Raw genomic sequence first — 115,343 nt, 5'->3', positions numbered from 1 at the left:
TCACCACACCAATGGTGATGCCAGACTGCTGAATGGTCTGCGCCAGCGTTTTCCATGTCAGCCCCCGATAAAAGTAAATCGCCACAGGAATGGCATAGACCACGGCAATCCCGGCAGCTTCGGTGGGCGTCATGACACCACCGTAAATGCCGCCCAGAATGATGATCGGCATCATCAATGCCGGGCCAGCCACACGCCCCTGCGCTTTCAGCGCGGGCATAAAGGGATCTGGCCGCTCTTTCAGTTCGATATTGTCATATTTACGCAGCATGAACTGGTTGGTGAGGATCAGCAGCGTGATCAAAATTAGCGCGGGGATCACCGTAGACAGGAAGCATTTCAGAACGTGCTGCTGCGCCACCCAGCCATACAGAATGTGAGAGGAACTGGGCGGGATCAGAAGCCCCAGAGGACTGGCTGACACCAAAAGCGCCGCCGATTGCCCCGCCGGATAATTCGCCCGCTTCAGATGCGGCATCATAATGCCGCCGATACAGGTCAGCGTGGCATTTGCCGCGCCGGAGATCGATCCAAACACCCCACAGGCCAGAACAGCCGCCGCCGCAAGTCCGCCCTTCAAATGGCCAATGAACAATTCGGCAAGGGCCACCAGAGGCGCCGCGATCCGCCCTTTCTCCATCACCCCGCCCGCAATCATGAACAGCGGAATCGCCAGCAGAACCAGAGAACGAATCCCCGTCGATCCCGTTGGCAGATAGCCAGAGATCGACTGATCCCCAACCACAGCGATAAAGGCCAGCACAGCCCCAAAGGCCACATAAACACTCACGCCAAGCAACAGCATGACGCAGACGATAATCAGACTTCCAACGATGATCATTGTGTGGCCTCTTCAGAGCTTTCCGACTTCAATGGCAAGCCAAGGCCCTTGCGGATATGGACATAGAGATAGGCGGCGGAGAACATCGACATGAAGCCAAAGGCAATCATGATCGCGATCCGCCAAGACACAAACGGAATGCGCAAAGCAGGTGTCGAGCGGAACCGAGGAAAGGAAAAGTCATCCGCCAGCGAGACATAGCAGGCATAAACAATAAACAGGGTCACAGCCAATTCGATGGTCAGGACAACAAACCCCCTCCACCAGCTCAGGCGGGGGTTGGTAATCACGATCCCAAGAATGTCGGCATTGATATGCAACTTGCGCTCAGACGCCAGCACGGCTCCGGCAAAAAAGCCCACAATGCTGAAAGCCAGAAGCCATTCCTCATAAGCAAAAAGATCCCCGCTAAACCCATAGCGGATGATCACAACAAGCCCAAAAGTCACGGCCATCAAAAGACCTGAAATGGTCACGATAATCTTCATGAGTATCATAGCCCATTTCATGGGCAGCCCGATCACTCTGGGCAGTTCCTCTGTGATGTTCATTCTGCGCGCCTCTTTTGCGTCACGTTAGCTTGTCGCTGAATACAGGTTGGGCCGGTGGAGACCACCGGCCCAGCTAAGGCAATTATTTGCCAGCAGCAAGCAGACGATCCATCACGTCTTTGCCAACGGAGCCTTCCATGGTTGGCCAGATGTTGGTGCGCACATGCTCAACCATCGCCGCCTGCTCTTCGTCGTTGAGCTTCAGGATGGTGTAGCCGCTGTCGACCAGCTTCTGTTCAAACACAGAGTCGTTCTCACGGTTGTATGCGAAGAAATCGTCAGAGGCTTTCTTCATCGCCGCTTCGATCACAGCACGCTGCTCGTCGTTCAGCTTCGCCAGAGTGCGCTCAGAACCGTAGTAGAAGGTCTGCTCAGGAATGGTGTTGTACTGGATGAAGTGGCTGCCCACATCGGATTTTGCGAAGATGGAATAGGTCGCGGTCTTGGTGCAGCAGATCGCGCCGTCCACGATGCCAGACTGCAGCGCAGGGAAGATGTCGCCCCATGCCATGGTGGTCGCCTGGAAGCCAAAGCTCTCGATCATTTCTTTCAGAACAGCAGAAGACCAAACACGGATGTTCATGCCTTTGTCTTCCAGAGTGTTCCAGTTCTTAGGCTCTTTGGTGGCCACGATGCCCACAAAACCCTCTGGGTTGCCCGCGATCACGTTGACGCCATATTCGTCGGTGATTTCCTGCAGGATCTTGCTGAACTCAGACTCAGGGTTGCGCATCACGCTGTCCATATCGTCCCAGCCGCTCACCAGGAAAGGCATGGACAGGAATTCCAGACGTGGGTCGGTGTCGGAATAGATGAACGCAGACGCGAAATCGATGTTGCCGCGTGCCACATCTTCAAACAGTGCCTCACCGGAGCCCAGCTGGTTGGCTGGGAATACGGTCATGTTCAGGCCAACGCCCGCCGCGTTCACGTCTGCAGCCACCTGCTCCATCATTTTGGTGCCCTGGTGATCAATCGGGAACACGCCCGCAAACCGCAGGTCGATGTCCGCAGCAAACGCAGCGGTGCTGGTCAGCATGGCAAGCGCACCGGCTGCCGCGGTTTTCATCAAAAGTTTCATTATCAACGTCTCCAAGTTGTGAGATTTTGGGTCGGCTGCCAAAGGCACCCTTTTGGTGTGCGGCAAAGCTAAAGCCCTGCGCGCAAAGTATTGGGATCTGAACAGAAAGGAGGGGTCTCGCCCCGCAAAACGCGCAAACACCCCCTGCGCAACAGCGTAAAACCATACATCTGCCGCACCCTCCCTACAGCATCTGTCAGGCTTGTAGAATAATTGTATCCAAAATCCAATAGTAAATTCACGCAGCGTCTCCAAACCAGCGTTTTGGCAACTCCATTTTCGTGGATTTCGTGGCGAGGACCTGCCGCAAGCTTCTGATCCCAAGATCGAATCTCACGAACCCGCAGGAGGCCTGGCAGCGCATACGCGCTCGCTTCTGACGCCTTTTGGCGAGGAACTCAACAGACCTTGAACGATATAGCCAAAAACCGCCCTCAGAAAACCAAAGCACCCCGCAGAAAACCGCACCAGCCCACGCAGCATGCGGAAGGCACATTTACCAAGGCAATCTTATGTTTTCAGTATAAGTGGTGCCCGGGGGCGGAATCGAACCACCGACACGAGGATTTTCAATCCACTGCTCTACCCCTGAGCTACCCGGGCACGGGAAGGCGTCTCGCCTTGGGTGGGGTGCTTCTATGTCAGCCAATCGGGGCTGTCCAGAGGAAAAAGACAAAAAAGTCAGTGCAACTGCGAAGTTTGTTTTTCCATCTCTTCCAGAGCCTCAATCGCCTCTTCCGGATCCTGCGATGGCACCGCGTACTCTCCGCCAAACCACTTGCCCAGATCAATATCTGCACAGCGTTTGGAACAGAACGGACGATAGGACTGCACCGTCGCCTTCTTACAGATCGGACAGCTCATTTCAGCACCTCACTCAGCGCAGGACGCGCGTTTTTGCGCTGCAGCTCATAATGGCCAAGCGGTGTCCACCCCACCAGCGTGGTGTCGATCACATCGCGCTTGAACGCCGCCCGCAATGCAGTTTCAAAGCCGCGACGGTCTTTCTTCGCCATAGGGGCCAGATCCAGCACAATCTGCCCACCAAGCCCGCGCACACGCAACGCCCGCGGCAGGGCCTTCGCCAGAGCAAAATTCGCCTTCGTACCCGCCGCTGGCGAGGTATCCCGGCCTGTGTTCACATCCACAGCCACCAGCGCGCGGGTGGGTTCCACATACATATATGCGCCGCCCTCAAGCGCGACCTGCGCCCCCTGCGCCATCTCAATCGCATCCAGCACACCGTGGGTTTCAAAACTTCCCGCCTCGGTCACCACCTCCGCAGGTTCAGACCAGTCGCGCCAGGCAGAGACATGGGGCCCATCGCCCTCAGAGAGCATTTCTGCATCCCCCTCACCATCCGCCATCACCGCCTCATAAAGGTCCAGCATCGCGCGAATATCCTCAGCAATTTCTTCCGCGCCCGCCCCATCGCAGGCCGACCGCAGAATCAGCCCAAGATTGGCATCCGCCAGCAGCCCCCCGGCCTCCTCATGGGCAATCGCCAAGAGCGCATCGCGCATGTCATCATCGCGGATCGAGCGGCTGACATTCACCCCCGGCGCACCCGGGGTCACAATCACATAGCGGCTCTTGAAAAGCACCTTCTGGGTCACCGGTATCGCCTTACCGGGTTCGGCAAATCCTGTTACCTGCACCAGCATGCGATCGCCCGGAGCCAGACCCTTTACCTGCCGCAGGAAAGCCATGCCATCCGGTGTTTTCAGAAACATTCCTCCCTGTCCTTTGACAGGGCGATCCGCAATCGCGCGATAGATGGTGCCAACACGCGGCGCATCGCCCTCAATCAAAAGATCGTCAAGCAAGCCATCCACCATAAGTGCTGCGGCCTCGCGCCCATTGATATGGTCGAGAATGATCTGACGCCCCTTCATCTGCGCGCTCCTTTAATCTGTTGTGTAAAGCGGATAGCCTGCGGCCTGCAAAAGCCCTGCGGTCTCTGTCACCGGCAACCCCACAATGCCGGTAAAGGATCCGGAGATCCACGGAATAAAGGCCCCGGCAGGCCCCTGAATGGCATAACCACCCGCCTTGCCCTGCCAGTCATTGGTCGCAAGATAAGCATTGAGTTCCGCATTGGAGAGCCGCTTCATTTTCACGTCACTCACCACATCGCGCTGCCACAGCCGATCGCCGCGCTTCACCGCGACTGCCGTAATCACCCGATGCCGACGCCCGGAAAGCGCCATTAGGAAGGCCGCAGCCTCCGCTGCATCCGCCGGTTTCCCCATAATACGCCGTCCCAGCGCCACAGTGGTATCGGCACAGAGCACGATATCGTCAGGCGCAGCGAGAACAGCCGCCGCCTTTTCACGGGCGATGCGCACGCAATACGGGCGCGGCAATTCGTTTTTATGGGGGTCTTCATTGATATCGGGCGGGCGGATCTCATCCGCCACAACCCCAATCTGTGCCAGCAATTCCCGGCGGCGCGGACTGCCTGAGCCCAAGATCAATTTCATCCCGGACCTCGTCATTTCTGCCCGCGCAAATGCTTATTTAAAGCGGTAGTTGATCCGACCTTTGGTCAGATCGTAAGGGGTCATCTCGACTTGAACCTTGTCGCCAGCCAGAACACGGATGCGGTTCTTACGCATCTTCCCTGCCGTATGTGCGATGATCTCATGGCCGTTTTCCAGCTCGACCCGAAACGTCGCATTTGGCAGGAGTTCCTTCACGACACCGGGAAATTCGAGCAGTTCTTCCTTCGCCATGGTCTCTCCTTTGGTTTGCTCCCGCAGCATTCTGCGGGATGTGCGCTTAAATGAGGGCTTTCTCCCTTTTTTTCAAGGTCCAATAACAAAAGAACCCGAATTATCCGGAGAATTGCCACAGGGACGCACATTCCGCGCCCGGCAAGGGAAGGTATCTTTCTGTCGTAGCGCGCTCGTAAAGCGCGTGCTCACGCGCGTTATTGTGAGGCAATCGGCAAGCCCCAGCGCGCTTCCAGATAGGCCACGATCTCATCACGCGCCGTGCGATAGGCCGCCAGCTTGGCCTCGCGCGCATCTCCGGCCTGCGTACCACTTGGATCAGAGACTGGCCAGAATTCCAGATCAAGATGGTCAAAGCGGGTGAGCTTTTCGGCTTCGGCGCGACTCGCCGGTGTTAGCGCAACCACCATATCAAAGCTGGACATCTCATCCCCGCGCTTCTCCATCTCCTCAAAGCTACGGGTACGATGACGGTCAAGTTCCACGCCAATTTCCGCACAGACGGCGATAGCAAAGCCATCAATGTCCAGATCACTCCGGATACCTGCGGATTGCACATAGACATCGTGGCCATAGAATTTTTTCATGATGCCCTCAGCCATGGGCGAGCGTACGGCGTTCTGATCACAGCAAAACAGAATCGACTGGGGCAATGGCTGAGACTGAAGCTGCGTTTGACCCTCCCCTGACACGCGCCTCACCCTCCAAAATGCAGAACGCAAATCAGCGTGAACAGGCGACGGGCCGTATCCGTATCCACCTCTGCCTTGCCTTCCAGCCGCTCCTGCAACACCCGCGCGCCTTCGTTGTGGATCCCACGCCGCGCCATGTCGATGGTTTCAATTTGGCTCGGCGGCAAGTTTTTCACCGCATCAAAATAGCTCTCACAGATGGCCCAGTAGTCCTTTACCACTTGGCGGAAAGGCGACAGGCTCAGATGAAACTCCGCCGCCTTCTCGCCACCTTCAGAGGCCACATCAAACACCAAGCGCCGGTCACGAATGGCCAGATCCAGAGAAAACGGCCCCTCCGGCACCACACGATCATCGCGCTTGGGCAACGAAAAACTATTGTCTTCCAGCAGATCAAAAATGGCCACCTTACGCTCCTGATCAATCTCAGGGGTGGGCGGCGGCAGGTTTCGGTCATCGATCTGAATGTGGCTGATCCGGGACATGGCTGTCTCTTGAAGAATTACACTGCCTCATGACTAGCGCAGCCAGCCCAAGCTTGTCTATGCGCGACACGGCCCATGGTGTCGCATCCGCACAACGTCGCCAATTGACAGCCCCACCTGATCCGCGCCAGATCGACACCACAGCAACAGGAGCCAAAAACCATGCCACAGCCCCTCCCCTGCTTCGACCTGTCCGGTCAAAACGCTCTGATCACCGGCAGCACCGATGGCCTCGGCCGTGCCGCAGCCGATCTGCTGGCGCAGGCGAGCGCACATGTCTGGATCAATGGCCGCACAGAAACCCACTGTCAGGACATCGCCAAGACACTAACAGACGCAGGCCACACCGCCCATGCGCTGCCCTTTGACGTCGCAGATCACAGCGCTCGAGCGGAGGCTTTCAAAATACTCGCAGAGCACGGCGGCCTCGACATTTTGGTCAACAACGTGGGCCTGCGCGACCGCCGGGCGCTGCCGACGTTTACACATGCGGATCTCACCCGCATGATGGATGTGGATCTCATCGCCCCTTTCCAACTCTGCCAAATGGCCGCAACACAGATGGCCACCAAGGGCTATGGACGCATCGTCAACATTTCCTCCATTGCCGGGCTGATCGCTCAGGCTGGCGATGCTGCCTATACCGCTGCCAAAGCAGGCCTCAACGGCATGACAAAGGCCCTCGCCGCAGAGCTCGGCACCGATGGCATCAACGTCAACGCCATCGCGCCGGGCTTTTTCAAAACCACCCCCAATGCGGAAGCGGCCAAAGATCCTGCGCTGGCCAGAAAACTGGAAAATGCCACATCTCTCAAACGCTGGGGCGCCCCCGAAGAACTTGCCCCCGCCATCCTCTTTCTCGCCAGCCCCGCCGCCAGCTATGTGACCGGACAAATCTGGGCGGTGGATGGCGGCTATACCAGCCACTACTGATCCGCCCCAAGGCCAAAAACTTTTATGCCTTCGGCGAGGATATTTGGGGTCAAATGAAGTAAGACTTTGTTAACCAAGCGCGCGAACAATACCCCCTGCGGTACAGGCAGGGATGCCGATGGCCGCGTCAAGTGAAGCGCCCGGTCTGAGTGGACCGGGGCGTCCTTCATTTGGCCCTAAATATCCTGGGGAGTCACAGCCTGCTGTGACGGGGCAAAGCCCCTCCCTGCGAGGCGTCAGGAGTTCAGCGCATCCAGCCGCGCACGTACGCTCAGCCCATGCGCCTCAAGACTTTCAGAAATCGCCAGGGTTTCGGCAGCAGGGCCAATCGCCTTAAGCGCTTCTGGTGTCATTTTGGACAGCGTGGTGCGTTTGATAAAATCCATCACCGAAAGGCCAGAACTGAACCGCGCAGACCGCGCCGTGGGCAGGACGTGATTGGGCCCGCCAACATAATCCCCAATGGCTTCCGGCGTATATTGGCCAAGAAAAATCGCGCCCGCGTGAGTGATCTTGTCAGACAGCGCATCGGGATCTGCCACGCAAAGCTCCAAATGTTCCGGCGCAACCCGGTTTGAAAGCGCGGCCGCAGTCTCCAGATCTGGCACCGTGATCACCGCGCCATAATCCCGCCAGCTCGCGCCCGCAATCTCACGGCGTTCCAGCGTTTCCAGACGTTTATCCACCGCTGCGGCCACCGCTTTGCCAAAATCCGCATCATCCGTAATCAGGATCGACTGTGCACTTTCGTCATGCTCAGCCTGCGACAACAGATCCAGCGCAATCCAATCCGGCGTGTTGTCCTTATCGGCAATCACCAGAATTTCGCTGGGGCCTGCGATCATATCAATACCGACCTTGCCAAAGACCCGCCGTTTGGCCGCCGCAACAAAAGCATTGCCCGGCCCCGTGATCTTATCCACCGGCGCGATGGTGTCCGTGCCATAGGCCAGCGCCGCCACAGCCTGCGCTCCGCCAATGCGGTAGATTTCATCGACACCGGCCAGTTTGGCGGCCAATAGGACCAGCGGATTGGCCACCCCATCCGGGGTTGGCACCACAATCGCCAAACGCTCCACGCCCGCCACTTTGGCAGGGATCGCATTCATCAAAACTGAGGAGGGGTAGCTCGCCAGACCGCCGGGCACATAAAGCCCTGCGGCCGAAACAGGCGTCCAGCGCCAACCAAGCGTGGCTCCGCTTGCGTCGGTCCAGCTGGCATCCTCAGGCATCTGGCGCGCGTGATAAGCACGCACCCGCTCTGCCGCCAGTTCCAGCGCGGCACGATCCGCCTCTGTCACCTGCGCACAATAGGCCTCAATCTCTTCTTCGGAGAACCGCAGCGTTTCCGGCGTCAGCTTCAAACGGTCAAACTTCGCTGTCAGCTCGATCACCGCCGCATCGCCACGATGGCGCACATCTGCGATGATGTCTGCCACAACGGCATCCACATCTGGGCTGTCTTCGCGTTTGGCACCCAAAAGCGCGGTGAAGCTGGCCTCAAAGTCGGCATCCTGTGCATCAAGAAAAACGGGCATTGCGATCTCTCCGAAAACGTTGCGCCTTCTTAGACCGCACCTGCCCTGTCCTCAAGCGTTGCGCGGCGTATCCAGCTGTTTGAGCATCAGCAAATCGTCGCGGGGCACACCGTCAATCATAACAGACCGCGGCCTCAACCCGATCTGCACAAATCCAAGGCGCTCATATAGGGTTCGCGCCGGCGCATTTTCTGCATCCACACAGAGCTCAAGCTGCAAGATCCCTGCGGCGCGGGCTTCTGCTTCTGCGGCCGTCATCAAAGCACGGGCCGCACCGGCCCGTCGCGCCTGCGGATGCACATAGAGCGGACCAATGTCGGCCATATGCCGCAGCCGTGTCACGCCCCCGCGCCGCATGGCCAGAAAGCCCATGAGCGCCTCGTCCTGAAACCAGCCGATCACTTCGCCACCAGCCAGCTTGGCCAAGAGCGCGGCTTCCTCGGTGGCAACCACCTCCTCAGCCGTCAGCAGAAAGGCCGAGGGTTCCTGCGAAACCCCCATCATCCAAAGCGCACGGTAGGCCGAAAGATCCGCAGCCGTGAGGGTCCGGATCATTCCGGATGCTCCGGCGCATTGCGCGACACCGCCATATAAGGCCGCGTCACATCCTTTACGGAGACTTCCAGCGCCTCCACCCTCAGGCGAATCGCCCCATCCCCTGCCAGCGTCAGAATCACAGCCCCCTCCGCATCTTCGCCCGGCTCAAAGGCAATCGAGAGCAGCGACAGAATCGTGTCAGCATCCCCGCGCGCCACGCCCTGAGAGGCCACGCTCAGCACATTGTCGATCACCAGAAGACTTTGCACCCGCTCCACAGTCCGCTTGCGCAGTTCGGCGGCCTTCATGTCTTCCCAGCGGAATCGATTGAGCAGCACGGCAAAGCGGCGCTCTTTGGGCAACCACTGCATCTCGGATGCGGGAAACACCGCATCCTGCGTCAACGACGACAGCACCTGGAGGTCTTCCCCATCCAGCGCTCCGAGATTCAGCGGGCGGTCCCCGCCGTCTTCAAACCGTGCATCCTGTGTCACTGATCTTTGACCCTTTCAATATGGGCCCCCACGCCGCCCAGCTTCTCTTCGATTTTTTCATACCCGCGATCAAGGTGATAGACCCGGCTCACAATGGTTTCGCCTTCCGCCGCAAGCCCGGCCAAAATCAACGACACCGAGGCGCGCAGGTCAGTTGCCATCACCTGCGCCCCCTTGAGGCGCTCCACCCCATGCACGGTGGCTGTCCCCCCATGCACCTCGATATTGGCCCCCATACGGATCAATTCCGGCGCGTGCATAAAGCGGTTCTCAAAGATCTTTTCTTCCAGAACCGATGTGCCTTCCGCTGTACACATCATTGCCATGAACTGTGCCTGAAGATCGGTTGGGAAGCCCGGAAACGGCTCCGTGGTCACATTCACCGCTTTCACACGACCGTTTTTGCGGGCCACTTTGAGACCTTTCTCTGTCTCCTCCACGTCGATACCGGCCTCATGCAGTTTGGCCACAAAGCTTTCGACCAGATTCAGACGCCCGCCAAGAAGTTCCACTTCACCGCCGCAGAAGGCGGGGGCGAGCATAAAGGTGCCCAGCTCAATACGGTCGGTCACCACCGGGTGTGTCGCCCCATGCAGGCGATCCACCCCCTGCACCGTGATTTCACTGGTGCCATCCCCCTCAATCTGTGCGCCCATGGCGCGCAGACAATCAGCCAGATCGACAATTTCAGGCTCGCGCGCGGCATTCTTGATCACCGTCGTGCCCTTCGCCAGCGTCGCCGCCATCAGGATGTTCTCTGTTGCACCAACAGAAGCAAAGGACAGCTCCATCACGGCACCTTTCAGGCCGTTTGGCGCCTTGGCGTGGAGATAGCCGTCCTTCAACTCAATCTCTGCCCCGAGCTTTTCGAGACCATAGATGTGCAGATCCATCGGACGCGCACCAATCGCACAGCCCCCCGGCAAGGACACAACCGCATGTCCAAGACGCGCCAGCATCGGGCCCAGCACCAGGTTGGAAGCGCGCATTTTGCGCACGATGTCATAATCCGCCACATGATTGTTGATGTCGTGGCTCGACATGGCCAAGACCTTGCCATCCTGCAGGCTGGTCACCTCAGCCCCCAGAGAGCCAAGCAATTGGCTCATTGTCTTAATGTCGCTCAGCCGCGGCGCATTGGTCAATGTCAGCGGCTCTTCGCTCAAAAGTGTTGCTGGCATCAGCGTCAGACAAGCGTTTTTCGCTCCTGCAATCGGAATCTGCCCATTGAGCGGCCCGTTGCCGCGTACGATAATCGAATCCATTAATCCTGCCTTTTAGTATCTTCTATGCCCGAGTCGCGGGGCGTATCTGTTGCTGCACGCGCTTTTGCCTGCGCTTTGCGGCGCCCCATATTGGCTTTCAAGGCCGCTTTCAGACGATCTTCTCGGCTCTGAGCAGTTTTTTGGGCTTTATTTTTAGGGGTCGTTTTGCGTTCCATGCACTTTCCATACATGAGGTGCAAAAAAGGGTCCAGATTGCGCTTGCACCCGTCGAAATTTGCGCCTAAACACCGCGCCACGGTAACGCTGCTGTAGCTCAGTGGTAGAGCGCACCCTTGGTAAGGGTGAGGTCGGGAGTTCAATCCTCCCCAGCAGCACCACCGAATTTCCCAAATATCTTCGGTCATTGAAACGTGCGATGCTGCGATTGCTTTGCGTTACTCGCTTATCCACTGCCATGCATGCCTGCACAGCAGAACTCGTAACCTGACAGCACCAACTCTCGCCCCCCTCTGGGCATCGGCAAAGCTCCGCCCATGCACCATGCCCCCCAATGCTGCGGCATCGATATTTGGCCTGAGAATGCGCAAAACAATGTCAAACGAGTCGCAAAGCGATTCGCCTCATTTCGTATAGGCACCCTCCCCGAAAGTTTACGATTTTAATCCAATATTGCTAAATCTCCGCAAGTTGTTCGCGAATTTCAAACAATCAAATTTCGACATCACCTGAGCTTAAAACAGCGCCCAGCCAGCGCCCTCTCGAGCCGTATTGGTGCGCATTTGGAAACAACCGCCCAACTTTAGCCAGAATTGAAGCAACCCATTCACGAACAATGGCAGAATCAAGACGCCCAACCCCCAAGTTTTATGCCTCTGCCCTATAATGAGCAGAAACAATCTCACTGCGCAGAGATTGAGCGGCCACCAAAAACCGCACCTATGCAGGGCGCATTTAAAGCCGCTTTTCCTCAAATTTTGCAGGTTTTTGTTTCTTCATTTCGCGGTTTCGATCATATTTGTCTCAAGTCCACTGGGGGACTGAGTTCTGGCTTGGGGCAGCCAACTGATTTTGTGAAGGGCATCCTGACGATGCCGCTTGCGAACGCTGTTCAGCGTCGTGTGTCTATTGCAGTGGACGCACCCTGATCCTGTTCGCGCAGCGGTGGCGTGGTCGGGTAGAAAGAGGGTATTATGGCTGATCCAAACGGTCCGGGAATCGTGGATGGTTCCGAAACCGACGACACGATCAATGTAGGTTTCACCGATTCCAATGGCGACACTGTCGACAACAGCGGCAATGTCGTTAGCACTCAAGATGGCGACGACAGCATTCACGCTGGCGCGGGCGATGACACGATATTTGCCGGCGACGGTGATGACACTGTGCGCGCTGGCGACGGTGATGACATTGTGGCGGGCGATGAAGTGGGCCTGCCTGACGGCAACGACACACCGGGGCACGATCTGCTCGCTGGCGAAGGCGGCAGTGATACCATTGACGGCATGGATGGTGATGACACGATCTATGGCGGCTATGCTCCCGGCACCACTCCGGTCCCTTCTTCGGGTGGTATCGAAAGCTTCAACTGGGATGGCGTTGGCACACCGGCGGATGGCGACAGCCTGACCGGCCCTTTCGTACAGGACACCGGTTCTGTCACAGTCACTTACACAACCACCGCAACCACAGGCGGCTCCAGCACCTTTGAAGATGACACACAGCTGCTGGGTGGCGTGAATACCGGCACCGAAACCGGCAACACCGACAGCTCGGTCCGTTCAACCACCGGTGCAGGCGAAGGCGCAACCACGTCACAGACGCTCGCCTTCTCTGAAACTGTGGAAAATGCTCAATTCCGCATCAACGACATGGATGAAAATGCGGTTGTGAAAGTCATCGCATGGGATGCTGACGGCAACCTGATTGATGTCAGCATGACAACCGAAGACATGTCAAACCTGCACCTGGTGGACATTGACGGGTTCGGCGGGCGCGAAGCCGCGATTTCCGGCGGCACCGCAACGGGCGATTCTGAAACTGCAGCCAATTCGGTTCTGGTCAACATTCCCGGTCCCGTGGCTCGCATCGAGGTCCGCCTCGTCAATCTCAGCGACACGCCTGCGGATGTCACCGTCACGGATATCTTCTTTGAAGCTGGGGATGGCGCCATTCCGGTGGATGGCGACGACTTGCTGACAGGCGGCGACGGCGACGATTTGATCTTTGGTCAGGAAGGCGATGACACCGTCTCCGGTGGTGCTGGCAATGACACTCTCACAGGGGGCACAGGCGCAGACCGGCTGGAAGGCAATGATGATCAGGATCTCTTTGTCATCAACTCTGCCGAAGAAGGTATCGGCGACACTATTCTGGGTGGCGACGGTGGCCTGGATGCTGACCGTATCGACATCTACGGTGAACGTGGCGTGGACTGGCGCGTCAGAGACCTGACCACCGACAGCGACGGAAATGGCTTTGACGGCACCATTGAGTTTCTCGATGGCGTTGGCGATGTGACCGGCACGCTGGATTTTGAAAACATCGAAGCCGGTGCGGTCATCGTCTGCTTCACGCCGGGCACCAAAATTCTTACGCCTCTTGGCGAAGTGGCTGTTGAAACCCTGCGAGAAGGCGATCAGGTCGTCACCCGCGACAACGGGTTGCAGCCTATTCGCTGGGCTGGCCGCAAGCACCTCACTGCACAACAGCTGGCAGAACGCAGAGAGCTGAGCCCAATCCTGATCAAACAGGGCGCATTGGGCCCCAACCAGCCAGAGCGCGACATGATGGTCTCTCCAAGTCACCGCATGCTGCTGGTGTCCGAGCAGGCAGAACTGCTGTTTGAGGAACGCGAAGTCTTGGTCGCGGCCAAACATCTGCTGCATCTTGATGGTGTTGAGAAAGCCGTCGTTGACGGTGTCGATTACATTCACTTCATGTGTGACAACCACGAAGTGGTGCTCGCGGACGGTGCCTGGAGCGAAAGCTTCCAGCCCGGGGAATACACCTTGGATGGCATGGGCAAAGAGCAGCGCGACGAAATCTACGCGATTTTCCCGGAGTTGCGCGAAGAGGCCGGTCTGGCAAATTACACCGCCGCACGCCTCTCGCTCAAGCGACACGAAGCCCAGCTTTTGGGCTGATCACCGCCACAAAGGCGTCTTTTGACAGGTCGGCCCAAGGGTCGGCCTGTTTCTTTTCCAACCCCAACGTCTGGACACCGGCCTGCTTCCGCGCTCAACTTGCGCCAACAGAAGACCACAACTGCCGGAGGCCCCATGCCCGCACCTCTCAACCCGTTCAAAGCCGCTTTAGCACAAAAGAAGCCCCAAATCGGCTGCTGGATGAGTTTTGGCGATGCCCTTGCCGCCGAGTTGATGACCACAACGGGCTTTGACTGGCTGGTTGTGGATGGCGAACACGGTCCAAACGACATCCGCTCGATCACAGATCAACTGCGCGTCCTCTCGCCCACATCAAGCCACGCCGTCGTGCGTGTGCCGATCGGCGAGGACTGGATGCTAAAACAAACGCTGGACGCAGGCGCACAAACCGTGCTGGTGCCCATGGTGGACACCGCCGAACAAGCCGCCGGGGTGGTCCGCGCCTGCCGCTATGCGCCCGAAGGCGTGCGGGGCATGGGCGGCTACGGCGCACGTGTCACCAACTTTGGCGCCATCGAGGATTATGCCACCACCGCCAACGCGCAAATCTGTGTTCTGGTACAGGCCGAAACCCGCGCCGCCATAGCCAATCTCGATGACATTCTCGCCGTAGAGGGCGTGGATGGGGTCTTCATTGGGCCAGCAGATCTTTCCGCCGATATGGGCTACCCCGGCGATCTGACCGCGCCAGAGGTCCAGACTGTGATCGCCGATGCCATCACCCGCATCACCGCCGCAGGCAAAGCCGCCGGAATCCTCACGCTGTCTCTGGAAGGGGCCAAAACCTACCTCGATCTAGGCGCCACCTTCGTGGCGGTTGGCATCGATACCGTGCTGCTGGCCAACACCGCCCGCGCGCTGTCCCGCGATGCCAAATCCCTCATCCCCGACGACTAGCGCATGCCACTCGTACCGGCCCCCTCACCCCCGCCTCCAAGCGCCCTGAGGGAGTCGGCCCCGGAAAATGGCGTCACTTGGCACCATGTGAGAGACCGTCTGAGGACACCTGCCCCAAGGGAACTTGCATAAAAATTGCGCAACAGCACAACTTCCCTAGCTGCAACTCTTTATATGAATTGTTGAAAATAGACTGGCGCACCCCTTAAAAACCAAGGATATGAGGGGCGGCTGGCGGACGAGTCGCGCCCTGCTAGTCCTGATGCAGAAATGGGCTTGGGAAGTTTGTCTTGCAGACTCCGGGGCCCCGTTTTTAGGGTGAGCGCGCTATAAAACAAGCGGTGTGCCAGTTTAGCGAGGTTGGCCGGAACCGCACCGCAGGGGGACGCCAATGACAACACCGCTACTCTCCATCAAGGGGCTGACCAAAGCTTATCCCGGCGTGGTGGCCAATGATGACGTCTCCTTTGACATCGGACACAACGAGGTTCACGCCCTGCTTGGTGAAAACGGGGCAGGCAAATCCACGCTTGTGAAAATGATCTACGGCCTTGTGAAGCCGGACAGCGGCAGCATGACATGGAACGGCCAGCCCTTTGCCCCGTCTGAGCCCAAAGCCGCCCGCGCCTCTGGTGTGGCCATGGTGTTTCAGCACTTCTCGCTGTTTGACGCGCTGAGCGTGGCAGAAAACGTCGCCCTCGGCATGGAAAACCCACCGTCCATGCGCGACCTCGCCCGCCGCATCCGCCGTGTGTCCGAAACCTACGGCCTGCCGCTTGATCCCAACCGCACCGTGGGGGATCTCTCTGCCGGAGAACGTCAGCGCGTCGAAATCATCCGCTGCCTGCTGCAAGATCCCAAGCTGCTGATCATGGATGAGCCCACCTCGGTTCTGACCCCGCAAGAGGTCGACATCCTGTTTCAGACCCTGAACAAGCTGAAGGCCGAGGGCACCTCGATCCTCTATATCTCTCACAAGCTCGAAGAAATCCGCACCCTCTGTGACCACGCCACCATTCTGCGGCTTGGCAAAAACGTTGGCGAATGTGTGCCTGCTGCAACCTCTGCACGCGACATGGCCGAAATGATGGTGGGCGACACGCTGCAAACCCCGACCCGCACCACCGAAAAAGCCGGGGATGTGGTGCTGGATGTCTCCGGCCTCACTCTGGAGCCCAGCAATCCATTTGGCACCACGCTCAAGAACATTCATTTCACCGTGCGTGCGGGCGAAATTCTGGGCATCGGCGGTGTCGCAGGCAACGGACAGGATGAACTTCTGGCCGCCCTGTCAGGCGAAGCGCTGACATGGCCTGACGCCATCAAGGTCAACGGCAAGGATGTGGCCAACCTTGGCCCCAACGCCCGTCGTGATCTGGGCATTCTCGCCGCACCTGAGGAACGTCTCGGCCACGCCGCTGCGCCGGATCTGAGCCTGACAGAAAACGCCCTGCTGACCGGCGCCATCCGCGAAGGCCTCTCCAACAAGGGATTTGTGAACTGGTCCAAGACGGCAGAGTTTGCAGATAAGATCATCAAACAGTTTGACGTGCGCACCCCCGGCAACCGCGTGGCTGCGCGCGCTCTGTCTGGCGGCAACCTGCAGAAATTTGTGATTGGCCGCGAAGTCCTGCAACGGCCCGAAGTTCTGGTGGTCAACCAACCCACATGGGGCGTGGATGCCGCCGCAGCCGCCTCTATTCGTCAGGCTCTGCTCGACCTCGCCGCCGGTGGCGCCGCCATCGTGGTGATCTCTCAGGACCTCGACGAGCTGATGGAAATCTCTGATCGCTTCGGCGCGCTGAACGAAGGCCGCATGTCCGACATCCGCCCTGCCGCCGGTCTCACCATTGATGAAATCGGCTTAATGATGGGCGGTGCCCACGGCATGGAAGTTGCCAATGTTGGTGACCAACAAGAAGGAGCAGGCGCATGATCGCGCTACAAAAACGCCCCACCCCGTCGCGCGCCCTCTCGCTCGCCACCCCCCTCATTGCGGTGCTCATCACCATGATCATGGGCGGCGCGCTCTTTGCAGTGCTCGGCAAGAACCCCTTGGAAGCCATCCGCACCATTTTTTATGATCCGGTGTTTGGCGAATTTGCCTTCTACTACCGCCCCCAATTATTGGTGAAAGCCGCGCCCTTGGTGCTTATCGCCATTGGCCTCTCGCTGGGCTTTAAGGCAGGCATCTGGAACATCGGGGCCGAAGGTCAATACATCCTCGGGGCCATCTGCGGCGCCGCCGTAGGTCTGGCCTTCTATCCCACCGAAAGCCGCCTGATCTTCCCGCTGATGATCTTGGCCGGGGCCTTGGGCGGCTGGACCTGGGGCATGATCCCTGCCTTCCTGAAAGTGCGCTTTGGCACCAATGAAATCCTCGTGTCGCTGATGCTGGTCTATGTGGCCGATCAGCTTCTGGCCTCCATGTCGCTGGGCCTGTTGCGCAACCCCGAAGGCATGGGCTTTCCCGGCTCCCGCAACTTCTCTGATTTCCCGGCCGCCTCCAGTTGGATCAATGAGGCCGCAGGCCTGCACTGGGGCATGGCCTTTGCCTTTATCGCGGTGATCTTTGCCTATGTGCTGCTCAACCGCCATATCCTTGGTTTCAACATCCGGCTCACCGGCGAAGCCCCGCGCGCCGCACGGTTTGCCGGTGTGAACCCAACCCGCCTGATCCTCTTCTGCCTTGGCACGTCCGGGGCGCTGGCTGGCATGGCCGGGCTGTTTGAGGTCACCGGGCCGTCTGGGCAAATCAACATCGACTTCGCCTCCGGCTATGGTTTCACCGCCATTATCGTGGCCTTCCTCGGTCGCTTGCATCCGGTCGGCATCCTGCTCGCGGCGCTGCTGATGGCGCTGACCTATGTGGGCGGCGATCTCGCGCAGGGCAACTTGGGCCTGCCCTCTGCGGCCATTCAGGTTTTCCAGGGCATGCTGCTGTTCTTCCTGCTCGCGCTTGACCTGCTCACCAACTATCGCGTCGTCCTGAAAAAGAAGGGAGCCGCATAATGGATCTCTCAGCCATCAACCCCGTCCTGCTGATCGCCTCTCTGATGGTCGCGGCCACCCCGCTCCTTCTGGCGGCGATTGGCGAACTCATCGTGGAGAAAGCCGGCGTGCTCAACCTCGGCGTCGAAGGCATGATGATCATCGGGGCCATCGCAGGCTTTGCCATCGCGGTGGAAACCACCTCCCCGATGATGGGCCTGCTGGCGGCCATGGTCGCAGGCGCGGTGCTCTCGCTGCTGTTTGCCTTCCTGACCCAATTCGCACTGGCCAATCAGGTGGCCTCCGGCCTTGCCCTCACGCTCTTTGGCCTTGGCCTGTCGGCGCTCATGGGCCAATCCTATGTGGGCATCAAACCACCCGCCATGGCGACGCTGGACATCCCAGTGCTGTCTGACATCCCCGTGCTCGGCCCGATCCTCTTCTCCCATGACCCGGTGCTGTACATCGGCATCGCCCTCACCGCAGCTGTCTGGTGGTTCCTCAAAAAATCCCGCGGCGGCTTGATCCTGCGCGCGGTTGGCGAAAGCCACGATGCCGCCCATGCGCTGGGATATAACGTCATCCGCGTGCGCATTCTGGCGATCATGTTTGGTGGGGCCTGCGCAGGCCTTGGCGGTGCCTATATTTCACTCATCCGCGTGCCCCAATGGACCGAAGGTATGACCGCTGGCATCGGCTGGATCGCGCTCGCCCTTGTGGTGTTCGCCTCTTGGAAGCCTTGGCGCGTTTTGCTGGGCGCCTATCTTTTTGGCGGCATCAACGTTTTACAGCTCAATCTACAGGCGGCAGGTATTGCCATACCAGTGGAATACTTGGCAATGTCACCGTATCTGATAACCATCCTCGTTCTGGTCATCATGTCGGCTGACAAAAGCGGCGCACCCGCCTCACTTGGCCGCACTTTCCATGCCTCGCAATGAGGTAGACTACAAAAAACTGCCACTAACAGGGGGACTTCCCGAAATGAAACTGACCAAACTTCTGACAGGCGCCACACTGGCGCTGGGTCTGGCAACAACTGCGATGGCCGACCCAACCAAAGTGGGCTTTGTTTACGTTGGCCCAGTGGGCGACGGCGGCTGGACCTATGAGCACGATAAGGGCCGCAAGGCAGTTGAGGCCGCGTTTGGCGACAAAGTGGAAACCACCTTTGTTGAAAGCGTGCCTGAAGGTGCCGATGCCGAGCGTGTGATCACCCAGATGGCGCTGCAGGGCGCGGACCTGATTTTCACCACCTCCTTTGGCTACATGGATCCAACCATCAACGTCGCCAAAAAATTCCCAAAGGTGAAGTTTGAGCACGCCACTGGCTACAAACAGGCCGACAACGTCTCTGTCTACTCCGCACGCTTCTACGAAGGCCGCGCGGTTCAGGGTCACATCGCGGGCCACATGACCAAGACCAACAAAATTGGTTACATCGCTTCTTTCCCAATCCCAGAAGTGATCCGTGGCATCAACTCCGCCTACATCCACGCCAAAAAGGTGAACCCGGATGTGGAATTCTCCATCATCTGGGCCTACACATGGTTTGATCCTGCCAAAGAAGCCGACGCCGCCAAGGCGCTGATCGAGCAGGGCGCAGACGTGATCCTGCAGCACACCGACTCCACCGCACCACAGGCCGCCGCACAGGCCGCAGGCAACGTGATCACCTTTGGTCAGGCCTCTGACATGGGCGAATACGCACCCTTCCCACGTGTGTCCTCCATCATCGACGAATGGGGCCCCTACTACGTGGCACGTACTCAGGCTGTCATGGACGGCACATGGGAATCTGTCTCCACATGGGACGGCATTGGCGCAGGCATGGTTGGCATCGGTGAAATCTCTGACGCGGTTCCGGCGGATGTAAAAGCCTCCGCTCTGGAAATGGTTGCCGCTCTGGCAGACGGCTCCTACCACGCCTTCACCGGCCCTCTGAACAAGCAGGACGGCACACCTTGGCTGGCAGAAGGCGAAGTTGCGCAAGATTACAGCGACGACGGTCTGGCCGGCATGTCCTTCTACGTCGAAGGCATCACCGCCGAGATCCCGAACTAAGCTGTTTCTCTCTGAAACACGAAAGGCCCGCCACTCTGGCGGGCCTTTTTGTTTGAGCCTGTGCACTGCCCCTCAACGCGCAATCGCACGCAGAGGCATGCCCGCATCATAGAGCGCATAGAATGGCAGTTTCACGGAGGTTGACTGCCCATAAGGATCCACGCCGGACAAATCCGCCAAAACATCCTCCAGGGGCCCATCTGGCCAAACATCCGCAAAGCGGAGGTCAACATGAATATGCGGCACCTCTGCCCGCCCATTGTACGGATAGGTCTTTTCCGCATTGTAGCGTTTCATGTTGCTGAGAAGAGAAGCAATCCGGTCATCGCTCAAAACACAGACGTATTGCCGCCGTCTCTCACCATAAAGACGGATGGCCCAATATTCCTGATCGTTTTTGAAATAGCTGCCAACCTGATCTTCTTTGTAGCTGCCTGTGCGCAGATCTGCGAAGCGGGAGGCCGCATCCGTCAATCCTGGGGAGAGATCAAGATGCCGCATATAGGCCGCCTCACAGAGATGCACGAGATTGGCCTTCTTAATGCTCGTGGGCGCGACCACGCTGTCCACAAGCACATCGCTCATCACGGCTTCTCCCACCGTGTCGATCCAGTGCATCTCCTCACCCGGCGTCGCAATGGTCTGCCGATAGAGATATTGATTGAGTGCGAGCGCCTCATCAAATTGCGCCAGATGGATATCAAAGATTCCCTGAGAATGGCGAATGCCCACGCGGTAGGCCCATTCCACATCTGAGTCGTCGTAGCTCCCCCCATCCGGCAACACGAGATAGGGCGCATGAAATCCAAGCCGGGCACCGGGCTCGATATTGCGAGAGGGAAACTTGATCCCAAGAGATCCCTCTGAAACACTCCCGCCCAGCCACGCAATGGCACAGGCAGACGCACAGGTGTGGCCCGCAAGAACGCGCGTATTCATCTGTTTGTTCCAAATCACATCAAACAGCTTCAGCCCTTCTAGAAAATTCCCGCCGCCACTGTTCAGACAGAGGGTCGCCCCGCCCGCGCCAAAGGTGTTCAGCGCCTCCACTTTCGCTGCATCCCCTTCAACCACGTCTCCGCTGTAATAATAGGTGCAGCGATCGTCCCACTCTCCCACGGTTTCAACCGTTGCCGCCTGAAGTCCGGCGGCGCACAACATCCCAAACGCCAAAGCCATGGCGCGCTCCAATAGTCTCATCAAATCTGTCCTTGGTCGTCCCCAATATCGTGACCATAGCCCGCGAAGGGCGCAAATCCAGAGTTGTTTTGCCATGACAGGGGGGGGGGAGACCCCGGATATCACCGTGCCAAACGGTGATTTGACAGGCACTACACCGGCGGCGCAGAGTTCTGATGTGTTTGAAAGGATCGATGCCATGTTCTCTGTTTTCCATAATCGCATCACATCAGCTCTCACCGGCGCCAGCCTCGCCGCCCTGCTCTGCGCCCCCGCCTTTGCTCAGGACATCGCCGATACAATCTACTCTGGTGGGCCGATCCTCACCATGGAAGACGCCGCCCCGCGCGCAGAGGCTCTGGCCACCAAAGACGGGCGCATTCTGGCAGTGGGATCGCTGGCAGAGGTGCTGGTCCATCAGGGAGAGAACACAGCGCGCTACGATCTCGCCGGGCGCACCCTGCTGCCCGGATTTGTCGACAGCCACGGCCATGTGGTGATGGGCGGCCTACAGGCGCTCTCTGCCAACCTCCTTGCCCCACCGGACGGCGCGGTCACCGACATTGCCTCCCTGCAAGACGCTCTGCGCAACTGGATGGCCGAAAACCAAAGCGCCATTGCCGCAACGAACCTCATCGTGGGCTTTGGCTATGATCAATCGCAATTGGCCGAACTGCGCCACCCCACAAAGACCGATCTGGATGCCGTGTCACAGGACATTCCCATCATTATCGTCCACCAGTCCGGCCACTTTGGCGCCGCCAATTCCGCCGCGCTGGCGGTGGCGGATATCACAAAAACCACAGCAGTGCCGCCCGGTGGCATCATCCGCTACGGCGCAGACGGCAGCCCGGACGGTGTGCTGGAAGAAAACGCCTTCTTTCTGGTTCTCGGCAAACTTCTGGGCGGCATTGGCGAAGAGGGGTTCAAAGACTTCGCCCGCGCAGGCGCGAAACTCTGGGCCCGCTTCGGCTACACCACCGCGCAGGAAGGCCGAGCCACGCCACAAGTGGCCGCCATTGCCCGCGCTGTCGCCGCTGAGGGCGGAATTCCTGTGGATGTGGTGGTCTACCCGGACGTGCTGGTGGATCGCGATTTTATCCTCGCCAACCACTCGGACACTTATGAGAACGGCGTGCGCATCGGCGGAGCAAAGCTCACCATTGATGGCTCTCCACAGGGGTTCACCGCCCTGCGGGACCGGCCCTATCATGACCCTATCGGCAACTATCCCCCCGGCTATGCCGGCTATGCGGCGGCCAACCCTGAGCAGGTGCAAGACGCCATCAACTGGGCCTTTGAACACAACATTCAGATTCTGACCCATGCCAATGGGGAAGGCGCCTCCGACATGCTGCTCGCAGCCATTGAGGCAGCTGAACAGACCCATGGCACCGCAGACCGTCGCCCCGTCCTGATCCATGGGCAATTTCTGCGCCGCGATCAGGTGGCCGCACTGCACCGGCTCAATGTGTTCCCTTCACTCTTTCCCATGCACACATTCTACTGGGGAGACTGGCATCGGGATCGCACGGTTGGCCCAATCAATGCCGACAACATCTCGCCCACCGGTTGGGTCCGCGATCGTGGCATGATGTTTGGCACACATCACGACGCCCCTGTGGCCTTCCCCGACAGCATGCGCGTGCTCTCCGCCACGGTGACCCGTCGCACCCGCTCCGGTGATATTCTCGGGCCGGACCAAAGAGTCGATGTGATGACAGCTCTGAAAGCAATGACACTCTGGCCCGCCTATCAGCATTTCGAAGAGGCCAAGAAAGGCTCCCTCAAGGCGGGCAAACAGGCCGATTTTGTCATCCTGTCTGCCGATCCCACCGGCATTGATCCCGAGGCCCTGGACGACATCAAAGTGCAGGTCACCATCAAAGCTGACGCAGAAATTTACCGTGCTGAAACCGGTCCACAGAAGGCAAGCCTGATCCCGCCCATGGGCCATCATGTGCTGGATGTCGCCCATGCGGCCGCGCGCCGAAATTAGTTATACGTTTCGGCGCGCGCGGTTTTTTTACTTAAAGGAAAAGCTCTTCCCCTTGTAACGTCCGCTGACGTAGCGGAGGGATGTTTTCCCGCCTTCTTCATCGACAACAAAAGAATAATATGGCTTGCCGTTCTTTTTGTAGCAGGTCACGACGCCGTCTTTCGCCACCACATATGTACCTTTTTCACGCTTGCTGCCGTGGTCAAAAACGAAGGTCCCTTGCCCGTTTCCTGACGAAGAGAACGTTGCTCTCGATCCCGCGTCAAACTTGAGCTGTCCCCCTTCAAGCACTTTTAGTGCGGCTGACTGGCCAAGTGTTCCCGCAAAAACTGCACTTGATAGCATTATTGCCGCCACAACACTTACAAAAAATTTGCCTACGTGCTTCATCAAAAACGTCCTTAAAATTGTATTCACGATGAAGACACTCACTCAAGATAAGCAAGAAGTCACGCAAAATTCACGCCCCCTCACGGCGAATTCACAAAAACGTTTATCTATTTATTTCATATGCTTAAAAACAAAAAACTATCCCTTTGAGATCTTTTCCTGATCCAAATGAACTGCCCTCCCCGTAGATTTCACGTCAACATTGGAGAGGAAATAACATGTTCAGACGCACCTTTATCGCTTCCGTAATGGGCGCAGCCATGGCCGTCACCGGCGCGACATTTGCCTTCGCAGATGGCCACGGCAAAAAAGACATTGTAGACACCGCCGTCGGCGCGGGCAGCTTCACCACCCTCGTCGCCGCAGTACAGGCCGCCGGTCTGGTGGACACCCTGAAAGGTGAGGGCCCTTTTACGGTTTTTGCCCCGACCGACGAGGCCTTCGCAGCGCTGCCTACAGGCACCGTGGAAACCCTGCTGAAACCCGAAAACAAAGATCAGCTGGTCGCCATCCTGACCTACCACGTGGTGCCATCCAAAGTGATGTCCGGTGACATCGCAGGCAAAAAAGCCAAAGTGCTGACCGTCGAAGGCAACCGTCTGAACGTGAACGCCAAAAGCGGCGTGAAAGTGAACGATGCCAAAGTGGTCTCCGCCGACATCGGCGCGTCCAACGGTGTGATCCACGTGATCGACAAAGTTCTGATCCCAGAGGGCTAACCTCCCCTCACTGGCAAGCACAGGCAACGCGTCAATCCCCATGTACGACGTTACTGTGCCCCCATGACAGTCACAAAAAGAGGCCCGCAACAGCTGCGGGCCTCTTCAAATATCTCACTGTGGGGCGGATCAGCCGGAGATCAGCCCCATGCTTTCCAGCTTCAGGATCACCTGATGGGCGCAATTGTCCACATCGGTGCCTTCGGTCTCAAGGCTCAGCTCTGGATCAACAGGCACATCATATGGGTCGGAAATGCCGGTGAACTCTTTGATCTTACCTTCCCGCGCCAGCTTGTAGAGGCCTTTGCGGTCACGGCGTTCACATTCCTCGATCGAGGTCGCCACGTGCACTTCTACAAAGGCACCGAAAGCTTCGATGTCTTCGCGCACGGCACGGCGCGTGGTGGCATAAGGCGCGATTGGCGCACAGATCGCGATGCCACCGTTTTTGGTGATCTCGGAAGCCACATAGCCGATACGACGGATGTTGAGATCACGGTGCTCTTTGGAGAAGCCCAGCTCGGAGCTGAGGTTCTTACGCACGATATCCCCATCCAGAAGGGTCACAGGACGACCGCCCATTTCCATCAGCTTCACCATCAGCGCGTTTGCAATGGTGGATTTACCGGAGCCGGAGAAGCCGGTGAAGAACACGGTGAAACCCTGCTGCGCGCGTGGCGGCTTGGTTTTGCGCAGCTCTTTCACAACTTCAGGGAAAGAGAACCACTCAGGGATTTCCAGACCTTCGGCCAGACGGCGGCGCAGCTCGGTGCCGGAGATGTTCAGGATGGTGACATCGTCTTTGTCCTGAATTTCATCCATTGGCTCATACTGCGCGCGCTCCTGCACCCAGACCATATGTTTGAAGTCGACCATTTCGATGCCGATTTCTTCCTGATGCGCGCGGAACAGCTCCTGTGCATCATATGGGCCGTAGAAGTCTTCGCCTGCGGAGTTCTTGCCGGGGCCAGCGTGGTCACGGCCAACGATGAAGTGGGTGCAGCCGTGGTTGGCGCGGATCAGGCCGTGCCAGACCGCCTCACGTGGGCCAGCCATACGCATCGCCAGGTTCAGCAGGGACATGGAGGTGGTGGAGGCTGGGTATTTGTCCAGAACCGCCTCATAGCAGCGCACGCGGGTGAAGTGATCCACATCGCCCGGCTTGGTCATGCCCACAACGGGGTGGATCAGCAGGTTGGCCTGCGCTTCTTTCGCGGCACGGAAGGTCAGCTCCTGGTGCGCACGGTGCAGCGGGTTACGTGTCTGGAACGCAACCACTTTACGCCAGCCCATTTTACGGAAATAGGCGCGCAGCTCATTTGGTGTGTCGCGACGGGCGCGGAAATCATAATGCACAGGCTGCTGGATCCCGGTCACCGGGCCGCCGAGGTATACTTTGCCCGCGTGGTTGTGCAGGTAGTTCACCGCTGGGTGCGCATCATCATCCGCACCAAACACTTTTTCGGCTTCGCGCGCTTTGTTTGGCACCCAGTTGTCGGTCACGGTCATGGTGGCGAGGATCACGCCTTCCTGATCGCGCAGCGCGATGTCCTGACCCGCTTCCAGAGACGCGGCAAAATCTTCGTTCACGTCCAGAGTGATCGGCATGGGCCACAGAGAGCCGTCCGCCAGACGCATGTTTTCCACAACACCGTCATAGTCTTCTTCGGTCAGGAAGCCCTTGAGCGGGTTGAAGCCGCCGTTCATCAGCAGTTCGAGGTCACAGATCTGGCGCGGGGTCAGATCCCAGCTGACCAGATCAGCCGCTTCGACTTTCAGTTTCTGAGCGCTCTCATAGGAGACATAAAGCTCAGGAATCGGAGCCAGATTATTTTGCATTGGATGTGTCCTGTGTTTGATAGGGACGAGGCCGCTTGCCGAGCCTGTCAGTTCCGCATGCAGCGCGTCATACTCTGCAAGTTTGCGGGCGAGGAATTGATCTGTGAGCCGCACTTTCTCCACTGCGCCGCGCGCGGTCAGTGAATAGGCAAACCTCTGTCGCTTGTCCGGGCCAGCACGATCACTAATGGTGATCAGCCCGGCATCCGCCGCTGCACGCAATTGCGCGTTCAACCGCCCCAGCGAGATGCCCACCGCCGCCGCGGTGGCGCGCTGAGAAGCTTCCGGCGCAACATCTAGCTGGCGCAGGAGCCGGAAGAGCAGGTCTTCCTCATCGGACTTGGGATTTGTGGTCTGCAACGACATCAACAAACGACTCAAAGTGTGTTCACGCATGAACACATATGTTGTGATCTCGATTTCTCAAAGCATTATTTCATCCACCGGCGAAAAAATGCTGCAACCGCAGCATCTGCGACTGTCACGCCACAGCGGCAGGCATCAGGATTTCACGCAAGTCACTGCCAATCTGCACCGGCAGCGCCAGCATCGGCTCAGCGACGCCGCGCAGCTCAAGAATCTCAAGATCCAGCACATCCACATCCTGCCCCACAGCCCGCAACGCACTTTCAGACACCAAAAGCTCCACCCCAAGCTCCTTGGTCGCACCCTCCAGACGGCTGGCCGCATTGACCGTGTCGCCAATGATGGTGCGCGGCGCATGCTGTGCGGCGCCAATTTCCCCAATCACCAAAGTGCCGGAATGCACCCCCATGCCAATCGCCACCGGCTGCGCCTTTTCCGATCGCAGCGCCTGATTGAATGTTGCCAGTGCAGAGCTGATGCCCATCGCGGCTTCCATGGCGGCGCGCGCGCTGGCCGCCTCATCTTCCTGCTCAAACACCGCCAGCAACCCATCCCCAAGATATTTGTCCACCGTGCCACCGGCGCCAGTGATCGACGGCACAATCGCGTCAAAAAACCGGTTCAGAAGGAAAACCACATCATAGGGCAACTGCCCGGTGGTCCGCGCTGTGAACCCACGCATGTCCAGAAACAGGATCGCCATCTGACGCTCCTGCCCAAGGCTCTGATGCGCCCGCGCCTGCTGTCCGTCGCTTCGATAAACCCGCAAAACCGTGGCGGGCTCCTTGGGGCGCAACTGACAGGCCAGCCGCGCGTTGGGGGGCGCATTCACCGCCGCCAGACTGGCGGCTTCGCTGGCCGCTGCTGTCGGCAGCGCCTCAAGACCCGCCTCAACGATCACACGACAGGTCGTGCATCGCCCGCGCCCACCGCAAAGCGCCATATGCGGCACACCGGCAGTGCGCGACATCTCCAAAAGCGTCATCCCTGGCTGCCCCTGAATTTCGGGGCCATCCACATATTGAATGCGTACTGCCCGGCGCGCACCAAGCAGCTTGCGCCCCAGATATATCGTCGCCACGAAGCCCAAAATCGCCAGAAAAACGCCAAGCCCCATCCGGTGGATCTCCGCCAGCCGGGCAAAGCCCTCTGCGGTCGGAAACCCATAATCCGCACGCAGCTGCGCCCCCGTGCTCGGATCAAACAACCGCAGCTTCTGCAAGCGCCCCTGCGTCAGAAACCCCGCCAAGGCAAAGCCGGGAAAAAGGCTGGCCACCCCCATCAAGACCGGCAGATTTCTGCGCCACCATGGCACCACCCGCAACCACATATGCAGCCCGATACAGCCATGGATCCACACCACCAGAACCAAGGTTGCCTGCTGCCAGCCGCTCTTGCTGTCCCAGATCAGCCCGGTGATGTAGCCCATATCAGGATCGACACCGAACCAATTGCTGGCAAACCGGGTGTGCACCACATGGATCATCACCAGGAGCGGGATCGCCACCCCCAAAATGACCTGCGCAACCTCATGCATCGGCATCCGCAAGGTGCGCCGCATGGCCAGACGATACAGCGCAAGCCCCATATGCGTCAGCAGCGCCCCGTAGAGCAGCGCGCCGCCAACTGGGTTGCTGACCAGCCGCGACAACTCCCGCTGCGACTGCTCCATCCACTCCGCCGAGAACAGCCCCAACCCCACACTGATCAGATGCCACAGCGTATAGGCAAACAGGATCAGCCCCGACACAATACGTGTCTTCACCCGCCAATTGCCCTGCCACAAGCCCCGCATACGCCGCTTTCCTTCCCTCATTCTCCTGCTCAACCCTGTCCAAGCCGCCGCCCTCGGTCAAGGCACAGACACCTCCGCAAGACCGCACAATACTATCAACTTCCAGAGAGAAAGGCGCATGGGTGCACCGCAAAAAACGGGGGCGCAGCCCGTGCCACGCCCCCGCCTTTACATCAGTTCACGCCGATCAGCTGTTCTCAGCGACGAACCGCTCCGCATCCAGCGCCGCCATGCAGCCCATGCCCGCAGAGGTCACCGCCTGACGGTACACATGATCGGTCAGATCGCCTGCCGCAAACACACCAGGAATGGAGGTTTTGGCCGTTCCCGCCTCAACCTTCACATAGCCGCCATTGTGCAGCTCCAGCTGATCTTTCACCAACTCGCTTGCCGGCGCATGGCCAATCGCGATGAACACCCCTTTTGCCGGAATCTCGGTGATTTCACCGGTCTCCACGTGTTTCACCTTCACGCCGGTGACGCCCTTGGGCATCTCATCACCCACAACCTCTTCCAGCTCATGGAACCATAGCGTTTCGATCTTCTCGTTCTTGAACAGACGGTCCTGCAGGATCTTCTCGGCGCGCAGCTCATCACGGCGGTGGATCAGCGTCACTTTGGAGGCAAAGTTGGTTAAAAACAGCGCTTCTTCAACAGCGGTGTTGCCGCCGCCAACAACCACGATCTCCTGACCGCGATAGAAGAACCCGTCACAGGTCGCACAGGCAGACACACCAAAGCCTTTGAACGCCTCTTCGCTTTCCAGCCCAAGCCACTTGGCCCGCGCACCGGTGGCGAGGATCACGGCGTCAGCAGTGTAAAGCGTGCCGCTGTCACCTTTGGCTTTGAAGGGGCGCTCGCTCAGATCCAGATCGGTGATGATATCGCCAATGATCTCACAGCCCATCGCGCGGGCGTGCTCTTCCATCTTCATCATCAGCTCAGGCCCCTGCACCTCCACAAAGGACGGCCAGTTTTCCACTTCCGTCGTGGTGGTGAGCTGCCCGCCTGGCTCAATACCCTGCACCAGCACCGGCTCCAGCATGGCCCGGCTCGCATAAACGCCCGCTGTATAGCCCGCCGGCCCGGACCCAATGATCAGAACCTTGGTGTGTTTTGTCTCGGCCATGACGGCACCTTTCTGCGTTGCAAATTCAAAGTCGACAGCCGATATAGCCATCCCGGCGCATCAGGAAAAGCCCATCACGGAAAAGCGAACCAACCTGCCTGCAAAATCGCCACCTTCGAGAAAACCGTAAAAGGATATTGCGCTATCACGAAACATAATTGCGCAACCTCCCTTAAGTGATATAACAACCGCAAATCTGACAAACGAGACGAGAGACATGCCCGGACACCGGCTTGATCCGATTGATCGCAAAATCCTCGCAGAGCTTCAGGCGGATGGCCGCATGACAAATGTGGAGCTGGCCAAACGCGTCGGCATCTCTGCCCCGCCCTGTCTGCGCCGCGTGCGCACGCTGGAAGACTCCGGCTATATCCGTGGCTACCATGCCGATGTCGACAGCCGCGAGCTGGGCTTTGAGGTACAGGTGTTTGCCATGGTCGGCCTCGTCAGCCAGGCCGAAGCAGACCTCTCTGCCTTTGAGGGCCGCTGCCGCGAGTGGCCTTTGGTGCGCGAGTGTCACATGCTCAATGGCGAGGTGGATTTCATCCTGAAATGCGTCGCCCCTGATCTCTCCACCTTCCAAACCTTCCTGACCGAAGAGCTGCTTAAGGCGGACAATGTAGCCAGCGTGAAAACCTCTCTGGTCATCCGCGGCGCCAAGGACACCCCCGGGGTCCCCTTTGAAGTGCTCGAAGAGCGCCTGAGTCGGGACGCCTGACGCGCCCCGGCCTGCCCCTCTGTATTTCTGTATTTGGAGTCTGAGACATGTTTTGGTCTCGCCCTACTGTTTCAGACGACATGGCAGAGTGGATCGCGGAAAGCTTTGACTGGTATGAGGCCCGCTTCCCCACACCGGACAGGCTGATCCTGCCCACAGCGGCCTTTTTCTCCGCCAGGAAAAGCGCACCAGAGGACACCGCCGCACAGGTGCTCGCCGACATACAGCGTCATCTGGGCAACCAGATGACGCTCGCCCTCTCTCCCTTGGGGGTTGTACCGGCCGAATACCGCCACAGCTATCAATCCACCGGCGATGTTGCCGGCACGTTTCAAAGTGACGGTGAGACCGCACTGATCACCTATGACCCAGAGCTTCTCAACCGCCCGATCTCATTGATCAACACATTGGCCCATGAGGTCATGCATGCACAGCTTCATGATGTGGTCGACGATTTTCCCGGCGGCATCCAAGCCCATGAGTTGGCCACGGACCTGAGCTGTATCATTGCGGGATTTGGGGTCATTCAGCTGCAAAATGCCGATGACGTCGGCTGGTCCGGCTACCTGCGCCAACCCACCCGTGCCTACGCGCTGGCCAGTTTTCTGCATCGGCGCAACATCCCCCTCCAAAACGCCCGCCCGCATCTTTCTGCCCGCTCATGGAAGCTACTTAAGAAGGCCGCCAAAGAACACGCCGCGCAAGCATAGCCCTCAAGGGCGCAAAGCCCCATCCTGAAGGGACAAGCGATAGGCCTTGGGTGACTGCCCTGACCAACGTTTGAAAGCCCGTGAAAAGGCGCTCTGCTCGGAAAATCCCGTCAAAAACGCAATCTCCACCAGAGAGTAGCTCGACGCCGCAACAAGCTGCTGGGCCAATTGATGCCGCGCCTGATCCACCAGCGCCTGAAAGGTCTTGCCACGCTCCGACAAACGCCGCTGGAACGTGCGCTCCCCGAGTCCCATAAGAGAAGACACCTCCGACAAATGCGGCACCCCGCCACTCAGCAATTTGGCGATTTCCTCAATCACCTGCGCCTCAAATGGCAAGACTTCGCCATCCAGTTGCTCCAGCGCCTGATCAAGCTGCTGCGTCATATATTCCCAGATCGCCACATCACCCAACGCGCTGGCCTGCGTCACCTGTGCCATGTCAAAGATCATCGCATCTGTTTCGGCCCCAAACTGCGGTTCACACCCGAAATGGGCCACCAAGGCCTCAATTGACCCCTCACGCTCATGCACAAACTGCACATGCTTGGGCGTTAGCGCCGTGCCTGTCGCCTCCCGACATAGGGTCAAGGTGGTCGCCAGCGCCGCTTCATGCGACAGCGCCGCCCCCAGCCGTGTCACCGGCGGGCCCTTCACCGACCAGACATATTGATCGCCCCTCTGCTCGGCATAGAAATCAGACACACGGTTGTGCAGGCGAATGTATTGCGAAATCCGCTGAAATCCCTGCTGGATGGTCGGCGCGGTTTTGAACGCCAGACCAAAAACCCCAAACTCGTCACACCGCATGCTGGCGCAGGTCTTCATGTGAAACTGCAAATCCGGCCATTCGCTTTCTGCGATGGTCTCCAGCAGATCCAGATACAGCGGAAAAGGCACCATGACAGAGGGGTCCTGTGCCGTCTCCGGTGTCAGATCAACCATGTCATAAAGCGGCGCTTTGTCTGAAAGACGCACCGCATTGGCAATCTGCTTGCGCGCATAAATCGAAGAAATGGCGGCCACGGCCCACCTCACATGAAAAACTTGTATCTGACAACACGCCCGCCTGTCGCGATCACGGGCATGTGACGTGCATCACAGGCTTTGACGCCTGCTGTCAAGTCTTTGGCATGCCCTGTCAATATTCGTGACCCAACGTTGGTTTACTGATCGGTAACCCCAGCAGAAAACTGCACAAAAGAAAGGACTGAGAGATGTTTCCCTCCCTGCCCACCATCGCCAAAACTGTTGTCCTGACCATCTTCGGCAGCGGGCTGACCATCGCCACCGGCGCATTGGTGCTTGGTCTTGGCAGCACCCCACTGCGCGCAGATCCAGCACATGCCTGCGCTGCTCCCCTCCCGACGGCGCCCATCTCGACATCGCTTGTGCTCACAACGCCGACACCCCCACTGCGCGTGCCCGACAGCGCGGATAAGTAATCTCTTTCGGGGCAGTTTTCATCCCATTTCTCTGCCCCGATCCCGGTCGCACGCTTCCCGCGCTTCCCAGGCGCTGTGCGACCATTTCTCCCGACCCCAACGTCCTGTCGTTTCCTTTGTTGGGGTCGGGCTTTTCAAACTACTGAAAGTAATTGTTCTTTTTGATTTGACCTCAAGTTTACCTGAGATCTTAAACTGCCCTCAATTGCCATCTGTACAGCACGTCAAAGAGGTCAAAATGCACGTTCTCACCGTTCTGGATCACCCAAACCCACACTCCTTCAGCGCCGCTGCCGCACGCTATTTCATGGAGGGCGCAAGGGCTGCTGGGCACACCACCGAACTGGCGGATCTGCACGCCGAAGGTTTCTCCCCCATCTGGTCGATGGAAGACATCAGCAGCAACGGCACCACAGACCTGCCACCAGATTTGCCTGAAGAGCACGCGCGTATTGCGCGGGCCGATGCAATCTGTCTGGTCTTCCCGCTCTATTGGTGGGGCATGCCCGCCATGATGAAGGGATGGGTGGATCGGGTCTGGTGCTGGGGCTGGGCCTATGACCAGCTCGACACGCCCGACGCTTCCCTTCAGCCACCGCGCAGTGGGCTGTTGCTGGTCCCCGCCGGTGCCAGCTCTGATGAGATCGACAGCACAGGTCAGCGTGCCGCGCTTGAAACCGCATGGATCAATGGCACCTTCGGTTACTTCGGCCTTGCGCCCCGTCATCTGGAATTGCTCTGCGGGGCCACCGGCTCTGCGCCGCGCCGTGACGCTTTGCTTACCCGGTGTTATGATCTGGGCTGTACGCTGCCTGCACCCCATGACCGCGCCTCTGAAACATCCGGTGAGAGCGGTTAACGCCGGATCAGCGGCATGGGGCGGCGTAGAAATCCACCGACGCGATATGGCTGTAATACCGACGCAATACAGACACGCCAATTTGCAGCGCCCAAACCTTAACCTGCCCCCTTGCGGGCCCAACTTCGGGGCTTTTCTCCGACCGCGCTGCATGGCAACGTCGCCCCATGTCACAGACCCTTACCAGCCCCGATGGCACGCCGATCAGCCGTTTTTCCTTTGGCACCATGCAATTTGGAAAGGCCGCCTCAGAGCGCGACAGCGCAGAAATGTATGCCGCCTGCCGCGCCGCTGGCATCAACCACTTCGACACGGCCTATGCGTATGCCTCTGGAAAGTCAGAAGAAATTCTCGGCGCCCTGATCAAACAGGAGCGCGCATCCTTGCTGATCGCCACCAAGGTCGGCTACACCGGAGGCGCAGGCACCGCCAATCTCGCCGCGCAATTTGATATCTCCCGCAAACGCCTTCAGATGGATCATGTGGATATCCTCTACCTGCACCGCTTTGACCCGGATACCCCCCTGGAAGAGACCTTGAACTTCTTCGCGCAACAGAAATCTCTAAATAACATCAGCTACATAGGCCTCTCAAACTTCGCCGCATGGCAAGTGGTCAAAGCCGCTTGGGCCGCAGAAAAACACGGCGCTCGCATTGATGTCTTTCAACCGATGTACAATCTGGTGAAGCGGCAGGCCGAGGTCGAAATCCTGCCCATGTGCGCCGATCTCGGCATTCTTGCCGCCACCTATTCTCCCCTCGGCGGCGGGCTTCTGACAGGCAAATACAAACAGGGACAAGGCGAAGGCCGCCTGACCTCTGATCCCTACTACACCGCGCGCTATAACGTTGATTGGATGCATGCAGCAGCCGCACAACTCCCTGACATTGCAGAGGAATACCAAACGCATCCCGCTACACTCGCGGCCGCATGGGCCGCCCGCCATCCCGCAGGCCCCAGTCCCATTCTGTCGGCACGCACTCTGAAACAGCTCCAACCTTCCTTGGATGCACTCTCCTTTCAGATGGACGACACCCTCTATCAACGCCTCACTGCCCTCACCCCAACGCCGCCTCCGGCGACCGATAGATTGGATGAAGCATGATAGACTTCCTCATCATCGGCGGCGGCATCGCAGGGCTTTCCGCTGCCGCACGGTTGGCACCCCTCGGGAAAACCCTTGTATTAGAACGCGAAACCGCTCTGGGCTATCACGCTTCCGGCCGCTCCGCCGCGATGTTTGAACAGAACTATGGCCTGCCGAGCACCATCGCCCTGAGCCGCGCCAGCGCCGCATTCTTTGCCACAACCGATGGCGGATTTCTTTCTCCGCGCGGCGTGATGTTTCTTGCCAAATCGGAAGACCGCGATGCTTTTTCTGCGGCCTGCGACAACTTTGACGCCACCCCCATTCCGCTCGATGAGGCCCACCAACGCGTGCCCATCATCAACCGCACCGTCACCGCCTATGCCGCCCTGCATCAAGAGGCCTCAGACATCGACACAGACCGCTTTCTGCAATGGTGTGCCAGAACCTGCCGCGCGCATGGTGGCGATGTACTCACAGAGCAACACGTCACTGGAATCAAACGTATATCTTCCGGCTGGCAGGTACAGACACCCACCGCCGTATATGAGACAAGACTCCTCCTGAACGCCAGCGGTGCCTGGGCCGATCACATCGCCAGTCACGCAGGCATCGCCCCGCTTGGCATCACGCCAATGCGGCGCTCCATGGCACGCATCCCGGCCCCCGGCGGATATGATCTGCGCGATTGGCCTATGCTTCTGGATGTGCATGAACACTGGTACGCCAAACCAGACGCAGGCAGCCTGATCATCTCTCCTGCTGAAGAGGACCCAATGGCCCCCTTTGATGCCTGGCCAGACGACATGGTTCTGGCGGAAGGCATTGCCAGATATCAGGAATTTGTCACCGAAGAGGTCACCCACCTAGAGGCCAGCTGGGCCGGGCTGCGCAGCTTTACACCCGATCGCAACCTCGCCCTTGGTCCCGACAGGCAAGACCCCACTTTTGTCTGGGTGGCCGGACAGGGCGGTTACGGGTTTCAATCCGCGCCTGCCGCCTCACAATTGATCGCCGATCTGATTTCAGGCCAGCCATCCGAGCTGGATGCCGCCACCCGCCAAGCGCTTGACCCAAGGAGGTTTTCCTAATGCCCCGTCGCCTCAACCTGCCAGACAGCGCCTCTGTGGCCACCCCAGATTCAGCCGGAAAACTCTTTGCACCCTCCGCTGCGCGCAATGTCACCCCGCTCATCGACGCCTTGGCACCCTTGCTGCCAGCCTCCGGCCAAGTCGTTGAAATCGCGAGCGGAACAGGTCAGCACATCGTGGCCTACGCCAAGGCTTTCCCCACCCTAATCTGGCAACCCACAGAAATCGACGCCAGTCGCCGCGCCAGCATTCAGGCCTATGTCGATGAGACAAACCTTGCCAACCTGCGCCCGCCCCAAGCCCTCGATGCAACGGCGCCCGGCTGGTCACAGGATGTCAGCGCGCCGGATGTCATCTTGCTCGCCAACCTGCTGCACCTGATCAGCTCACAGGAAGCAGAGGTGCTGATCTGCGAAGCCGGCAAAGCGCTCTCCCCCGGCGGGCACCTTCTGATGTATGGCCCCTTCAAACGGAACGGCGAACTGGTCAGCGAAGGAGATCAGCGCTTTGATGCAGACCTGCGCGGCCAGGATCCCGAGATTGGCTATAAGTCAGACGTAGACCTTGCCGATTTTGCCGCGACACGGGCCCTTCTCCTAGCGCAAACCATCGAAATGCCTGCCAACAACCTACTGATACAGTTCACAAAATCATAGCGCTGACAAATATCCTGTCCAAACGCAGAGGCTGTTTGATCTCCGTCAATTTAACATTCAATCTTTCGCATATGGTGTCGCCAAACTTCTATGGAGCGACACATGAGCTGGACCGAAAAACTCAACGACACACGCGGCCAATTGCGTGGATTGAACAAGACGATCCCCGACACGGCCAAAGCCTTTGGGGCCTTGGGAAAAACCGTGAAGGAGGGGGGCGTTCTTGACTTCAAAACCAAAGAGTTTGTCGCGCTTGGTATGGCCATCGTCAGCCGCTGTGAACCCTGTATCTCGCTGCATTGCGATGCGCTGGTCAAAGCGGGCGCAACACGGGAAGAGGTGTCTGACGTGCTCGCCATGGCGATCCAGATGGGGGGCGGGCCCGCCATGATGTACGCGGGCAAGGCGCTGGAATGCTTTGATGAGCTTTCTGCGGGCTGACAGCGGGCCGCGCACAACCTATGATGCCTGTAACAACAGTTTCAGCAGAATGGAAATCCCATGCGTAACTTCTTGATTGGCAGTGCCCTTGTGTCTTTTTCTCTGCTCGCAGCTCCGACGCTGGCCGCAGCAGATGATTGGGACATGGACGCAGATGGCACCATCACATGGGCCGAAGTGGAAGAAACCCGCAAACGCATCTTTGAAACCTTCGACAAGGACGGTGATGGCGCGCTGGACAACGCGGAATACACTGCCTTTGACGAGGCCCGTGCAGCAGAAGCGGAATCCAACCCCACCTCACTGGCAAAACGCGCGGTGGCCGGGCTCTCTCGCGCCAACACCGATCTCAATCTGGATGGCCGCGTCACCCGTGCAGAAATGGACACCGCCATGCGCGCCTGGTTTGACAACATCGACAAAGACGGCGACGGCGTGATCACCAAAGGCGAATACTGACCGTCCCTTTGCACGAAACAGAAAACAAAAACGCCCCGCAAATCTGCGGGGCGTTCTTTTTTTGATGTGAGAACCCTTAGCCGTTCTGACGAATGGTCTCGTTCTTTGGATCATATGGGCTGTCGCAGGTCACAACCGCATCCCAGAGCTTGTCCTGAATCTTGACCTGCAGCTTGGTGCCTTCCACCGCCAGCTCAGGCTTCACGTAGCCCATGCCGATGGATTTCTCGAAGGCCACCGAATAGCCACCGGAGGTCAGACGCCCAACGCGCTCACCTTCTGGCGTATAAAGCGCCTCACGGCCCCATGGGTCCGCATCATCCGGGCCATCAATCAGCAGCGTGCAGCATTTCACACGCACACCGGTTTCCAGCATCGCTTCCTTGCCGTGGAACTCTTTCTCCAGGTCAATAAAGCGTGGCAGATCCGCCTCTGCTGGGGTCGCATCACGGCCCAGCTCGGTGCCAAACGCACGGTAGGATTTTTCCTGACGCAGCCAGTTCTGCGCACGCGCGCCAACCAGCTTCATGTCAAACTCCGCACCAGCCTCAACCAGCAGATCCCAGAGGTAGTTCTGCATCTCGATCGGGTGGTGCAGCTCCCAGCCAAGCTCACCAGTGTAAGCCACACGGATCGCATTCACAGGGCACATGCCCAGTTCGATCTGCTTGGCGGACAGCCATGGGAACCGCTTGTTGGACAGCGCGGTGTCCTTGTCCGCATCATTGATGACCTTCTTGAGCACATCACGGGACTTCGGACCAGCGATGGCAAAGACACCCCACTGCGTGGTGACGTCCTGGATCTCAATATATCCGAACTCTTCCATCTTGTCCTCAGCCGCCTTGCGCAGGAAGTCGGCGTCATACTCGGTCCACGCACCGGCGGAGACCAGATAGTAGTTGTTCTCACCGTTGCGCACGATGGTGTATTCGGTGCGCGTGGTGCCCGCAGAGGTCAAAGCATAGGTCAGGTTGATGCGGCCAACCTTTGGCAGCTTGTTACAGGTGAACCAATCCAGGAATTGGGTGGCACCGGGGCCTTTGACAACATGCTTGGTAAAGGCGGTTGCATCGATAAGACCCACACCGTTGCGGATCGCCTTGGCTTCTTCGACAGCATACTGCCACCAGCCACCACGGCGGAACGAGCGGTTTTCCTCATCAAAGTTGGATGGTGCATCCACCGGACCGTAGTAGTTTGGCCGCTCCCAACCGTTGACCCAACCAAACTGTGCGCCTTTTTCTTTCTGGCGATCAAACGCTGGCGAGGTGCGCAGCGGACGACAGGCTGGGCGCTCTTCGTCGGGGTGGTGCAGGATGTAGACGTGCTCATAGCACTCTTCGTTCTTGCGTGCCGCAAACTCGGTGGTCATCCAGTTGGAGGAATACCGTTTCGGGTCGAGCGACGCCATGTCGATCTCGGCTTCGCCGTCTACCATCATCTGTGCGAGGTAGTAGCCGGTGCCACCTGCGGCGGTGATCCCGAAGGAGAAGCCCTCGGCCAGCCACATGTTGCGCAGTCCCGGTGCCGGACCCACCAGCGGGTTGCCGTCAGGGGTGTAGCAGATGGGGCCGTTGAAATCGTCTTTCAGGCCGGATTCCGCACAGGATGGCACACGCTCCGCCATCGCCATATACTGTTCTGCGATCCGGTCCAGATCCAGCGGGAACAGATCCGCACGGAAGCTGTCAGGCACACCATGCTCAAACTGCGCAGGCGCGCCGCGCTCATAGATGCCAAGGATCCAGCCGCCGCGCTCTTCACGGGCATAGGATTCATTGTCTGCATCGCGCACAACAGGGTGCTCCGGGTTGCCCGCTTCACGCCACTTCACCAGCTCCGGATCTTTGTCCATCACGATGAAAGTGTGCTCCACCGGGATCGCAGGCATCTTGATGCCCAGCATCTTCGCGGTGCGCTGTGCGTGGTTGCCGGATGCGGTCACAACATGCTCTGCGGTGATCACAACCTGCTCTTCAGACGGCACAAGGTTGCCACCTTTTTCCACCATCACAGTACAGGTGACTTCCCAATGCGTGCCGTTCCAGTGGAAGGCATCCGCCTGCATCTTGCGCACGATTTCCACGCCACGCTGGCGCGCGCCTTTGGCCATCGCCTGGGTCACGTCCGCCGGGTTAATATAGCCGTCTTCAGTGTGGTAGATTGCGCCTTTCAGATCACCGGTTTCAATCAGCGGCCAGCGCTCTTTGATCTGCTCAGGTGTCAGCCACTCATAGGCCACATCACAGGTCTCTGCAGTGGAGGCATAGAGCATATATTCGTCCATACGCTCTTGCGTCTGCGCCATACGCAGATTGCCCACAACCGCAAAGCCCGCATTAAGACCGGTTTCTTCTTCCAGGGTCTTGTAGAAGTCCACAGAGTATTTGTGGATGTGGGTGGTCGCATAGGACATGTTGAACAGCGGCAACAAACCTGCGGCGTGCCAAGTTGACCCCGATGTCAGCTCATCGCGTTCGATCAGCATCACATCATCCCAGCCCGCCTTGGCGAGGTGATAGGCAATAGAGGTCCCAACGGCACCGCCGCCTACAACCAGAGCTTTGACATTCGTTTTCATACGACAGACGACTCCCACAGAAGCATGAATTTTTCGCCAGACTGTACCTTATTACACAACAAACGCACGGCCCAGCCGACGCTTAAATGCGCGAATGCGACGCCACGTTGCCGCAAAAACCCTTGCTGCATCGCAGCGGCCTCGTTACACCGCTCCCCACCTTTTAAGGAGACAGAGCAGAATGCTGATCTGCCGCTCAGTTTCAGAGTGCCGCGATGCGGTCGCCGCCCTGCGAAAACAGGGGAAAACCATCGGCATGGTGCCCACCATGGGTTTTCTACATGCGGGCCACATGAGCCTGATAGAAACCGCGCAGTCCCAAGCAGAGGCTGTGGTTGTATCGATTTTCGTCAACCCGACACAGTTTGGCGAGTCTGCCGATCTGGAGGCCTACCCCCGCAATGAAAGTGGCGATCTCGCCATGCTCCGGGAGGCGGGCGTGGATGTGGTCTTCCTGCCGGAGGTGGACACGATGTATCCCCCCGGTGACGAAACCATTGTGGAAACCACCCATCTTGCAAATGTGTTGCATGGCGCTGTACGCCCCGGCCACTTCCGCGGAGTGACAACCGTGGTGGCGCGGCTCTTTAATATCGTGCAGCCAGACACCGCGGTCTTTGGCGAAAAAGACTACCAACAGCTTCAGGTGATCAAACGTATGGTCGCCGATCTGCACATGCCAGTCACCATCATCGGCGCCCCCACCGTGCGCGAGGCTGACGGGCTGGCCATGTCCTCGCGCAACGTGCGCCTCTCGACCGAAGACCGCGTCGCTGCCCTCGTGCTGTCGCGCGCGCTTGATGCCGCGCAAGCCAGCACCGCAACGGGCACAACCGTGGCAACCCTGTCCAAAATCATCACAGACACCATCGCAGCCGAACCACGCGCCAGCCTGAAAGGGCTGGACATCGTCGCCGCCGAAAGTCTCACTGTGATTGACGGGCCGCTCACCGGCCCAACTGCCATCATGATCTCCGTCGCCTTTGGCGACATTCTTCTGATTGACCAAAGAGTGGTGACACCATGAGCACGCAAACTCCCATCCGCCGAACCACCGTTCCGCAGATTGCCGCCCGCAAGGGCGGTGAGCCAATTGTCTCGCTGACCTCTTATCACGCGCACACCGCCGCCATCGTGGACAAATACGCAGATTTTATTCTGGTCGGCGACAGCCTCGGCATGGTGATGCACGGCATGGAAAGCACCGTGGGTGTGCCGCTGGATCTGATGATCATGCATGGCAAAGCCGTGGTGCGCGGCACGCAAAAGGCACTGATCGTGGTGGACATGCCCTTTGGCACCTATGAAGAAAGCCCCTCAGTCGCCTTCCGCAACGCCGCCAAGATCATGAAAGAAACCGGCTGCGGCGCGGTGAAGCTGGAGGGCGGCAAACGCATGGCCGAAACCATCCGCTTCCTGACCGAGCGTGGCATCCCGGTGATGGCCCATATCGGCCTCACCCCACAATCCAGCCATGTGATGGGCGGCTTCAAAACCCAGGGCCGCGATGAAGACACATGGGCGATCCACGAAGAAGACGCCCGCGCCGTGGCCGAGGCAGGGGCCTTCTCCCTCGTACTTGAGGGTATGGTGGAGCCTCTGGCCGCCAAGATCACCAAACAGATCCCGATCCCCACCATCGGTATTGGGGCCTCTGCCGATTGTGACGGCCAGATCCTCGTGCTTGAGGACATGCTGGGCCTGAACGAATGGACGCCAAAGTTCGTGAAAGTCTACGGCGACCTCGGCCCCGCCATCGAACGCGCCGTTGGCCAATATGCCGAAGAAGTCAAAGACCGCAGCTTCCCGGGAGAGGATGAGGTGTATCGGTGAGATCTGAAAGGGCGCAACTGAACCATCTATAAACCACGCTGTTCAAAGGCGGCTTTGTGGACATAACAACATTTCACTGCAACTGCGCCAATGGCCGCTTCGCTTGCGGCGATCAGTGAATATGACCATATCGAATCCAAATGTTCTGTGGATCAGTCACGTGCTATGAAACTCATATCGTTTTTGATTTTTGCCGTATTCGTTTCGGCCACTATCGCCTCTGCTCACTCTCCTTACTTTGGTCAACGCGAAAAGGTCGAGCTGCCAGAATTCGGAGAGGTCGAATTTGCCATTTTGTTCGGTGATGGCATAATCTTTGCTGATCCCTCGCAAGTCATCGTCTTTGATAGCGAGGGGCACTTATTGGCAGCCACCCCTCTATCGGACGCACTCATCATAAGGTGTAACAGTTCACACAACGCTCAATCATGCAGTGTCTATGACGTAGTACGAGGTTTGGTGTATAAACCCGATTTTGATCACTGGGGTCGTGGGCGAACCATTGTGGAAAATGGCAGGCCTTCTGGCGATGCCTATCCCGAATACATCGACATATCTTATGGCTTTATTGAGCGCCGCGCCACATTCGCAGATAAGCTTTCATTTGAGGTTGCGGGTATCGCGCACGCTCCTGGCTCAACTCTTTTTGCTATTTTTTGGTGGTGTTTGGCTTTGGCACCGATGGCGCGTTTGTTCTGGTGTTGGCGGGCCAATGATTGGAAAATCAAGCCAGTGCAGTTCTCTGGAGTACTTAAAGTTTTATTGAGTGTTACTACTTTTCTGGGAATGACATTCCTCGCAGTTTTTTCTCTACTCTATGTTCCCTACTCAATCTTGTTCTTCGTGTTTGTTTTCACATTAGGTGGCATGCTGGCGTTTGTAATCACTCGGCCATGGGGCAAGCGGGCGGCAAACCAAAGCCCATAAAAATCCTTGGCTGCTTTGTGTGGTTAGGCCACCTTCGGTTTTGCAGAAATTTGGCTAGACGCCGTCTAGCAGACATTCGCCGCGTTGCGGTATCGCAGAAGTTTGGGCTCAAAGCAGCCAAACAACCCTGCTCAAACCCTTCACAAAATCTTCCCCGGATTCATGATCCCATCCGGGTCAATCGCCGCCTTCACCGCCGCCATCACATCGACAGCCCCGCCAAGCTCTTTGCGCAGATACGGCTTCTTGCCCTGCCCAATGCCATGCTCACCGGTGCAGGTGCCGCCCATGGAAATTGCCAGATCATTGAGCCAGCTGACAAAGCCTTCCGCCTTGGCGACCTCCTCGGCATTCTCCATATCAATCAGCGGCAGCGTGTGAAAATTGCCATCTCCCACATGCCCCACAACCGGGGCCAACAGACCTAGTTCCGCCGCCTTTTCAGAGGCAGCCGCCACACATTCTGCCAGCCGTGAAATCGGCACACAGACGTCCGTGGACACACCTTTTGCACCAGGGCGCAGCTGCAATGACGCCCAATACATATCATGGCGCGCCTGCCAGAGCTTGGTGCGGTCCTCGGGCTTGGTGGTCCAGACAAAGCCTCTGCCACCGGCGTCTTCGGCAATGGCACCAAACATCTCTGCCTGCTCCGCCACACCGCTTTCTGAGCCGTGAAACTCGAGCAGAAGGAGCGGTGTCTCCGGCAGATCAAGTTTGGAATAGGCATTGGCCGCCTGCACACTCATCGCATCCAGAAGCTCAATCCGCGCCACGGGGATACCGTATTGAATGGTCGCCATCACCGCCTGACAGGCCGCATCCACGCTGTCAAAGGAACAGCGGGCGGAGGACATGGCTTCTGGAATGCCCTGCAATTTCAACGTGATCTCTGTGATGATGCCCAATGTGCCTTCCGCACCGATCATCAACCGGGTCAGATCATAGCCCGCGCTGGATTTCTTGGCCCGGCTGGCGGTGCGGATCACCTCGCCAGACGGCAGCACCACCTCCAGCGCCAGAACATTGTCTTTCATCGTGCCATAGCGCACCGCATTGGTGCCACTCGCCCGCGTCGAAGCCATGCCGCCAAGCGAGGCATTGGCCCCCGGATCAATCGGAAAGAACAACCCCTGATCCCGCAGATGCAGGTTCAGCTGCTCGCGGGTCACCCCCGGCTGCACCACACAGTCCAGATCCTGATCATGCACCGCAAGGATCTTGTTCATCTCGCTCATGTCGATGCAAACGCCCCCGGCCGGGGCGTTCACATGGCCTTCCAGCGACGTGCCGGTGCCATAGGCAATCACCGGCACCTTATGGGTGGCGCAGATCTTGACGATGGCCGCCACTTCTTCTGTCGATTTGGCAAAAATCACCGCATCGGGGGCCTGCGTGGGGATCCATGTGGTGGTGTGCCCGTGCTGGGCGCGCATGGCCTGCCCGGTGTGACAGGCCTCGCCAAACTGTTGCTTCAACACGCCAAGCGCTGCGGCAATCCCATCCTCATTGCGCACCATATCCAATGCATCCCCCATGGTCTTCCCTCTCATCCCTCTGCTCCTCCCAGTCGGGTAAAACCCTTGGGTTGAGAGGTCAAGCGTCGCTATTCCCCATAAGCGAGACCTTCGCGGCGCTTATCCGCGCCCCCCTGCAACGCGGTGCCCAGAGAAATCGCGTGCAGGCCGGAGTTGAGGTCGCGCTCATTCATCTCAAACCCCATCTCCGACAATGGCCCCGCCAGCGCCACCGCCCCTGTGCCGCTCTCCACATCATAGGTGCCAAAGCGGTTCACCAGATGCGGCAGATCAATCGCAGCCTGCACGTCCAGATCCCAATCCAGATGCGCAATGATGGTCTTGGCCACATAGCCAATGATCCGGCTGCCGCCGGGGCTGCCAATCACCAAGCTTGGCACCCCATCCTTGAGCACGATGGTCGGTGCCATCGAAGAACGCGGCCGCTTGCCCGGCTCCACCCGATTGGCCACCGGCACGCCATCATTGTGTGAGCGGAACGAGAAATCTGTCAGCTCATTGTTGAGCAGAAATCCCCGCGCCATCACCCGGCTGCCAAAGCCATTCTCAATGGTGGTCGTCATCGACAAAGCATTGCCATAGCTGTCCACAATCGAGATGTGAGAGGTGGACGGCTGTGCAAAGCTCTGCCCATCGCCCCAATGCAGCGCGTGATCAAACTCCGGTGTGCCCGGCGCCACGCTTTCCAACGCCTTCTCACCAGACAGCAGCTTGGCCCGCTCCGCCAGATACTCTGGCGCGATCAAACCCTCGGTGGGCACGGGTACAAAATCACTGTCCGCCATGTAGCGCCCCCGATCCGCAAAGGCCAACCGCGAGGCATCCCCGATAAGACGCCAGACCTCGGCACTTTCCGGCCCCATGCCTGCCAAATCATAGGGCGCAACCAAGCCAAGGATCTGACCGACGGTCAGCCCGCCAGAGGAAGGCGGCCCCATGCCACACACATCATGGTCGCGATATTCCACACAAACCGCATCGCGCTGCTGCACCTGATAGAGCGCCATATCCACATTGGTCAGCACACCGGGATTGTCCGCATTGCGCACCGTGGCCACAATATCGGTGGCAATCTCACCGGTATAAAACGGATCCGCGCCATACTCTGCCATCAGGCGCAGGCTTTCTGCATACTCCGGGTTCTGCAACACACTGCCTTCCGCCAATGGCGCACCACCGGGCAGGAAATAGGCCGCCGTTGCGGGATGGCTTGAAAGCCGCTCTGCATCCTTGGCCACAGCACCCGCAAGCCGGGGAGAAACCGTAAAACCGGTCTCCGCATGGCCAATCGCCGCGTCAAGCAAACCGGGCCAGGCGCTGCGCCCCCAGCGGCGGTGCGCCTCCTCAAGCAGCATCGGCGTGCCCGGCACGCCCACGGACCGACCGCCAACAACCGCATCAAAGAACTTCATGCGCGCGCCATTGTCATCCAGAAACAGTTTGGGCGTCGCCGCCAAAGGGGCTTTTTCACGCCCGTCCAATGTGGTCACCGCGCCGCTCTCGGCATCATACCAAACCAGAAACGCCCCGCCACCAAGGCCCGAGCTCTGCGGCTCCACCAGCCCCAGCACCGTCTGCACCGCAACCATGGCATCCGCCGCCGTGCCCCCGGCCCGCAACACATCCGCACCGGCGTCAACGGCCAAAGGATGCGCCGCCGCCACCATCCAACGGTCCGCCTGCGTAGGTGTTCCAGCGTCTTTGGAGGTCTGCGCCGCCTTCAGCCTGTCTGGCACAAACCCGCCCAACTCAGAGCCGACCTCTGGTGCAACCGCATCCGCCGCATCCTGCGCCAAAGCGCCGGTGGCCAACAGACCGGCCAGTGAAACACATGAAAAGAAACGATTCATCTCAAAACTCCCCTCGCAAAAATGCCGGAGGGCCCGCGCCCACCCAACCTTCAGCTTAGGTCAGTCGTAAGGCATCGCCAACAAAGGATAGCTACTCAATACGTCGTAGACCGCCCCATCCTGTGTCAGAGAAGATCGGTAAAGCGCGAATTCCGACACATCGATTGGCCACATATCGTAGTGCGCCCCGCGTGAAATCGCCCCTTGGATTTTTTCAGGTGCATGCTGCCCATCGCGAAACCGGCACAGGGTCACATGCGGGCGAAACCTGCGTTTCTCAAGTTTCATGCCCACGCGCCGAGCCGCCTTGGCCACATCGGCCTGCAAAGCCATCAAATGAGAATCGGGCGCGACCAATAGTGCCAACAACCGGCTGCGCGGCGCGCCAAACAAATCAATACCTTTCAGGGTCATCTCAAAGGACGGCACACGGATAAGCTCCAGCTCCTCGTGCAGCGCTTCAAGCTGCTCCATGGGTTGTTCATCCAGAAAGGCGAGCGTCACATGCAGATTGGCAAGCGACACCGGACGTCCGACCGACAACCGCTCCTGCACATCCGCCACGGCATCCGCCGCGCGGCCCTCAATAGGGATGCCAACAAAGGCGCGCATCGCGCTCAGAGCATCGCAGGCACAACCAGATCCGGTGGACGGTGCCCATCATCAAAGGTTTTGATGTTGATCAGGACCTTCTCGCCCATCTCAATGCGCCCTTCCACTGTGGCAGAGCCCATATGCGGCATCAACACCACATTGGGCACCCCGCGCAGATCAGGGTGCACTTCATGACCATGTTCATAAACGTCCAGTCCCGCCCCAGCCAACGCACCGGTTCTCAGCGCGCGCACCATGGCGTTTTCATCAATCACTTCCCCCCGCGAAGTGTTGATGATGACAGCCGAAGGTTTCATCAGCTTCAGACGCCGCGCATTGAGCAGGTGGAACGTCGAAGGCGTGTGCGGACAGTTGATCGAGACCACATCCATCCGCGCCAGCATCTGATCAAGGCTTTCCCAATAGGTCGCCTCATACTGCTCCTCAATCTCCGGGCGCAGGCGACGGCGGTTATGATAATGGATCTGCATGCCACAGGCGTGCGCACGCCGTGCCACAGCGGTGCCAATGCGCCCCATGCCCAGAATGCCAAGCCGCTTGCCACTGACCCGGCCACCCAAAAGCGTGGTGGGGGCCCAACCATCCCATTCTCCCGATTGCATGCGCTGCACACCTTCGCTGACGCGGCGGGTCACGCCCAAAATCAGGGCTAAAGCCATATCGGCAGTATCATCCGCACTCACGCCCGGCGTGTTAGAGACCAGCACACCGCGCTGGCGCGCAGAGGCCACATCAATGTGATCCACACCCGCTCCATAATTGGCGATCAGCTTCAGACGCTCACCGGCCTGTGCAATCATATTGGCGTCAATCTTGTCGCTCAGCGTGGGCACCAGAACATCCGCGTCTTTCATCGCCGCGGACAATTGCTCGCGGGTCATAGGGCTGTCGTCATCCCGCAGCCGCACATCAAACAGTTCTGACAGCCTTGTCTCAACCGCTTCAGGTAAGCGTCGCGTAACGACAACACTCAGACGTTGCTTTGGCATGCGGGGCCTCCCAGTGCTTTTCAATCCAGCGCGTTGGTGCCACACTGCATCACAGGTCAGCGGGGCACAAGAACCCCTCCGCACCTTCAGAGCAGAAAAAATCAGGCAACATGTTCTCCTTGGGTCGAAATTCTCTTGTGGGCTTGGTCGTGGCATTGCTTCTGGCCCTTACAACTTCCGTCACGGCACAGACCGAGACGGCACCATCAGACGTGGCCGTTGCCAAAATCAAACGGGGCCCGGTCACCAACCTGCCCCTGCCGCGTTATGTGTCGCTCAAAGCCTCCAAGGCCAATGTGCGGCGCGGCCCCTCCCGCACGCATCGCATCGACTGGGTCTTCACCCGCAAATCCATGCCCCTGCAAATCACCGCAGAATACGGCCACTGGCGCCGCGTGCGCGACATCGACGGCGCCGGCGGCTGGGTGCATTACTCCCTGCTGTCAGGCGTCCGCACGGTGATCATCCAGACCGACATGCTGCCACTCGCCGTGCGCCCCACCGAAGGCACCCCCACAACCGCCCACCTTGAGCTGGGCGTGATCGCCAAACTGGAAGAATGCACGCTGGACTGGTGCCGCCTCAATGCAGGCGGCTACAAAGGCTGGGTGCAAAAAACCAGCCTCTGGGGCGTATCAGCCGAAGAAATCCGCGACTGATCTGACCGTTGCAGGTGTGCTGATTGCCACAGACACCTAGCGCGACCACCTTAGTTGTACACGTTCCCGATCGACAATCGAGGTCAACCAGCGCAGTGCCAAATCCCCACGATGACGCGCTGCAGAGAATGTCGGCAATGAGCCCAAAGACCACATTCGGCATGCTGCACGAATGACAGGTTCAATGAAAATCCCGGCTTGGAAACAGGCGTTTCGCTTGATCTCGGGGATGCATGGCGCGGGCGGGGTAGCGTGTTTTTTTTGGGGTATCGTCGGTGCGGGGGCCTTCGGTGGTTAGGGCTTCTGGCTCCGGGTGTCCCAATTCAAACAGCTTATGCGACATGTCCTGAATGTCCTGCGCGATCAAATGCATGACAATGCCTTCACGTTGCAGGTATCCTGTGACACGTAGCAGCCGCCCGCCCATCACAATACGCCGGAAGCGTTCATAGACCTTGGGCCAAACCACAACATTGCTGACACCGGTTTCATCTTCCAGTGTCAGGAAGATCACTCCAGAGGCTGTGCCCGGGCGCTGTCGGGTGATAACGAGGCCGCAAACGCTATAGCGGCCCAGAGCGATATTCGGCAATGCGGCATGTGTGATGAGACCGGGAAGCTTGGGGCGTAGAAGTTCCATAGGATGGGCGCGCAGGGTCAAACGGGTCGACACGTAGTCTTCCACCACTTCCTCACCCAGCTGCATATTGGGTAACTGCACATCTGGTTCATGGATGGTTTCCCCATCAATCGGATCATTGAACAGCGGCAAGGGTTGCGGGCTTTGGATGGCCTTAACTTTCCAGAGCGCATCCCGGCGGGTAAACCCCGTATCCGAGAAGGCATCTGCCTCTGCCAGACGCGTCAGAACATCCAAACGCACGCCTGCTCTTAGCCAGAGCGCTTCGGGGTCTGGGTATCCATTGCCGCGGGCAGCAACGATCCAATTGGCATCCTCTTCCTTAAAGCCCTTGATCTGGCGAAACCCTAACCTAAGTGCCAAAGCGCCATCAGGACGGCGTTCTAATGTGTTGTCCCAGTCCGAGTGGTTCACGCAAATCGGGCGGGTTTCAACCCCGTGTTCGCGGACATCCCGCACGATCTGGGCTGGGGCATAAAACCCCATGGGCTGAGAATTTAGCAAAGCGCAGGCAAAGATCGCTGGGTGATGGCGCTTCAGCCAGGCCGAAACATATACCAGCATGGCAAAAGCGGCGGCGTGGCTTTCGGGAAAGCCGTAGTCGGCAAAGCCTTCGATCTGGCCAAAACAGCGTTCGGCCACGTCTTGTGAATAGCCATTTTTTAACATGCCGGCGATGAATTTGTCGCGGTATTTGCCAATGGTGCCCATGCGTCGGAACGAGGCTAGAGAGCGGCGCAGATGGTCTGCTTCTTCTGGTGTGAAGCCCGCGCCCACAACGGCAATTTGCAAGGCCTGTTCCTGAAAGAGAGGGACGCCGAGTGTGCGTCTGGTCACCTCCTCCAGAGCGGGGCCAAAAGGTTCTGGCTTTTCCAGCCTGTTTCGGCGCCGGATATAGGGCTGCACCATATCGCCCTGAATGGGGCCGGGGCGGACGATGGCGACCTCAATCACCAAATCATAGAATTCTTTCGGTTTCATCCGGGGCAGGAAATTCATCTGGGCTCGGCTTTCCACCTGAAACACCCCAATCGCATCCGCCCGACAGAGCATCTTATAGGTGGGCTGATCGTCTTGCGGAACCGAAGCAATACTGAGGGTCTCGCCCTCATGCTGATGCATCAGCTCAAAGGCCTTGCGGATACAGCTGAGCATGCCCAAGCCCAGCACATCCACCTTAAGGATGCCCAAGGCATCAATGTCATCTTTGTCCCAGCAAATGACTGTGCGATCTTCCATGGCGGCATTTTCAATCGGGGCCAATTCATCCAACCGCCCAGCAGTGATGACAAAGCCCCCCACATGCTGCGACAGGTGACGGGGGAAGCCGATGATTTCTCCAATCAAGCGGATGGTTTGCATCAAACGGCGGTCATTTGGATCAAGGCCAAGTTCACGGATGCGGCCCAGATCAACGCCACCATTGGTCATGCCCCAGATTTGCCCTGACAGTCCCGCGGTCACATCTTGGCTTAACCCCATGGCTTTGCCGACCTCGCGAATGGCTGCGCGGGTGCGAAAGTGGATCACGGTGGCGCAAAGCCCGGCGCGGTGACGGCCGTATTTTTTATAGATCCACTGGATCACCTCTTCTCGCCGCTCATGTTCAAAATCGACGTCAATATCAGGCGGCTCGCCCCGGTGTTTGGACACAAAACGCTCAAAAACCATGGCGATCATATCCGGGCTGACATCGGTGATGCCCAAGAGATAGCAAAGGATGGAATTGGCCGCAGAGCCGCGCCCCTGACATAAGATGCCCTGGGATTTGGCGAATTGCACAATGTCATAGACGGTCAGGAAATAGGCGGGGAAATTTAGGTCTTTGACCACGGCCAGCTCTTTTGCCATCAGCTTAAGCGCCCGATCCGGCGGGCCGTCCGGGTAGCGGCGCTTCAATCCCTCTTTCGCCAGACGCTCCAGACGTTCCTGCGGTGTTTGCTCATCGGTGTCTTCATGCGGGTATTCATAGGATAATTCGCTCAGATCAAAGCTGCACTTGTCTGCAATTTCCAATGTGCGCCGCAGGGCGGCTGGATGCGCGTGAAACACCCGCGCCATATCGTTTCCTGCCTTCAGGCGGCGCTCACCATTGGGCAGCGCGCGGGTGCCGATCTGATCAATGGTGATATGTTCGCGCATACAGGTCAGTATATCGGCAAGCTGTCGGCGACTGGCGCGGTGCATCAGCACATCCCCAATAGCAACCATCGGGGCCGAGGCCCGTTGCGCCACCTGTGCGCAGGCGTTCAGATAGGCCTGATCGCTACCATCATAGCGAGGGGCAGCTCCCATGAAGACATGGCCCGGAAAATGGCGGGCAAGACTTCGAATATCTGCAATCGCTCCCTTCAGTGACACCTGAGGCAGTGCAATCAAGATCATGCCTTTACAGGACGCAATCATATCTTTGCTATAAAGAAGACACTGCCCTTTTTCTGTTCGCCGTTTGCCCAAAGTCAACAGGCGTGTCAGCCGTTCATAAGCTGCGCGGTCGCGCGGCAAAGCGACCCAATCCACCGTACTGTCCTGCACTTCCAGGCGACAACCGACGATCAGTTTGGGTAACTTCGTCGCCTTGGGGGCTTCTAAAGGGCTATGCTGGCCGACATTTTGACGCGACGATGAATCCATCCGCTGATGGGACCGGATTTGAAGGGGCTCCTGTGTTTCTCGTTTAAGTTGCTTCAGCGCAGTCCAGGCACGGACAACACCGGCAAGTGAGTTTCGATCCGTGATCGCAAGTGCGGACAGCCCCAATTCTGCGGCGCGTGCGATCAGTTCTTCGGGGTGGGAGGCTCCGGTTAAAAAGGTGAAATTCGTGGTGATGCACAGCTCAGCATAGTCCTGCCCCGGTATACGGGGCCCCAGCATGTCGTGTTGGAACGCCTCAGCCGGGCGGTGAGTACGGTTGACTTCAATCATGCGAATTCCCCTTGCACGAACCAACCCGGATTTTGTGGGGTGTAGAACAGCCAAAGCCTGCGGCCCTGCGTGGTCTCCACCCGCCAATAATCGCGCAGCCCAGAGCGCCAGTTCTCATCTTCAAGCCACCATTCAGGGGCGATACGTTCAGGCCCGGTGGCGCGGCCTGTGGTCAGATACATGCGCCGCCAGCGGAACCGTTTCGGGGGCTGCACGTCTGTTCCGACAATCGGTTCCGGTGGAAAAAGGCTGATCGGACGTGGTTGCAGGTTGCTCCAACCGGTTGCAGGTTCAGAATATGCGGTCGGGGCCATGATAAAACTACGTTCTGGTATATGGCTGTCAGCCGGTAGAAAACGCAGGATATTTTCCAACCCAATCCGCGTGCCCAGCCGCGAGATCAGATCATCCAGCTTATCTTTACCCCCATCTGAGACATGGCTGATCTGTTGCACGGGCAGGCGTTCCGCCTGTGTCGCCTCCAGTCTCAGCATATCGATGCCAAAGCCCGCATCGATTTCGGACAAACCACGTTCAAAGAGGGGTAAAATGCGAGGGGCATCACGCAGTGGTCGGGCTAGGCGCAACTTGACCTGCTGGTGCCCCTGATCCACGCGGCGCAGGGACAAGCAGAGGTACCGCGCACCCATTTCCTGAGATTTAAGTTTACTGCAAAGTTGATGCAAAAGCCGTTCAGTGCCTGCCATGACATCCGATAGCAGGCCAATCGGCTCTGGCAGGGTCATGCGCACGGCATAATGGGGTGGCGGAATATGGGGTGAAACCTCTTCGGGCTGATCGCCCAAGGCCTGATCCAATCGTCGTAAAAGCGCGGGACCAAAGCGCCGATTAAGCGGCGCGCGGGCGGTCTGTACCAGCTCTCCAATCTGACGTAGCCCAAGCCGCTGCAAGGTGGTCGACATCTGTTCGTCAATCCGCAGGGCTGCAACGGGTAAGCCACTTAAGGCTGCCAATGTCTGTCCGCTTTGAGCAATCCCTTCACCATAATGCGCCAACGCCCAGGCTGCGCCCCGCGTATCGGCCAGACCAATCTGCACGGATAATCCTGCGCGCATTAGGCGGCTGCGCATATCTGCCAGCATGACATCTTCGCCGCCAAAAAGATGGGCTGATCCAGTGATGTCCATCACAAGCCCGTCCTCTCCTTCTAGTCCCACCCAGGGGCAGTAGCGTGTGGCCCATCGGCACAGAAGTTGGAGAAACCGTTGATCCTGTTCAGGGTGTGCCACGCTACTTTGCAGATCAGGGCAAAAGGCGCGAGCATCTGCATAAGACATGCCCGGATGCAGCCCCTGTTGGCTTGCCGCCAGATTGAGGCAGTAAATCCGATTGGCGTTCTGCTGTTTGAGTGTCAACACAAAAGGGGCTTCGACCGGACAGCGCCGTAGAACCCGATCACTTGCGAGGCGCGGGAACCATAACGAGACGACGCGACGCTGTATCCCATCGAACATAAAAGACACCCAGTGTTCCTATTTTGTTCTTTATAAGTTCCCACCGATGTAGAGTCGAGTCTTCGGGGGAGAATACGGGGGTACAGCGCCAACGTGTCTCCGCCGCATTGCTACCCATCTCTTCAGGAATAATGGCCAGCCCTGTGGACATTCCACCCCGCGCAGCCAATTGCAATCGCCGTCCTTCCGTCAAACCCAACGGCTTATTCAGAGACATGACCACCAGCGATACAGCGCCAGAGCGCAAGGCCTCTTCTGCAACGGCAAGTGTCTCGGACTGATTTTTGGTGTTGCAGACTGTGAGTGCCGCAGGCTCCACGAAATCGGCAAACCCAGTTGGATTGATGTGTGTCGTATCCCAGTTTCCGCGGATCCACATTTTATTGCCACCCAATCGCGCCGCTAGGGCAAGCGCAAAAACAAATGCGCCCGTGCCGCAAACCTCATGAGTGCGGGATATGGCGGGCGGGAAAAATGGGACTTCGGCATTTTGCATGGCTAAAATGTAGTGGGAAACAGTGGGGCCAAACAATACCGGACCTTGGTAGACCGCAACGAAAGCTCACTTAGTCCACTCACCTGCCTTCGAGACCACCAGCCAAACACCGCCCTGCTGACGGCCCCAAAAAATCTCCCGTCGAGCGCCATATAGCTATGACGCTCGACGGGCTTTCCTTGCGCGTCTTTACTGCGCCGCCTCTGCCGCTGCGCGGATGGCGCGGATGTTGTCGCCGTAAACCTGCGGCTGATCGACAGAGCCGCCTTTGAACACGGCAGAGCCCGCCACTAGGACATCTGCGCCCGCTGCGGCCACCAAAGGCGCGGTCTCGGTGGTCACGCCACCGTCGATCTGAATGTGGATCTCACGATCGCCGATCATCTCACGGCAGCGGCGGGTTTTCTCCACGCCGGAATGGATGAACTTCTGCCCACCAAAGCCGGGGTTCACCGTCATGATCAGCACCATATCCACCAGATCAAGCACATGTTCGATGCTTTCCAGCGGTGTGCCGGGGTTCACAGCCACACCGGCCTTCACACCCTGCGCCTTGATCGCCTGAATGGTGCGGTGAATATGCGGGCCGGCCTCCACATGGGCGGTGATCATATCTGCGCCCGCCTCAGCATAGGCTTCGATGTAGGGGTCCACCGGCGCAATCATCAGATGCACATCCATGAAGGTCTTCACATGCGGACGGAAGGCTTTCACAGCGGGGGGACCAAAGGTCAGGTTCGGCACAAAATGCCCGTCCATCACATCCACATGCACCCAATCGGCGCCCTGCTCTTCAATAGCCCGGATTTCCTGCCCGAAGTTGGCAAAATCTGCCGAGAGAATGGATGGGGCAATTTTGATGCTGCGATCAAAGCTCATGTCTGGCTCCCTCTCCGGCTGTGCCGGGAACTGAAATGATGCAGGCCACGCACGGCCTGCCTGCCAAATCGCCCAGTTGCAGTGCGATTCGAAACTGGCGGCAAAATGCCTTTGCAGGGGCCAAAACACAATCCGGCATCCCTCCCCCGACCAACATTCCAAAATCGCCCATCTTTTCATCAAAAATCAAAAATGCGCCCAAAACATCGACGCCAAAATCTCATCTCGCCCAAAAATAAGGCACGCGACCTTTCTGATCCGCGCAACCAATGCAAGCCGTTAAGAAACCCACTGCCGTTTTCGGAGAAAGTGCCATCACCGCGCTCACGCATATATCTTGTCCGGAGGCTGCCCCAGAGGCCGCCAACACGCCTTCAACTCCGGCACAACCCCGCGCCATTGGCACGGCACAGATCCGCAGCAAACAGCGTAATGGCAAAACGGTTCTGGACGATCTGCGCCTGTCCGGGTCAAGCCGTGTGCTCTTTCCTCATGCAAACTACGCGCGCGGTCGCAGTGCAAACCTTCAGGCCGTGTTGCTCAATACCGCAGGCGGCATCACCGGCGGCGATCGTTTTGACGTTGCTGCCGCAGCGGGCGCCAACAGCCATCTCACCCTCACCACACAGGCCGCCGAGCGCGCCTATCGCAGTATTGACCCAAAACCCGGCACTTTGGACACGACGCTGACCCTTGAGGAGAACGCACGGCTCGATTGGCTGCCACAGGAAACCATCCTGTTTGAAGGCGCTTCCCTGCACCGCAGTCTGACGATCAACATGGCCCCAAACGCGCGTTTCCTGATGGTCGAACCGGTCATATTTGGCCGCACCGCCATGGGCGAAACCCTGCAATCAGCGCATATTTTTGATCGCGTGACACTGCACCGTCACAATCGTCTGCTCTTTGCAGATCGTGTCAAACTGTCCAACACCGTTCAGGCCCATCTCGATCGCCCCACCATCGCAGGAGGGGCACGTGCCATGGCCACTGTGCTGCTGGCGGCCCCGAATGCCGACCGCCATCTCGACGCCCTACGCGCGCTCCTGCCAGAGACAGGCGGGGCCAGCGTGATCCGCGATGGCCTGCTCTTCGCCCGTATTCTGGCCGCAGACAGCTACGCGCTGCGCCAGTCCCTCATTCCCGCGCTCACGCTTTTGCACGGCGCTGACCTTCCTAGAACATGGATGCTTTGACCACATGCAACTGACCCCTCGTGAAAAGGACAAACTGCTGATTGCCATGGCCGCCGAAGTGGCCCGCAAGCGTTTGGACCGTGGCGTAAAACTCAACCACCCCGAAGCCATCGCCCTGATCACCGACGCGGTGGTCGAAGGCGCGCGCGATGGGCGCTCCGTCGCCGATCTGATGCAATCGGGCGCACAGGTGATCACGCGTGCGCAATGCATGGAGGGCATCGCCGAGATGATCCACGAGGTGCAGGTTGAGGCCACATTTCCCGATGGCACCAAGCTTGTGACCGTCCACAACCCGATCCGCTGAAGGAGACCCCATGCACCGTTTCGCCGCAACCATGGACGCCGCCCTCACGCCACATGATCCGCCCGGTCTCTGGGCGCCTCTGTCTTCCGGCCTCGCAGTGTCGGCTGGCCTCACTTTTCTGATTTGGAACTTGCAATGATCCCAGGTGAACTCATCCCCGCAGACGGCACATTGACGCTCAATGAAAACGCCGAAGTCACCACATTGATGGTCGCCAACACCGGCGACCGGCCCATTCAGGTGGGCAGCCACTATCATTTTGCCGAGACCAACCCCGCATTGGAATTTGACCGCGCCGCCGCTCATGGCCTGCGTCTGGACATCGCCGCCGGTACTGCCGTGCGTTTTGAGCCCGGCCAAAAACGCGAAGTGCATCTGATCCCGGTATCAGGCGCGCGCCGCATCTATGGATTTAATCAGAAAGTCATGGGGCCGCTCTCATGACATAACCTCAAGGAGATTTCGATGACGCCGATTGCAACAAGCTCCATCACAGCCTCGCTGAGTGGATTCCTCTTTATGTCTCGGATGGTTGAGCGCCAGATGCGCACATCCCATGCCATGACGCGCGCTTTCATGCGCTCCATGATGCTGCCCGCCACGCAGCCACCGCAATTCGCCTCTTCACAGTCTTCTGCCGCCACAGCGGTCGATGCCAAGCCCGTCACGCCAGTCAAATCCCCCCCCAAAAAATCCAACACAGCCAAACCCTCTGCGAAAAAAGCGGCAAAAGCGCCGAGCAAGTCCCGCAGCAAAGCCCCCAAGACGGCCCGCACAACCACGACAAAGACCACCAGCAAATCCGCTCCAAAACCGCCTGCACCAGCTTCAAACGTCACCGCCAAACCTGCCGCAAGCGAACCGGTGTTCAAAACCACTGCGACCAAAACCACTGCGACCAAAACCAAAACAGCGCCCAAATCGCCCTCCAAGCCCAAGGCAACACAAACAAAGGCGGTGAAAGTGGACACACCGGCGACACCCACGACGGCAAAAACAGCGACCGCAGACGCAACCGTCACAAAACCCGCCGCCCCCGCCGCACCAGCGGCTCCAGAAAGTGCACCCAAGAAGGCCACGCCTGCCAAAGCCAAAACCACCGCTCCGAAAAAAGCTGCACCGCCCAAAGCTGCGCCCACCAAGACGACCAAAGCCGCAACACCCACGGCCTCTGCTCAGACAGACGCCCCCGCCAAGAAAACCACGCGACAGCCGTCCAAGCCCCCGGCCATGCCCGCTGCCGCGAAACCCAAAAAGACCCCCTGAGCGCGCCTCCCGCCCTCAGCGCAACCAAAGAGACCTCAACAGATGCCTGCGAAAATCTCCCGTTCTGACTATGCCGCAATGTTTGGCCCCACCGTGGGCGACAAGCTGCGCCTTGCCGACACCGATCTGATCATTGAAATCGAGCGGGATCTCACAGCCGAACGTGCGGGCAACGGCAATGCGCTGGCCTATGGCGAAGAAGTCAAATTTGGCGGCGGCAAGGTGATCCGCGACGGCATGGGCCAGGCCCAGACCACCCGCGCCGAAGGCGCTGTGGACACGGTCATCACCAACGCGCTGATCGTGGATCACACCGGCATCTACAAGGCCGATGTGGGCCTCAAAGACGGGCGCATCGCCAAGATCGGCAAGGCAGGCAACCCAGACACCCAGCCGGGGGTGGACATCATCGTGGGCCCCGGCACCGAGGCCATCGCAGGAGAGGGCAAAATCCTCACCGCAGGCGGCTTTGACAGCCACATCCATTATATTTGCCCGCAGCAGATCGAGGATGCGCTGCATTCCGGCCTCACCACCATGCTTGGCGGCGGCACCGGGCCTGCGCATGGCACGCTGGCCACCACCTGCACCCCCGGCCCTTGGCACATTGGCCGAATGCTGCAATCTGCCGATGCCTTCCCAATGAACCTCGCCTTTGCGGGCAAAGGCAACGCCTCGCTGCCTGCGGCCATCGAAGAACAAGTGAAGGCCGGTGCCTGCGCGCTCAAACTGCACGAAGACTGGGGCACCACGCCCGCCGCCATTGATTGCTGCCTTTCGGTGGCGGATGCCATGGACGTGCAGGTGATGATCCACACCGACACGCTCAACGAATCTGGCTTTGTGGAAAACACCGTGGCCGCCATGAAAGGCCGCACCATCCACGCCTTCCATACTGAGGGCGCAGGCGGCGGCCACGCGCCGGACATCATCAAGATCTGTGGCGAAGAGCATGTGCTGCCCTCCTCCACCAACCCCACACGGCCCTTCACCGTGAACACCGTGGATGAGCATCTCGACATGCTCATGGTCTGCCACCACTTGGACAAATCCATCCCCGAGGATGTGGCCTTCGCCGAGAGCCGCATCCGACGCGAGACCATTGCCGCCGAGGACATCCTGCATGACATGGGCGCGTTTTCGATCATTGCGTCCGACAGTCAGGCCATGGGCCGCGTCGGCGAAGTACTGATCCGCACCTGGCAGACCGCTGACAAAATGAAGAAACAGCGCGGGCGTTTGCCCGAAGAGACCGGCGAGAACGACAACTTCCGCGTCCGCCGCTATATCGCGAAATATACCATCAACCCCGCCATCGCCCATGGCATCGCCCATCAGATCGGCTCGATTGAAGAAGGCAAACGCGCCGATCTTGTGCTCTGGAACCCGGCCTTCTTTGGCGTGAAACCGGAAATGGTGCTGATTGGCGGCTCTATTGTCTGCGCCCAGATGGGCGACCCCAACGCCTCCATTCCAACGCCCCAGCCGGTCTACTCCCGCCCGATGTTTGGCGCCTATGGCCGCGCGGTGGAAAACGCCGCCGTGGTGTTTGTGTCGGAGGCCGCACAGGCCGAAGGCATCGGTGCCTCGCTGGGACTGGCGAAAGACACCATCGCCGTTCAGAACACCCGCAACATCGGCAAATCCCACCTCAAGCTCAATACCGCCACCCCCGAGATCGAAGTGCATCCAGAGACCTATGAGGTGCGCGCAGACGGCGAATTGCTCACATGCCAGCCCGCCGAAGTGCTGCCCATGGCCCAGCGCTACTTCATGTTCTGATCTACCACATGCCCAGGACGCCCCATATTCACGTGCTGCATTGCAGCATACGCAAGACCGCTATGACGAAAGACCCTCTGCAAATGTCAGCTCAACTGACCCATATTCAGTGCCAAGGGAGGACCAAAGGTTTACAGCAAACTGAGGTTCAAAATGGCACTGACCGACACACATTCATCCGCCCCGCTCTCGCTGGGCAAAATCCTCGCCGCTCCCTTTGTGGCGATTGGCAACTTTCTCGTCGCCATGATGGAAAACAACAGCCGCGTGCAGCATGTTCAAGCCCTGAACGCGCTGAGCGATGCCGAGCTGGCCGAACGTGGCCTGAAGCGCGACGACATCGTAGCGCATGTTTTCCGCGACATGATGCACGTCTGAGCAAAACGCCGGGGGCGCGGCCATGACCACGCTGCCCACTGCACACCGCTATCATAGCCATGGTCACGCCGCCGCCTCTGGACGCGTGGCCCTGACATACGAAGACCGTTTCCTGCGACGCAAAACTCTTCTGACGGAGGAGGGCACGCGCATTCTGGTCGATCTGCCCAAAACCACGTCACTGGATCATGGCGGCGTCCTGCTGCTGGAAGATGGGCGCGAAATCACCGTCATCGCCGCCGCCGAGCCGTTGTTGCAGGTCACGGCAGAGCATCTGCCCCGCATCGCATGGCATATTGGCAACCGACACACCCCCTGCCAGATCGAAGACACCCGCCTGCTGATCCAGCCCGATCACGTGATCAAAGACATGCTTCATCTTCTGGGTGCCACGGTGACCGAGGTGACAGAACCCTTCACCCCCGAAGGCGGCGCCTACGGCCACGGCCGCACCCATGGTCATGACCACAGCCACCCGCACGCACACGACCACGCACAGGATCAAAGCCATAATCATGATGGGGCACACAGCCACGCTCATGACCACTGATCCCATTCTGACCTTGGCCCAATGGCTCTCTCCGGCCTATCCGGTCGGGGCCTTCACCTACAGCCACGGGCTGGAGGCACTGGTAGACGCCGGAATTGTCTGCGACGCAACAAGCTTCAGTGCCTGGCTGCAAGACACCCTGTCTTTTGGCGCAGGGCAGAATGATGCCATCCTGCTGGCCCATGCCCACCGCGCCGAAGACCTCAGCACGCTGACCGAGCTGGATGACCTGGCCCGCGCTCTGGCGCCCTCCGCCGAACGCTTGCTGGAAAGTGAGCAACAGGGCGCGGCCTTTGTGCGCACCGTTGCCGCCATTCATGATCTGGACCTCACCACACTGACCTACCCCATCGCCGTGGGCCGCGCCGCACGTCTGCAGAACCTGCCTCTGCCAGACACCGCACGGCTGTTTCTGCATGCCTTTGCCGCCAATCTCACCTCTGCCGCCACCCGCCTTGTGCCGCTGGGCCAGACCGAGGCACAGGCGGCCCTCACCGCCCTGACGCCGCTCTGCCAGCAGATCTCGGATCAGGCGCTTTCCCAACCGCTGGAGGCCATCGCGGCATCAAGCTTTGTCGGCGACATCGCCTCCATGCGTCATGAAACCCAATACTCAAGGCTGTTTCGCTCATGACCTCTTCTTCCGCTCCCTCCCCCAACGGCCCATCCCCCAACGGCCCGCTGCGCATCGGCATTGGCGGCCCGGTCGGCGCTGGCAAAACCACGCTCACCGCCAATCTCTGCCGCGCGCTGCGCGACAAGCTTTCCATCGCCGTGGTCACCAATGACATCTACACCCGCGAAGACGCCGAAGAGCTTATGCGCCAGCAGGTGCTGCCGCTGGAGCGTATCAAAGGCGTGGAAACCGGCGGCTGTCCCCACACTGCCATCCGCGAAGATGCCTCCATCAACCTCGCCGCGATTGACGCGCTGACCAAAGAGATCCCCGATCTCGACATCGTGCTGATTGAATCCGGCGGCGACAATCTCTCCGCCACCTTCAGCCCCGAGCTCGCAGATCTCACCATCTATGTGATTGACACAGCCGCAGGCGAGGAAATCCCCCGCAAAGGTGGCCCCGCCATCACCCGCTCCGATATTCTCATCATCAACAAAACCGACCTCGCACCTTACGTGGGGGCCTCCCTTGAGGTCATGGAACGCGACGCAAAGAAAATGCGCGGCCCCCGCCCCTTCCTCTTCACGTCCCTGCGCCACAGCAAAGGGCTGGAGGCGCTGCTGCCCCTGATTGGTGAAATCGGCGGCGTGCCAGCTCTGATGGAAACCTGAAACCGCAACGCAGCCACACCGCGCCTGCCTGCGTCTGATCAGGAAATTTTCCCGCAAAATCCGCAATCCCGCGTCCTCTTGACCAAAATATCCCCGCCGGAGGCTCCCGTCGCTTCAACCCGCGCCCCATTGGCGCTAAGAGCGATGCACAAGCAACCGGCGGACTTTTTCGATGATCACGCTCAATAATGTCTCTGTCTCCTTCGGGGAGCGTGTCGTTCTCAACAGCCTCTCCCTGACGCTGACAGAACGCCGCATTGCCGTGATCGGTGCCAATGGCTCGGGCAAATCCACCTTTGCCCGGCTGCTCAACGGGCTGGCCCTCCCCACCTCTGGGGAGGTGATCGTGGATGGGCTCAACACCGCCAAGAAAGGCCGAGAGCTACGCCGCAAGGTGGGCTTCGTCTTCCAAAATCCCGACAATCAGATCGTCATGCCCGTGGTGGAAGAAGACCTCGCCTTCGGGATGAAAAACCTTGGGTTTTCCAAAGACGACATCGCCGCCAAAACCGACGAAATTCTGGCCCGCTACAACATGAGCGATCTGCGCGAACATCCCGCGCATCTGCTGTCGGGCGGTCAGAAACAGCTCATCGCCATCTCCGGCGTGCTGGTGATGGATCCCGCGATTGTTGTCATGGATGAGCCCACCACATTGCTGGATCTGCGCAACAAACGCCGCGTCGCCCGCGCCGTGGCCGCCCTGCCGCAGATGGTCATCACCGTCACCCATGATCTCGACCTCATCACCGATTACGACCGCGTCATTGTCATCGATGAAGGGGGCGTTTTTGCCGATGGTCCCCCCGCCGAGGTGATCGCGGCCTATCAGGAGCTCATGGCCTGATGCTCGATCTCTATTCTCCCGGCACATCTGTGCTGCACCGCCTATCCCCCGGCGTCAAAATGCTGAGCATGGCTCTGGGCGCCACGCTGTTGTTTCTCAACCAGAGCCTGCTGATCACAGCCGCAGCAACCCTCGGCATTCTCGCCCTCTACCCCGTGGCGCGGCTCCCCCTGACGAAAGCCGCGGCCCAGCTCCGCCCGCTTCTGGTGATCTTCGCGCTGTTCTTTGCAGTACAGTGGTATTTTGAAAGCCTCACACTGGCCGCCTATGTGGTGCTGCGTCTGGCCGCTTTGATCCTTCTGGCCAGCCTCGTCACCCTCACCACCCGATCCAGCGATATGATCGACACGATGACACGCGGCTTGCGCCACCTGAAACCCCTTGGCGTGCACCCCGAAAAAGTCAGCCTCGCCATCTCGCTCGCACTGCGCTTCATTCCTGTTCTGGCACAGATCACAACTGAAGTGCGCGAAGCCCAGAAAGTGCGCGGTCTGGAGCGCTCCGTGATTGCCGTGGCCATGCCCATGGCCATTCGCGCAATCAAGATGGCGGACGATATTTCCGATGCCATCGATTCCAGAGGATATCGTTCCTAAGTTCCCCCCAAGAGCGCCCCGTCGCCTTGCTCCGCGCCGGAAGGGTTTCTAGCCAGCCTCAAATTTCAGATCCAAGACCCTCGCTCACGGAACACAAAATGACCACCAAAGACATCGTCTACATCGCGCTTTTTGCCGCCCTCACCGCCGCTCTGGGCCTGATGCCTCCGATCCATTTCGCAGGCGCGGCCCTGCCGCCCATCACCGCCCAATCGCTTGGTGTTATGCTGGCTGGTGCCGTGCTGGGGGCCAAACGTGGCGGCTTTGCGCTGCTCCTCTTCATCGCGCTTGTGGCGGTCGGCCTGCCGCTGCTTTCCGGTGGTCGCGGTGGCTTTGGTGTCCTGCTGGGCACCTCCGGCGGCTTCCTGCTGGCATGGCCCTTCTGTGCCGCGCTCATTGGCTACCTGATTGAAAACGATTCTGCCGCAGGCACTGTGAAAACCGGTGTCTACGTGGCACTTGGGGGCATCGCTCTCATGTATGCCGCTGGCATTCCGTGGATGGCCTTCATCGGCAAGCTCGGCCTTGGCAAATCTCTCTCCATCATGGTGGCCTATGTCCCCGGCGATCTGGTAAAGGTGGTTCTGGCGACACTCATCGCCCGCGGCCTGCGCCGCGCCTACCCCAACCTCTGAGGACGCGTTTGCCCCTACGCCATGCATTAGATCATCACGCCCGCCAGCGCCCCGATGCGCTGGCGGTTGCCCTGTCTGGCACCCGTCTCAGCTACGGCACCCTCTACAATCGCATCAAGCGCCTGCACGCGGCCCTCTGCGCCCTGCCACAACAGGCCCGCCCAGATCTCCCTCTGCCAGACGGCGCACGCAATTTTGCGCTCTCCATCGGCAACCACCCCGAAGCCCCCACGCTTCTGGCCACCGCTCTGGCCACCCCACATGTGGTCACCCTGTTGGATCCGCAATGGCCCGACCGGTTGCATCAGCGCGTTCTGGCCAAACTGCCCCCCGACGTGTTGTTCTGCCTGTCAAGCCAGACCGGGCTGATCGACACGGCTGCGCGCCTGGGCATCCCTGCCATCGCTGTTGACACCGCAGCCTTTGCGGCCTTTCTGCAAGCGCCACAGGACATCCCTTTCACCAATCCACGCGACATCTTTATGGTGGGTTTCACCTCCGGCACCACCTCTGAACCCAAAGCCTTCGCCCGCGCGCGCCACAGTTGGCGCGCCTCGTTGGATGCCAGCCGCCTCGCCTTTGCCCTCACAGAGCACAGCAACACCTTCGCCCCCGGCCCGCTGTCCCACGGCATCACGCTCTACGCCCTTGCCGAAACACTCGATCTCGGGGCCAGCTTCCACGCCCTGCCAAAATTCGATCTCAGCGCCGCCCACAAAGCCATGGCCGAAACCCGCCGCATCGTCGCCGTGCCCAGCCTGCTGGGCGCGCTCTGCCGCGACGCACCACAACAGCAGATCGTCGAAATCACTACAGCCGGGGCCAAGCTCGACCCGGCGCTGCTGACAAAGGCCCGTCAGCATTTCCCCCGCGCCCGTGTGCATGAGTACTATGGTGCCTCCGAGCTTGGCTTTGTCAGCCTCAACACCCACGGACTGCAAAGTTCGTCAGCCCCACCTTACTCCGTTGGTCGCCCCTTTCCCCATGTGGAACTGTCCCTGCGACAGAATGGCGAAGAGGTGCCTCAGGGCACCCCCGGCACCATCTTTGTGCGCGGTGATCTGGCGATTGATGGCTATCTCTGGGGCGGGCGCACCTCCGGCTTTCGGCGCGAAGGCCCCTGGGCCACGGTTGGGGATGTCGGCAAGCTCAACTCAGACGGCAGCCTCAGCCTCTTGGGGCGCGAAGGGGGCATGGTCATCACCGCAGGCCATAATGTCTACCCTCAGGAAATCGAAACCGCCCTTGCAGACATCCCTGGCATTGACGCCGCCGTGGTCTTTGGCCTCGCACATCCCTCCCGGGGGCAGGAGCTCATCGCGATCATTCAGGGCGATGCCGCACTGGACGAACTCAAATCACAACTCTCCATCCGCCTGCCGCGCTACAAACTGCCACGCCACATCTACCGCCTCTCCGAATGGCCCCTGACCAGTTCCGGTAAACCAGATCGTGGCCGCCTGATGTCCTGGCTGCATGAGAAAGATCCCCGCCTTGTCTCCGCTACCGGGTGATCTGCCCCCAGATCACCAGCCGGTGATCATCGCCGCACAGCGCAGCGCCATCGGCCGCGCGGGCGGCATATTTGCCTCTCTGGATGTGGAATACCTCGCCGCGCCGGTGATGCAGGCTGTGCTGGCAGAGGCGCAGATCAGCCCGAACCAACTGGACGATGTGATCCTCGGCAATGCCGCTGGCCCCGGTGGCAATGTCGCCCGCCTTTCAAGCCTGCATGCGGGCTTTCCTCCCTCCATTCCCGGCGTCACAGTGGATCGCCAATGCGGTTCCGGTCTTGAGGCCGTGATGATGGCCTGTCACCTCATCATGGCGGGTGCAGGCACCACCTATCTCGCAGGCGGCGTGGAAAGCCAGAGCCGTGCGCCCCTGCGCAGCCTGCCCGCCAGCGGCACATTGCCCGCGCACAGCTACACGCGCGCACGCTTCTCTCCTGACACCATCGGCGACCCAGAAATGGGCGCTGCCGCCGACACGGTCGCCAAACAGTTCGACATCTCCCGCACCCGTCAGGATGCCTTCGCCCTGCGCTCTCAGCACCGCGCAATAGAAGCCCGCGCCGCTGGGCGTTTCACCGCAGAAATCACCCCCGTCGCAGGCCAAACCACCGACGAATGCATCCGCGAGACCATGACCGCCGCGCGCCTTGCTCGCCTCCGCCCAGCTTTTACCAAAGACGGCACTGTCACCGTGGGAAACGCCTGCCCTCTCAATGACGGCGCAGCGGCCCTGTTGATCACTACAGCCGCCAAGGCCCGCAGCTTGGGTCACACAAACGCTCTCGCCTATATCGGTGGCGCAGCGGCGGGCGTAGATCCCAACATTCTGGGTATTGGCCCCGTCGCCTCCACCCGCAAACTGCTTAAGCACCACCCAAATCTACGCCTCTCCGATCTCACCCATCTGGAATTCAACGAAGCCTTCGCCGCACAGGTGCTGGCCAGCCTTGACGCGCTGGAGATCAACGAGACCCTGCCCAACCCAGACGGCGGCGCCATCGCACTTGGCCACCCATTCGGAGCCTCCGGTGCCATCCTTGTGGTGCGCCTGTTCAGCCAACTCATCCGCCAAAACGCCCCAGAAGACGCACGCGCCATGGCCATGATCGGCATCGGCGGCGGCCAAGGTCTCACCGCCGCCTTCCAACCCATGCGCCTGTAAGAAAACAAAAACGGGGCCGCGCTGCGACCCCGTCTCTCATCTCATATCAGACGCGCTTACTCGTCTTCATCATCCAGCATCCGCACCGCCCCAAGCGAGGCGTTGGACACGTGCTGCGCATAAACCTTCAGAGCTTTGGACACCGCACGAGGGCGTCCCTCGGCTTTCCAGAACTTCTTGTCCGCCTGCGGATGGTTGTCACGGCGGCGTTGCAGCTCTTCGTCGCTCACATCCAGATGAATGGTCCGGTTGCGCACGGAAATGCGGATCTTATCGCCATCTTCCACCAGACCAATCACGCCCTTCTCTGCCGCTTCCGGCGAGGCGTGGCCAATCGACAGGCCCGCGGTGCCGCCAGAAAAACGTCCATCGGTCAGAAGCGCACAGGTGTGATCCAGTTTCTTGGATTTCAGATACGCCGTTGGATAGAGCATTTCCTGCATACCCGGCCCACCTTTCGGACCTTCATAGCGGATCACCACAACGGAATAAGGCTGAACCTCATTCTGCAGAATGCCGTGCATCGCATCTTCCATGGATTCAAAGACTTTGGCAGTGCCTTCAAACTCATACATCTGTTTGATCACACCGGCAGTCTTGAGGATACAGCCCTGCTCCGCGATATTGCCAAACAGCACACAAAGCCCGCCTTCCTCGGAATAGGCATTGGCAAAGTCGCGCACGCAGCCATCTTCCACGTCCAGATCCAGCTCAGTGTACATCCGCGACTGGCTGAAGGCTTCGGTGGTGCGCACGCCGCCGGGAGCCGCGATGAACAGATCGCGCGCTTCGTTGCCCGCGGTTTCGCGGCGTACATCCCATTTGTCGATGAATTCACCCACGGTGCGCTCATGCACGGTGGCGCAATCCCGGTGGATTTTGCCTTCACGCTCCAGCTCGCCCATGATCCGCGCAATACCACCTGCCCGGTGCACATCTTCCATGTGGTACTTCGGTGTCGAGGGCGCCACTTTGCTCAGATGCGGGATCTCACGGCTCAGACGGTCCATATCCGCCATGGTGAAATTTACGCCCCCTTCATGGGCAATCGCCAGAAGGTGCAGAACGGTGTTGGTGGAGCCACCCATGGCAATATCGAGCGCCATGGCGTTTTCAAAGGCTTTGAAGGTCGCGATGCCACGTGGCAACGCGGTCTCGTCACCTTCTTTGTACCAACGATCACAGAGCTCGATGATCTTGTGCCCAGCTTCTTCAAACAGCCCACGGCGTTTGGAGTGGGTCGCCAGCAGCGAGCCATTGCCCGGCAGCGCCAGACCCAGCGCTTCGGCCAGACAGTTCATGGAGTTTGCGGTGAACATACCAGAGCAGGAGCCACAGGTCGGGCAGGCAGAGCGTTCCAGCTTGTCCACTTCTTCCTGGCTGCGGTCTTCATCGGTCGCGCCCACAATGGCGGTCACGAGGTCGGCCTTATGCTCGCCATCTTTCAGGATCACCTTACCCGCTTCCATCGGGCCACCGGACACAAAGATCGCCGGAATGTTCAGGCGCATCGCCGCCATCAACATCCCCGGCGTGATCTTGTCACAGTTGGAAATACACACCAGCGCATCCGCGCAATGGGCATTGGCCATATATTCCACAGAATCCGCAATCACTTCGCGCGAAGGCAGGGAATAGAGCATCCCATCATGCCCCATGGCAATGCCATCATCCACCGCAATGGTGTTCATCTCTTTAGCGACACCACCGGCTTTCTCAATCTCACGCGCCACGAGTTGGCCCATGTCCTTGAGATGCACGTGACCGGGCACAAATTCGGTAAAGGAGTTGACTACAGCCACAATCGGCTTGCCAAAATCCTCGGTTTTCATACCCGTCGCCCGCCATAGCGCGCGCGCTGCCGCCATCCGGCGACCGAATGTGGAAGTCTTGGACCGAAGATCTGGCATCTGTTGCACTCCTGCAGATTGGCTTGTGCGCCCATGTAGCGCCCTTTGCATGTCTGAACCGCACGCGTGCCATTCAAGGGGGCAAAATGCAAGCGAAACCGGAAATTTTGTTACCGAAAACACCCTCCTGAAATTGCGAAAACATCACCAAACTCACCAGAGACGCCACGTGACCGGCAAGCGCGGGGCGATGCCCGTCAGCCGATGGTCAGATGCGCCAGCAATTCTGCGGCGTTTTTCACCTCAAATCGCTTCAAAAGCCGCGCCCGCACATCTTCCACCGTACGCGGAGACAGGCCCAGCTCCCGCGCGATTTCCTTACTGGTCAGCCCCCGCCCCAAACCACTCACCACCTGCCGCTGCCGCAGTGTAAGCGCAACCGAAGGGCCATCCTGAATCACTGCAAAACTCATCACCAGCTGCGCCAGCGGCTCTTCGGGTGTGCGAGTCTGCGCCCGAAACCGGCACCAGATCTGCGTCCCATCCCGACGCCGCACCATGCGCTCATCACTATAGGCATGCTCTGCCCTGAGCGGTGCCAACCCGATGTCGCGCACCCGCTCAAACTCTTCTGTTGTGTCATATAGCAAGCGAAAAGACTGCCCTATCAGCGCCTCCCGCTCATAGCCAAGCATCTGTGCAAAACTGGCGTTGCACCCTCGGATCACGCGATGCGCGGTCACAACAATGCCCACCGGCGCGGCGTCATAGGCCAACAGATCCCAGTCCATGGCTGCTCCTCTACAAACCGTAATCCTACGGTATTGATACCGTATCCCGCCGCAAGCCACTCTGTCCCCAGCCAAACTTCATTTGACCTTAAATATCCCCGCCGGAGGCACTTTCTCTCTCTACCTGCGCCACACCCGAGGTGATTTCATGCCCTTAGACACAGACAGCCTGATCGCTCGCATTGACAGCATGCGCGACGACCTGATCGCACTCACGCAGGATTTGATCCGCATCCCGACACTCAATCCGCCCGGCGAATGCTATCGCGAGATCTGTGACTATCTGGACACCCGCCTCACCCGACACGGGTTTGACACCCAGCTGATCCGCGCCCATGGCGCACCGGGAGACAGCGACAAATACCCCCGCTGGAATGTTCTGGCCCGCAAAGAAGGCCACCACGCGGGCGACTGCGTGCATTTCAACAGCCACACCGATGTGGTGGAGGTCGGCCACGGCTGGACCTGTGATCCCTTCGGTGGGGAGATTTCAGACGGCAAAATCTACGGCCGCGGGGCCTGTGACATGAAGGGCGGGCTGGCCGCCTCCATCATCGCCACCGAAGCCTTCATCGCCGAATACCCCGATTTCCACGGGGCAATCGAAATTTCTGGCACGGCAGATGAGGAAAGCGGCGGCTATGGCGGCGTTGCCTTTCTGGCGGAGCGCGGCTTCTTTGCGCCAGAGCGGGTGCAGCATGTGATCATCCCCGAACCCCTGCACAAAGACCGCATCTGCCTTGGCCATCGCGGCGGCTGGTGGGCCGAAATAGAGACCTTCGGCGAAATCGCCCATGGTTCCATGCCTTTCTTAGGCGACTGTGCTGTCCGCCACATGGGCGCGGTGCTCGACAAATTTGAAAGCGATCTCTACCCCGCCATGGCCGCCCGGCACACCGATATGCCGGTGGTGCCCGAAGGCGCGCGCCAATCCACCATGAATATCAATTCGATCCATGGCGGCCAGCCTGAGCAACCCAAGGACTACACCGGCCTGCCCGCCCATTGCGTGCCCGACAGCTGCCGCATCGTGATCGACCGCCGCTATCTGGCCGAAGAGTCCCACGCCGAAGTCTCAGGCGAAGTTGAAGGCTTGCTCAACGATCTCTCCGCCCAGCGCGAAAACTTCCGCTATGAAATGCGCGAACTCAACCACGTTGCCCCCTCCATGACAGACCGCGCCGCCCCGGTTGTCACCACCGTGGACCGCGCCATTCAGGATATTCTTGGAAAATCCCCCGACTACGTGGCCAGCCCGGGCACATACGACCAAAAACATATTGATCGCATCGGCAAGCTCAGAAACTGTATCGCCTATGGGCCTGGCATTTTGGAAATGGCACACAAACCTGACGAATACATCGGCATCGACGATATGGTCGACAGCGCCAAAGTTATGGCGCACAGCCTCACGCAGCTTTTGTTGCCTCAGGCAAATGACCCAGAAAACGGCCCAAAAGAATAACAACGAATAAAGCCATATAGTTACGGGAGTGAACACATGATGCAAAACACCTCAAGACTGGCCCTCCTCGCCAGCACAGCTCTGCTGGCCTTGCCCCTGCAGGCGCAAGCCGAACAAAGCGATATCACCGTGGCCCTGCAACTTGAGCCACCCCACCTTGATCCCACCTCTGCCGCCGCCGGCGCGATTGACAGCGTGCTTTATGCCAACGTCTTTGAGGGGCTCACCCGCTTTTCCAGCGACGGCGCGGTCATTCCGGGCCTCGCCAAAAGCTGGGAGATTTCCGAGGACGGCCTCACCTACACCTTCATGCTGAACGAGGGCGTGACCTTCCATGACGGCAGCGCCATGGACGCGGAGGATGTGAAATTCTCCCTCGACCGCGCGCGTGGCGAAGACAGCGCCAATGCGCAGAAAGCCCTCTTTGCCGGGATCACCGATGTCACCGTACTCGATCCGCTCACCGTTCAGGTCACGCTGGAGGCGCCCAACGGCAGTTTCCTCTTCAACATGGCTTGGGGCGATGCGGTGATCGTGGCGCCTGAAAGCGTTGCCAACATCAAGACCGCCCCCATCGGCACAGGCGCCTTCAAATTCGAAAACTGGGTACAGGGCGATCAGATCACGCTGTCGCGCAATGAAGCCTACTGGGGAACCCCCGCCGCACTGACGGATGTGACCTTCAAATTCATCTCTGATCCCACCGCCGCCTTTGCCGCGATGATGGCCGAAGATATTGACGCCTTTGTTGGCTTTCCCACACCCGAGGCCTTGCCACAATTTGAGGCAGACCCGCGCTTTCAGGTGATCATCGGCAGCTCAGAAGGGGAAACCATTCTCTCCACCAACAATATGATGCCACCTCTGGATGACCGACGTGTGCGCAAGGCCATCGCCCATGCGATTGACCGCTCCGCCATCATCGACGGGGCCATGTTTGGCCTTGGCACCCCGATCGGTACGCACTTTGCGCCGCACAACCCCGACTACGTCGATCTGACCAGCCTGTCGCAATATGATCCGGAGCTGTCCAAGAAACTTCTGGCCGAGGCCGGTTTTGCCGACGGCTTCACCACCACGCTGAAACTGCCGCCGCCCTCTTATGCCCGCCGTGGCGGTGAAATCATCGCCGCACAGCTGCGCGCCGTGGGCATTGAGACCGAGATTTCCAATCTGGAATGGGCCCAATGGCTGGAGCAGGTCTTTCGCGGCAAAGACTACGGCCTGACCATCGTCAGCCATACAGAGCCGTTTGACATCGGCATCTATGCTCGGCCTGACTACTACTTCCAATATAACAATCCCCAGTTCCAACAGATCATGGACACTCTCAACCGCGCCACTCTGCCCGCCGAGCGTAAAGCGCTGCTGAAAGTCGCACAGACCATCATCGCCGAGGACTATGTGAACGGCTATCTGTTCCAACTCGCCTTTCCCACCGTCGCCAAAGCGGGCATCGAGGGCCTGTGGGAGAATGCCCCCACGCAGGCCACCGACCTGACCGCAGTACGTTGGTCTGACTGATCCAAAACGCAGAGGCCCGATCTGACTCCGCTCAAAACGGGGCCTCTGCCCACTCACACAAAGTTTCTGTCCACCCGATGCTCCGCTACACCCTCAAACGCGCGCTCTCTTTAGGGCTCAGCCTGATCGTGGCCTCCCTCGTGATCTTCTTTGTGATAGAGGTGGTGCCCGGTGATCCGGCGAGTTTCATGCTGGGGCTCAACGCCCAGCCCGACACCATCGCGGCCCTGCGCGCAGAGCTGGGTCTGGATGTGCCCAAGTTTGAGCGCTACCTTACATGGGTGGGCGGGATGTTGCAGGGCGATTTTGGCCTCTCCTACACCTACCGCACCCCGGTGACAGAAATGATAGCCGACCGCATCTGGGTCTCCCTGCCACTGGCGCTCTATGCGCTCACGCTCTCCACCCTGATCGCCTTCCCCGCTGGCATCTACGCCGCCGCCCGCCGCGGCAAAGCTGGCGACATGGCCGTCATGGGCGCCACCCAGTTTGGCATCGCCGTGCCTAACTTCTGGTTTGCCATGATGCTGGTCCTGATCTTTGCCCTCAACCTGCGCTGGTTCTCTGCCGGAGGCTTTGTCGGCTGGGACAAAGGCTTTGGTGCGGCGCTGCACTCCCTCACCCTGCCCGCCATCGCGTTGGCGCTGCCGCAATCCGCCATTCTCGCCCGCGTCATGCGCTCCGCCCTTCTGGATGTGCTCAGCGAAGATTTCATGCGCACCGCCCGCGCCAAAGGCCTCTCCCGCCGTCGCGCCCTGTTGCGCCACGGGCTGCGCAACGCCATGATCCCGGTGCTCACCATCATCGGCATGCAGTTCTCCTTCCTGCTCGCAGGCGCCATCATCATCGAACAGGTCTTCTTCCTGCCCGGCCTCGGCCGCCTGATCTTCCAGTCGATCTCTGCCCGTGACCTGATTGTGGTGGAAAGCGTGGTCATGCTCCTCGTGTTTCTGGTGATCCTCGTCACCTTCCTCGTTGATCTCGCCTACGCCGCGATTGATCCCCGCCTGAGGTCCCGCACATGAGCCTGTCGCGCAATATCCTGCTTGGCGGTCTGCTCTGCCTGATCGTGGTCTGCGCCGCGCTCATGAGCTTTGTCTGGACGCCCTATGACATCACCACGATGGACATTCCCAACAAACTGCAAACGCCCAGCGCGTTGCATTGGTTTGGCACCGATCATTTCGGACGTGACATCTTTTCGATGATCATGGTGGGCGCACGCACCTCGCTCGCCGTGGCGCTGGTGGCGGTTGGCATCGGCATGGGCCTTGGCGTGCCGCTTGGCCTCTGGGCAGCCGCGCGCCAAGGCGGCTGGGCGGACGAGTTGATCATGCGCGGCAACGATCTGATCTTTGCCTTCCCCAGCCTCGTGATCGCCATCCTGATCACCGCCATCCTCGGCCCCGGCGCCATCAATGCCATCCTCGCTATCGGCATCTTCAACGTGCCGGTCTTTGCCCGCCTCACCCGCGCCGGCGCACTGCCGCTCTGGCAGCGTGATTTCATCCTCGCCGCACGCGTCGCCGGCAAGTCCCGCACCCTGATCAGCGTTGAGCACATCCTGCCCAATGTCGCCAACCTCCTGATCGTGCAGGGCACCATCCAGTTCTCCCTCGGCATTCTGGCCGAAGCTGGCCTTAGCTACGTGGGCCTTGGCGCACAGCCGCCCACGCCCTCATGGGGCCGCATGCTGGCAGATGCGCAAACCATGGTCTCCTTCGCGCCTCACCTCGCACTGATCCCCGGCCTCGCCATCATCAGCGCTGTCCTGGGCCTCAACCTCCTGGGCGACGGGCTGCGCGACTGCCTTGATCCCAAAATCCGCGTGGTGCGCACATGACCCTGCTTTCTGTGCAAAACCTTTCGCTCTCCATCGGTCCCACCCCGATCCTGAAAGACATCAGCTTCACCATCGCGCCAGGCGAAATCCTCGCTGTGACAGGCGAAAGCGGCTCCGGCAAATCCATGACAGCGCTTGCGGTGATGCAACTCCTGCCCGACTCCGCAAAGACGCAAGGCCAGATCCTGTTAAACGACACCGACCTGCTGACCCAGTCCGAGGCCAACCTCTGCACCCTGCGCGGCAATGACATAGGCATAGTGTTTCAGGAGCCGATGACCGCGCTCAACCCGCTACAGACCATCGGCACGCAGGTGGCCGAAACCATCCGCATCCACACCGGCGCGCCCAAAGCCGAGGCCAGGGCGCAAGCCGCCACCATGCTCACCCGCGCCGGCCTTCCGCAACACCGCTTCCCCCTCAGCCGCTACCCGCATGAGCTTTCCGGCGGCCAGCGTCAGCGCGTGGTCATCGCCATGGCCATCGCCCGCCGCCCGCGCCTGCTGATCGCCGATGAGCCGACCACTGCTCTGGATGTCACCACCCAAGCCCGCATCCTCGATTTGCTGAAAGATCTCGTTGCCGAGTTTGACATGGGCCTGCTGATGATCACCCACGATCTCGCCGTGGTGGCTGATATGGCCGACCGCATCGTGATCATGCGCAAAGGCGAAATTGTCGAACAAGGCGCCACCCAACAGCTGCTCTCCAATATGCAGCACCCCTATACGCGCGCGCTCTTTGAAGCCTCAGGCCACACCGTCGATCTGCCTGCGCTGCAAGGCACGCCAGCCCCGATCCTCACGGTGCAAAACGCCGTCAGGGACTACGCGCTGCCCCGCACCCAACTCTTTGCCCCCCGCGCCTTCCACCGCGCCGTCAACGATGTGTCCTTCACCATTCACCAAGGCGAACGTGTCGGGCTGGTCGGCGAATCCGGCTGCGGGAAATCGACCCTAACACGGGCCATTCTGGGGTTGGAGCCGGTGCAAAGCGGCCAGATCACCGCCTTTGACCACCCGGTCGGCGCGGGCATGCTAGCCGCGCTGCGCCTCAAAACGCAGGTGGTGTTCCAGGACCCCTACAGCAGCTTCAACCCGCGCCACCGCGTTGCCCGCATCCTGACAGAACCCTTCCATCTGGTGCAAAACCCGCCCAAAGGCGCGGCCCTGCAGAGCCTCATCGGCGATGTCCTCACCGATGTCGGCCTCGCGCCTCAGGACGCGCAAAAATACATCCACGAGTTCTCTGGCGGCCAGCGCCAGCGCATCGCCATCGCCCGTGCCCTCATCACCCGCCCCGAACTCATTATCTTTGACGAGGCGGTCTCTGCACTGGATGTCTCCATCCGCGCGCAAATTCTCGACCTGATCGCCGATCTCTCCCGCCGCCACAGCCTTGCCTATCTCTTCATCTCCCACGACCTTTCTGTGGTGCGCACCGTCACAGACCGCGTGCTGGTCATGCAAAACGGCGAAATTGTCGAAGAAGGCAAAACCGAAGCGGTCTTTACCACCCCGCAACACCCCTACACCCAAAGCCTGATCGCCGCGGCCCCTGTTTTGCCAGACTTGGTCGCACTGACTTCCAAAACCGAGACAATATATGACCCTGCCTGATCTGTTTTTTGACCCCTCCAAATGCCTCATCGGCGGCACATGGCAGCCAGCCCTGTCTGGCGACACACTGGCGCTGACCAACCCTTCAGACGGCAGCCCCCTCGCCACCATCGCACGCGGCACCAAAGCAGACATCGACGCCGCCGTGGCCGCTGCACAGGCCGCGCGCAACAGCGACTGGGGCCGCGCCACCGCTGTGGAACGCGGCCGCATCCTCACCCGCATCGGCCAGCTTGTGATGGAACACGCCGAAACCCTCGCCCGGCTTGAGGCGCAGGACGTGGGCAAACCGCTCACACAGGCGCGCAATGATGTCACCGCCCTGGCGCGCTACATGGAGTTCTACGGCGGCGCAGCCGACAAGGTGCATGGCGAAACCATCCCCTATCTGGAGGGCTACACCGTCTACACCCTGCGCGAGCCTTTTGGGGTGACCGGCCACATCGTGCCCTGGAATTACCCGATGCAGATCATTGGCCGCTCGGTCGGGGCCGCGCTCGCCATGGGCAACGCCTGTGTGCTCAAACCCGCCGAAGAGGCCTGTCTCACCGCGCTCGCCTTTGCCGATCTGGCCCAACAGGCGGGCCTGCTGGACGGCGCGCTCAATGTGGTGCCCGGACTGGGAGCCGAGGCCGGGGCCGCGCTCGCCGCCCACCCGGATGTGAACCACATATCCTTCACCGGCTCGGTGAACACCGGCCGCCTTGTGCAAACCGCCGCCGCAGAAAACGTCGTGCCCGTCACGCTAGAGCTTGGCGGCAAATCCCCGCAGCTGGTCTTTGCCGACGCAGATCTGGACGCCGCCCTGCCCTTCCTCGTGAACGCAGGCATCCAGAACGCAGGCCAAACCTGCTCGGCCTCCTCTCGCATTCTGGTGGAACGCAGCGTCTATGAAGAGGTCAAAACCCGCATGTCTGAGGCCTACAAGGCGATGCGCGCCGCCCCTGCCATGGAGGATGCCACCCTCGGCCCGCTGATCTCCGCACGGCAAAAAGACATCGTGTCAGTCTACCTCACCAAAGGCGCGGACCTGACCATCGCCGCCCAGGGCGAAATCGCCACCGACGCCCCCGGCCACTACGTCCCGCCCACGCTTTTTGCCGATGTGCCCCCCGATCACAGCCTCGCACAGGAGGAAATCTTCGGCCCGGTGCAGGTGCTCATCCCCTTTGACACCGAAGAAGAGGCGCTCGCCATCGCCAACAGCACCAAATATGGCCTTGTGGCCTCGGTCTGGTCCCAGAACGGCGCGCGCCAGATGCGTCTCGCCAAACAGCTCAACGCCGGTCAGGTCTTCCTCAACAACTACGGCGCAGGCGGCGGGGTCGAGCTGCCCTTCGGCGGCACGGGCCACTCCGGCCACGGCCGCGAAAAAGGCTTTGAAGCCCTGTTCCACTTCTCCCAACTCAAAACCGTGGCCGCTCTGCACGGCTAGGCTTCTCATTCTTCAAATATCCCCGCCGGAGGCTCCCGCGGGGGCAACAAGGAGCAAAGACATGCGTCTTGCAAACAAAACAGCCATCATCACTGGCGGCGCGCAGGGCTTTGGCGCGGGCATCGTCGACAAATTCCTCACTGAGGGCGCAAAAGTGCTGGTGGCAGATATCAACGGCGCGACTGCCGCCACCAAAGCCGCCGAGCATACAAACGCCACCCCCTGCACCGTGGATGTGGCCGATGCCAGCAGCGTGCGGGGCATGATCGACTCAGCACTTGGCGCTTGGGGCCAGATCGACATTCTGGTGAACAACGCCGGCGTCACCCATCTGCCCGCCCCAATGGAAACCGTCACGGAGAGCGATTTTGACCGCGTCTTTGCTGTGAACTGCAAATCCATCTACCTGCTCGCACAGGCGCTTGTGCCACATATGAAATCCCGTTCCGCAGGCGCAATCCTCAACATCTCCTCCACCGCAGGCCTATCCCCGCGCCCCAACCTCAACTGGTACAACGCCTCCAAAGGCTGGGTGAACACCGCCACCAAAGCCATGGCCGTCGAACTTGCGCCCCACGGCATCCGCGTCAACGCACTCAACCCGGTGGCGGGCGAAACCCCGCTCCTGAAATCCTTCATGGGAGAGGACACCCCGGAGGTGCGCGCCAAATTCCTCGCCACCATCCCGCTGGGCCGTTTCTCCCAGCCCGAAGACATGGGCAACGCCGCCGCCTTTCTCTGCTCTGATGAGGCCTCCATGATCACCGGCACATTGATGGAGGTCGATGGCGGACGCTGCATCTAAATCGCCCATTTTGAAGGCATACCGCCCCTAACAGCCCCAAATACGGGCAAATACCCTCCTCTTAGGCCCACACAGCCCCCCTACCGCTCTGGCCCCGCGCCGCACTGCAGCGCTACCAACAGGCGATCTACCGCCAGCGGAGCCAGTGTCAGCCGTGACCGCCAAGCTTACCATCCTCATTGTCGAACCCGACAAAACCCGCGCGGATGCCATCATCGACAGCCTCGTGGCCACCGGAGATCACCACATCCGCGTGCTCGCGGAATCCACCGGGCTCGCCCGCTCTGTGGCCGAACTCAACCCCGATCTTGTGCTGGTCGATGTCGCCAACCCTAGCCGTGACGCCATTGATGCGTTGGCGCTGGCCTCCTCCCCACTGGAGCGCCCGGTCGCCATGTTTGTGGACCGCTCAGATGACGGGCTGACCAAGGCCGCGATTGAGGCGGGCGTCTCCGCCTATGTGGTGGATGGCATGCATCCGGATCGGGTCAAACCTGTGCTCGATGCGGCCATCGCCCGCTTTCACATGTTCGCCCGCATGCGCAATGAACTGGCCGCCACCAAACGCGCCCTCGAAGAGCGCAAGATCATCGACCGTGCCAAAGGCATCCTGATGCGCGCCCGCAACCTCTCAGAGGATGAGGCCTATGCGCTCATCCGCAAAACCGCCATGGGACAGGGCAAAAAGATCGCCGATGTCGCACAGGCGCTGGTCACTGCCTCGGAACTGCTGTCATGAGAACCCTGCCCCTTGCCGTTGGCTTTATGCCGCTTGTGGATGCCGCCCCGCTGGTCATCGCCCATGAGTTGGGCTTTGCCGAAGAAGAGGGCCTCGCTCTGCATCTGCAAAGTGCGCCAAGCTGGTCCACCCTGCGTGACCGGCTGGTGCTGGGACAGATCGAAGCCGCCCATATGCTCGCCCCTGTGCCCGTGGCCATGGCCCTTGGGCTGGGCGGCGTGCCCACGCAACTGGATGCACTCTGTGTGCTCTCGGTGAATGGCAACGCCATCGGCATTTCCAACGCCCTGGCGGATGAAATCGCGGCCAAAGCCCCGCTGCCCGGTTTTCTGGATGCCACCGCCACAGGACAGGCGCTGGCCAATCTGGACCGCACCCTGCGTGTGGGCGTGCCCTTTCCCTTCTCCATGCATGCCGAGCTGCTGCACTATTGGTTGGCCAGCTCCGGCCTCAACACGCCTGAAACGCTGGACATGCGCATCATCCCGCCCCCCCTGATGGCCGAAGCCATTGCCGCCGATGAAATCGACGCCTTCTGTGTTGGCGAGCCATGGGGCAGCATCACCGTGGAGCAGGGCGGTGGTCAGCTTCTGGTCGCCAGCGCCGCCATCTGGAACTTCACCCCGGAAAAAGTACTGGCCGTGCGCCGCGACTGGGCACAGGCCGAAGATGACCTCACCGGCCGCCTGATCCGTGCGGTCTGGAAAGCCGGGCGCTGGCTGTCTGATCCGTCCAAACGCTCCACCGCCTCTGACATTCTCGGCTGGCCGGAATATCTGGATGTCTCCCCGGACATTCTGGAACGCGCGCTCAGCGGACAAATGCTGACACAGGCGCGCGGCACATTGACCACCGTGCCTCGGATGCTGGAATTCTTCGACAGCGCGGCCACCTTCCCCTGGCGCAGTCAAGCTGCCTGGATCGGCACCCGCATGGCCGCCCGCTTTGGACTGGACCGGGTGCAATCCGCTCAAACCGCGTCCAAGGTCTTTCGCAGCGATCTCTACCGCCGCCATCTGGCGAATCTGGGGGCCGTGATGCCCCTGGCTTCGGAAAAATGCGAAGGGGCACTGGATGCGCCCACAGTGCAGAAAGCCACCAACGGCACATTGGTTCTGGGCCCAGATCGATTCTTTGATGGGCGTATTTTCGACCCAGCCCATCCAGAGTGATGAAAAAATATGCAGTCGCAGAAAATGACGCGGCGGCGCAGCGTGATTCACCAAATCTTACTTGAGTGACCCCCATCGGGTTTTCCAAGATGACCTCAAGGTGAAGCAAGGACGCTTCACGCCTCCCTCCCCGAATGACCGGGGAACTTTCTGAGCAAAGCCGCTCGACCCCGCTGGATCTCCCTTCCGGTGTGTGTCGCGCGGCTTTTTTATTTTTACGCCCTTCCTCCATCCACCGGGCACAACACAGGGACTGCAATATGAAACGCATTGCTTCGATCCTGGCAGCCACGACCGTCTTCGTGACCCCTGCCATGGCAGAATTGGAACTGGAAAAAGACGAGCTTACCTTCGGCTTCATCAAACTGACCGACATGGCGCCACTGGCCGTGGCCTATGAGCAGGGATATTTTGATGACGAAGGTCTCTTCGTAACCCTCGAAGCACAGGCAAACTGGAAAGTCCTGCTGGACGGTGTGATTGATGGCCAACTGGACGGCGCGCACATGCTCGCCGGTCAACCGCTGGCCGCCACCATCGGCTACGGCACCGAGGCCCATATCATCACGCCTTTCTCCATGGATCTGAACGGCAACGGCATCACCGTTTCCAACCAGATCTGGGAAGAAATGAAACCGCATGTGCCGCTGATGGAGGATGGACGCCCACAACATCCAATCTCCGCCGCCTCGTTGAAGCCGGTGGTTGAGAAATACACCTCTGAAGGCAAGCCATTTAACATGGGCATGGTCTTCCCTGTCTCCACCCACAACTACGAACTGCGTTACTGGCTGGCTGCTGGTGGTCTGGAGCCAGGCTTCTATTCTCCTGAGAACATCTCTGGTCAGATCGGCGCAGACGTCCTGCTCTCCGTGACGCCTCCGCCACAGATGCCCGCCACCATGGAAGCTGGCACCATCTATGGCTACTGCGTGGGCGAGCCTTGGAACCAACAGGCCGTGTTCAAAGGCATCGGCGTGCCAGTGATCACCGACTATGAACTCTGGAAGAACAACCCGGAGAAAGTCTTCGGTCTGAACGCCGAGTTTGCCGAGAAATATCCAAACACCACATTGGCGGTGACCAAAGCCCTGATCCGCGCTGCCATGTGGCTGGATGAAAATGACAACGCCAACCGCGAGGAAGCCGTGCGCATTCTCAGCCAGCCGGAATATGTCGGCGCGGATTACGACGTGATCGCCAACTCCATGACCGGCACCTTTGAATATGAAAAGGGGGACAAACGCGAGGTTCCAGACTTCAACGTGTTCTTCCGCTACAACGCGACCTACCCTTTCTATTCCGACGCGGTCTGGTACCTGACCCAGATGCGCCGCTGGGGCCAGATTGCGGAGGCCAAGCCAGACAGCTGGTATGACGAGGTGGCCAAATCGGTCTACAAACCTGCGATCTACCTCGAAGCCGCCCGTCTGCTGGTGGACGAAGGTCTTGCAAACGAAGCGGACTTCCCATGGGACAGCGATGGCTACAAAGCGCCCACGCCGGCGGAAGACATCATTGATGGCATTCCCTACGACGGTCGCACCCCCAACGCCTATCTTGAAAGCCTGCCCATCGGCCTGAAAGGCGATCAACGCGTCGTAGGCACTGAAGTACAGGGGTAAGCCTCGGCCCGTTTTGAACACTCCCCGTGGGAGGGCGGGTGGGGCGAGCTTGCCACACTGGCAAGCAGCGTCCCTGCCCTCCCACACCATCTCTCAAATCGCAGCAACGCCCGCCGCGTTAAGACCCCCACGGCCGTCAAAAAAACACCGCCGCCCTACGGACGAAAAACCGACGCAATACCGACGCGCCATTTCACCGTTAACCTTTCTCCCAAACGCGCAACAGCGCTCCCAGAGCCCCAAAGCCACGGACAGATCCATGACCACAATCGACCCCCAAAACTTGGTAGATGAAGAGCGCGAAGCCCGCCGCGCGCGCCTCTTCACCCGCATCAACAAGGCCGACGCCTGGTTTCAGGTTCTCGGCCTCAGCTTCATCACCCCCATTCTGAAAGCCGCCGCAGGCGACAACCCCAAAGCGCAAGCCACTGAAATATGGCGCCTTTTAGGGGTACCTCTCCTCGCCATCTGTGTTTTCCTGATGCTCTGGGCCAACCTCGCGCCCAAGGTACAAACCTCGCTTGGTGCCATTCCCGGCCCGAAAGAAGTCTGGTCCGAAGCTGTACTTCTGCATGAGGACGCGCAGGCAAAGGCGGCTAAAGAGGCAAAATTCTACGAGCGGGTTGAAGCCCGCAACCAGAAGTTCATCGAAAAAGGCCAGCCCGAAAAAGTCAAAGATATCAAATACACAGGCAGCCCCAGCTATTACAATCAGATCTGGACTTCGATCAAAACGGTCTTCTTTGGCTTCCTGATCGGCGCCATCGTTGCCATCCCTCTGGGCATCATGGCTGGCCTATCTCCCTATGCCAATGCCGCGATCAACCCGCTGATCCAGATCTTCAAACCGGTCTCGCCGCTGGCATGGCTCCCCATCGTCACCATGGTGGTCTCCGCCACCTACACCGTTGAAGATGGTCTGTTCTCCAAGAGCTTCCTGACTTCCGCGATCACCGTAACCCTTTGTTCTCTCTGGCCGACTCTGATCAACACCTCACTCGGCGTGGCCTCCATCGACAAGGATCTGGTGAATGTTTCCAAAGTTCTGAAGATGAACACATGGACCAAGATCACCAAGCTGGTGCTGCCGTCCGCTCTGCCACTGATCTTCACCGGCCTGCGCCTGAGCCTCGGTGTTGGCTGGATGGTTCTAATCGCCGCTGAGATGCTGGCGCAGAACCCAGGCCTTGGCAAATTTGTCTGGGATGAATTCCAAAACGGCTCCTCCAGCTCACTCGCCAAGATCATGGTCGCGGTCTTCACCATCGGCATCATCGGCTTCCTGCTCGACCGCCTGATGTATGCAATCCAATCGCTCTTCACCTTCAGCGCAAACCGGTGATCCCCATGAGTGTTCTGAAATTTGACAATGTCTCCAAGAGCTTCGGCGAAGGCACCGCCAAAACCGACGTTCTGAAAAACATCAATCTCGAAGTTGAGGAGGGCGAGTTCCTCGTGCTCCTCGGCTTCTCCGGCACCGGGAAAACCACACTGATCAACCTCATGGCGGGCCTTGAAACACCCTCCGCTGGCAGCGTGACTTTCAAGGATCAACCGATCTCAGGCCCTGGCCCTGAGCGTGGAGTGATCTTCCAAAGCTACTCTCTGATGCCCTGGCTCACGGTCAATGGCAATGTGCGCCTCGCGCTCGACAGTGTGTTTCCCAATATGCCGAAGGCCGAAAAAGAAGAGAAGGTGGACCACTATATCAAAATGGTTGGCCTCTCTCACGCCGCCGGCCGCCGCCCGGCCGAACTCTCCGGCGGTATGCGACAACGTGTGAATGTTGCCCGTGCGCTGGCCATGAACCCTGAGGTTTTACTTCTGGATGAACCGCTTAGCGCATTGGACGCCCTCACGCGTGCCAATCTGGCCGATGAGATTGAAGCCATCTGGTCCGCAGAAAAAAAGACCTGTGTGCTGATCACCAATGACGTGGATGAGGCCATCATCCTCGCCGACCGCATCATTGCCCTCAACCCCGACGGCACTTTGGGGGAAGAGTTCAAAGTGGATATCCCACGCCGCCGCGACCGGATGGAAATGAACCATCACGACGGCTTCAAAAAACTGCGGGCCAAGGTCACCAAATATCTGATGGACGTGGGCATCGCGGCAAAAGCGGAAGGCACCAAAGTCTTGCCAGACGTGACCCCGATCCACGGTGTGCCTGCGGCGGTCAAAGATGCGCAGAAAGGCATGATCGATCACAACTTCCTTGACTTCTCCAAGCTGCATAAAATCTATCCGACCCCCAAAGGCCCCCTAACCGTGGTGGAAGATTTTGACCTTAAAATTCAACGCGGTGAGTTCATTTCCCTGATTGGCCACTCCGGCTGTGGCAAGTCCACCGTGCTGACCATGGCCGCTGGTCTGAACGCCATTTCCAAAGGCGGTATCCGTCTGGATGGCCGCCATGTAGAAGGCGCAGATCCAGAACGCGCTGTGGTGTTCCAATCCCCCAACCTCTTCCCTTGGCTTTCCGCCAAAGAGAACGTCGCGATTGGTGTGGATAAAGTCTATCCCAAAGCCAGCCAGGGCGAACGTCAGGACGTGGTAGAATACTATCTGGAGCGTGTTGGCCTCGCGGATGCCATGGATCGACCAGCGCATTCTATGTCCAACGGAATGAAGCAACGTGTCGGCATCGCCCGCGCCTTTGCTCTCTCCCCCAAACTGCTGCTCTTGGATGAGCCTTTCGGGATGCTTGACAGCCTCACCCGCTGGGAGCTGCAAGAGGTGCTGATGGAAGTCTGGGACCGCACCAAGGTGACCGCCATCTGCGTGACCCATGATGTGGACGAAGCCATCCTGCTAGCGGATCGCGTGGTGATGATGACCAACGGTCCACAGGCCACAATCGGTAAGATCGTCGATGTGGATCTGCCCCGCCCACGCACCCGTCAGGCCTTACTCGAGCATCCAGATTATTACCGGTATCGCCAAGACGTGCTTGATTTCCTTGAGGAATATGAACACGGCGCCAAGCCAAAACCCAAAGCCGCCAAAGCCATCGCTGCGGAGTGAACATGACCCAGAAACTTATCATAATTGGTGCAGGCATGGCCGCTGGCCGCGCTCTTGAGCACCTGTTTGAACAAGCGCCAGACGCCTATGACGTCACCTTGTTCAACGCAGAACCGCGCGGAACGTATAACCGCATTATGCTTTCTCCTGTCCTATCAGGGGACAAGAGCTTTGAAGACATCGTCACCCATACTGCCGAATGGTATGAAGAAAACAGCGTGACCTGCCGCTTTGGTGAAAAGGTCGTGAACATTGACCGTACAGCCAAGACTGTCACCTCCGACACCGGCGATATGCTGTCGTATGACAAGCTGGTCATCGCCACAGGCTCAAACCCATTTATCATCCCCCTTCCCGGACATGATCTGGACGGCGTGATTGCCTACCGCGATTTGGAAGACACCAACACCATGATTGCTTTGGGCGATAAGCCTGATGCCAAGGCTGTGGTGATTGGTGGCGGTCTGCTGGGCCTTGAAGCTGCCGCGGGTCTTGCCCTGCGGGGTGTAGATGTGACCGTGGTGCATATCATGGGCCACCTGATGGAGCGTCAACTTGATGAGGCCGCGGGCTACTTGCTGCGCAAGGCATTGGTGGACAAAGGCATTACCGTCAAATGCTCTGCCAACTCCAAGGAAATTCTTGGAGACAACGGCAAAGTCAAAGCGCTGCTTTTGGACGATGGCACCGAATTGCCCTGTGATCTCTTGGTGATGGCCGTGGGCATCCGCCCCTCTGTTGCACTGGCCTCTGACGCTGGCCTCGCAACAGGGCGTGGCATCCATGTGGATGATCAGATGATCACCTCTGACGAGGATATTCTCTCGCTTGGGGAATGTGTTGAGCACAACGGCAATATCTTTGGTCTGGTGGCGCCAATCTTTGATCAGGCCAAAGTGCTTGCCAAAACCCTGCTTGGGGAAGAGGCGACCTTTGTGAACAAAGACGTGGCAACCAAGCTGAAGGTGACCGGGTGTGATCTCTTTTCAGCAGGTGATTTTGCCGAAGCCGAAGGCCGCGAAGACATCGTTTATCGCGATCCGGCGCGCGGCGTCTACAAGCGTTTGGTGATCGAGAACGACCGCATTATCGGCGCCGTGATGTATGGCGACACCGCAGATGGCAACTGGTTCTTTGGCTTGATCAAAGAGCGTGAAGACATCTCTGAAATGCGTGACACTTTGATCTTTGGACCTGCCTACCAGGGGGGAGACCCCGTGGACCCTATGGCGGCCGTTGCAGCCTTACCGGCTGACGCAGAAATCTGCGGCTGTAACGGCGTTTGCAAAGGTCAGATCGTGGAGGCCATTGGCAATGGCGCGACCACATTGGAAGACGTGAAAGCCACCACAAAGGCCTCTGGGTCTTGCGGCACCTGCACCGGATTGGTGGAGCAGGTTCTGGCCGTCACTTTGGGCGATGATTTTGTCATGCCCGCCGCTAAATCCGTATGCGGATGCACCGACCTCACCCATGAGGATGTACGACGCCTGATCAAATCACGCGAGCTGAAATCTCAGCCCGCTGTTTGGCAGGAGCTGGGCTGGAGCACGCCCAACGGCTGTCATGTCTGTCGCCCGGCCATCAACTACTATCTTCTGGCAGATTGGCCGCTGGAATACGCAGATGATCCGCAAAGCCGTTTTGTTAATGAACGCAACCACGCCAATATTCAGAAAGACGGAACATATTCCGTTGTGCCACGCATGTGGGGCGGGATCACAACACCGGATGAGCTGCGTGCGATTGCCAATGCCGCCGATAAATACGATGTGCCCACTGTGAAGGTCACAGGCGGGCAGCGTATTGACCTGCTTGGCGTTAAGAAAGAAGATTTGCCTGCAATCTGGTTTGACTTGAATCAGGCTGGACTCGTCTCTGGGCACGCCTATTCCAAAGGCTTGCGCACGGTCAAAACCTGTGTGGGCACAGATCATTGCCGCTTTGGCACACAAGATAGCACCGGTCTGGGTATCAAGCTTGAAAAACACCTCTGGGGCTCTTGGACGCCACACAAGCTCAAGCTCGGCGTGTCTGGTTGCCCACGTAATTGTGCAGAGGCGACCTGCAAAGATATCGGCGTGATCTGCGTGGATTCAGGTTATGAAATCTCCATCGCAGGCGCGGCCGGCATGGAAGTGAAAGAGACCGAACTGCTGTGCAAAGTGGCCACCGAAGATGAGGCCATGGAGGTCATCTCGGCGATGACGCAGATCTATCGTGAAAACGCAAAATATCTGGACCGCATTTTCAAATGGGTCGCCAAGGTTGGATTGGACTGGGTCAAAGAACAGATTGTCGATGATCTCCCAAATCGCAAAGCCCTGGCAGAGCGTTTTGAGATTTCTCAATCCATCTACCGCACGGATCCCTGGGCAGAGCATGCCACTCAGAAAGCGGAAACCTATCAACCGGTGGCCAACTTGACGCTGGAGGCAGCAGAATGAACTGGATCGACATTTGTGACATCACCGATATTCCACTGCGCGGCGCACGGATTGTAAAATCTTCCATGGGCTGCGTCGCGGTGTTTCGCACCACGGAAGACGAAGTCTTCGCCACTTCAGACCGTTGCCCGCACAAGGGAGGCCCGCTCAGCGAGGGCATCGTCCACGGCAAAAGCGTCACATGTCCATTGCACAATTGGGTATTTGACTTGGAGACAGGCGTAGCACAGGGTGCCGATGAAGGCCAAATTGCAACCTTTGCGACACAGGTCGTAGACGGGCGCGTGCTCCTCGACGCCACAAACATCATGACAGCTTTGGCAGCAGAATGAGCACCATCACCTGCACCACTTGCCCATATTGTGGCACCGGATGTGGCGTGCGCGCCGCGCTTCAAACAGATGGCAGTGTAGAGATCAGCGGTGACCCGGATCATCCGGCAAACTTCGGGCGCTTGTGCTCAAAAGGCTCTGCTCTTGGCGAAACCGTCTCCACCGAAGGGCGCTTGTTAGCTCCTAAGATAGGACAACGACCTGCCGCGTGGGATGAGGCTCTTGATGTCGTGGCAGAAGGCTTTCAACACGCCATTGATACTTATGGCCCGGACTCGGTGGCCTTTTACGTTTCCGGCCAATTGCTGACAGAAGACTACTATGTCGCCAATAAGCTAATCAAAGGCTACATCGGTACCGCGAATATCGACACAAATTCGCGCCTGTGCATGGCCTCTACAGTCGCGGGCCACAAGCGGGCCTTTGGCACAGACACAGTGCCCGGCACCTATGAGGATCTGGAAGCCGCAGATCTGGTGGTGCTGACGGGCTCTAACTTGGCGTGGTGCCATCCGGTGCTCTACCAAAGGCTCGCAGCGGCAAAAGCCGCGCGTCCTTCGATGAAAGTGGTTGTTGTAGATCCGCGCCGCACCGCCACCTGTGATATTGCCGACCTGCACCTTGCGCTGCGCCCCGGCACGGATATCGCATTGTTCAACCACCTCTTGTGTCAACTGCATGAACTAGGTGTCATCGACAGCACATACGTCAGCGCCCATGTCGCGGGCTTTGATGCCGCGCTAGATGCTGCAAGCGGCACAGATGTTCAGGTCACCGGTCTATCACACAAAGATCTTTCGACCTTTGTGTCGTGGTGGGCCACAACCGAAAAAACCGTCACCGTGTTCAGCCAGGGTGTGAACCAGTCAGATCACGGCACAGATAAAGTCAACGCGATTATCAACTGTCACCTTGCCAGCGGTCGCATTGGCAGGGAGGGGATGGGGCCGCTCTCTGTGACGGGACAGCCCAATGCCATGGGCGGACGTGAAGTTGGCGGACTTGCCAACATGCTCGCCAACCATTTGGAGATTGCTGAGCCCAGCCACCGCGCGCTGGTTCAGGATTTCTGGGCCTCCCCCACCATAGTGACCTCTCAGGGCCTCAAGGCTGGCGATCTTTTCAAGGCCGTAAAGGACCGTAAAATCAAAGCCCTTTGGGTGATGTGCACCAATCCGGCCGTCAGCATGCCAAACGCATCAGAGGTGCGCGCGGCGATTGCCGGCTGCGATTTTGTCGTTGTGTCCGATATGTTTGACACCACGGAGACGGCGCAATTGGCCGATGTCGTGTTGCCTGCGACGGGATGGGGAGAAAAAACCGGCACGGTGACCAATTCGGACCGCACCATCAGCCGCCAGCGCGGCTTTCTGCCACCCGCCGGGCAATCCCGGCATGATTGGCAGATTATCTGCGATGTGGCCAAACGTCTTGGCTTCGAAGATGGATTTGCTTTTGACAGCCCTGCAGACATCTTCAAGGAGTACGCGGAGCTCTCAGGCAATGCCGCACAGCTGGGAGTTGATTTTGATATCTCCGGCTTTGCTCAGATTTCCCCAGATGACTATGACGCACTATCTCCAACCCGCTGGCCTTATCCGGCAGAAAACAAAGCCAATGCGCGGTTCTTTGCTGAGGGTGGCTTTTTCACCCCCAGTCGCCGCGCCAATATGATCGCAGTTCGCCAGCCAGACCAGAAAACGCCAGAAGCGAACACCACCTTCCGGCTCAACACCGGACGTATCCGTGACCAGTGGCATACCACAACCCGGACCGGCCGGGCGGCCAGACTTAATCAACATTATGGCGAGCCATTTGTCGAAATCCATCCCGAAGACGCGCTGCAACTTGGCTTGCGCCCTGCAGAGCTTGCGGTCTTGGAAAACCACTATGGCCGCGCTGTGATGCGCGTACTGGTCACAGATCGCGTCGCACGCGGCGCCCCCTTTGCTCCAATCCACTGGACCATGCAAACGGCGTCTGAGGGCTGCGTGTCAGACGTGGTACATCCCGTGTTTGACCCGGTATCAGGACAACCTGACAGTAAATCCTCTTATGTGGCCATTCGGCCTTTCCTGCCAAAATGGTACGGCTTTGTGGTCAGCGCACAAGAAATCGCACCCAAAACAGCCTATTGGGCCAAATCCCGCACCTCACATGGATGGCAGTATGAAATAGCCCACGACGAGATGCCGGACTGCTGGGAAAGTTTTGCACGTGGCGTTTTTGAAGCGCCGGACGCCCTTGTTTCAAGTGTTATCGACATCAATCAGAGCAAAGCCCGGATTGCACTCCATCAAGGCGACAAACTGCTTGGCGCGCTTTACACCGACACACGCCCCGTGTCCTTATCCCGCGGCTTTGCAGCCTCGCTTCTGAACTCGCGGGGGGAAGGCATCTTGGCGGGACGAGCCGGCGCAAATCAGCCAGATCCCGGAGCAACGGTTTGCGCGTGTTTCAATGTCGGCGTGAATACCATTCTCAACGCGATTGACGCCCAAAGCCTCGTTACTGTTGAAGAAATTGGTGCAGCGCTCGCCGCGGGCACAAACTGCGGCTCCTGTAAGCCTGAGTTGGCCGCGTTATTAAACACCAAACTCGCACGCACAGCCGCCGAATAGAACCGACGCCTTTTCAAAAACTGAAATTTGTAGCCTGCAAACCGCATTGGAGGATGGTGCCAAGGCCCTAAGATCGTGGGACGTGGCACCATCTTTTCGTGTGCATCAGCGACAAAGTGGCTAGCAGCGCGCCAATGCCCCCCCTTTGTTGTGATTCCTCCCAGCAATCCGGAAACGACATTTTTGTCGGTTTTCAATCGTGAAGTGACGGTTTACACCTTCCATTCAAATCGCCGTACGTTCCGCGCACCTGAAAACCAAAAACTTTGTATGCGTATTCAAAATTTTACTTGCTTTGACGCGTACCAGAGCCGCAGCATGTGGAAAAACTAAATAGACAACATGGGAGTATCCTTATGAACGATGAACTGAAGTACCTGAGTCGCCAAGCGGCTGTGGGGGCCCTGTCCCGCCGCAAATTCCTCGGTCGTGCAGGTGCCCTTGGTGTCTCCGCCGCAGCGGCAAACACAATGCTGTCTTCTGCCGTACATGCCGCAGGTCCGCAAAAAGGCGGCACCCTGCGCATCGGCCTTCAAGGCGGCTCTACCACCGACAGCATGGATCCTGCGCTCGCAGCCAACACCACTGCGGTCAACCTGATCCGCATGTGGGGGGAGCCTCTGGTTGAACTGACAGACGATGGCGGCATCCAGGGCAAAGTCGCCGAGAGCTTTGAAGCTTCTGCTGACGCCACCGCTTGGACTTTCACAGTTCGCAAGGGCATCACATTCTCCAACGGGCAAGAGGTGACAGCTGCGGATGTGGCGGCAACCATTGAACGTCACTCTGGCGAAGACACAAAATCCGGTGCGCTGGGGCTGCTGCGTGACATCAAAGATGTGCGTGTTGATGGCCGCAATGTGATCATCTCGCTGAACACAGGTAACGCTGACCTGCCCTATCTGATGAGCGACTATCACCTCATCATTCAGCCAAACGGCGGCAAAGATGCACCGGATGCGGCCATTGGTACAGGCCCCTATATCATGAAAGAAATTGATATGGGTGTGCGCTTCGTGGCTGAGAAAAACCCGAACTATTGGGGTGACCTCGGCCATGCTGAGACCATCGAACTGCTGGTGATCAACGACAACACCGCACGTGTCGCTGCACTGCAATCTGGCCAGGTCGACATCATCGACCGTGTGCCGCCGCGCACAGCCGGTCTTGTGGCGCGTGCACCCGGCATCACAGTGGCCTCCACTGCAGGCCCGGGTCACTATGTGTTCATCGCGCACACCAACACCGCACCGTTTGATAACCAAGATCTGATGATGGCCCTGAAATACGGCATCAACCGTCAGGAAATGGTCGACAAAATCCTGTTCGGCTACGGCACCGTCGGCAACGACAGCCCAATCAACGCCTCCTATCCGATGTATTCGGAAATGGAACAGCGCGAGTATGATCCAGAAAAGGCCGCTGCCTACTTCAAAAAATCTGGTCACTCCGGCCCAATCCTGCTGCGCACCTCGGATAACTCTTTCCCCGGCGCGCCTGATGCGGCAGCCCTGTTCCAGCAATCTCTGAAAGCTGCTGGCATCGAGCTTGAAATCAAGCGTGAGCCAAATGACGGTTACTGGTCTGAAGTCTGGAACAACAAACCGTTCTGCACCAGCTATTGGGGCGGACGTCCGACACAGGATCAGATGTTCACCACAGCTTACCTGTCGACGGCTGACTGGAATGACACGCGCTTCAGCAACGAAAAATTTGACCAGATGCTGCTCGCAGCCCGTGCCGAACTCGACACCGGAAAGCGCAAGCAGATGTATGCCGACATGGGAGAGCTCCTGCGCAACGAAAGCGGCCTGATCTGCCCAATGTTCAACGACTTCGTCGATGCCTACAACGATCGTGTTGGCGGCTGGGTCGAAGGTGTTGCCGGTTTCTCCCTGATGCATGGTTACGCAGCGCAGCGGATGTGGGTGACAGGCTGATATGTCGCTCCTTTTAAAAATGTTGGCCCAGCGCATTGCGCTGGGTCTGCTTCTGCTCTTCCTCGTCTCCATCCTGATCTTTGGCGGTACTCTGATCCTGCCGGGAGATGTGGCTCAATCCATACTTGGCCAATCCGCCACCCCAGAAGCGCTCGCCAATCTGCGTGAAGAACTGGGGCTCAACGAACCCGCAGTTGGACGCTATTTTGACTGGTTGGGTGGTTTGCTTCAGGGCGATCTTGGCACCTCTCTCACCAGTGGACAGGACATTGCCTCTGCCATTGGCAAACGCCTTGGAAACACATTTTTCCTCGCTTTCTGGGCCGCTCTGATCTCCGTGCCGCTCGCGATCCTGCTCGGCCTGATTGCCGTGCGCTATCGCGAACGCTGGCCGGACAAGCTGATTTCGGCTGTCACACTGGCCTCCATTTCAGTTCCGGAGTTTCTGATTGCCTATGTTGCAATCTTCTTTATCTCCGTGCGCTTGAGATGGGCCCCATCGGTCACCACCATCAACGACAGCATGTCTCTGGGCGAGAAGCTTCATACGATCTCGCTGCCCATCACGGTTCTGACCCTTGTGGTTTTGGCACATATGATGCGCATGACACGTGCCGCGATCCTGAACGTTATGCAATCCGCTTATGTGGAAACTGCTGAGCTTAAAGGTTTGCGCATGTTCACGATCATCTGGAAACACGCGCTGCCAAATGCGGTGGCACCTGTTGTGAATGTGGTCATGCTGAACATGGCATATCTGGTGGTTGGCGTTGTCGTCATCGAGGTGGTCTTCACCTATCCCGGCATGGGCCAGTATCTGGTGGATCACGTTTCCAAACGCGACCTACCCGTGGTGCAAGCCTGCGGCCTGATCTTTGCTGGTGTCTATATTGGCCTCAATCTGGTTGCAGACATTGTCTCCATCATCTCAAACCCGCGTTTGCGGCATCCGAAATAGGGAGGATTTTCTGATGAGAATACCCATCGCCGCCCTGATCGGGCTGTGTTTCACTTCACTTTATTTCCTTGTGGCAATCTTCGCCCCATGGATTGCGCCATATGGTGTGGCCGAGGTTGTGAGCCGCGACGTCTGGCTGCCACCGTCCAGCGAATTCCTGCTGGGTACGGACAACCTCGGACGCGATCTGTTAAGCCGCATGATTTACGGTGGGCGCACCACCATATTCATCGCAACCGCAGCAACCATACTCAGCTTCACAACCGGCTCCATTCTCGGCTTTCTCGCCGCGGTGCTGGGTGGTTGGGCCGATCAGGCCATGAGCCGATTTGTCGATCTGATCATGTCGATCCCATCGCTCATTTTTGCGCTCGTTGTGTTGTCGGTTATGCCTGTCACTGTACCTGTGCTGATCGTGGTCATGGGACTGTTGGATTCCACACGCGTATACCGACTGGCACGCGCGGTCGCTGTGGACATCAACGTCATGGACTATGTCGAGGCCGCGAAGCTTCGCGGCGAAGGCCGCAGCTGGATCATCTTCCGGGAAATCCTGCCCAATGCTCTGTCTCCTTTGGTTGCAGAAATGGGCCTGCGTTTCATCTTCATGGTCCTGTTTGTGTCCACACTCTCGTTCCTGGGCTTGGGCGTGCAACCACCGCAAGCGGATTGGGGCGGCATCGTGAAAGAGAATGCGGATGGCATCGTCTACGGTATCGGCGCGGCCCTCTATCCAGCCGTGGCCATTGCGACCCTCGCAATTTCCGTAAACCTCGTGGCGGACTGGGTTTTGAACCGCACCACATCACTGAAAGGGGGCCGCGGATGAGCGAAAAGCTTCTGAAAGTGCGCGATCTAAAGATCGGTGCAACCGTATATCCTCCCGGCGAAAAACCGCATGACATCGAAATTGTCCATGGCGTGAGCTTTGAACTGGCCAAAGGTCAGGTGCTGGGTCTGATTGGTGAATCCGGTGCTGGGAAATCCACCATTGGCCTTGCCTCCATGGCTTATGGCCGAGGGGGCGTGCAGATCACTGGTGGTGAGGTCTGGGTGAACGGACGTGACATCCTGAAAACCTCTCAAGGGGACGTGCGCAATCTGCGTGGGGGCGAGGTGACCTATGTCAGCCAGTCCGCAGCAGCGTCATTCAACCCTGCCAAGAAGATCATGGATCAGGTGATCGAGGCAGCGGTCGGACAGGGCAAATTTTCCAAACGCGAGGCAGAGGCCCGCGCGGTAGAGCTGTTTGGCAAACTGGGCCTGCCTGATCCGGAAAACATCGGAAATCGCTATCCGCACCAAGTGTCAGGGGGGCAGCTGCAACGTTGCATGACCGCTCTTGCGCTTTGTCCCGAGCCCGATCTGGTTGTGTTTGACGAACCGACCACCGCACTGGATGTGACCACACAAATTGATGTTTTGATGGCGATCAAAGAAGCCATTCGCGACACAGGCGTGGCCGCTCTCTACATCACCCATGACCTCGCCGTGGTGGCGCAAGTCAGTGATGATATCCTTGTGCTCAAAATGGGGGATATGGTCGAATACGGATCCGTTGATCAGATCATCAACAATCCACAGGAGGACTATACCAAGGCTCTGGTCTCTGTACGGTCTATTGACCATGCGGAGAAAGCCCCAACGCCTGAACCTGTCTTGAAGGTGGAGAACATCACCGCCCGCTATAAGGGCACGAACTTCGATGTCCTCAAAAACATCAATGTGGAGCTGCATCCCGGTCAGACATTGGCCGTGGTGGGCGAAAGCGGTTCCGGTAAATCCACACTCGCGCGGGTGATCACCGGGTTGCTGCCCCAAAGCCGGGGCAACATCCATTTCGCGGGCCGCGACTTGTCTCCTAGCCTGGACGGGCGCAGTCGCGAGGATCTTCGCGAACTTCAAATGATTTATCAGATGGCCGATGTGGCCATGAACCCCCGCCAAACCGTGGGCACGATCATTGGCCGACCGTTGGAGTTTTACTTCGGCCTGAAAGGCGCGGAAAAACGCAAACGGGTTGTGGAGCTTCTGGACGAAATCGAGATGGGCGAAAGCTTCATTGATCGATATCCGGCAGAGCTTTCAGGCGGGCAAAAACAACGTGTGTGTATTGCCCGCGCACTGGCCGCCAAACCCAAGATGATCATTTGTGACGAAGTGACCAGCGCGCTGGACCCGCTTGTCGCCGATGGCATTCTCAAACTGCTGCTGGATTTGCAGAAAGTTGAGGACGTCGCTTACCTCTTTATCACGCATGATCTGGCGACAGTGAAAGCCATCGCAGATTCCATTTCTGTTATGTATCAGGGCGAAGTCGTGCGCTACGGCAGCAAGACAGATGTCTTGAGCCCACCCTTTGATGACTACACAGACCTCCTCCTGAGCTCCGTACCAGAAATGAAGCTGGGCTGGTTGGAAGAGGTCATCGCCAATCGCAAAATGGAAAGCGCGGGCAACTGAGCTTTTCATCCTAGAACACGTGCAAAGGCGACGTCACACAGACGTCGCCTTTGCTGTCTAAAGCCCCCTAAACACAAACTGAAGTCTGCTGAAAAAGCGCCTCTCTTAATAAAACAAAGACGGGAACACGACATGGACCGTAAACTGCTTTTGATCATTTTAGACGGAGTGCCATGGCGCAATTGGAACCGCCTGTTTGGCAATCTGGAGGGGTGGGTTGCCGATGGCACAGCGCAGAAGTGGAAAATGCGCTCTGTTCTGCCATCGACATCTGCAAGCTGCTATGCCTCCATCCACACGGGTGTCACACCACAGGAACACGGCTGCACCGGCAATGGAAATGTGTTCCGCATCAAACAGCCCGATGTTTTCGCACAGGTACGCAAATCCGGCGGCATCACCGGAGCCGTCGCGCATTCATTCTGGTCAGAGTTTTTCAATCGTCATCCCTTCGACTACGTCCGCGACGTCGAATATGACGAAGAAGACAGCCCTACGATCAACCACGGTCGCTTTCATACGATGACAGGATATGGTGCGGCCAATCAGATGACACCTTGTGATGTGGATCTCTTTGCAACCCTTTCAAATCTCTGCCTCAAACGTGGCTTGAACTATGGGATGCTCCACACCTGTACGCTCGACAGCATGGGCCATCGGTTCCAACACGACAGTCACGAAATGGATCATGCCTGTTTCGTGATGGATGAAATGCTGGCGCCTTTTATTCCCAAATGGCGCGCCTTCGGCTACGAGGTGATTGTAACAGCAGATCACGGGCAGGATGCACGTGGGCACCACGGGGGCCGTGACCCGCTGCAACAGGAGTTCGCACTCTACTATTTTGGCGATGCACAGGGTCCGGCGCCAAAAACAGAGCTGGATCAGCTACAGCTTGCGCCCACGATTTTGAACCGACTGGGCGCCGACATCCCGCAAACAATGAAAGCTGCGCCTTTCTTGGCAAGAGACTGAAGGGTCAGCGTGGTAAACTGGCCTCAAGCGCTGTCTGCAAACGATCACAGATCAGCTCAATATGGGGTTCCTCCATAATAAACGGTGGCGCAAGCAATACATGCGCCCCCGTTTTGCCATCAATAGTGCCTCCCATTGGATAGCAGATCAAACCTGCGTCAAAGGCGGCTGCCTTGATCTTGGCCGCCAGCCCAAGAGCAGGGTCAAAGGAGGTCTTGGTGTCACGATCGGCGACCAGTTCAAGCCCCAGGAAAAGTCCTCGTCCCCGGATGTCTCCGACATGTGGATGTGCTCCAAAGCGATCGCTTAAAGCAGATTTGAGCTGTGCGCCCATGGGGGCCACCCGTGCCCCAACGCCATCTTCAGTCAAGCGGGTCAGCACAGCCAATGCCGCCGCCGCGGCCGTTGGGTGGCCGTTGTAAGTATGCCCATGCTGAAAAAAACCAGACCCATCACGAATGGTCTCGTAGATTTCAGAGCTGCACAGCATGGCGCCAATCGGCTGGTAGCCCGCGCCCAGCCCTTTGGCGATGGCACAAATATCTGGTACGATATTATCCTGCTCACAGGCAAACAACGTGCCCGTGCGCCCCATACCGCACATGACCTCATCCAGTATGAGCAACACGCCATATTGGTCACAAATCTGCCGGACACGTTTGAAATAGCCTTCAACCGGCGGCACCGCACCAGCGGTGGCACCGACAACTGGCTCCGCGACAAAAGCCAAGACATTCCCCGCGCCAAGATCCTGAATTTTGTCTTCTAGTTCTTGCGCTACTCGTTGACCGTAATCAAAAGCGCTCTCACCTTCATACTGACCACGATAGGCATAGCAGGGCGCAATATGATGGGCCTGCATCAGCATCGGAGCAAAGGGTTCACGCCGCCACATGTTGCCGCCTGTGGCCAATGCCCCCAGCGTGTTGCCGTGATAGCTCTGGCGGCGCGCGATCACGTGCCGGCGCTGTGGCTCATCCCTTTCCAACGCGTATTGGCGTGCGAGTTTCAACGCACTTTCCATCGCTTCTGAGCCACCGGAAACGAGATACACCCGATCCAACCCATCGGGCGCATATTGGACAAGCATCTCCGCCAGTTGTTCGGCAGGTTCAGAGGTCAAAAAGCCCGTGTGCGCAAATGCAACCGCATCCACTTGCGCCTTGATCGCGTCTTTCACTTTCAGATCCGAATGCCCCAAGCAGGAGACAGCCGCACCGCCTGAGCCATCGAAATAGGATTTTCCCGTCTGATCATACAGAAAAGGCCCCTCTCCATGCGTGGCAACCGGTAGTGATTTTAAACAATGACGTGGGAATATCTTGCTCATGTTGTCGACGCTTTCTTCAAAAGGGAACGGCCCATAGCCGATGCCGCGCTCACGGTCCGCCGGATGTTCTCTGCGTTGTCTTCAGCCAGTGTGCCATCGGGACGGCAAAGGTTGTTTTCGAAACCAATGCGCACGTGCCCACCCATTTGCATCGCAGCGCAAGCCACGGCGTGTTCAGTTTTTCCGAACGCACAAACCGTCCAACTCTCACACAGAGGTACCACCGCAGAAACAAATGCGGAGAGATCCTCAACACGGGCAACTTCAGGTGGTGCATAGCGCCCGAGGACCAAAAGCACGTCACAGCCCTCTTGTGCGATAAAGCCCTCTGCCTGCCACTCCGAAAGCAAGGCGGCATCGGCAGGGTCATAGAGAATGTGCTGAACCGCAATATCCGCCTCACGTGCGACCCCATACAGACGCGGTGCCAAATCGATATCTCGCGCAATCTCACGCACAGAAACACTGGCAGCCCGCGGTTGCAGACACTCCAGAACCTCTAGCTGTTGCGTAACCGAAAAAACTCCGGCGGCCTCGGTGGTGATCTGCACAGTCATATCTGGACTGGTTTGCGCAATCGCAGCGATGGCTTCGCGATACAGGCCAGCATCCAGTGAATGCATCCCTTGGGCATCGCGCACATGCAGGTGAATTTCATCCGCCCCAGCATCCGCGCATTGTTTTGCCGTGACGGCAATTTCATCGATTGCAATCGGCAGCTTTTGGTGGTCTTTGCGCCCACGTCGCGCACCATTGGGCGCAACTGTAATTTTGAGTGGCGTAAAGCCGCGATCCGAAACGTTGTGATGAGTGAGCAAGTGTCCAGTCATGGATCTCCGCAAGCCTTAAAGGGTGAACACACAATTTGAAACAAATGTTCCACATGTTGACACCTGCTAAAACAAATGAGTAAATCGAGTCAAGTGGAGGGATTCGTGAGCAACGCCAGCCGTCTACAAGAACGGGTTGCAGAGAATTATGCCGACCTCAGCACCAAGCTGAGGGATGCGGCCGATTTTGTTGTGGCCAATCAAGTAGATGTCGCAGCGCGCTCTCTCCGCTCTGTTTCTTCTGCCAGCGGTGTATCTCCAGCAACACTTTCACGTCTGGCCCGTGTCTTGGGGTTTGACAGCTACGAAGACATGCGCGAGCTCTGCCGAGAGACCGTTGGGGGACAAACACATTCCTTTGCACAGCGTGCCGCACAGCTGACTTCGGATGCAGACGCACAGCGCACCATGCTGGAGCGCCAAGCCAGCGCCTGTATGTTCAACATCTCCAAGCTTGCAGAAGAGGTGGACAAACAGCGTCTTCAAGCAGCCGTAGACGCTCTGGATCACGCCCGCACAGTGGTTCTCTTTGGAGCATTCGGTTCCACTGGAATTGTCGAATATATGGCCTACCTGGCGAACTATTTCTCGCCAACGTGGACTTTGGCAGGGCGGATGGGCGCATCACTTGGCGCTTCTCTTACCACCTTGGGAGCAGACGACGTCCTCCTGATTGTCACCAAAGCCCCATACGCTGCGCGCGCCGTCCTCGCCGCAGAAGCAGCCCAAGACTGTGGAGCAACTGTGATCCTGATCAGCGACAGCCATGCCTGTCCTGCTATGAAATACGCAAATTTCCCCTTTATAGTTCCGTCAGAAAGTCCACAGTTCTTCTCGTCCTACGCAGCGACTTTGGTTTTGATGGAAACCATGATCGCAATGTTGGTTGCACAGTCCGGAGAGACCGCCAGCCAACGCATCAGAGACGTTGAAACACGCAATGAACGCCTCGGAGACTTCTGGGCGGGATAGCCACAGACGACATAACTTCAAACTATCATCAACTAGGGAGCCTAAGATGATTTCTAAACTGAAACTGGCCGGAGCCGCAATTATCGCCTCCATGAGCTTTACTGCAGGTGCCTCTGCACAGGAATTCATTTCCATCGGCACCGGCGGCGTGACCGGCGTATACTACCCAACCGGTGGCGCGATCTGCCGCCTGGTCAACAAAGGCCGCAAAGAGCACGGCATCCGTTGTGCTGTGGAGTCCACTGGTGGGTCCGTCTACAACATCAACACCATCAAAGCGGGTGAGCTGGAGTTCGGCGTTGCACAGTCTGACTGGCAGTATCACGCTTACAACGGCACATCTAAATTCGCAGACAACCCGTTCCCAGACGTACGCGCGGTCTTCTCTGTACACCCAGAGCCTTTCACTGTCATCGCACGCTCTGACGTCGACGTGAACAGCTTCGCCGACCTGAAAGGCAAACGCGTCAACGTTGGCAACCCAGGTTCCGGCCTTCGCGCAACCACCGAAGTTGTGATGGAAGCCTATGGCATGACCATGGACGATTTCGCTCTGGCAACCGAATATAAAGGTTCCGAGATGGCCAAGCAGCTCTGCGACGGCAACATCGACGTGATGATCTACACCATCGGTCACCCTGCTGCGGCCATCAAAGAAGCGACTACAACCTGTGATGCGAAACTGGTGAACATCACCGGTCCAGAAATTGACAAACTGGTTGAAGAAAATGCCTTCTACCGTGTCGCAACCGTTCCTGGCGGCATGTACAAAGGCACCGACGAAGACACCACAACCTTTGGTGTGGGCGCAACCTTCGTGACCTCCGCTGCGATCTCTGATGATGTTGTCTATGTTGTTGCAAAATCCGTCATGGAAAACATCGAAGACTTCCGCAAACTGCACCCTGCATTTGCAAACCTTGACCCTGCTGAAATGATCAAGGACGGCCTGAGCGCACCTCTGCACCCAGGTGCTGAGAAAGCCTACATGGAACTCGGCCTGAAATAAGCCTTCCAGCGAAAAACTAAAAACTGCGAATGCGCCCCAGATATGAGGGCGCATTCGTTGCATAGGATCCACGGGGACAAAAATGACTCAAGATCATCTCACGGACGGCGCAGCCTCAGCAGATGCCATGGTCGCAGAAGTCGACACCGGCGCGCGCAATGCCACCGGATTTCAAGGCAAGCTGATCATTGCGATTTGTATCATCTGGTCGCTCTTCCAGCTCTATATCGCCTCAAAATTGCCGGGCATGATGGCACAGCTGACGGGCATTTCGGACTTTGCCAACGTTGTCAGTCAGGCACGTTATATCCATTTGGCCTTTGCCATGGCTTTGGCGATTTTCGCCTTCCCAATGTTTCGCTCCTCCCCGCGTGACCGCATTCCACTTTATGATTGGGTACTCTTGATCCTGGGTGTCAGCGCGTCGCTCTATCTGGTCTTTTTCCGGTATCAGATTGCAGATCGCCCTGGCCTGTGGACCACGACAGACATCACCATGTCCGCAATTGGCATGGTTGTCCTGATGATCTGCGTGTACCGCGCCCTTGGCCTGCCACTGGTTATTATTGCTAGTGCTTTTGTTGCCTTTGCCTTCTTCGGCGGCAATTCCGAATGGGTGCGCGAAATCACCAACTATGGTGGGGCCTCCCTCTCCAAAGCACTGGGGCATTACTGGATGCAGACCGAAGGCGTCTTTGGCGTCGCGTTGGGCGTATCCACCTCCATGATCTTTCTTTTCGTGCTCTTCGGCGCTCTGCTTGATCGCGCGGGCGGTGGCAACTGGTTCATCAAGGTGGCGATTGCCCTGCTAGGCGCCCTTCGTGGTGGGCCGGCGAAAGCCTCCGTTCTCAGCTCCATGATGACGGGCATGATCTCCGGGAGCTCGATCGCAAACACGGTGACCACCGGTACCTTCACCATTCCACTGATGAAGCGCATCGGCTTCCCTGCGGAAAAAGCGGGCGCAGTCGAAGTGGCCTCCTCCACCAACGGACAGCTCACCCCGCCTGTGATGGGGGCTGCAGCCTTCCTCATGGTGGAATATGTCAACATTCCCTACATCGACGTGGTCAAACACGCCTTCTTGCCTGCCGTGATTTCCTACATTGCGCTGCTCTACATTGTGCATCTGGAAGCCCTGAAGATGCAGATGCAGGGTCTCAAAAAAGCCGGGCGTCACATTGGCCCCATCATGATTCTCGTGCTGTTTCTCACGGGTTTCATCGGCCTCGGCGCACTTACATTCCTGATGATTGGCATTCGCAGCATGCTGGAGCCGATGGTCGGTGACAGCATCTATATTGCCGTAGCCTTGGTGGCTCTGATGTATGTTGGGCTGCTGTATCTGGCATCCAAATATCCAGATATCGCAATGGACGATCCGAATGCACCACTGGAAGCGCCACGACTGACACCGACATTGCTGGGCGGCGCTTACTATGCTCTGCCAATCTTCATTCTCGTCTGGAACCTGATGGTGAAGACAGAGGAACTGGATCGCCTGTCTCCTGCACTCTCAGCCTTCTGGGCAACAGTCTTTATGATCATCGTCGCGGTTACACATCGGCCAATCAAAGCCTTCTTCCGCGGTGAAACAGCTCTAAACACGGCGTTTGCCCGAGGGTGGGAAGACTTTGTGCAGGGTCTGATCATGGGCGCGCGCAACATGATCGGCATTGGCGTCGCCACAGGTGCGGCGGGCATCATTGTGGGCACCATCAGCCTCACCGGTGCACATCAGGTGATTGGGCAGGTGATTGAAGTGATCTCTGGCGGCAATCTGATCATCCTGCTGTTGCTCGTCGCTGTGCTCAGCCTGATTCTTGGCATGGGCCTTCCAACAACGGCAAACTACATCGTGGTCAGCTCCCTGATGGCCCCTGTCATCGTGGGTGTTGGTGCGCAAGCCGGACTGGTCGTGCCGCTGATCGCCGTGCACATGTTTGTCTTCTATTTCGGCATTCTTGCCGATGATACTCCGCCGGTGGGTTTGGCAGCCTACGCAGCGGCAGCAATCTCGCGTGGCGATCCGATCAAAACCGGTGTGCAGGGCTTTGCCTATGACATCCGCACCGCGCTGTTGCCCTTCATGTTCATCTTCAACACTGACTTGCTGTTGATTGATGTGGGCTTTGGCAAAGCCGTATTGGTGTTCTTCATCGCCCTTATCGCGATGTTGATATTTGCGGCAGCCACGCAAGGCTACTTCATCGCCAAGTCCCGCAAATGGGAAAGCGCCGCGTTGCTCTTTATCGCCTTCATCCTGTTCCGCCCTGATTTCTTCCTGGATCAAGTATCCGAAAAATATCAGACCGTGACAGGCGCAGATGCAGTGCAAATTGTGGGAGAACAGCCAGAAGGAGCCTTGGTCCGTTTCCGCGTGGAAGGGCCAGACTTTGACACGGGTGAGAACCGCAAAACGACCGTCACAATGGTCTACCCCGGTGGCGATCCGGAGGCGGCGATGTCTGACAACGGTCTCACCGTGTTTGCGGAAGACGGCAAGCTGGTTCTGGAAGAGCCTTTCCCGGGCACGCCTTACTTTGGTCAGTTGGGAACCGAGTATGACTACTACGGCGACACCCCTGTGGTGATCTCCCAAGTCGAGGTGGAAAACGAGCGCATGCCGAAAGAGCTGTTCTTCATTCCCGCCCTTTTGCTGTTGGCCGGGTTGATGCTCATTCAGCGCCGCCGCGCCACTCAGCCAGCATTCTGAGGAGATAGGAACATGTTTAAAACACTCCTACTGACAGTTGATGTGAATGACCTCAAAGGCTCTGAAAAGCCTGCAGAGGCGGCACGTCACATGGCGTTAGACTATGGCGCAGAACTGCATGTGATGAACGTTGTTCCTGACTATGGCATGTCCATTGTGGGGGCCTATTTCAGCAAAGATCACAACAAAGCCATTCTCAAAGAGGCGAAGGCTGCTTTGGAAAGCTGGGCACAGCAAACGCTCAAAGATGTGCCTGATCTGCGTCTGCATGTAGATCAGGGCACAGTGTATGATCTGGTCTTGAAAGAAGCAGAAGCGGTGAAAGCGGATGCCATCATTGTTGGTGCGCATAAATCGCAACTCAAGGACTACCTGATTGGCCCCAACGCGGCGCGGATATCGCGTCATGCCAAACAGTCTGTTTTTGTGATCCGCTAAACACACATAAAACCAATAAGGCCCGCAGACACCTGCGGGCCTTTTGTCTTGCTGATCGGCAAATGCCCTACAAACGTGGGATCACGCTCTCCCATTCCCGGCGAAAGACCTCTTCCCCATTTTCAGCCGCCAGCAAATCTGCGGTCACGATGAAGTTCCTGCCGTCGGTGCGCATGCGAATATTGGCGTCAATCTCTACCTGCCAATCTCCGCGCTGCATCGTGCGTCTCCGCGCAGACACGCTTTCCGCCGAGCAAGGATCACCATCCACAATCGTGAAGCAATCGGTCACCGATGAGCTCATGATCAGACCAGTGGCCAGATCTTCGACTTTTCCGGTTTCTCCAAAAATCTCCATGGTGGCGGATTTGGCGCTGTGGTCTCGTACAACACGCTTACTTTCTTTCGGCTCGGTGAGCGCCCGTGTTTTTCTGGGCTCTGCAGAACGCGGCCCATCAAACACTGGAGCTGCCAAGACATCGCTCTCCCGAACTGGCAATTCCAAAACGCCGCTTTCCAAACTTAGTGTCGCCAGCTCCGCTTCTGGCCAGATGTACGGCCAGTAGCTCGACGACATCGCCACGCGCAGCTGATGCCCCTCCGGAACCCGATAGGCGCAGGAATCCAAAGTCACCTCAACATCAACTGCGGCACCAATGGGCAGATCCTCTGGTGTCTCATGCCCATTGCGGTGGCGCAGGTTCAAAACACCATGTGAGATCAATGTGCTCTTGCCATCCGGCCGGACATCGCTCAACCGCACCGCCACCTGCGCGGCAGGCTTGTCTGAAGCGAGGCTCAATCGCACGACGGGACGCCCCACAATATCTTTGGCCACTGGGAGCTTTGGCGTATCAAAACAACAAGACAGCGCATCATCCGTACGCTGATCATCCGGCAACTCTCCGGGGCCAAATCCAAACGGGAAATATTCACCTGCGCCCTCACCGCAGAACAGCGCGGGGTGAATACTACGATCACAAGTCCCGACCTCATTCTCCAAAGTGTTTTCGACAAGATGCCAGCTTTCCAATGGCGATTGCACCGCCGCCTTGTCATCCGCAATCCAACGCCCCGGGCGCTCTACGTAACTGGTTTGCGGTGGCATGCTGTCCATCACCCATCGACGCATGTCCGGAAGATGTTCCACACCATTGTCGATGCCTTTCAGCCAACGGTCCCACCAGCGCAGCATTTCCCCCAAAAAGTCGATCCGCGGCCCCGGCACGGCGAAATGCGGATATTTATGGATCCAAGGTCCGATCAAGCCCTTGACCGGCGCCTCCAGGTTCTCAACCAGATGAGAAATTGTGTTGCGATACCCGTCATGCCATCCACCAACACTCAATACCGCTGCGCTGATCGCAGAATAGTCTTCACAGACACTGCCATGGCGCCAATAATCATCCCTCAACTGATTGGTCACCCAAGTGTTTGCCAAGAAGGGCGTATTCTCCAGTCGTTGCAGCCACATCGCGCGCCAATTTTCTCCGACCACTTCAGGATCAGGCGGCAAGGCAAACCACCCAAGAACCGTCGCCGCCCAAGCCGGGTTCTCCCCCAGCATGGTCCCCCCTTTGTAGTGGATATCATCCGCGTATCGATCAACGGTCGAACAGATGCTGACCACAGCTTTAAGGGGCCCGGGCTTCAAAGCTGCAATTTGCAACCCATTGAAGCCACCCCAACTGATCCCCATCATCCCCACGTTGCCATTGCACCACTCCTGCGCGGCCAGCCACTCCACGACGGCCACGCCATCGCTTAGTTCCTGAGGAGAGTATTCATCATCAAACAGCCCCTCACTGTCACCACAGCCACGCATATCTACTCGCACGCAGACATACCCATGCCCTGCCATATATGGATGGGTCAGCGCATCCCGCTCTGCGGTGCCATCACGCTTTCGATAAGGGAGGAATTCAAGAACAGCCGGGACTGACGTATCAGTAACCGGCTTCCACATCCGTGCAGATAGGCGCGTGCCGTCCGGCATGGGAATCCAGACATGAGGTATTTCTTCTACCTCAAACGGAAATTCACGAACAATCTGCATGGTTTACCTCCTGATTAGTCTGCCAAACACTGCTCGCCTGCTTTGCCAAATGCAAGCGCACAGGATGATCCCGTCACAAGGTCACGTCTGCCAGATAGGCAGCGATTATTTCCCGCAGCGGTTCTTGCATCTCATAATCGATATTTGGCTGACAGAATTGCGACAGCAACTCTTGCCCGATTGACAGGCGGAGTGCTTTTTCGCGGCCAGCATCCGGCAGCAAACCTGCATCCGCAAACGCCTCCCAGTCTGTTTTCATCATTCCGTGGGTTCTCATGCCCACGGACACGTCCGCGCAGCGCGCTGCCTCTATCAAAAAACGCGCAATCTCATCTTCCAACCGCACGATTTTCTCCGGACCAATATACTCAGCGCAAAGCACATCACGTCCCAGTTTGAGATTTGATGGATAAAACGCCTCATATCCGAGCACCCAACGCCAGCTCAGCTGCGGCTGATCGTTGGACATTTGGGTCAACGCGCCTTGCAAGGATGCGGCCATGTCACGATCTTCCTGCGGCATGGCTTGCGGCAAGCTCACAGACGTCCATCCCTCGGTCGTGTCTGCATCGTTGTCTGTTTCAACTGAACTGACTGCGTTCAACCACTGAGCCGCGCGCTTAATGAAACGACGTCGCTGGCGCGCATCGGCGTTCAGCATCTTCTGTGAAAGCGTTTCCCCTCGCACTTGCATGGTGGCGAGCAAACCGATGTCAGGACTCGCAATAACACATTGAGCGGCTTTCAAGTCGCCCCCGTGCAAAACCGCATTCAGCGCCTCCATGGCTTTCTGGCGCCCTAAGACAGTTTCCGCCCCGCGCGCATCAAGATAGCGCGTGATCAGAAGCTTATCGCCCTCACGGTCTGCAATAAACATCTGCTGCTTTGGCTCAGCGCGTACGCAACGCCGTATCGAAACGGATGGCGTTTGGGGGTTGTGTCGCAGCAATTGCGCAACCTCTCTCTGGGCAAATCTGAGCTTTTGTTGCTGTTTCTGCGCAGACGTAAGAGCGCCCGTCAGCCCAAGGCGTTCCTGCGAAAAACCCGCCCCGTCGAAAGCCCGTAAAATTCTTTCATCCAACGCAGGATCATCAACCATCACGCAGTGATTGGAAAAATACCAATAGAGAAAGCGACCGTAGTCATGCGAACTGTTTACCGCCCGTTTCAGAGCACCTGAAAACTGATCCGGATCCACCACCGTTTCACAGACGTGATGGAAATCCGATTGCCCAAACAGCACGGCAGGTTTCCCATGCAGAAAGCCTTCCAGCGCAACAGCCGAGTTGAAACTCACCGTGGCCACACATTTTGAAAGTATATCGTGAATATTCGCATCCGTAGCCAGCAAAGGCAGCCCCTCTTGCAGGAGTTCGTGCATCAACTGCACATCTCTGAGAGGTCGGCTCTGTGGATGGGTCTTGACCACAATAGGCCGCCCCTCTGCCGCTTCCGCAACGGCCCGCAACATCTGCTCATTGCTGCAATGGGCTGTCTGCTGACGATGTGGGTTATCTCCTTGCAAGAAAACCGCAATACACTCCTGCGGCAACTCAGACACCGCTTGTTTTGGATTGTAGCGGGAGCGTCTTGGTCGCACCAAGCGATTGTACAGACCTTCAAAATTCGCGGCCGCCATGACCGGGTTCACAGGTGTTGGATCATAAACAGCATGCGCAGCCGCGCTTCTTGCCAACACCCCATTGGCATCCAAGTGATAGTAGGGCGGGATATAGGCCACAGCCGCATTCAGAGCATTGCTCTGCCTCACTACACCATTTTCAACAATGTGCAGGTTCTCAGGTTCCAGCAGCTTTGCATGGTCAATAGCCGAGCCCACTCGCAGCGCTTCATCACGACGCCGCACTTCGATCTTGCCACCTCTTTCCTGGAGCAGGTCCCGAATACGCTTAAAGAGCACGAGGTGAGGCAAGTCGGCATAGGTTTCAACGAATTTCTGGGGCACATGAAAAACAACTTTAGATGCCACGAAAAATTCCCATCGCGAATGATCAGTCAGGCATCACGCCATACTTTGGCCTCTTGAGAAGCTGGCAGCCCCCCATCATGCAACACCTTAAGCCACACAATCTCTCAAGACGTGCCTTGGTTCAATCATCATTTCCGCCACCGGGCAGCACCATATTCAGATCATAAGGCAACGTGACGGCAGGCTGCGATCCCGGAGCGGGTTGCGGCGTGAAGCTCCCGACATCCTCCACAGATTGACGTGAGAATTCCGCAAGCGTTTGTGCGACGACCGCAGCACACATTGCCCCCCCACAAGAACCGTCGCCCGCCGAAGAAAAGGCGCGCACGTCTGACATCGTCCTAGCCCCTAAGGCTGCTGCCTGACGAATTTTCGCAGCTTTGACGCCCGTGCACCGACAGACTGTGACACCATCCTTCGGCTTCAGCGCCGCATGATAGGGCGGGAAAACCTGATCTACAAAACCGTTCGCCCGACCATAAGAGGCAACCGCCAAACGTATCTCGATGGCCGCGCGATCTCGGGTGGACTTTGAAACCTTCCTGAGTTCATATGCGATGGTCAGCGCGGCGACACGCCCCGCGTCCTGTAGCGCAGGAATACCGGTCGGAACACGATCACCAGCCACCAGCCATATATTAGAGGCGACAGTACGCCCCCATGCATCCGACTTCAGATCAAAGCTCCGCTCTGTCGCGCTCCAATCTGGCGTCAGCCCGCTTGCGGAAGAAACGCTGACATCCTTCACGACGCCGTGGTGCAAAAGCACATTGGTGCAGGGCATATCTCTCAATTTTCGCCCATGTCGAAAATGTACACTCTCAACCGACCTGTCCCCCAAAAGCGAAATATCATGCGCCCCAACATATCGCGGCACACCTGCATTCCGAATTTCGATCAGCATTTGGATCATGCGGCGCGCTGGCCGATGCGCCGCAATCACGCTTCCCACATTCTTTTTCACTGCGCCCCAAAGATCAGAAGCGGTTTGCGTTTCGACCAGTGCCACCGGCGGGCATCCTAACCGCAAAAGGCTCACAGCCATAGAGTAGAGCGGTAAGCCGCTCCCAACCAAGACGGCATCCTTTGCAGCAAGCCCACCGTGCTGCATCAGCCTCAGTGCTGCTCCGATCGTCATAACACCCGGCAAAGTCCAGCCCGGCAAAGGCATCGGACGCTCCATCAATCCCGTTTCCAATAGAACATGAGCGGCACGTAGAGTCCCACGCATACCGTTTGTATCATATCCAACAAGATGGCCCGAGACAGATCGCAACTGCGCATCTGGCACCACATATACTTGCCGAGCCTGAAGACTGGCGATCGCACTCTGGTCCTGCGATGCGTCATACCGTTCTCTGTCCGCCGCAAAGGGGCTATGCAGGGCTTCGGTATAGAGCCTCTGGTTCTCCGCCAACATTGGATCAACCAACAAGGCGACGCTCAGCCCTCGCTTCACAGCTTCCAAGGCAGCGCTTTGACCCGCAGCTCCACCGCCAACAATCACGAGATCAAATTGCGTCACTTGGGTCCCCACTTTGCCCAAATGCCAGCTCAATCCGCATGCCTTCTCGCACACTCTCACAGCAGGCACGCCGTTCCACCCCATTGATCAAAACACGACAATCATAGCAGTGGCCCGTCATGCAAAACGGGGCGCGAAACTCATCACATGAAGCATTTCGGCAAAATGGGGTCACACCAAATCCCAAAAGAGCCGCCGCCAAATTGGATTTTATCTGCAGCGTCAAAGGTCTACCATTGAGGAAAACGGACACCCCATGCACTTTGGGTCTGAACTGCTCAAATCCTGACTCGTCAACCAAACTCGCACTCCACATGCGTCTACGCTTTCCTCACAGGCGCCTTATGCGATGCGAGGCAATATATTTTTAAGGGTAACGGACAAATACCAAAGTTTTTTGGCCCGTTCTTAAAACGAAATAGTTAAGAGCGATCAGTTTTTGATCCCGTTTGACCACAACCGCCATAACTTCGGTCAGATTCAACGCATTGCTCAACCTGCCAACGCCGTCGTCAAAAGCGCGTGCCAGAAATTATAAGGGGGGCACCCTGCCCCCCATTTTTCTGCCTGCCTGTCCCATGATCCCGCAGCCCCCAAAATAAAGGTGCATAGGGCGTTGGATCAACTATAGAGCCGCTGATTCGAATCAGTCAACAGAGCGATTCGGAAAACTGTCATGATCTGCTTAACAGGCGTTATCATCGCCTGAAGTTTGAATGTCTAACCATGCTCACGCAGAATGTTGCCCGCCAGATAGAGCGACCCGCAAATCAGCACACGTGCCTTAGGATCACGTTTCAGGATATCAGCCTGCGCCGCTGCCACGCTCTCAGCAACATGCGCTTCAAACCCTGCCTCTTTGGCATGGCCTGCCGTTTCTTCAGCGGTCAGCGTATTGGCCTCGCCCGGAATGGAGACGGCATGCAAACTCTCTGCCACCTCTGCAAGCGGGTTCAAATAACCTGACACATCCTTCGTGTTCAGCATCCCACAAATCAAATGTGTGGGCCGCTTCGGCATCGTGCGGATCAACGCGGCAATCGCTTCCCCTGCGGCAGGATTGTGTCCGCCATCCAGCCAAAGCTCTGCCTCTGACGCGTTTTCTACAAGCGGCCCCTGTGTAAGCCGCTGCATGCGCGCAGGCCATGTGACATCGCGCATCGCGGCTTCACAGGCCTCAGCATCGCAGCCCAGATAGCGAAGGGCTGCCAGCGCCGCGCCTGCGTTTTGAATTTGATGTGCGCCGGGCAAAGCAGGCAGCGGCAGATCCAAAAGGCCTGCCTCATCCTGAAACACCAGACGCCCATGTTCTTCGTAGACATGCCAGTGCTGCCCATAAGCCAAAACCGGTGCCCCCAAACGCGCTGCGGTGGCTTCAATCACTTCCATGGCCTCGTCTGGTTGTGGCCCAACCACAACTGGGACACCGCGCTTGATAATACCCGCCTTCTCTCCGGCGATCTTGGTCAGCGTATTGCCCAGAAACTGCTCATGATCGATGGAAATCGGCGTGATGACAGTGATCTTTGGATCTTCAATCACGTTGGTGGCATCCAGCCTGCCACCGAGTCCCACTTCAAGCAACGTAAAATCGGCCTTCACCCTGGCAAAAGCCAGCAAGGCAGCGCAGGTCGTGATTTCAAAATACGTTATATTCTCGCGCTGATTGGCTTCCCAGCATTCGTCCAACACTTCGGTCAGATAAGCCTCGTCGATCAAAGACCCGGCCAGACGGATACGCTCATGAAAGCGCGCAAGATGCGGGCTGGTATAGGCATGCACACTGTGCCCCGCCCCTTCCAAACCGGCCCGGATCATCGCCTGTGTACTGCCCTTGCCGTTTGTCCCAGCCAGATGCACCACGGCAGGCAGCTGTTCCTGCGGATTCCCAAGCGCCTTAAGCAACCGCCACATGCGATCCAGCGTCAGATCGATGATCTTCGGATGCAAAGCCAGCATGCGAGCGAGAATGGCATCTGATGTGGTGTCGACTTGGGTCATATGTGGCTCCCTTTCAGTTGGCCCGCCCTAAAACAAAGCGGGCTCCCGGTCAAACAACCAGGAGCCCACAAAGCTTTACGCCCTTAATGTCTTATGTATCCGCGTCGCCTGCGGCTTTTTCCTCTTCAGAAGCGTCATCTTCCGCGACCGGCGCAGGCAGATCACCTTTGACGGCGGGCGGCATAGACATCAGCATCCGGATAATGGTGACCAACTCTTCCTTGAGTTCGGTCCGCTTGGTTACGCGATCCAACATCCCATGATCCAGAAGATACTCCGCACGCTGGAACCCTTCGGGCAGCTGCTCACCAATGGTTTGTTGGATCACACGCGGGCCCGCAAAACAGATCAGCGCGTTTGGTTCAGAGATCTGCACATCGCCCAGCATCGCGTAAGACGCGGTCACACCACCTGTTGTTGGATGGGTCAGCACAACGATATACGGCAAGCCAGCCTCTTTCAGCATCTGCACAGCCACCGTCGTGCGCGGCATTTGCATCAGCGAGAGGATGCCTTCCTGCATGCGTGCGCCGCCAGCCGCAGAAAACAGAACCAAAGGCCGCTTCAACGCAACCGCACGTTCGGCCGCTGCGATAATCGCATTGCCGACATACATGCCCATGGAGCCCCCCATAAAAGAGAAATCCTGACAGGCTGCGACAATCGGGGTGCGCCCAATCTCACCTTCCGCCACCAACATGGCTTCTTTTTCGCTCGTTTTTTTCTGAGCCGCTTTCATGCGTTCAGGATACTTTTTCTGATCCTTAAACTGCAGTGGATCGGCCACTGGCTCGGGCACTGCAACTTCGACAAACACACCACCGTCAAACAAGGCCTCAAACCGATCCCGCGCCGTGATGGCCATGTGATGACCACACTGCGTACAGACGTTCTGATTGCCCTTCAGCTCGCGGTGAAACAGCATGGTTCCACATTCGTCACATTTGGTCCACAGGTTGTCCGGCACCTCACGGCGCGAAAAGATCGAGTTGATCCGCGGACGGACGTAATTTGTGATCCAGTTCATGTGATCAGGGTCCTCTGGCTTCCAATCAGAAGTGAAATAGGACGCTGCGTCAGGAAATGCAATCAAACAGGCGTGCATCGCGGAGGGGAAACAGAGGATTTTCCACCGTAGCAGGCTGTTGTCTCCGCATCACATAAAGTACCCCAAGGCAATGGCCGACTTTAAAGTTGTGCAACAGATGGTCTATGTCAGCACAAAAGTGCGTTTGTCTCATCGCGACCAATTAGGTAAATATTTCTAAAGCTGTGAGCGAACAATTCCGCAACCAGAAACACTAAGCAGGATAACTTGAGCGCAATGGCACTGAGCACACGCTTTTTTCAATACGCTTTGCAAACGGGAGTATCCCGGTTCTGGGCCCGCAACGCGAGAAACGCCGCGAAACAAGATCTGGCGACCTTGCGAAACCAGCGCCGCCGCGCACGCGCTCTGCGCCAACATCTCGATACCGTGATTTCGGTTGCAGAAAGCCGCTTAGCTCTTCCGATCATTGGCTCCAACGCCTTTCCAAAGCCGCATGGCACAGATTGGTCATGGCGTCCGGAACTGTGGCGCGAACCCATTCCAACCAAGGGCCGAGCGGCCGTAGAGAATAAAGAAATGCTGGGCGACGAAGTGACCTTGTTTCACGACTGCCGCATTTCCGAACTCACTCTGCGCCAATTGCGCAATCACCGTGAAAAGGATCTCGCGCCTTTTGGACTGCGCATGGATGTTTTTAGGTTTGACGGCTCCTTTCTGTCGCTCGTGGTCGACATGCCGCCAGAGGCCGTATCGGGCCTGCGTCGCGATCATGTGATACGCATGGACACGATTGTGGAAATGGAAAAACCACTCGAAATTTTTGCACGCCTGAACATACGTCATGGCCCAAACACGGAGCAAATCGTGCGCGAACTACCGCTTCAGGCCGAAGATATACGCGTCGAATTTGATCTGGCTTACTCAAATCTCAATGAAAAGCGTGTCGAGAAGATGTGGATTGATCTGATCTTCGAAGGCCCGGAGATGAACCAAATCGTGCTCCGCGATGTGACATTTTCGCGCCGGCTCCGCGCCGATTTCTGACTTTAGCCTGAAAGGGGCACACCATGAGCGCATTGACGCTGACAAAAATCCGTCTCTTCGAAGGCACGTGGGAAGGTGCCCTCACCTACACTGGTGACGCCGGCCCCACGCCTGAGGTTGAGGTAACCTATCTCGGAGAAGCCGTTGAAGGGGTCTCTGTTCAACCGGCTGAGGCCGCCAACACGTGGCAATTAAAATTTCCGATCCCCAGCGAAAGCCTGTCTGATGGGGTGCAAACCATCGTTATCACAGATCGCACCACAGGTGATCGCCTGGACGCTGTAAGCTTCATCGCGGGAGAAGCCTTAGCAGATGACCTGCGGGCGGAAATTGACTTGCTACGCGCCGAGCTCGACATGCTCAAACGTGCCTTCCGGCGCCACTGCGTTGAAACGATGTAAGCGCCTTAACGTCACAGGGTGCACATACTTGCCAGCTCTTTATGAGCATGACAGCGTTCTCCCTCCCCCCAGAAAGCCTGCAATGACACCTGAAAACCTCTTTATTAGCCAACATCATCAGCTGATTTGGGGCACGATTGTCTTGAGCGTTTGTGCGATCATTCACGTCGGTTTTTTGGCCATCATGGTGGAAGCCTTGGCAAAGATGGGCGACTGGGTCGAAAGGCGCACTCGGTTCATGCGCACCGCACTGCTGACCGGTGCAGCCTTTGCCATGATTGTGAGCTCACACACCATTCAGGTATGGCTCTGGGCCTATGTGCTCATCCACATGGGCGCTTTTGATTACCTCTATAACGCGCTGTATTTCTCATTGGTGACATACACGACAGTGGGCTACGGCGATGTTGTTTTACCTGTTGAGTTTCGGGTCTTTGGCGCCTTTGGCGGCGTGACGGGCATCCTCTGCTTTGGCATCTCAACGGCCTTTCTTGTTTCCCTGATCAGCCGATTGCTCCCGCGCTCCATTGAATAAACACGCTTTCAAAGTATCGCAGCTTGAAATCGTCCGAACGCTTCTTATCCTTTGCTCATGATGAAAATTGCTTACACCATGGCTCACCGGCGCGGTGAACTTGACTTGCTACTCTCAGAGCTGGCAGCACGGCTGGAACAACGAGATATCAAGACACGTGGTATCGTGCAGACCAACACAGGCTGCGATACTGACAAGCGCTGTGATATGGATGTGCAGGTGCTTCCAGACGGGCCTGTCATTCGCATTTCTCAAGACTTGGGCAAAGAAGCGCGCGGCTGCCGCCTTGATCCTGACGCCATGGCCACGGCCATCACAGAAGTGTCTCAGACACTCAACAAACCCTATGATGTTTTCTTGCTCAACAAGTTTGGCAAACAAGAAGCAGAAGGCCGTGGTTTCCGCGATCTCCTTGCAGAGGCACTAGACAGTGGCGCAACAGTGATTGCCGGCACCAACCCTCTCAATGCAGAGGTGTTTGAAGAGTTTGCAGGCGGTATGGCGACTCAAGTACCTGCAAATATCGATGACTTGCTCGCCTGGTACGACGCGGTCAACGCGTTCTAATTCACGTGTATCGGACCGCTATTTTTCCTCGCCGCGTGACGGACGCAGCGTGGGAACCTCACCATTATTGGTCAGCAAAATGGCAATCGGTCGTGTGGTTTGGAAGAACGACATGATTGTCATGATCCCAGAGGTGAGTATCACCGAGAGGATCGCGCCAATGAGCCCCCAGACAGCAGCCCAAGCCGCAAGAGAAATCATCACAACAACGGGGCTGAGATTCATCGAGCGCCCCATAAGGCGTGGCTCCCAGAAGTAGCCAACGCCAAACTGAGCCATACAGAGCGCCGAGAACATCAAAAACACATCAAAGTTAAGCCCCCATGCCCCTATAGCAAACAACATGGGCAAACCCATCGCGACCCAGGATCCAACATAAGGGATGTAATTGAATATCGCCGTCACAACGGCAAAAAACGCAGCAAACTCCACACCAAAAAAGACAAAAACCGCCCAACAAAGAGCACCAAGCACAACATTGATAAATGTCTTGGTCGTGAAATACGTCCCAATCTGCTCTGTGATCAAATCGATGGTACGCCAGACCGACTTTTGCCCCTGTGGATCCGGCACGATGGCCGCCACTTTGCTGGCGATACTGTCGCGCTCAATCAAAAACAAAATCGCATACAAGAACACCAAAGCCAGATATCCGGCGGAATAACTGACGGAATTCAGGGTCAGGCGGATCAATTGCTGCAAGTCGATATTGTCAAAAATAAGCCGATCGACGGACTGCCATGTCAGTTCAAATTCAACATCAAACCGCGCGGCCACTTGAGAGACTGTTGTCGACAGGTTCGCAACGTAGTCTGGCATGGCCCTCACGACCGGATCGAGATTGCGTGCGAAGAAACTGATCAAACCTGTGAGTACGACAAACAACACAACCGTTGTCAGCGCCATGCGCAGCCATTCCGGCATAAGGGTGGAATAAAAGGGCAAACGCGACATCGCCCGCGATATGCCATCCATCAAAAATGCAAGGAGCGCGCCCAACACGATAGGAACCAGGACAGCTTGGGCCGCATTTAAAAACCACCCAATTGCGATAGTGGCGAGAATGGCGAGACTGACGGAAGCCACGCGAAGGGGCGTTTGAAACTGAGACACTTACCTGCTTTCCACGACCATTTTCACATCAACACCCTAGCGCCCGCACAGGCGCGGACAAGAACATGTCGTTATCCCATCAACCCACG

108 protein-coding genes and 2 tRNA genes (2 of these 110 running past the window's edge) are annotated in these 115,343 nt (G+C 58.1%); 67 read left to right on the top strand and 43 right to left on the bottom strand.

Annotation, left to right across the window (positions count from 1 at the left end; genetic code table 11):
• The 10 genes from J7382_RS03985 to J7382_RS03940 all read right to left on the bottom strand — a co-directional run.
• Nucleotides 1–841 carry the 5' portion of a TRAP transporter large permease gene (locus tag J7382_RS03985; RefSeq protein ID WP_209067320.1) on the bottom strand. 449 nt of this gene lie to the left of the window's left edge, so 841 of the gene's 1,290 nt are visible here — the first part of the coding sequence; the start codon lies at nucleotides 839–841; the stop codon falls past the left edge of the window.
• The gene (locus J7382_RS03980; protein ID WP_209067317.1) at nucleotides 838–1,392 is read right to left on the bottom strand and encodes a TRAP transporter small permease subunit; all 555 of its coding nucleotides are present in this window, start codon (nucleotides 1,390–1,392) and stop codon (nucleotides 838–840) included. The genes J7382_RS03985 and J7382_RS03980 overlap by 4 nt, the downstream gene beginning before the upstream one ends.
• Nucleotides 1,393–1,474: 82 nt before the next feature.
• On the bottom strand, nucleotides 1,475–2,473 hold the full coding sequence (gene dctP, locus J7382_RS03975) for a TRAP transporter substrate-binding protein DctP (RefSeq protein WP_058238236.1): 999 nt from the start codon (nucleotides 2,471–2,473) through the stop codon (nucleotides 1,475–1,477).
• Between the two features lie 528 nt (nucleotides 2,474–3,001).
• A tRNA-Phe gene (locus J7382_RS03970) sits at nucleotides 3,002–3,076 on the bottom strand.
• Between the two features lie 78 nt (nucleotides 3,077–3,154).
• Nucleotides 3,155–3,337 carry a DNA gyrase inhibitor YacG gene (yacG, locus tag J7382_RS03965; protein WP_058238234.1) on the bottom strand — a complete coding sequence of 61 codons (183 nt, stop codon included), beginning with the start codon at nucleotides 3,335–3,337 and terminating at the stop codon, nucleotides 3,155–3,157.
• The gene (locus tag J7382_RS03960) at nucleotides 3,334–4,368 is read right to left on the bottom strand and encodes a ribonuclease E/G (RefSeq protein ID WP_209067315.1); all 1,035 of its coding nucleotides are present in this window, start codon (nucleotides 4,366–4,368) and stop codon (nucleotides 3,334–3,336) included. The genes yacG and J7382_RS03960 overlap by 4 nt, the downstream gene beginning before the upstream one ends.
• Before the next feature lie 12 nt (nucleotides 4,369–4,380).
• Nucleotides 4,381–4,956: a nucleoside triphosphate pyrophosphatase gene (locus tag J7382_RS03955; RefSeq protein WP_209067312.1), complete on the bottom strand. Its 576-nt coding sequence runs from the start codon at nucleotides 4,954–4,956 to the stop codon at nucleotides 4,381–4,383.
• A 33-nt stretch (nucleotides 4,957–4,989) separates the two neighbouring features.
• Nucleotides 4,990–5,208 carry a translation initiation factor IF-1 gene (infA, locus tag J7382_RS03950; protein ID WP_007205486.1) on the bottom strand — a complete coding sequence of 73 codons (219 nt, stop codon included), beginning with the start codon at nucleotides 5,206–5,208 and terminating at the stop codon, nucleotides 4,990–4,992.
• 197 nt (nucleotides 5,209–5,405) lie between these two features.
• Complete coding sequence (locus J7382_RS03945) at nucleotides 5,406–5,900, bottom strand: low molecular weight phosphatase family protein (RefSeq protein WP_348539998.1); 495 nt, start codon at nucleotides 5,898–5,900, stop codon at nucleotides 5,406–5,408.
• 5 nt (nucleotides 5,901–5,905) lie between these two features.
• The gene (locus J7382_RS03940) at nucleotides 5,906–6,385 is read right to left on the bottom strand and encodes a UPF0262 family protein (RefSeq protein ID WP_209067309.1); all 480 of its coding nucleotides are present in this window, start codon (nucleotides 6,383–6,385) and stop codon (nucleotides 5,906–5,908) included.
• 162 nt (nucleotides 6,386–6,547) lie between these two features.
• On the opposite strand from J7382_RS03940, the gene J7382_RS03935 reads away from it, so the two are divergent.
• Nucleotides 6,548–7,318 (top strand): SDR family oxidoreductase, encoded by a 771-nt coding sequence (locus J7382_RS03935; protein WP_209067308.1) that lies wholly within the window; start codon nucleotides 6,548–6,550, stop codon nucleotides 7,316–7,318.
• Between the two features lie 236 nt (nucleotides 7,319–7,554).
• Here J7382_RS03935 and hisD read toward each other — a convergent pair whose 3' ends face one another.
• Genes hisD through J7382_RS03910 form a run of 5 tightly spaced genes read right to left on the bottom strand, consistent with a single transcriptional unit; the run spans nucleotide 7,555 to nucleotide 11,328 of the window.
• Entirely contained in the window at nucleotides 7,555–8,856 is a 1,302-nt protein-coding gene (gene hisD / locus J7382_RS03930; RefSeq protein WP_209067307.1) for a histidinol dehydrogenase, read from the bottom strand.
• Nucleotides 8,857–8,907: 51 nt separating this feature from the next.
• Nucleotides 8,908–9,411, bottom strand: a complete 504-nt coding sequence (locus tag J7382_RS03925; RefSeq protein WP_209067306.1) for a GNAT family N-acetyltransferase — start codon at nucleotides 9,409–9,411, stop codon at nucleotides 8,908–8,910.
• Nucleotides 9,408–9,887 carry a DUF2948 family protein gene (locus J7382_RS03920; RefSeq protein WP_209067303.1) on the bottom strand — a complete coding sequence of 160 codons (480 nt, stop codon included), beginning with the start codon at nucleotides 9,885–9,887 and terminating at the stop codon, nucleotides 9,408–9,410. The genes J7382_RS03925 and J7382_RS03920 overlap by 4 nt, the downstream gene beginning before the upstream one ends.
• On the bottom strand, nucleotides 9,884–11,152 hold the full coding sequence (gene murA, locus J7382_RS03915; protein WP_209067302.1) for a UDP-N-acetylglucosamine 1-carboxyvinyltransferase: 1,269 nt from the start codon (nucleotides 11,150–11,152) through the stop codon (nucleotides 9,884–9,886). The genes J7382_RS03920 and murA overlap by 4 nt, the downstream gene beginning before the upstream one ends.
• Nucleotides 11,152–11,328: a hypothetical protein gene (locus J7382_RS03910; RefSeq protein WP_188128133.1), complete on the bottom strand. Its 177-nt coding sequence runs from the start codon at nucleotides 11,326–11,328 to the stop codon at nucleotides 11,152–11,154. The genes murA and J7382_RS03910 overlap by 1 nt, the downstream gene beginning before the upstream one ends.
• Before the next feature lie 87 nt (nucleotides 11,329–11,415).
• Here J7382_RS03910 and J7382_RS03905 point away from each other — a divergent pair.
• The 8 genes from J7382_RS03905 (at nucleotide 11,416) to J7382_RS03870 (ending at nucleotide 20,229) form a co-directional block, all read left to right on the top strand.
• A tRNA-Thr gene (locus J7382_RS03905) sits at nucleotides 11,416–11,490 on the top strand.
• A gap of 432 nt (nucleotides 11,491–11,922) precedes the next feature.
• Nucleotides 11,923–12,258 carry a hypothetical protein gene (locus tag J7382_RS03900; RefSeq protein ID WP_209067301.1) on the top strand — a complete coding sequence of 112 codons (336 nt, stop codon included), beginning with the start codon at nucleotides 11,923–11,925 and terminating at the stop codon, nucleotides 12,256–12,258.
• 45 nt (nucleotides 12,259–12,303) lie between these two features.
• A complete protein-coding gene (locus J7382_RS20090; RefSeq protein WP_209067300.1) occupies nucleotides 12,304–14,256 on the top strand; it encodes a Hint domain-containing protein in 1,953 nt (650 codons plus the stop codon).
• A gap of 135 nt (nucleotides 14,257–14,391) precedes the next feature.
• A complete protein-coding gene (locus tag J7382_RS03890; protein ID WP_209067299.1) occupies nucleotides 14,392–15,174 on the top strand; it encodes an HpcH/HpaI aldolase/citrate lyase family protein in 783 nt (260 codons plus the stop codon).
• Between the two features lie 391 nt (nucleotides 15,175–15,565).
• Nucleotides 15,566–17,110 (top strand): ABC transporter ATP-binding protein, encoded by a 1,545-nt coding sequence (locus tag J7382_RS03885; RefSeq protein WP_209067297.1) that lies wholly within the window; start codon nucleotides 15,566–15,568, stop codon nucleotides 17,108–17,110.
• Nucleotides 17,107–18,186, top strand: coding sequence for an ABC transporter permease (locus J7382_RS03880; RefSeq protein ID WP_209067294.1), 1,080 nt, complete (start codon nucleotides 17,107–17,109; stop codon nucleotides 18,184–18,186). The genes J7382_RS03885 and J7382_RS03880 overlap by 4 nt, the downstream gene beginning before the upstream one ends.
• Entirely contained in the window at nucleotides 18,186–19,106 is a 921-nt protein-coding gene (locus J7382_RS03875; RefSeq protein ID WP_058238219.1) for an ABC transporter permease, read from the top strand. The genes J7382_RS03880 and J7382_RS03875 overlap by 1 nt, the downstream gene beginning before the upstream one ends.
• A 43-nt stretch (nucleotides 19,107–19,149) precedes the next feature.
• Nucleotides 19,150–20,229 carry a BMP family ABC transporter substrate-binding protein gene (locus J7382_RS03870; RefSeq protein ID WP_209067291.1) on the top strand — a complete coding sequence of 360 codons (1,080 nt, stop codon included), beginning with the start codon at nucleotides 19,150–19,152 and terminating at the stop codon, nucleotides 20,227–20,229.
• A 72-nt stretch (nucleotides 20,230–20,301) separates the two neighbouring features.
• On the opposite strand, the gene J7382_RS03865 is transcribed toward J7382_RS03870, so the two are convergent.
• Entirely contained in the window at nucleotides 20,302–21,429 is a 1,128-nt protein-coding gene (locus tag J7382_RS03865; RefSeq protein WP_209067288.1) for a hypothetical protein, read from the bottom strand.
• Nucleotides 21,430–21,607: 178 nt separating this feature from the next.
• On the opposite strand from J7382_RS03865, the gene J7382_RS03860 reads away from it, so the two are divergent.
• Nucleotides 21,608–23,407 carry an amidohydrolase gene (locus J7382_RS03860; RefSeq protein WP_209067287.1) on the top strand — a complete coding sequence of 600 codons (1,800 nt, stop codon included), beginning with the start codon at nucleotides 21,608–21,610 and terminating at the stop codon, nucleotides 23,405–23,407.
• 27 nt (nucleotides 23,408–23,434) lie between these two features.
• On the opposite strand, the gene J7382_RS03855 is transcribed toward J7382_RS03860, so the two are convergent.
• Nucleotides 23,435–23,797 carry a hypothetical protein gene (locus tag J7382_RS03855; protein ID WP_209067285.1) on the bottom strand — a complete coding sequence of 121 codons (363 nt, stop codon included), beginning with the start codon at nucleotides 23,795–23,797 and terminating at the stop codon, nucleotides 23,435–23,437.
• Nucleotides 23,798–24,015: 218 nt separating this feature from the next.
• Here J7382_RS03855 and J7382_RS03850 point away from each other — a divergent pair, with 218 nt between their 5' ends.
• On the top strand, nucleotides 24,016–24,516 hold the full coding sequence (locus J7382_RS03850) for a fasciclin domain-containing protein (RefSeq protein ID WP_209067283.1): 501 nt from the start codon (nucleotides 24,016–24,018) through the stop codon (nucleotides 24,514–24,516).
• Between the two features lie 129 nt (nucleotides 24,517–24,645).
• Here the strand turns inward: J7382_RS03850 and J7382_RS03845 are convergent, their stop codons facing one another.
• The 3 genes from J7382_RS03845 to trxB all read right to left on the bottom strand — a co-directional run bounded on the left by J7382_RS03845 (nucleotide 24,646) and on the right by trxB (nucleotide 29,645).
• On the bottom strand, nucleotides 24,646–26,721 hold the full coding sequence (locus J7382_RS03845) for a bifunctional sulfate adenylyltransferase/adenylylsulfate kinase (RefSeq protein WP_209067601.1): 2,076 nt from the start codon (nucleotides 26,719–26,721) through the stop codon (nucleotides 24,646–24,648).
• Nucleotides 26,722–26,836: 115 nt separating this feature from the next.
• Nucleotides 26,837–28,516 (bottom strand): adenylate/guanylate cyclase domain-containing protein, encoded by a 1,680-nt coding sequence (locus J7382_RS03840; protein ID WP_209067280.1) that lies wholly within the window; start codon nucleotides 28,514–28,516, stop codon nucleotides 26,837–26,839.
• 187 nt (nucleotides 28,517–28,703) lie between these two features.
• A complete protein-coding gene (gene trxB / locus J7382_RS03835) occupies nucleotides 28,704–29,645 on the bottom strand; it encodes a thioredoxin-disulfide reductase (protein WP_209067277.1) in 942 nt (313 codons plus the stop codon).
• Nucleotides 29,646–29,862: 217 nt separating this feature from the next.
• Between trxB and J7382_RS03830 the strand changes: the two genes are divergently transcribed.
• Both J7382_RS03830 and J7382_RS03825 read left to right on the top strand, forming a co-directional pair.
• Nucleotides 29,863–30,363, top strand: coding sequence for an Lrp/AsnC family transcriptional regulator (locus J7382_RS03830; protein ID WP_058238212.1), 501 nt, complete (start codon nucleotides 29,863–29,865; stop codon nucleotides 30,361–30,363).
• Nucleotides 30,364–30,410: 47 nt separating this feature from the next.
• Nucleotides 30,411–31,073, top strand: coding sequence for a hypothetical protein (locus J7382_RS03825; protein ID WP_209067274.1), 663 nt, complete (start codon nucleotides 30,411–30,413; stop codon nucleotides 31,071–31,073).
• A gap of 3 nt (nucleotides 31,074–31,076) precedes the next feature.
• Here J7382_RS03825 and J7382_RS20215 read toward each other — a convergent pair whose 3' ends face one another.
• Nucleotides 31,077–32,099 carry an AraC family transcriptional regulator gene (locus J7382_RS20215; RefSeq protein WP_209067270.1) on the bottom strand — a complete coding sequence of 341 codons (1,023 nt, stop codon included), beginning with the start codon at nucleotides 32,097–32,099 and terminating at the stop codon, nucleotides 31,077–31,079.
• 191 nt (nucleotides 32,100–32,290) lie between these two features.
• Here J7382_RS20215 and J7382_RS03815 point away from each other — a divergent pair, with 191 nt between their 5' ends.
• The 7 genes from J7382_RS03815 (at nucleotide 32,291) to J7382_RS03785 (ending at nucleotide 37,112) form a co-directional block, all read left to right on the top strand.
• Entirely contained in the window at nucleotides 32,291–32,518 is a 228-nt protein-coding gene (locus tag J7382_RS03815; protein WP_209067268.1) for a hypothetical protein, read from the top strand.
• Nucleotides 32,519–32,756: 238 nt separating this feature from the next.
• Nucleotides 32,757–33,377, top strand: coding sequence for an NAD(P)H-dependent oxidoreductase (locus tag J7382_RS03810; protein WP_209067265.1), 621 nt, complete (start codon nucleotides 32,757–32,759; stop codon nucleotides 33,375–33,377).
• Nucleotides 33,378–33,544: 167 nt separating this feature from the next.
• Nucleotides 33,545–34,483: an aldo/keto reductase gene (locus J7382_RS03805; RefSeq protein ID WP_209067263.1), complete on the top strand. Its 939-nt coding sequence runs from the start codon at nucleotides 33,545–33,547 to the stop codon at nucleotides 34,481–34,483.
• Nucleotides 34,480–35,556 (top strand): FAD-dependent oxidoreductase, encoded by a 1,077-nt coding sequence (locus tag J7382_RS03800; protein ID WP_209067260.1) that lies wholly within the window; start codon nucleotides 34,480–34,482, stop codon nucleotides 35,554–35,556. Before J7382_RS03805 ends, J7382_RS03800 begins: the two co-directional genes overlap by 4 nt.
• On the top strand, nucleotides 35,556–36,212 hold the full coding sequence (locus J7382_RS03795; RefSeq protein WP_209067257.1) for a DUF938 domain-containing protein: 657 nt from the start codon (nucleotides 35,556–35,558) through the stop codon (nucleotides 36,210–36,212). Before J7382_RS03800 ends, J7382_RS03795 begins: the two co-directional genes overlap by 1 nt.
• Nucleotides 36,213–36,314: 102 nt before the next feature.
• Nucleotides 36,315–36,653 carry a carboxymuconolactone decarboxylase family protein gene (locus J7382_RS03790; protein ID WP_058241184.1) on the top strand — a complete coding sequence of 113 codons (339 nt, stop codon included), beginning with the start codon at nucleotides 36,315–36,317 and terminating at the stop codon, nucleotides 36,651–36,653.
• A gap of 60 nt (nucleotides 36,654–36,713) precedes the next feature.
• Nucleotides 36,714–37,112: an EF-hand domain-containing protein gene (locus J7382_RS03785; protein WP_209067254.1), complete on the top strand. Its 399-nt coding sequence runs from the start codon at nucleotides 36,714–36,716 to the stop codon at nucleotides 37,110–37,112.
• Nucleotides 37,113–37,188: 76 nt separating this feature from the next.
• On the opposite strand, the gene J7382_RS03780 is transcribed toward J7382_RS03785, so the two are convergent.
• Entirely contained in the window at nucleotides 37,189–39,696 is a 2,508-nt protein-coding gene (locus J7382_RS03780; protein WP_209067251.1) for an FAD-dependent oxidoreductase, read from the bottom strand.
• A 181-nt stretch (nucleotides 39,697–39,877) separates the two neighbouring features.
• Here J7382_RS03780 and panC point away from each other — a divergent pair, with 181 nt between their 5' ends.
• From panC to J7382_RS03765, 3 genes are all read left to right on the top strand, one after another.
• Entirely contained in the window at nucleotides 39,878–40,723 is an 846-nt protein-coding gene (gene panC, locus J7382_RS03775) for a pantoate--beta-alanine ligase (RefSeq protein WP_209067248.1), read from the top strand.
• Nucleotides 40,720–41,529, top strand: coding sequence for a 3-methyl-2-oxobutanoate hydroxymethyltransferase (gene panB / locus J7382_RS03770; protein WP_209067245.1), 810 nt, complete (start codon nucleotides 40,720–40,722; stop codon nucleotides 41,527–41,529). The genes panC and panB overlap by 4 nt, the downstream gene beginning before the upstream one ends.
• 90 nt (nucleotides 41,530–41,619) lie before the next feature.
• Nucleotides 41,620–42,456, top strand: a complete 837-nt coding sequence (locus J7382_RS03765; RefSeq protein WP_209067242.1) for a hypothetical protein — start codon at nucleotides 41,620–41,622, stop codon at nucleotides 42,454–42,456.
• A 140-nt stretch (nucleotides 42,457–42,596) separates the two neighbouring features.
• Here the strand turns inward: J7382_RS03765 and J7382_RS03760 are convergent, their stop codons facing one another.
• The 4 genes from J7382_RS03760 to J7382_RS03745 all read right to left on the bottom strand — a co-directional run bounded on the left by J7382_RS03760 (nucleotide 42,597) and on the right by J7382_RS03745 (nucleotide 47,448).
• Complete coding sequence (locus tag J7382_RS03760) at nucleotides 42,597–43,994, bottom strand: FAD-linked oxidase C-terminal domain-containing protein (protein WP_209067600.1); 1,398 nt, start codon at nucleotides 43,992–43,994, stop codon at nucleotides 42,597–42,599.
• Between the two features lie 68 nt (nucleotides 43,995–44,062).
• On the bottom strand, nucleotides 44,063–45,844 hold the full coding sequence (ggt, locus tag J7382_RS03755) for a gamma-glutamyltransferase (RefSeq protein ID WP_209067240.1): 1,782 nt from the start codon (nucleotides 45,842–45,844) through the stop codon (nucleotides 44,063–44,065).
• Between the two features lie 60 nt (nucleotides 45,845–45,904).
• Nucleotides 45,905–46,456 (bottom strand): RNA 2',3'-cyclic phosphodiesterase, encoded by a 552-nt coding sequence (gene thpR / locus J7382_RS03750; RefSeq protein WP_209067239.1) that lies wholly within the window; start codon nucleotides 46,454–46,456, stop codon nucleotides 45,905–45,907.
• A 5-nt stretch (nucleotides 46,457–46,461) separates the two neighbouring features.
• Nucleotides 46,462–47,448: a D-glycerate dehydrogenase gene (locus J7382_RS03745; RefSeq protein WP_209067238.1), complete on the bottom strand. Its 987-nt coding sequence runs from the start codon at nucleotides 47,446–47,448 to the stop codon at nucleotides 46,462–46,464.
• Between the two features lie 149 nt (nucleotides 47,449–47,597).
• Between J7382_RS03745 and J7382_RS03740 the strand changes: the two genes are divergently transcribed.
• Nucleotides 47,598–48,107 carry an SH3 domain-containing protein gene (locus J7382_RS03740; RefSeq protein WP_348539997.1) on the top strand — a complete coding sequence of 170 codons (510 nt, stop codon included), beginning with the start codon at nucleotides 47,598–47,600 and terminating at the stop codon, nucleotides 48,105–48,107.
• Nucleotides 48,108–48,288: 181 nt separating this feature from the next.
• On the opposite strand, the gene J7382_RS03735 is transcribed toward J7382_RS03740, so the two are convergent.
• The 4 genes from J7382_RS03735 to rpe form a co-directional block, all read right to left on the bottom strand.
• Nucleotides 48,289–51,672 carry an error-prone DNA polymerase gene (locus tag J7382_RS03735; RefSeq protein WP_209067236.1) on the bottom strand — a complete coding sequence of 1,128 codons (3,384 nt, stop codon included), beginning with the start codon at nucleotides 51,670–51,672 and terminating at the stop codon, nucleotides 48,289–48,291.
• On the bottom strand, nucleotides 51,669–53,147 hold the full coding sequence (locus tag J7382_RS03730) for a DNA polymerase Y family protein (RefSeq protein WP_209067597.1): 1,479 nt from the start codon (nucleotides 53,145–53,147) through the stop codon (nucleotides 51,669–51,671). Before J7382_RS03730 ends, J7382_RS03735 begins: the two co-directional genes overlap by 4 nt.
• The gene (locus J7382_RS03725; protein ID WP_209067599.1) at nucleotides 53,089–53,643 is read right to left on the bottom strand and encodes a hypothetical protein; all 555 of its coding nucleotides are present in this window, start codon (nucleotides 53,641–53,643) and stop codon (nucleotides 53,089–53,091) included. The genes J7382_RS03730 and J7382_RS03725 overlap by 59 nt, the downstream gene beginning before the upstream one ends.
• A 189-nt stretch (nucleotides 53,644–53,832) precedes the next feature.
• Nucleotides 53,833–54,522, bottom strand: coding sequence for a ribulose-phosphate 3-epimerase (gene rpe / locus J7382_RS03720; RefSeq protein ID WP_209067233.1), 690 nt, complete (start codon nucleotides 54,520–54,522; stop codon nucleotides 53,833–53,835).
• A gap of 35 nt (nucleotides 54,523–54,557) precedes the next feature.
• Here rpe and J7382_RS03715 point away from each other — a divergent pair, with 35 nt between their 5' ends.
• Genes J7382_RS03715 through J7382_RS03700 form a run of 5 tightly spaced genes read left to right on the top strand, consistent with a single transcriptional unit; the run spans nucleotide 54,558 to nucleotide 56,469 of the window.
• Nucleotides 54,558–54,761 (top strand): hypothetical protein, encoded by a 204-nt coding sequence (locus J7382_RS03715; RefSeq protein WP_209067231.1) that lies wholly within the window; start codon nucleotides 54,558–54,560, stop codon nucleotides 54,759–54,761.
• A gap of 30 nt (nucleotides 54,762–54,791) precedes the next feature.
• Nucleotides 54,792–55,718 (top strand): urease accessory protein UreD, encoded by a 927-nt coding sequence (locus J7382_RS03710; protein ID WP_209067228.1) that lies wholly within the window; start codon nucleotides 54,792–54,794, stop codon nucleotides 55,716–55,718.
• A 4-nt stretch (nucleotides 55,719–55,722) separates the two neighbouring features.
• Nucleotides 55,723–56,025, top strand: a complete 303-nt coding sequence (locus J7382_RS03705; RefSeq protein ID WP_058241170.1) for an urease subunit gamma — start codon at nucleotides 55,723–55,725, stop codon at nucleotides 56,023–56,025.
• Nucleotides 56,026–56,035: 10 nt separating this feature from the next.
• Entirely contained in the window at nucleotides 56,036–56,164 is a 129-nt protein-coding gene (locus tag J7382_RS20075) for a hypothetical protein (RefSeq protein ID WP_262975170.1), read from the top strand.
• A complete protein-coding gene (locus J7382_RS03700) occupies nucleotides 56,161–56,469 on the top strand; it encodes an urease subunit beta (RefSeq protein WP_058241169.1) in 309 nt (102 codons plus the stop codon). Before J7382_RS20075 ends, J7382_RS03700 begins: the two co-directional genes overlap by 4 nt.
• Here J7382_RS03700 and J7382_RS03695 read toward each other — a convergent pair.
• Nucleotides 56,442–57,191, bottom strand: a complete 750-nt coding sequence (locus J7382_RS03695) for a hypothetical protein (protein WP_209067226.1) — start codon at nucleotides 57,189–57,191, stop codon at nucleotides 56,442–56,444. The genes J7382_RS03700 and J7382_RS03695 overlap by 28 nt on opposite strands.
• Nucleotides 57,192–57,333: 142 nt before the next feature.
• Here J7382_RS03695 and ureC point away from each other — a divergent pair, with 142 nt between their 5' ends.
• The 10 genes from ureC to J7382_RS03645 all read left to right on the top strand — a co-directional run bounded on the left by ureC (nucleotide 57,334) and on the right by J7382_RS03645 (nucleotide 66,045).
• Complete coding sequence (gene ureC / locus J7382_RS03690) at nucleotides 57,334–59,073, top strand: urease subunit alpha (RefSeq protein WP_209067223.1); 1,740 nt, start codon at nucleotides 57,334–57,336, stop codon at nucleotides 59,071–59,073.
• 153 nt (nucleotides 59,074–59,226) lie between these two features.
• The gene (locus J7382_RS03685; protein WP_083499099.1) at nucleotides 59,227–59,451 is read left to right on the top strand and encodes a DUF1127 domain-containing protein; all 225 of its coding nucleotides are present in this window, start codon (nucleotides 59,227–59,229) and stop codon (nucleotides 59,449–59,451) included.
• 22 nt (nucleotides 59,452–59,473) lie between these two features.
• Nucleotides 59,474–60,001 (top strand): urease accessory protein UreE, encoded by a 528-nt coding sequence (gene ureE, locus J7382_RS03680; protein WP_209067221.1) that lies wholly within the window; start codon nucleotides 59,474–59,476, stop codon nucleotides 59,999–60,001.
• Complete coding sequence (locus J7382_RS03675; protein WP_209067595.1) at nucleotides 59,991–60,635, top strand: urease accessory protein UreF; 645 nt, start codon at nucleotides 59,991–59,993, stop codon at nucleotides 60,633–60,635. Before ureE ends, J7382_RS03675 begins: the two co-directional genes overlap by 11 nt.
• The gene (gene ureG / locus J7382_RS03670; protein ID WP_209067220.1) at nucleotides 60,632–61,291 is read left to right on the top strand and encodes an urease accessory protein UreG; all 660 of its coding nucleotides are present in this window, start codon (nucleotides 60,632–60,634) and stop codon (nucleotides 61,289–61,291) included. Before J7382_RS03675 ends, ureG begins: the two co-directional genes overlap by 4 nt.
• 172 nt (nucleotides 61,292–61,463) lie before the next feature.
• Nucleotides 61,464–62,138 (top strand): energy-coupling factor ABC transporter ATP-binding protein, encoded by a 675-nt coding sequence (locus tag J7382_RS03665; RefSeq protein ID WP_209067219.1) that lies wholly within the window; start codon nucleotides 61,464–61,466, stop codon nucleotides 62,136–62,138.
• Nucleotides 62,138–62,734 (top strand): energy-coupling factor transporter transmembrane protein EcfT, encoded by a 597-nt coding sequence (locus J7382_RS03660; protein ID WP_209067218.1) that lies wholly within the window; start codon nucleotides 62,138–62,140, stop codon nucleotides 62,732–62,734. The genes J7382_RS03665 and J7382_RS03660 overlap by 1 nt, the downstream gene beginning before the upstream one ends.
• Nucleotides 62,735–62,832: 98 nt before the next feature.
• Nucleotides 62,833–63,369, top strand: a complete 537-nt coding sequence (locus tag J7382_RS03655) for a biotin transporter BioY (RefSeq protein WP_209067217.1) — start codon at nucleotides 62,833–62,835, stop codon at nucleotides 63,367–63,369.
• Between the two features lie 8 nt (nucleotides 63,370–63,377).
• Nucleotides 63,378–64,883, top strand: coding sequence for an AMP-binding protein (locus J7382_RS03650; protein WP_209067216.1), 1,506 nt, complete (start codon nucleotides 63,378–63,380; stop codon nucleotides 64,881–64,883).
• Nucleotides 64,864–66,045, top strand: a complete 1,182-nt coding sequence (locus J7382_RS03645; RefSeq protein WP_209067215.1) for a thiolase family protein — start codon at nucleotides 64,864–64,866, stop codon at nucleotides 66,043–66,045. The genes J7382_RS03650 and J7382_RS03645 overlap by 20 nt, the downstream gene beginning before the upstream one ends.
• A gap of 56 nt (nucleotides 66,046–66,101) precedes the next feature.
• On the opposite strand, the gene ilvD is transcribed toward J7382_RS03645, so the two are convergent.
• Together ilvD and J7382_RS03635 are read right to left on the bottom strand one after the other, a co-directional pair.
• Nucleotides 66,102–67,955, bottom strand: coding sequence for a dihydroxy-acid dehydratase (gene ilvD, locus J7382_RS03640; protein WP_209067213.1), 1,854 nt, complete (start codon nucleotides 67,953–67,955; stop codon nucleotides 66,102–66,104).
• Between the two features lie 197 nt (nucleotides 67,956–68,152).
• Nucleotides 68,153–68,686, bottom strand: coding sequence for a PAS and helix-turn-helix domain-containing protein (locus J7382_RS03635; protein ID WP_209067210.1), 534 nt, complete (start codon nucleotides 68,684–68,686; stop codon nucleotides 68,153–68,155).
• A 148-nt stretch (nucleotides 68,687–68,834) separates the two neighbouring features.
• On the opposite strand from J7382_RS03635, the gene J7382_RS03630 reads away from it, so the two are divergent.
• The 20 genes from J7382_RS03630 (at nucleotide 68,835) to J7382_RS03535 (ending at nucleotide 95,676) form a co-directional block, all read left to right on the top strand.
• On the top strand, nucleotides 68,835–70,151 hold the full coding sequence (locus tag J7382_RS03630; RefSeq protein ID WP_209067208.1) for an acetylornithine deacetylase/succinyl-diaminopimelate desuccinylase family protein: 1,317 nt from the start codon (nucleotides 68,835–68,837) through the stop codon (nucleotides 70,149–70,151).
• 36 nt (nucleotides 70,152–70,187) lie between these two features.
• On the top strand, nucleotides 70,188–71,675 hold the full coding sequence (locus tag J7382_RS03625; protein WP_247744793.1) for an ABC transporter substrate-binding protein: 1,488 nt from the start codon (nucleotides 70,188–70,190) through the stop codon (nucleotides 71,673–71,675).
• 77 nt (nucleotides 71,676–71,752) lie between these two features.
• Nucleotides 71,753–72,700, top strand: a complete 948-nt coding sequence (locus J7382_RS03620; RefSeq protein ID WP_209067205.1) for an ABC transporter permease — start codon at nucleotides 71,753–71,755, stop codon at nucleotides 72,698–72,700.
• Between the two features lie 2 nt (nucleotides 72,701–72,702).
• Nucleotides 72,703–73,518, top strand: a complete 816-nt coding sequence (locus J7382_RS03615; RefSeq protein WP_209067589.1) for an ABC transporter permease — start codon at nucleotides 72,703–72,705, stop codon at nucleotides 73,516–73,518.
• Complete coding sequence (locus J7382_RS03610; protein ID WP_209067203.1) at nucleotides 73,515–75,137, top strand: ABC transporter ATP-binding protein; 1,623 nt, start codon at nucleotides 73,515–73,517, stop codon at nucleotides 75,135–75,137. The genes J7382_RS03615 and J7382_RS03610 overlap by 4 nt, the downstream gene beginning before the upstream one ends.
• Entirely contained in the window at nucleotides 75,124–76,572 is a 1,449-nt protein-coding gene (locus J7382_RS03605) for an aldehyde dehydrogenase family protein (RefSeq protein ID WP_209067200.1), read from the top strand. Before J7382_RS03610 ends, J7382_RS03605 begins: the two co-directional genes overlap by 14 nt.
• Nucleotides 76,573–76,633: 61 nt before the next feature.
• A complete protein-coding gene (locus J7382_RS03600) occupies nucleotides 76,634–77,377 on the top strand; it encodes an SDR family oxidoreductase (protein ID WP_209067197.1) in 744 nt (247 codons plus the stop codon).
• 154 nt (nucleotides 77,378–77,531) lie between these two features.
• Nucleotides 77,532–78,116 carry an ANTAR domain-containing protein gene (locus tag J7382_RS03595; RefSeq protein WP_058241205.1) on the top strand — a complete coding sequence of 195 codons (585 nt, stop codon included), beginning with the start codon at nucleotides 77,532–77,534 and terminating at the stop codon, nucleotides 78,114–78,116.
• A complete protein-coding gene (locus tag J7382_RS03590) occupies nucleotides 78,113–79,288 on the top strand; it encodes an ABC transporter substrate-binding protein (protein ID WP_209067195.1) in 1,176 nt (391 codons plus the stop codon). The genes J7382_RS03595 and J7382_RS03590 overlap by 4 nt, the downstream gene beginning before the upstream one ends.
• Nucleotides 79,289–79,548: 260 nt before the next feature.
• A complete protein-coding gene (locus J7382_RS03585; protein WP_058241151.1) occupies nucleotides 79,549–80,913 on the top strand; it encodes a CmpA/NrtA family ABC transporter substrate-binding protein in 1,365 nt (454 codons plus the stop codon).
• 259 nt (nucleotides 80,914–81,172) lie between these two features.
• On the top strand, nucleotides 81,173–82,255 hold the full coding sequence (locus J7382_RS03580) for an ABC transporter permease (protein ID WP_209067193.1): 1,083 nt from the start codon (nucleotides 81,173–81,175) through the stop codon (nucleotides 82,253–82,255).
• Between the two features lie 5 nt (nucleotides 82,256–82,260).
• Complete coding sequence (locus J7382_RS03575) at nucleotides 82,261–83,940, top strand: nitrate ABC transporter ATP-binding protein (RefSeq protein ID WP_209067190.1); 1,680 nt, start codon at nucleotides 82,261–82,263, stop codon at nucleotides 83,938–83,940.
• A gap of 2 nt (nucleotides 83,941–83,942) precedes the next feature.
• Nucleotides 83,943–86,387, top strand: coding sequence for a nitrite reductase large subunit NirB (nirB, locus tag J7382_RS03570; RefSeq protein WP_209067187.1), 2,445 nt, complete (start codon nucleotides 83,943–83,945; stop codon nucleotides 86,385–86,387).
• On the top strand, nucleotides 86,384–86,719 hold the full coding sequence (gene nirD / locus J7382_RS03565; protein WP_209067184.1) for a nitrite reductase small subunit NirD: 336 nt from the start codon (nucleotides 86,384–86,386) through the stop codon (nucleotides 86,717–86,719). Before nirB ends, nirD begins: the two co-directional genes overlap by 4 nt.
• Nucleotides 86,716–89,340, top strand: coding sequence for a nitrate reductase (locus tag J7382_RS03560; RefSeq protein WP_209067180.1), 2,625 nt, complete (start codon nucleotides 86,716–86,718; stop codon nucleotides 89,338–89,340). The genes nirD and J7382_RS03560 overlap by 4 nt, the downstream gene beginning before the upstream one ends.
• A gap of 356 nt (nucleotides 89,341–89,696) precedes the next feature.
• Nucleotides 89,697–91,280: an ABC transporter substrate-binding protein gene (locus tag J7382_RS03555; protein WP_209067177.1), complete on the top strand. Its 1,584-nt coding sequence runs from the start codon at nucleotides 89,697–89,699 to the stop codon at nucleotides 91,278–91,280.
• A 1-nt stretch (nucleotide 91,281) separates the two neighbouring features.
• The gene (locus J7382_RS03550; protein WP_209067175.1) at nucleotides 91,282–92,238 is read left to right on the top strand and encodes an ABC transporter permease; all 957 of its coding nucleotides are present in this window, start codon (nucleotides 91,282–91,284) and stop codon (nucleotides 92,236–92,238) included.
• 10 nt (nucleotides 92,239–92,248) lie between these two features.
• Nucleotides 92,249–93,067, top strand: coding sequence for an ABC transporter permease (locus J7382_RS03545; RefSeq protein ID WP_209067587.1), 819 nt, complete (start codon nucleotides 92,249–92,251; stop codon nucleotides 93,065–93,067).
• Complete coding sequence (locus tag J7382_RS03540) at nucleotides 93,064–94,701, top strand: ABC transporter ATP-binding protein (RefSeq protein WP_209067173.1); 1,638 nt, start codon at nucleotides 93,064–93,066, stop codon at nucleotides 94,699–94,701. The genes J7382_RS03545 and J7382_RS03540 overlap by 4 nt, the downstream gene beginning before the upstream one ends.
• A gap of 132 nt (nucleotides 94,702–94,833) precedes the next feature.
• A complete protein-coding gene (locus J7382_RS03535) occupies nucleotides 94,834–95,676 on the top strand; it encodes an alkaline phosphatase family protein (RefSeq protein ID WP_209067171.1) in 843 nt (280 codons plus the stop codon).
• Nucleotides 95,677–95,680: 4 nt separating this feature from the next.
• Here the strand turns inward: J7382_RS03535 and J7382_RS03530 are convergent, their stop codons facing one another.
• Together J7382_RS03530 and J7382_RS03525 are read right to left on the bottom strand one after the other, a co-directional pair.
• Nucleotides 95,681–97,006, bottom strand: a complete 1,326-nt coding sequence (locus J7382_RS03530; RefSeq protein WP_209067169.1) for an aspartate aminotransferase family protein — start codon at nucleotides 97,004–97,006, stop codon at nucleotides 95,681–95,683.
• Nucleotides 97,003–97,836, bottom strand: a complete 834-nt coding sequence (locus J7382_RS03525) for a 3-keto-5-aminohexanoate cleavage protein (RefSeq protein ID WP_209067167.1) — start codon at nucleotides 97,834–97,836, stop codon at nucleotides 97,003–97,005. Before J7382_RS03525 ends, J7382_RS03530 begins: the two co-directional genes overlap by 4 nt.
• Nucleotides 97,837–97,941: 105 nt before the next feature.
• On the opposite strand from J7382_RS03525, the gene J7382_RS20210 reads away from it, so the two are divergent.
• The 4 genes from J7382_RS20210 (at nucleotide 97,942) to J7382_RS03505 (ending at nucleotide 102,971) form a co-directional block, all read left to right on the top strand.
• A complete protein-coding gene (locus J7382_RS20210) occupies nucleotides 97,942–98,808 on the top strand; it encodes a MurR/RpiR family transcriptional regulator (RefSeq protein WP_209067165.1) in 867 nt (288 codons plus the stop codon).
• A gap of 46 nt (nucleotides 98,809–98,854) precedes the next feature.
• A complete protein-coding gene (locus J7382_RS03515) occupies nucleotides 98,855–99,817 on the top strand; it encodes a TAXI family TRAP transporter solute-binding subunit (RefSeq protein ID WP_058241138.1) in 963 nt (320 codons plus the stop codon).
• A gap of 82 nt (nucleotides 99,818–99,899) precedes the next feature.
• Nucleotides 99,900–102,533, top strand: coding sequence for a TRAP transporter permease (locus tag J7382_RS03510; protein WP_209067163.1), 2,634 nt, complete (start codon nucleotides 99,900–99,902; stop codon nucleotides 102,531–102,533).
• Nucleotides 102,534–102,545: 12 nt separating this feature from the next.
• Nucleotides 102,546–102,971, top strand: a complete 426-nt coding sequence (locus J7382_RS03505) for a universal stress protein (protein WP_058241136.1) — start codon at nucleotides 102,546–102,548, stop codon at nucleotides 102,969–102,971.
• A 67-nt stretch (nucleotides 102,972–103,038) separates the two neighbouring features.
• Here the strand turns inward: J7382_RS03505 and J7382_RS03500 are convergent, their stop codons facing one another.
• From J7382_RS03500 to accD, 6 genes are all read right to left on the bottom strand, one after another.
• On the bottom strand, nucleotides 103,039–105,027 hold the full coding sequence (locus J7382_RS03500) for a CocE/NonD family hydrolase (protein WP_209067160.1): 1,989 nt from the start codon (nucleotides 105,025–105,027) through the stop codon (nucleotides 103,039–103,041).
• Between the two features lie 73 nt (nucleotides 105,028–105,100).
• Entirely contained in the window at nucleotides 105,101–107,017 is a 1,917-nt protein-coding gene (locus tag J7382_RS03495) for a hypothetical protein (protein WP_209067157.1), read from the bottom strand.
• A gap of 121 nt (nucleotides 107,018–107,138) precedes the next feature.
• A complete protein-coding gene (locus tag J7382_RS03490) occupies nucleotides 107,139–108,542 on the bottom strand; it encodes an FAD-dependent oxidoreductase (RefSeq protein WP_209067154.1) in 1,404 nt (467 codons plus the stop codon).
• Complete coding sequence (locus tag J7382_RS03485; RefSeq protein ID WP_209067152.1) at nucleotides 108,529–108,858, bottom strand: 2Fe-2S iron-sulfur cluster-binding protein; 330 nt, start codon at nucleotides 108,856–108,858, stop codon at nucleotides 108,529–108,531. The genes J7382_RS03490 and J7382_RS03485 overlap by 14 nt, the downstream gene beginning before the upstream one ends.
• 404 nt (nucleotides 108,859–109,262) lie before the next feature.
• Complete coding sequence (locus J7382_RS03480) at nucleotides 109,263–110,543, bottom strand: folylpolyglutamate synthase/dihydrofolate synthase family protein (protein WP_209067150.1); 1,281 nt, start codon at nucleotides 110,541–110,543, stop codon at nucleotides 109,263–109,265.
• Between the two features lie 91 nt (nucleotides 110,544–110,634).
• Nucleotides 110,635–111,570 (bottom strand): acetyl-CoA carboxylase, carboxyltransferase subunit beta, encoded by a 936-nt coding sequence (accD, locus tag J7382_RS03475; RefSeq protein WP_209067148.1) that lies wholly within the window; start codon nucleotides 111,568–111,570, stop codon nucleotides 110,635–110,637.
• 297 nt (nucleotides 111,571–111,867) lie between these two features.
• Here accD and J7382_RS03470 point away from each other — a divergent pair, with 297 nt between their 5' ends.
• The 4 genes from J7382_RS03470 to J7382_RS03455 all read left to right on the top strand — a co-directional run bounded on the left by J7382_RS03470 (nucleotide 111,868) and on the right by J7382_RS03455 (nucleotide 114,141).
• Entirely contained in the window at nucleotides 111,868–112,638 is a 771-nt protein-coding gene (locus J7382_RS03470) for a DUF6478 family protein (RefSeq protein WP_209067147.1), read from the top strand.
• 23 nt (nucleotides 112,639–112,661) lie between these two features.
• Nucleotides 112,662–113,039, top strand: a complete 378-nt coding sequence (locus tag J7382_RS03465; protein WP_209067146.1) for a hypothetical protein — start codon at nucleotides 112,662–112,664, stop codon at nucleotides 113,037–113,039.
• A gap of 82 nt (nucleotides 113,040–113,121) precedes the next feature.
• Entirely contained in the window at nucleotides 113,122–113,574 is a 453-nt protein-coding gene (locus tag J7382_RS03460) for a potassium channel family protein (RefSeq protein WP_058241129.1), read from the top strand.
• 78 nt (nucleotides 113,575–113,652) lie between these two features.
• On the top strand, nucleotides 113,653–114,141 hold the full coding sequence (locus J7382_RS03455; RefSeq protein WP_247744791.1) for a DUF2478 domain-containing protein: 489 nt from the start codon (nucleotides 113,653–113,655) through the stop codon (nucleotides 114,139–114,141).
• Nucleotides 114,142–114,159: 18 nt separating this feature from the next.
• On the opposite strand, the gene J7382_RS03450 is transcribed toward J7382_RS03455, so the two are convergent.
• Both J7382_RS03450 and J7382_RS03445 read right to left on the bottom strand, forming a co-directional pair.
• Complete coding sequence (locus J7382_RS03450) at nucleotides 114,160–115,254, bottom strand: AI-2E family transporter (protein WP_209067145.1); 1,095 nt, start codon at nucleotides 115,252–115,254, stop codon at nucleotides 114,160–114,162.
• Between the two features lie 71 nt (nucleotides 115,255–115,325).
• On the bottom strand, nucleotides 115,326–115,343 hold the final stretch of the coding sequence (locus tag J7382_RS03445) for a sulfite exporter TauE/SafE family protein (RefSeq protein WP_209067144.1). It continues 750 nt past the right edge of the window; 18 of the gene's 768 nt are visible here — the last part of the coding sequence; its start codon lies beyond the right edge, outside the window; its stop codon occupies nucleotides 115,326–115,328.

This window comes from Shimia sp. R11_0 (genome assembly GCF_017744035.1).
Taxonomy (GTDB): domain Bacteria; phylum Pseudomonadota; class Alphaproteobacteria; order Rhodobacterales; family Rhodobacteraceae; genus Shimia; species Shimia marina.
Note: the sequence above shows the minus strand (reverse complement) of the source record. Positions and strands in the feature narration are given on the sequence as shown.

Coding starts and splice junctions, on each gene's coding strand:
- J7382_RS03620 (WP_209067205.1), top strand. CDS start 71,753: ATGCTCCGCTACACCCTCAAACGCGCGCTCTCTTTAGGGCTCAGCCTG.
- J7382_RS03705 (WP_058241170.1), top strand. CDS start 55,723: ATGCAACTGACCCCTCGTGAAAAGGACAAACTGCTGATTGCCATGGCC.
- J7382_RS03735 (WP_209067236.1), bottom strand. CDS start 51,672: ATGATTGAAGTCAACCGTACTCACCGCCCGGCTGAGGCGTTCCAACAC.
- J7382_RS03530 (WP_209067169.1), bottom strand. CDS start 97,006: ATGAGCAAGATATTCCCACGTCATTGTTTAAAATCACTACCGGTTGCC.
- J7382_RS03725 (WP_209067599.1), bottom strand. CDS start 53,643: ATGCAAAATGCCGAAGTCCCATTTTTCCCGCCCGCCATATCCCGCACT.
- J7382_RS03685 (WP_083499099.1), top strand. CDS start 59,227: ATGGCACTGACCGACACACATTCATCCGCCCCGCTCTCGCTGGGCAAA.
- J7382_RS03855 (WP_209067285.1), bottom strand. CDS start 23,797: ATGAAGCACGTAGGCAAATTTTTTGTAAGTGTTGTGGCGGCAATAATG.
- J7382_RS03505 (WP_058241136.1), top strand. CDS start 102,546: ATGTTTAAAACACTCCTACTGACAGTTGATGTGAATGACCTCAAAGGC.
- ureC (WP_209067223.1), top strand. CDS start 57,334: ATGCCTGCGAAAATCTCCCGTTCTGACTATGCCGCAATGTTTGGCCCC.
- J7382_RS03715 (WP_209067231.1), top strand. CDS start 54,558: ATGATGCAGGCCACGCACGGCCTGCCTGCCAAATCGCCCAGTTGCAGT.
- J7382_RS03815 (WP_209067268.1), top strand. CDS start 32,291: ATGTTTCCCTCCCTGCCCACCATCGCCAAAACTGTTGTCCTGACCATC.
- thpR (WP_209067239.1), bottom strand. CDS start 46,456: ATGCGCGCCTTTGTTGGCATCCCTATTGAGGGCCGCGCGGCGGATGCC.
- J7382_RS03790 (WP_058241184.1), top strand. CDS start 36,315: ATGAGCTGGACCGAAAAACTCAACGACACACGCGGCCAATTGCGTGGA.
- panC (WP_209067248.1), top strand. CDS start 39,878: ATGCTGATCTGCCGCTCAGTTTCAGAGTGCCGCGATGCGGTCGCCGCC.
- J7382_RS03540 (WP_209067173.1), top strand. CDS start 93,064: ATGAGCGAAAAGCTTCTGAAAGTGCGCGATCTAAAGATCGGTGCAACC.
- J7382_RS03535 (WP_209067171.1), top strand. CDS start 94,834: ATGGACCGTAAACTGCTTTTGATCATTTTAGACGGAGTGCCATGGCGC.
- J7382_RS03660 (WP_209067218.1), top strand. CDS start 62,138: ATGCTCGATCTCTATTCTCCCGGCACATCTGTGCTGCACCGCCTATCC.
- J7382_RS03760 (WP_209067600.1), bottom strand. CDS start 43,994: ATGGGGGATGCATTGGATATGGTGCGCAATGAGGATGGGATTGCCGCA.
- J7382_RS03625 (WP_247744793.1), top strand. CDS start 70,188: ATGATGCAAAACACCTCAAGACTGGCCCTCCTCGCCAGCACAGCTCTG.
- rpe (WP_209067233.1), bottom strand. CDS start 54,522: ATGAGCTTTGATCGCAGCATCAAAATTGCCCCATCCATTCTCTCGGCA.
- J7382_RS03955 (WP_209067312.1), bottom strand. CDS start 4,956: ATGAAATTGATCTTGGGCTCAGGCAGTCCGCGCCGCCGGGAATTGCTG.
- J7382_RS03845 (WP_209067601.1), bottom strand. CDS start 26,721: ATGTCGTTGCAGACCACAAATCCCAAGTCCGATGAGGAAGACCTGCTC.
- J7382_RS03635 (WP_209067210.1), bottom strand. CDS start 68,686: ATGGACTGGGATCTGTTGGCCTATGACGCCGCGCCGGTGGGCATTGTT.
- J7382_RS03590 (WP_209067195.1), top strand. CDS start 78,113: ATGAGAACCCTGCCCCTTGCCGTTGGCTTTATGCCGCTTGTGGATGCC.
- J7382_RS03470 (WP_209067147.1), top strand. CDS start 111,868: ATGGCACTGAGCACACGCTTTTTTCAATACGCTTTGCAAACGGGAGTA.
- J7382_RS03600 (WP_209067197.1), top strand. CDS start 76,634: ATGCGTCTTGCAAACAAAACAGCCATCATCACTGGCGGCGCGCAGGGC.
- J7382_RS03940 (WP_209067309.1), bottom strand. CDS start 6,385: ATGTCCCGGATCAGCCACATTCAGATCGATGACCGAAACCTGCCGCCG.
- J7382_RS03525 (WP_209067167.1), bottom strand. CDS start 97,836: ATGACTGGACACTTGCTCACTCATCACAACGTTTCGGATCGCGGCTTT.
- J7382_RS03825 (WP_209067274.1), top strand. CDS start 30,411: ATGTTTTGGTCTCGCCCTACTGTTTCAGACGACATGGCAGAGTGGATC.
- J7382_RS03795 (WP_209067257.1), top strand. CDS start 35,556: ATGCCCCGTCGCCTCAACCTGCCAGACAGCGCCTCTGTGGCCACCCCA.
- J7382_RS03575 (WP_209067190.1), top strand. CDS start 82,261: ATGAGTGTTCTGAAATTTGACAATGTCTCCAAGAGCTTCGGCGAAGGC.
- J7382_RS03655 (WP_209067217.1), top strand. CDS start 62,833: ATGACCACCAAAGACATCGTCTACATCGCGCTTTTTGCCGCCCTCACC.
- accD (WP_209067148.1), bottom strand. CDS start 111,570: ATGAACTGGATCACAAATTACGTCCGTCCGCGGATCAACTCGATCTTT.
- J7382_RS03890 (WP_209067299.1), top strand. CDS start 14,392: ATGCCCGCACCTCTCAACCCGTTCAAAGCCGCTTTAGCACAAAAGAAG.
- J7382_RS03510 (WP_209067163.1), top strand. CDS start 99,900: ATGACTCAAGATCATCTCACGGACGGCGCAGCCTCAGCAGATGCCATG.
- ureG (WP_209067220.1), top strand. CDS start 60,632: ATGACCTCTTCTTCCGCTCCCTCCCCCAACGGCCCATCCCCCAACGGC.
- J7382_RS03840 (WP_209067280.1), bottom strand. CDS start 28,516: ATGCGGGGCTTGTGGCAGGGCAATTGGCGGGTGAAGACACGTATTGTG.
- J7382_RS03610 (WP_209067203.1), top strand. CDS start 73,515: ATGACCCTGCTTTCTGTGCAAAACCTTTCGCTCTCCATCGGTCCCACC.
- J7382_RS03580 (WP_209067193.1), top strand. CDS start 81,173: ATGACCACAATCGACCCCCAAAACTTGGTAGATGAAGAGCGCGAAGCC.
- J7382_RS20090 (WP_209067300.1), top strand. CDS start 12,304: ATGGCTGATCCAAACGGTCCGGGAATCGTGGATGGTTCCGAAACCGAC.
- ggt (WP_209067240.1), bottom strand. CDS start 45,844: ATGAATCGTTTCTTTTCATGTGTTTCACTGGCCGGTCTGTTGGCCACC.
- murA (WP_209067302.1), bottom strand. CDS start 11,152: ATGGATTCGATTATCGTACGCGGCAACGGGCCGCTCAATGGGCAGATT.
- J7382_RS03555 (WP_209067177.1), top strand. CDS start 89,697: ATGAACGATGAACTGAAGTACCTGAGTCGCCAAGCGGCTGTGGGGGCC.
- J7382_RS03515 (WP_058241138.1), top strand. CDS start 98,855: ATGATTTCTAAACTGAAACTGGCCGGAGCCGCAATTATCGCCTCCATG.
- J7382_RS03585 (WP_058241151.1), top strand. CDS start 79,549: ATGAAACGCATTGCTTCGATCCTGGCAGCCACGACCGTCTTCGTGACC.
- J7382_RS03980 (WP_209067317.1), bottom strand. CDS start 1,392: ATGAACATCACAGAGGAACTGCCCAGAGTGATCGGGCTGCCCATGAAA.
- J7382_RS03865 (WP_209067288.1), bottom strand. CDS start 21,429: ATGAGACTATTGGAGCGCGCCATGGCTTTGGCGTTTGGGATGTTGTGC.
- J7382_RS03780 (WP_209067251.1), bottom strand. CDS start 39,696: ATGAAAACGAATGTCAAAGCTCTGGTTGTAGGCGGCGGTGCCGTTGGG.
- ilvD (WP_209067213.1), bottom strand. CDS start 67,955: ATGCCAGATCTTCGGTCCAAGACTTCCACATTCGGTCGCCGGATGGCG.
- J7382_RS03860 (WP_209067287.1), top strand. CDS start 21,608: ATGTTCTCTGTTTTCCATAATCGCATCACATCAGCTCTCACCGGCGCC.
- yacG (WP_058238234.1), bottom strand. CDS start 3,337: ATGAGCTGTCCGATCTGTAAGAAGGCGACGGTGCAGTCCTATCGTCCG.
- panB (WP_209067245.1), top strand. CDS start 40,720: ATGAGCACGCAAACTCCCATCCGCCGAACCACCGTTCCGCAGATTGCC.
- J7382_RS03630 (WP_209067208.1), top strand. CDS start 68,835: ATGCCCTTAGACACAGACAGCCTGATCGCTCGCATTGACAGCATGCGC.
- J7382_RS03480 (WP_209067150.1), bottom strand. CDS start 110,543: ATGACCCAAGTCGACACCACATCAGATGCCATTCTCGCTCGCATGCTG.
- J7382_RS03960 (WP_209067315.1), bottom strand. CDS start 4,368: ATGAAGGGGCGTCAGATCATTCTCGACCATATCAATGGGCGCGAGGCC.
- dctP (WP_058238236.1), bottom strand. CDS start 2,473: ATGAAACTTTTGATGAAAACCGCGGCAGCCGGTGCGCTTGCCATGCTG.
- J7382_RS03870 (WP_209067291.1), top strand. CDS start 19,150: ATGAAACTGACCAAACTTCTGACAGGCGCCACACTGGCGCTGGGTCTG.
- trxB (WP_209067277.1), bottom strand. CDS start 29,645: ATGGCCGAGACAAAACACACCAAGGTTCTGATCATTGGGTCCGGGCCG.
- J7382_RS03665 (WP_209067219.1), top strand. CDS start 61,464: ATGATCACGCTCAATAATGTCTCTGTCTCCTTCGGGGAGCGTGTCGTT.
- J7382_RS03700 (WP_058241169.1), top strand. CDS start 56,161: ATGATCCCAGGTGAACTCATCCCCGCAGACGGCACATTGACGCTCAAT.
- J7382_RS03500 (WP_209067160.1), bottom strand. CDS start 105,027: ATGCAGATTGTTCGTGAATTTCCGTTTGAGGTAGAAGAAATACCTCAT.
- J7382_RS03460 (WP_058241129.1), top strand. CDS start 113,122: ATGACACCTGAAAACCTCTTTATTAGCCAACATCATCAGCTGATTTGG.
- J7382_RS03925 (WP_209067306.1), bottom strand. CDS start 9,411: ATGATCCGGACCCTCACGGCTGCGGATCTTTCGGCCTACCGTGCGCTT.
- J7382_RS03605 (WP_209067200.1), top strand. CDS start 75,124: ATGACCCTGCCTGATCTGTTTTTTGACCCCTCCAAATGCCTCATCGGC.
- J7382_RS03800 (WP_209067260.1), top strand. CDS start 34,480: ATGATAGACTTCCTCATCATCGGCGGCGGCATCGCAGGGCTTTCCGCT.
- nirB (WP_209067187.1), top strand. CDS start 83,943: ATGACCCAGAAACTTATCATAATTGGTGCAGGCATGGCCGCTGGCCGC.
- J7382_RS03850 (WP_209067283.1), top strand. CDS start 24,016: ATGTTCAGACGCACCTTTATCGCTTCCGTAATGGGCGCAGCCATGGCC.
- J7382_RS03875 (WP_058238219.1), top strand. CDS start 18,186: ATGGATCTCTCAGCCATCAACCCCGTCCTGCTGATCGCCTCTCTGATG.
- J7382_RS03730 (WP_209067597.1), bottom strand. CDS start 53,147: ATGTTCGATGGGATACAGCGTCGCGTCGTCTCGTTATGGTTCCCGCGC.
- ureE (WP_209067221.1), top strand. CDS start 59,474: ATGACCACGCTGCCCACTGCACACCGCTATCATAGCCATGGTCACGCC.
- J7382_RS20075 (WP_262975170.1), top strand. CDS start 56,036: ATGCACCGTTTCGCCGCAACCATGGACGCCGCCCTCACGCCACATGAT.
- J7382_RS03550 (WP_209067175.1), top strand. CDS start 91,282: ATGTCGCTCCTTTTAAAAATGTTGGCCCAGCGCATTGCGCTGGGTCTG.
- J7382_RS03810 (WP_209067265.1), top strand. CDS start 32,757: ATGCACGTTCTCACCGTTCTGGATCACCCAAACCCACACTCCTTCAGC.
- J7382_RS03910 (WP_188128133.1), bottom strand. CDS start 11,328: ATGGAACGCAAAACGACCCCTAAAAATAAAGCCCAAAAAACTGCTCAG.
- hisD (WP_209067307.1), bottom strand. CDS start 8,856: ATGCCCGTTTTTCTTGATGCACAGGATGCCGACTTTGAGGCCAGCTTC.
- J7382_RS03560 (WP_209067180.1), top strand. CDS start 86,716: ATGAGCACCATCACCTGCACCACTTGCCCATATTGTGGCACCGGATGT.
- J7382_RS03885 (WP_209067297.1), top strand. CDS start 15,566: ATGACAACACCGCTACTCTCCATCAAGGGGCTGACCAAAGCTTATCCC.
- J7382_RS03830 (WP_058238212.1), top strand. CDS start 29,863: ATGCCCGGACACCGGCTTGATCCGATTGATCGCAAAATCCTCGCAGAG.
- J7382_RS03710 (WP_209067228.1), top strand. CDS start 54,792: ATGCAAGCCGTTAAGAAACCCACTGCCGTTTTCGGAGAAAGTGCCATC.
- infA (WP_007205486.1), bottom strand. CDS start 5,208: ATGGCGAAGGAAGAACTGCTCGAATTTCCCGGTGTCGTGAAGGAACTC.
- J7382_RS03485 (WP_209067152.1), bottom strand. CDS start 108,858: ATGTGGAGTGCGAGTTTGGTTGACGAGTCAGGATTTGAGCAGTTCAGA.
- J7382_RS03465 (WP_209067146.1), top strand. CDS start 112,662: ATGAGCGCATTGACGCTGACAAAAATCCGTCTCTTCGAAGGCACGTGG.
- nirD (WP_209067184.1), top strand. CDS start 86,384: ATGAACTGGATCGACATTTGTGACATCACCGATATTCCACTGCGCGGC.
- J7382_RS03675 (WP_209067595.1), top strand. CDS start 59,991: ATGACCACTGATCCCATTCTGACCTTGGCCCAATGGCTCTCTCCGGCC.
- J7382_RS03455 (WP_247744791.1), top strand. CDS start 113,653: ATGGCTCACCGGCGCGGTGAACTTGACTTGCTACTCTCAGAGCTGGCA.
- J7382_RS03935 (WP_209067308.1), top strand. CDS start 6,548: ATGCCACAGCCCCTCCCCTGCTTCGACCTGTCCGGTCAAAACGCTCTG.
- J7382_RS03805 (WP_209067263.1), top strand. CDS start 33,545: ATGTCACAGACCCTTACCAGCCCCGATGGCACGCCGATCAGCCGTTTT.
- J7382_RS03745 (WP_209067238.1), bottom strand. CDS start 47,448: ATGCCAAAGCAACGTCTGAGTGTTGTCGTTACGCGACGCTTACCTGAA.
- J7382_RS03785 (WP_209067254.1), top strand. CDS start 36,714: ATGCGTAACTTCTTGATTGGCAGTGCCCTTGTGTCTTTTTCTCTGCTC.
- J7382_RS03765 (WP_209067242.1), top strand. CDS start 41,620: ATGGCCGCTTCGCTTGCGGCGATCAGTGAATATGACCATATCGAATCC.
- J7382_RS03880 (WP_209067294.1), top strand. CDS start 17,107: ATGATCGCGCTACAAAAACGCCCCACCCCGTCGCGCGCCCTCTCGCTC.